This is a genomic window from Rouxiella aceris, assembly GCF_012933545.1.
Lineage (GTDB): Bacteria > Pseudomonadota > Gammaproteobacteria > Enterobacterales > Enterobacteriaceae > Rouxiella > Rouxiella aceris.
On sequence record NZ_JAADJU010000001.1, the window covers coordinates 288,358 to 403,700 of the forward strand.

Annotated in this window: 96 protein-coding genes and 3 pseudogenes (1 of these 99 running past the window's edge); 57 read left to right on the forward strand and 42 right to left on the reverse strand. The window is 51.5% G+C overall.

Going from position 1 to position 115,343, the window contains the following annotated elements; genetic code table 11:
• Positions 1–124: 124 nt before the first annotated feature.
• A complete protein-coding gene (locus GW590_RS01300) occupies positions 125–1,126 on the reverse strand; it encodes a type IV pilus twitching motility protein PilT (RefSeq protein ID WP_169401214.1) in 1,002 nt (333 codons plus the stop codon).
• Positions 1,127–1,147: 21 nt separating this feature from the next.
• Between GW590_RS01300 and GW590_RS01305 the strand changes: the two genes are divergently transcribed.
• The 5 genes from GW590_RS01305 (at position 1,148) to hemW (ending at position 5,287) form a co-directional block, all read left to right on the forward strand.
• Positions 1,148–1,867 (forward strand): YggS family pyridoxal phosphate-dependent enzyme, encoded by a 720-nt coding sequence (locus GW590_RS01305; RefSeq protein WP_169401215.1) that lies wholly within the window; start codon positions 1,148–1,150, stop codon positions 1,865–1,867.
• A gap of 123 nt (positions 1,868–1,990) precedes the next feature.
• Positions 1,991–2,812 (forward strand): pyrroline-5-carboxylate reductase, encoded by an 822-nt coding sequence (gene proC, locus GW590_RS01310; RefSeq protein WP_169401216.1) that lies wholly within the window; start codon positions 1,991–1,993, stop codon positions 2,810–2,812.
• A 108-nt stretch (positions 2,813–2,920) separates the two neighbouring features.
• Positions 2,921–3,475, forward strand: a complete 555-nt coding sequence (locus tag GW590_RS01315) for a YggT family protein (protein ID WP_169401217.1) — start codon at positions 2,921–2,923, stop codon at positions 3,473–3,475.
• A 74-nt stretch (positions 3,476–3,549) separates the two neighbouring features.
• Positions 3,550–4,158, forward strand: coding sequence for an XTP/dITP diphosphatase (locus GW590_RS01320; protein ID WP_169401218.1), 609 nt, complete (start codon positions 3,550–3,552; stop codon positions 4,156–4,158).
• Entirely contained in the window at positions 4,151–5,287 is a 1,137-nt protein-coding gene (hemW, locus tag GW590_RS01325; RefSeq protein ID WP_169401219.1) for a radical SAM family heme chaperone HemW, read from the forward strand. Before GW590_RS01320 ends, hemW begins: the two co-directional genes overlap by 8 nt.
• Before the next feature lie 230 nt (positions 5,288–5,517).
• Here the strand turns inward: hemW and GW590_RS01330 are convergent, their stop codons facing one another.
• From GW590_RS01330 to trmB, 9 genes are all read right to left on the reverse strand, one after another.
• Positions 5,518–5,967 carry a hypothetical protein gene (locus GW590_RS01330; protein ID WP_169401220.1) on the reverse strand — a complete coding sequence of 150 codons (450 nt, stop codon included), beginning with the start codon at positions 5,965–5,967 and terminating at the stop codon, positions 5,518–5,520.
• A 463-nt stretch (positions 5,968–6,430) separates the two neighbouring features.
• The gene (locus tag GW590_RS01335) at positions 6,431–6,892 is read right to left on the reverse strand and encodes a hypothetical protein (protein WP_169401221.1); all 462 of its coding nucleotides are present in this window, start codon (positions 6,890–6,892) and stop codon (positions 6,431–6,433) included.
• A 166-nt stretch (positions 6,893–7,058) separates the two neighbouring features.
• On the reverse strand, positions 7,059–7,499 hold the full coding sequence (locus tag GW590_RS01340) for a hypothetical protein (RefSeq protein WP_169401222.1): 441 nt from the start codon (positions 7,497–7,499) through the stop codon (positions 7,059–7,061).
• Entirely contained in the window at positions 7,496–7,855 is a 360-nt protein-coding gene (locus GW590_RS01345) for a tlde1 domain-containing protein (protein ID WP_169401223.1), read from the reverse strand. The genes GW590_RS01340 and GW590_RS01345 overlap by 4 nt, the downstream gene beginning before the upstream one ends.
• A 12-nt stretch (positions 7,856–7,867) precedes the next feature.
• Positions 7,868–8,350: a type VI secretion system tube protein TssD gene (gene tssD / locus GW590_RS01350; RefSeq protein ID WP_169401224.1), complete on the reverse strand. Its 483-nt coding sequence runs from the start codon at positions 8,348–8,350 to the stop codon at positions 7,868–7,870.
• A gap of 204 nt (positions 8,351–8,554) precedes the next feature.
• Positions 8,555–9,283, reverse strand: coding sequence for a YggN family protein (locus GW590_RS01355; protein ID WP_169401225.1), 729 nt, complete (start codon positions 9,281–9,283; stop codon positions 8,555–8,557).
• 60 nt (positions 9,284–9,343) lie between these two features.
• Positions 9,344–10,270: a glutaminase B gene (gene glsB, locus GW590_RS01360; RefSeq protein ID WP_169401639.1), complete on the reverse strand. Its 927-nt coding sequence runs from the start codon at positions 10,268–10,270 to the stop codon at positions 9,344–9,346.
• A gap of 279 nt (positions 10,271–10,549) precedes the next feature.
• A complete protein-coding gene (locus GW590_RS01365) occupies positions 10,550–10,876 on the reverse strand; it encodes a YggL family protein (RefSeq protein ID WP_169401226.1) in 327 nt (108 codons plus the stop codon).
• Positions 10,876–11,595, reverse strand: a complete 720-nt coding sequence (trmB, locus tag GW590_RS01370; protein ID WP_169401227.1) for a tRNA (guanosine(46)-N7)-methyltransferase TrmB — start codon at positions 11,593–11,595, stop codon at positions 10,876–10,878. The genes GW590_RS01365 and trmB overlap by 1 nt, the downstream gene beginning before the upstream one ends.
• Positions 11,596–11,850: 255 nt before the next feature.
• Here trmB and mutY point away from each other — a divergent pair, with 255 nt between their 5' ends.
• The 3 genes from mutY (at position 11,851) to mltC (ending at position 14,380) form a co-directional block, all read left to right on the forward strand.
• Positions 11,851–12,951: an A/G-specific adenine glycosylase gene (mutY, locus tag GW590_RS01375; protein WP_169401228.1), complete on the forward strand. Its 1,101-nt coding sequence runs from the start codon at positions 11,851–11,853 to the stop codon at positions 12,949–12,951.
• Positions 12,948–13,220 (forward strand): oxidative damage protection protein, encoded by a 273-nt coding sequence (locus GW590_RS01380; RefSeq protein WP_169401229.1) that lies wholly within the window; start codon positions 12,948–12,950, stop codon positions 13,218–13,220. The genes mutY and GW590_RS01380 overlap by 4 nt, the downstream gene beginning before the upstream one ends.
• 80 nt (positions 13,221–13,300) lie before the next feature.
• Positions 13,301–14,380 carry a membrane-bound lytic murein transglycosylase MltC gene (mltC, locus tag GW590_RS01385; RefSeq protein ID WP_169401230.1) on the forward strand — a complete coding sequence of 360 codons (1,080 nt, stop codon included), beginning with the start codon at positions 13,301–13,303 and terminating at the stop codon, positions 14,378–14,380.
• A 231-nt stretch (positions 14,381–14,611) separates the two neighbouring features.
• Here mltC and speF read toward each other — a convergent pair whose 3' ends face one another.
• From speF to metQ, 3 genes are all read right to left on the reverse strand, one after another.
• Positions 14,612–16,774 (reverse strand): ornithine decarboxylase SpeF, encoded by a 2,163-nt coding sequence (gene speF, locus GW590_RS01390; protein WP_169401231.1) that lies wholly within the window; start codon positions 16,772–16,774, stop codon positions 14,612–14,614.
• Between the two features lie 707 nt (positions 16,775–17,481).
• Positions 17,482–19,167, reverse strand: coding sequence for a hypothetical protein (locus tag GW590_RS01395; RefSeq protein ID WP_169401232.1), 1,686 nt, complete (start codon positions 19,165–19,167; stop codon positions 17,482–17,484).
• 319 nt (positions 19,168–19,486) lie between these two features.
• The gene (gene metQ / locus GW590_RS01400; protein ID WP_169401233.1) at positions 19,487–20,299 is read right to left on the reverse strand and encodes a methionine ABC transporter substrate-binding lipoprotein MetQ; all 813 of its coding nucleotides are present in this window, start codon (positions 20,297–20,299) and stop codon (positions 19,487–19,489) included.
• 448 nt (positions 20,300–20,747) lie between these two features.
• Between metQ and fhuE the strand changes: the two genes are divergently transcribed.
• Both fhuE and GW590_RS01410 read left to right on the forward strand, forming a co-directional pair.
• Complete coding sequence (gene fhuE, locus GW590_RS01405) at positions 20,748–22,985, forward strand: ferric-rhodotorulic acid/ferric-coprogen receptor FhuE (RefSeq protein ID WP_169401234.1); 2,238 nt, start codon at positions 20,748–20,750, stop codon at positions 22,983–22,985.
• Between the two features lie 68 nt (positions 22,986–23,053).
• On the forward strand, positions 23,054–24,145 hold the full coding sequence (locus tag GW590_RS01410) for a YncE family protein (protein WP_169401235.1): 1,092 nt from the start codon (positions 23,054–23,056) through the stop codon (positions 24,143–24,145).
• A 140-nt stretch (positions 24,146–24,285) separates the two neighbouring features.
• Here the strand turns inward: GW590_RS01410 and GW590_RS01415 are convergent, their stop codons facing one another.
• Positions 24,286–24,507 (reverse strand): tautomerase family protein, encoded by a 222-nt coding sequence (locus tag GW590_RS01415; protein ID WP_309369590.1) that lies wholly within the window; start codon positions 24,505–24,507, stop codon positions 24,286–24,288.
• 185 nt (positions 24,508–24,692) lie between these two features.
• Between GW590_RS01415 and GW590_RS01420 the strand changes: the two genes are divergently transcribed.
• The 4 genes from GW590_RS01420 (at position 24,693) to GW590_RS01435 (ending at position 30,015) form a co-directional block, all read left to right on the forward strand.
• Positions 24,693–25,715, forward strand: coding sequence for a LacI family DNA-binding transcriptional regulator (locus GW590_RS01420; protein WP_169401237.1), 1,023 nt, complete (start codon positions 24,693–24,695; stop codon positions 25,713–25,715).
• 481 nt (positions 25,716–26,196) lie between these two features.
• Positions 26,197–26,925 carry a gluconate 2-dehydrogenase subunit 3 family protein gene (locus GW590_RS01425; RefSeq protein WP_169401238.1) on the forward strand — a complete coding sequence of 243 codons (729 nt, stop codon included), beginning with the start codon at positions 26,197–26,199 and terminating at the stop codon, positions 26,923–26,925.
• A 55-nt stretch (positions 26,926–26,980) separates the two neighbouring features.
• Entirely contained in the window at positions 26,981–28,750 is a 1,770-nt protein-coding gene (locus GW590_RS01430; protein WP_169401239.1) for a GMC family oxidoreductase, read from the forward strand.
• A gap of 38 nt (positions 28,751–28,788) precedes the next feature.
• On the forward strand, positions 28,789–30,015 hold the full coding sequence (locus GW590_RS01435) for a c-type cytochrome (protein WP_235955844.1): 1,227 nt from the start codon (positions 28,789–28,791) through the stop codon (positions 30,013–30,015).
• A gap of 526 nt (positions 30,016–30,541) precedes the next feature.
• Here the strand turns inward: GW590_RS01435 and GW590_RS01440 are convergent.
• Positions 30,542–32,977, reverse strand: coding sequence for a glucose/quinate/shikimate family membrane-bound PQQ-dependent dehydrogenase (locus GW590_RS01440; RefSeq protein ID WP_169401240.1), 2,436 nt, complete (start codon positions 32,975–32,977; stop codon positions 30,542–30,544).
• 444 nt (positions 32,978–33,421) lie between these two features.
• Between GW590_RS01440 and GW590_RS01445 the strand changes: the two genes are divergently transcribed.
• A complete protein-coding gene (locus GW590_RS01445) occupies positions 33,422–34,675 on the forward strand; it encodes a Bcr/CflA family multidrug efflux MFS transporter (protein ID WP_169401241.1) in 1,254 nt (417 codons plus the stop codon).
• Here the strand turns inward: GW590_RS01445 and GW590_RS01450 are convergent.
• Positions 34,672–35,496, reverse strand: a complete 825-nt coding sequence (locus tag GW590_RS01450) for an IclR family transcriptional regulator (RefSeq protein ID WP_169401242.1) — start codon at positions 35,494–35,496, stop codon at positions 34,672–34,674. The genes GW590_RS01445 and GW590_RS01450 overlap by 4 nt on opposite strands.
• A gap of 274 nt (positions 35,497–35,770) precedes the next feature.
• Between GW590_RS01450 and GW590_RS01455 the strand changes: the two genes are divergently transcribed.
• The 10 genes from GW590_RS01455 to GW590_RS01500 all read left to right on the forward strand — a co-directional run bounded on the left by GW590_RS01455 (position 35,771) and on the right by GW590_RS01500 (position 47,469).
• On the forward strand, positions 35,771–37,294 hold the full coding sequence (locus tag GW590_RS01455) for a sugar ABC transporter ATP-binding protein (RefSeq protein ID WP_169401243.1): 1,524 nt from the start codon (positions 35,771–35,773) through the stop codon (positions 37,292–37,294).
• A gap of 69 nt (positions 37,295–37,363) precedes the next feature.
• Positions 37,364–38,458, forward strand: coding sequence for an ABC transporter permease (locus tag GW590_RS01460; RefSeq protein ID WP_169401244.1), 1,095 nt, complete (start codon positions 37,364–37,366; stop codon positions 38,456–38,458).
• A 175-nt stretch (positions 38,459–38,633) separates the two neighbouring features.
• Complete coding sequence (locus tag GW590_RS01465; protein ID WP_169401245.1) at positions 38,634–39,740, forward strand: ABC transporter substrate-binding protein; 1,107 nt, start codon at positions 38,634–38,636, stop codon at positions 39,738–39,740.
• A gap of 16 nt (positions 39,741–39,756) precedes the next feature.
• A complete protein-coding gene (locus GW590_RS01470; RefSeq protein WP_169401246.1) occupies positions 39,757–40,629 on the forward strand; it encodes an SMP-30/gluconolactonase/LRE family protein in 873 nt (290 codons plus the stop codon).
• 438 nt (positions 40,630–41,067) lie between these two features.
• Positions 41,068–42,048 carry a TIM barrel protein gene (locus GW590_RS01475; RefSeq protein WP_169401247.1) on the forward strand — a complete coding sequence of 327 codons (981 nt, stop codon included), beginning with the start codon at positions 41,068–41,070 and terminating at the stop codon, positions 42,046–42,048.
• Positions 42,049–42,125: 77 nt separating this feature from the next.
• A complete protein-coding gene (locus tag GW590_RS01480) occupies positions 42,126–43,166 on the forward strand; it encodes a sugar ABC transporter substrate-binding protein (protein ID WP_169401248.1) in 1,041 nt (346 codons plus the stop codon).
• 20 nt (positions 43,167–43,186) lie between these two features.
• The gene (locus GW590_RS01485) at positions 43,187–44,689 is read left to right on the forward strand and encodes a sugar ABC transporter ATP-binding protein (protein WP_169401249.1); all 1,503 of its coding nucleotides are present in this window, start codon (positions 43,187–43,189) and stop codon (positions 44,687–44,689) included.
• Positions 44,690–44,775: 86 nt separating this feature from the next.
• The gene (locus GW590_RS01490; protein WP_169401250.1) at positions 44,776–45,747 is read left to right on the forward strand and encodes an ABC transporter permease; all 972 of its coding nucleotides are present in this window, start codon (positions 44,776–44,778) and stop codon (positions 45,745–45,747) included.
• 2 nt (positions 45,748–45,749) lie between these two features.
• On the forward strand, positions 45,750–46,607 hold the full coding sequence (locus GW590_RS01495) for a MurR/RpiR family transcriptional regulator (protein WP_169401251.1): 858 nt from the start codon (positions 45,750–45,752) through the stop codon (positions 46,605–46,607).
• A 1-nt stretch (position 46,608) separates the two neighbouring features.
• Positions 46,609–47,469 (forward strand): PfkB family carbohydrate kinase, encoded by an 861-nt coding sequence (locus GW590_RS01500; protein WP_169401252.1) that lies wholly within the window; start codon positions 46,609–46,611, stop codon positions 47,467–47,469.
• An 80-nt stretch (positions 47,470–47,549) separates the two neighbouring features.
• Here GW590_RS01500 and GW590_RS01505 read toward each other — a convergent pair whose 3' ends face one another.
• A complete protein-coding gene (locus GW590_RS01505) occupies positions 47,550–48,398 on the reverse strand; it encodes a fumarylacetoacetate hydrolase family protein (protein WP_169401641.1) in 849 nt (282 codons plus the stop codon).
• A gap of 737 nt (positions 48,399–49,135) precedes the next feature.
• On the opposite strand from GW590_RS01505, the gene GW590_RS01510 reads away from it, so the two are divergent.
• Complete coding sequence (locus GW590_RS01510; protein WP_169401253.1) at positions 49,136–49,372, forward strand: helix-turn-helix domain-containing protein; 237 nt, start codon at positions 49,136–49,138, stop codon at positions 49,370–49,372.
• A gap of 79 nt (positions 49,373–49,451) precedes the next feature.
• On the opposite strand, the gene GW590_RS01515 is transcribed toward GW590_RS01510, so the two are convergent.
• The 3 genes from GW590_RS01515 to GW590_RS01525 all read right to left on the reverse strand — a co-directional run bounded on the left by GW590_RS01515 (position 49,452) and on the right by GW590_RS01525 (position 52,287).
• Entirely contained in the window at positions 49,452–50,261 is an 810-nt protein-coding gene (locus GW590_RS01515; protein WP_169401642.1) for a pyrroline-5-carboxylate reductase family protein, read from the reverse strand.
• A gap of 34 nt (positions 50,262–50,295) precedes the next feature.
• Complete coding sequence (locus GW590_RS01520; RefSeq protein WP_169401254.1) at positions 50,296–51,453, reverse strand: M20 aminoacylase family protein; 1,158 nt, start codon at positions 51,451–51,453, stop codon at positions 50,296–50,298.
• Between the two features lie 120 nt (positions 51,454–51,573).
• The gene (locus GW590_RS01525; RefSeq protein WP_169401255.1) at positions 51,574–52,287 is read right to left on the reverse strand and encodes a GntR family transcriptional regulator; all 714 of its coding nucleotides are present in this window, start codon (positions 52,285–52,287) and stop codon (positions 51,574–51,576) included.
• 624 nt (positions 52,288–52,911) lie between these two features.
• Between GW590_RS01525 and GW590_RS01530 the strand changes: the two genes are divergently transcribed.
• From GW590_RS01530 to GW590_RS01630, 22 genes and pseudogenes are all read left to right on the forward strand, one after another.
• Positions 52,912–54,030, forward strand: coding sequence for an ABC transporter substrate-binding protein (locus GW590_RS01530; RefSeq protein WP_169401256.1), 1,119 nt, complete (start codon positions 52,912–52,914; stop codon positions 54,028–54,030).
• Between the two features lie 50 nt (positions 54,031–54,080).
• Positions 54,081–54,974 (forward strand): branched-chain amino acid ABC transporter permease, encoded by an 894-nt coding sequence (locus GW590_RS01535; RefSeq protein ID WP_169401257.1) that lies wholly within the window; start codon positions 54,081–54,083, stop codon positions 54,972–54,974.
• Entirely contained in the window at positions 54,967–55,854 is an 888-nt protein-coding gene (locus tag GW590_RS01540) for a branched-chain amino acid ABC transporter permease (RefSeq protein WP_169401258.1), read from the forward strand. Before GW590_RS01535 ends, GW590_RS01540 begins: the two co-directional genes overlap by 8 nt.
• A complete protein-coding gene (locus GW590_RS01545; protein ID WP_169401259.1) occupies positions 55,851–56,630 on the forward strand; it encodes an ABC transporter ATP-binding protein in 780 nt (259 codons plus the stop codon). Before GW590_RS01540 ends, GW590_RS01545 begins: the two co-directional genes overlap by 4 nt.
• Complete coding sequence (locus tag GW590_RS01550) at positions 56,627–57,370, forward strand: ABC transporter ATP-binding protein (protein ID WP_169401260.1); 744 nt, start codon at positions 56,627–56,629, stop codon at positions 57,368–57,370. Before GW590_RS01545 ends, GW590_RS01550 begins: the two co-directional genes overlap by 4 nt.
• Positions 57,371–57,423: 53 nt before the next feature.
• A complete protein-coding gene (locus GW590_RS01555) occupies positions 57,424–58,275 on the forward strand; it encodes a VOC family protein (protein WP_169401261.1) in 852 nt (283 codons plus the stop codon).
• Positions 58,276–58,761: 486 nt separating this feature from the next.
• Positions 58,762–60,324, forward strand: a complete 1,563-nt coding sequence (locus GW590_RS01560; protein ID WP_169401262.1) for a colicin E3/pyocin S6 family cytotoxin — start codon at positions 58,762–58,764, stop codon at positions 60,322–60,324.
• Positions 60,321–60,575 carry a pyocin S6 family toxin immunity protein gene (locus tag GW590_RS01565; protein WP_169401263.1) on the forward strand — a complete coding sequence of 85 codons (255 nt, stop codon included), beginning with the start codon at positions 60,321–60,323 and terminating at the stop codon, positions 60,573–60,575. Before GW590_RS01560 ends, GW590_RS01565 begins: the two co-directional genes overlap by 4 nt.
• Before the next feature lie 453 nt (positions 60,576–61,028).
• Positions 61,029–61,166: pseudogene (locus GW590_RS01570) on the forward strand (lipoprotein); the annotation flags it as partial.
• 152 nt (positions 61,167–61,318) lie between these two features.
• On the forward strand, positions 61,319–61,453 hold the full coding sequence (locus GW590_RS24585; protein WP_408014904.1) for a transposase: 135 nt from the start codon (positions 61,319–61,321) through the stop codon (positions 61,451–61,453).
• A pseudogene (locus tag GW590_RS01575) lies at positions 61,420–61,814 on the forward strand (IS3 family transposase); the annotation flags it as partial. The gene GW590_RS24585 and the pseudogene GW590_RS01575, both read left to right, overlap by 34 nt.
• 573 nt (positions 61,815–62,387) lie before the next feature.
• The gene (locus GW590_RS01580; protein WP_169401264.1) at positions 62,388–62,690 is read left to right on the forward strand and encodes a hypothetical protein; all 303 of its coding nucleotides are present in this window, start codon (positions 62,388–62,390) and stop codon (positions 62,688–62,690) included.
• A 3-nt stretch (positions 62,691–62,693) separates the two neighbouring features.
• Complete coding sequence (locus tag GW590_RS01585; protein ID WP_169401265.1) at positions 62,694–64,385, forward strand: S-type pyocin domain-containing protein; 1,692 nt, start codon at positions 62,694–62,696, stop codon at positions 64,383–64,385.
• Between the two features lies 1 nt (position 64,386).
• Positions 64,387–64,632: a bacteriocin immunity protein gene (locus tag GW590_RS01590; RefSeq protein ID WP_211186583.1), complete on the forward strand. Its 246-nt coding sequence runs from the start codon at positions 64,387–64,389 to the stop codon at positions 64,630–64,632.
• A 158-nt stretch (positions 64,633–64,790) separates the two neighbouring features.
• A complete protein-coding gene (locus tag GW590_RS01595; protein ID WP_169401266.1) occupies positions 64,791–65,399 on the forward strand; it encodes an IS3 family transposase in 609 nt (202 codons plus the stop codon).
• Positions 65,400–65,548: 149 nt separating this feature from the next.
• On the forward strand, positions 65,549–66,016 hold the full coding sequence (locus GW590_RS01600) for a DUF6392 family protein (RefSeq protein ID WP_169401267.1): 468 nt from the start codon (positions 65,549–65,551) through the stop codon (positions 66,014–66,016).
• A gap of 600 nt (positions 66,017–66,616) precedes the next feature.
• A complete protein-coding gene (locus GW590_RS01605) occupies positions 66,617–66,865 on the forward strand; it encodes a colicin E3-like toxin immunity protein (protein ID WP_169401268.1) in 249 nt (82 codons plus the stop codon).
• Between the two features lie 179 nt (positions 66,866–67,044).
• Positions 67,045–67,188: pseudogene (locus GW590_RS24245) on the forward strand (colicin E3/pyocin S6 family cytotoxin); the annotation flags it as partial.
• Between the two features lie 7 nt (positions 67,189–67,195).
• Positions 67,196–67,441: a colicin E3-like toxin immunity protein gene (locus GW590_RS01615; RefSeq protein ID WP_169401269.1), complete on the forward strand. Its 246-nt coding sequence runs from the start codon at positions 67,196–67,198 to the stop codon at positions 67,439–67,441.
• 409 nt (positions 67,442–67,850) lie between these two features.
• The gene (locus GW590_RS01620) at positions 67,851–68,318 is read left to right on the forward strand and encodes a DUF6392 family protein (protein WP_169401270.1); all 468 of its coding nucleotides are present in this window, start codon (positions 67,851–67,853) and stop codon (positions 68,316–68,318) included.
• 666 nt (positions 68,319–68,984) lie between these two features.
• Entirely contained in the window at positions 68,985–69,452 is a 468-nt protein-coding gene (locus tag GW590_RS01625) for a DUF6392 family protein (protein WP_169401271.1), read from the forward strand.
• Between the two features lie 526 nt (positions 69,453–69,978).
• Positions 69,979–70,236, forward strand: coding sequence for a bacteriocin immunity protein (locus GW590_RS01630; protein ID WP_169401272.1), 258 nt, complete (start codon positions 69,979–69,981; stop codon positions 70,234–70,236).
• Positions 70,237–70,317: 81 nt separating this feature from the next.
• Here the strand turns inward: GW590_RS01630 and nifJ are convergent, their stop codons facing one another.
• The 8 genes from nifJ to GW590_RS01670 form a co-directional block, all read right to left on the reverse strand.
• Positions 70,318–73,830 carry a pyruvate:ferredoxin (flavodoxin) oxidoreductase gene (gene nifJ, locus GW590_RS01635; protein ID WP_169401273.1) on the reverse strand — a complete coding sequence of 1,171 codons (3,513 nt, stop codon included), beginning with the start codon at positions 73,828–73,830 and terminating at the stop codon, positions 70,318–70,320.
• 385 nt (positions 73,831–74,215) lie between these two features.
• A complete protein-coding gene (locus GW590_RS01640; RefSeq protein WP_169401274.1) occupies positions 74,216–74,821 on the reverse strand; it encodes an alpha/beta hydrolase in 606 nt (201 codons plus the stop codon).
• An 11-nt stretch (positions 74,822–74,832) separates the two neighbouring features.
• Positions 74,833–75,792 (reverse strand): glutathione S-transferase family protein, encoded by a 960-nt coding sequence (locus GW590_RS01645; RefSeq protein ID WP_169401275.1) that lies wholly within the window; start codon positions 75,790–75,792, stop codon positions 74,833–74,835.
• Positions 75,793–75,928: 136 nt separating this feature from the next.
• Positions 75,929–76,840 carry a LysR family transcriptional regulator gene (locus tag GW590_RS01650; protein WP_169401276.1) on the reverse strand — a complete coding sequence of 304 codons (912 nt, stop codon included), beginning with the start codon at positions 76,838–76,840 and terminating at the stop codon, positions 75,929–75,931.
• Positions 76,841–76,917: 77 nt separating this feature from the next.
• Positions 76,918–78,027, reverse strand: a complete 1,110-nt coding sequence (locus GW590_RS01655; RefSeq protein WP_169401277.1) for an S-(hydroxymethyl)glutathione dehydrogenase/class III alcohol dehydrogenase — start codon at positions 78,025–78,027, stop codon at positions 76,918–76,920.
• Positions 78,028–78,054: 27 nt separating this feature from the next.
• Positions 78,055–78,330, reverse strand: a complete 276-nt coding sequence (gene frmR / locus GW590_RS01660; RefSeq protein ID WP_169401278.1) for a formaldehyde-responsive transcriptional repressor FrmR — start codon at positions 78,328–78,330, stop codon at positions 78,055–78,057.
• A 67-nt stretch (positions 78,331–78,397) separates the two neighbouring features.
• The gene (locus tag GW590_RS01665; protein WP_408014898.1) at positions 78,398–86,998 is read right to left on the reverse strand and encodes a GH36-type glycosyl hydrolase domain-containing protein; all 8,601 of its coding nucleotides are present in this window, start codon (positions 86,996–86,998) and stop codon (positions 78,398–78,400) included.
• Positions 86,999–87,392: 394 nt separating this feature from the next.
• The gene (locus GW590_RS01670; RefSeq protein WP_169401279.1) at positions 87,393–88,691 is read right to left on the reverse strand and encodes an NtaA/DmoA family FMN-dependent monooxygenase; all 1,299 of its coding nucleotides are present in this window, start codon (positions 88,689–88,691) and stop codon (positions 87,393–87,395) included.
• Between the two features lie 323 nt (positions 88,692–89,014).
• Between GW590_RS01670 and GW590_RS01675 the strand changes: the two genes are divergently transcribed.
• From GW590_RS01675 to GW590_RS01690, 4 genes are read left to right on the forward strand one after another with little or no spacing between them, the layout of a single operon-like run.
• Entirely contained in the window at positions 89,015–90,601 is a 1,587-nt protein-coding gene (locus GW590_RS01675; RefSeq protein ID WP_235955828.1) for an ABC transporter substrate-binding protein, read from the forward strand.
• 1 nt (position 90,602) lies between these two features.
• On the forward strand, positions 90,603–91,532 hold the full coding sequence (locus GW590_RS01680; RefSeq protein WP_169401281.1) for an ABC transporter permease: 930 nt from the start codon (positions 90,603–90,605) through the stop codon (positions 91,530–91,532).
• A 2-nt stretch (positions 91,533–91,534) separates the two neighbouring features.
• Positions 91,535–92,398 (forward strand): ABC transporter permease, encoded by an 864-nt coding sequence (locus GW590_RS01685; RefSeq protein WP_169401282.1) that lies wholly within the window; start codon positions 91,535–91,537, stop codon positions 92,396–92,398.
• Between the two features lie 5 nt (positions 92,399–92,403).
• Complete coding sequence (locus GW590_RS01690; RefSeq protein WP_408014899.1) at positions 92,404–94,080, forward strand: dipeptide ABC transporter ATP-binding protein; 1,677 nt, start codon at positions 92,404–92,406, stop codon at positions 94,078–94,080.
• 33 nt (positions 94,081–94,113) lie between these two features.
• Here the strand turns inward: GW590_RS01690 and GW590_RS01695 are convergent, their stop codons facing one another.
• From GW590_RS01695 to GW590_RS01730, 8 genes are all read right to left on the reverse strand, one after another.
• Entirely contained in the window at positions 94,114–94,785 is a 672-nt protein-coding gene (locus tag GW590_RS01695; protein ID WP_169401645.1) for a methionine ABC transporter permease, read from the reverse strand.
• Positions 94,782–95,765: a methionine ABC transporter ATP-binding protein gene (locus GW590_RS01700; protein WP_169401284.1), complete on the reverse strand. Its 984-nt coding sequence runs from the start codon at positions 95,763–95,765 to the stop codon at positions 94,782–94,784. Before GW590_RS01700 ends, GW590_RS01695 begins: the two co-directional genes overlap by 4 nt.
• Positions 95,762–96,604, reverse strand: a complete 843-nt coding sequence (locus GW590_RS01705) for a MetQ/NlpA family ABC transporter substrate-binding protein (RefSeq protein WP_169401285.1) — start codon at positions 96,602–96,604, stop codon at positions 95,762–95,764. Before GW590_RS01705 ends, GW590_RS01700 begins: the two co-directional genes overlap by 4 nt.
• 421 nt (positions 96,605–97,025) lie before the next feature.
• Positions 97,026–97,715 carry an amino acid ABC transporter permease gene (locus GW590_RS01710; protein WP_169401286.1) on the reverse strand — a complete coding sequence of 230 codons (690 nt, stop codon included), beginning with the start codon at positions 97,713–97,715 and terminating at the stop codon, positions 97,026–97,028.
• Entirely contained in the window at positions 97,705–98,481 is a 777-nt protein-coding gene (locus GW590_RS01715) for an ABC transporter permease subunit (RefSeq protein ID WP_169401287.1), read from the reverse strand. The genes GW590_RS01710 and GW590_RS01715 overlap by 11 nt, the downstream gene beginning before the upstream one ends.
• Positions 98,465–99,307, reverse strand: a complete 843-nt coding sequence (locus GW590_RS01720; protein ID WP_169401288.1) for an amino acid ABC transporter ATP-binding protein — start codon at positions 99,305–99,307, stop codon at positions 98,465–98,467. Before GW590_RS01720 ends, GW590_RS01715 begins: the two co-directional genes overlap by 17 nt.
• Before the next feature lie 18 nt (positions 99,308–99,325).
• Entirely contained in the window at positions 99,326–100,153 is an 828-nt protein-coding gene (locus tag GW590_RS01725) for an ABC transporter substrate-binding protein (protein WP_169401289.1), read from the reverse strand.
• A gap of 227 nt (positions 100,154–100,380) precedes the next feature.
• The gene (locus GW590_RS01730; protein ID WP_169401290.1) at positions 100,381–100,800 is read right to left on the reverse strand and encodes an Lrp/AsnC family transcriptional regulator; all 420 of its coding nucleotides are present in this window, start codon (positions 100,798–100,800) and stop codon (positions 100,381–100,383) included.
• Positions 100,801–100,935: 135 nt separating this feature from the next.
• Here GW590_RS01730 and ctlX point away from each other — a divergent pair, with 135 nt between their 5' ends.
• Positions 100,936–101,862: a citrulline utilization hydrolase CtlX gene (ctlX, locus tag GW590_RS01735; RefSeq protein ID WP_169401291.1), complete on the forward strand. Its 927-nt coding sequence runs from the start codon at positions 100,936–100,938 to the stop codon at positions 101,860–101,862.
• Positions 101,863–101,914: 52 nt separating this feature from the next.
• On the opposite strand, the gene treF is transcribed toward ctlX, so the two are convergent.
• The 3 genes from treF to otsB all read right to left on the reverse strand — a co-directional run bounded on the left by treF (position 101,915) and on the right by otsB (position 106,041).
• Positions 101,915–103,564, reverse strand: coding sequence for an alpha,alpha-trehalase TreF (gene treF, locus GW590_RS01740; protein ID WP_169401292.1), 1,650 nt, complete (start codon positions 103,562–103,564; stop codon positions 101,915–101,917).
• Between the two features lie 288 nt (positions 103,565–103,852).
• Positions 103,853–105,250, reverse strand: coding sequence for an alpha,alpha-trehalose-phosphate synthase (gene otsA / locus GW590_RS01745; RefSeq protein ID WP_169401293.1), 1,398 nt, complete (start codon positions 105,248–105,250; stop codon positions 103,853–103,855).
• Positions 105,247–106,041, reverse strand: coding sequence for a trehalose-phosphatase (gene otsB / locus GW590_RS01750; protein WP_169401646.1), 795 nt, complete (start codon positions 106,039–106,041; stop codon positions 105,247–105,249). The genes otsA and otsB overlap by 4 nt, the downstream gene beginning before the upstream one ends.
• 551 nt (positions 106,042–106,592) lie before the next feature.
• Between otsB and GW590_RS01755 the strand changes: the two genes are divergently transcribed.
• Complete coding sequence (locus tag GW590_RS01755; protein ID WP_169401294.1) at positions 106,593–106,790, forward strand: hypothetical protein; 198 nt, start codon at positions 106,593–106,595, stop codon at positions 106,788–106,790.
• A gap of 1 nt (position 106,791) precedes the next feature.
• Positions 106,792–107,553 (forward strand): hypothetical protein, encoded by a 762-nt coding sequence (locus GW590_RS01760; RefSeq protein ID WP_169401295.1) that lies wholly within the window; start codon positions 106,792–106,794, stop codon positions 107,551–107,553.
• Between the two features lie 58 nt (positions 107,554–107,611).
• On the opposite strand, the gene GW590_RS01765 is transcribed toward GW590_RS01760, so the two are convergent.
• The 3 genes from GW590_RS01765 to GW590_RS01775 all read right to left on the reverse strand — a co-directional run bounded on the left by GW590_RS01765 (position 107,612) and on the right by GW590_RS01775 (position 112,323).
• The gene (locus GW590_RS01765; protein ID WP_169401296.1) at positions 107,612–110,008 is read right to left on the reverse strand and encodes a phosphoketolase family protein; all 2,397 of its coding nucleotides are present in this window, start codon (positions 110,006–110,008) and stop codon (positions 107,612–107,614) included.
• A 498-nt stretch (positions 110,009–110,506) separates the two neighbouring features.
• Complete coding sequence (locus GW590_RS01770) at positions 110,507–111,217, reverse strand: hypothetical protein (protein WP_169401297.1); 711 nt, start codon at positions 111,215–111,217, stop codon at positions 110,507–110,509.
• A gap of 191 nt (positions 111,218–111,408) precedes the next feature.
• Positions 111,409–112,323 carry a LysR family transcriptional regulator gene (locus GW590_RS01775; protein ID WP_169401298.1) on the reverse strand — a complete coding sequence of 305 codons (915 nt, stop codon included), beginning with the start codon at positions 112,321–112,323 and terminating at the stop codon, positions 111,409–111,411.
• Positions 112,324–112,468: 145 nt separating this feature from the next.
• Between GW590_RS01775 and GW590_RS01780 the strand changes: the two genes are divergently transcribed.
• A complete protein-coding gene (locus GW590_RS01780; protein ID WP_169401299.1) occupies positions 112,469–113,206 on the forward strand; it encodes an SDR family oxidoreductase in 738 nt (245 codons plus the stop codon).
• Between the two features lie 452 nt (positions 113,207–113,658).
• Positions 113,659–115,343 carry the 5' portion of a carbohydrate-binding protein gene (locus GW590_RS01785; protein WP_169401300.1) on the forward strand. It continues 88 nt past the right edge of the window, so only the first 1,685 of its 1,773 coding nucleotides appear in the window; it begins with the start codon at positions 113,659–113,661; its stop codon lies off the right edge, out of view.

The following is a 115,343-nucleotide window of genomic DNA, read 5'->3' on the forward strand; positions in this document are numbered from 1 at the left end:
AGATTTTAATCCCAAAACGGGACTATTACTTAGTGCTATCCCGGAACTATTGCTCCAGGTCTAGCCCCCTCGATTTTTAATACCTTGGCATGGATAACGGCTTGCCGGGGCAAGATTTTTTACCTCACTCCAGTAACTGATACCCGGCACTTATCCGCTGCGCCAGGCTTTGTGCAAAGGTCTGCATCCCGGACTCGCCGCCGGTTTGCAGGCTGTCGGGCAACTGATGGGTCTTGCCTTCGCGGATCAGATTGCATACCGCTGGCGTAGAGGTCAGCATTTCATAGATAGCCACCCTGCCCCCCTGTTGCGTCGCCAGCAGTTTTTGCGCCACTATGCCGCGCAGACTTCCCGCCAGTTGCGCGCGGACAAAGGCCTTCTCATCGACAGGAAAGACATCGCAAAGGCGATCCACCGCCTGGGCAGCATGACGGGCATGCAGCGTAGCCAGCACCAGATGGCCGGTCTCGGCGGCGGTGAGCGCCAGGCGAATACTGTCGGTATCGCGCAGTTCCCCCAGCAGCAGCACGTCAGGATCCTCTCGCAGCGCCGCGCGTATCGCCTGCACAAAAGAGGACGTATGGCGGCCTAACTCACGCTGTTGAATTAAACAGCGCTGGCTGCGGTGCAAAAATTCTATCGGATCCTCCAGCGTGATAATGTGTCTGGCGCAGGTATGATTAAGATGGCCGATCATGGCAGCCAGCGTAGTAGATTTACCGCTGCCCGTGGCACCGACAATCAAGATCAGCCCATCTGGTTGTTCGCTTAGCTGGCGCAGAATATCCGGCGTCTGTAGGGTGGTCAGACTGGGACAATCCTGCGGCAAGGTACGCATGGCCAGCGACAGCCCCTGACATTGCCGAAAAAAGTTGATACGCAATCGCTGGCCGCAGGGCAAGGTCACCGCAGCGTCAGCCTGCCCATGCTGCGCCAGTGCATGCAACTGGTCACTGTCGAGCCAGGCTTGGCTTAGAGCCTCCAACTGCGCGCAAGTAATGGCTTCGCTATCCGGGCAGGCCAACAACTCCCCGTTGATGCGCATCCTTGCAGGATGACCGGTACAAAGGTGCAGATCTGAGGCATTTTGCTTTACACTAAGCGCTACGAATTTATTAATATCCATTTGAAACACTCCTGAGCCAATATGAACCAACTTCAGCATTCAGCTATTGCGGAAAATCTACAGCATGTCAGAGAACGTATCGCATCGATTGCCGCCCTTTGCGAACGAACGCCAGAAGAAGTGACTCTGCTTGCAGTCAGCAAAACCAAACCTGCGAGCGCTATCGAAGAAGCGATCGCCGCCGGGCAACTGGCTTTTGGGGAAAATTACGTTCAGGAAGGCGTAGAGAAAGTGGCAGCATTTGCCGACCATCAACCGCCGTTGGTCTGGCACTTTATTGGCCCTTTGCAGTCCAATAAAAGTCGCCTGGTGGCCGAGAATTTCGACTGGTGTCATACCCTCGATCGCCTGAAGATTGCCCAGCGGCTGAACGAACAACGCCCACAGAATAAACCGCCGTTGCAGGTGCTGATTCAGGTCAATATCAGCGATGAGCAGAGTAAATCCGGTATCACCCTGGCCGAAGTACCACAGCTGGCGGCCGAGATTGCCGCTATGCCGCAGCTCAGGCTGCGTGGACTGATGGCCATCCCGGCGGCAGAGAGCGACTATCAACGGCAGTTGGCGGTATTTCAACAAATGGCCGCCGCCTTTAAACAGTTGCAGCAGTCTTATCCGCAGATTGATACCCTGTCCATGGGCATGACTGACGATATGCCGGCTGCCATAGCCGCAGGCAGCACCATGGTGCGCATCGGTACCGCGATTTTCGGTGCCCGTGACTATGCCGCCAAGGTTTAACCCGGTTTTTATCCGCCGGGATTGAATAGCGGCCTGGGTGAACAAATATAGTTCTGAAGTTTAATGACAAAGTTGTCTGGTACCTTGATGCGACAGGTATCCCCCACTTAAGCCAGGAGCAGTATGCAACATCGTAAATTGTGTTTTATTGGCGCCGGAAATATGGCAGGTGCGATTATTGCGGGGCTGGTCGCCAGCGGCTATCCGGCAGCGTTGATTAGCGTGTGCGCGCCGTCGACTCAACGCCGCGATCGCCTGGCCGAGAAATATGGCATCCATAGCAGCAGCGATAACATTGCTTGTGCCAGCGCGGCAGAGGTGGTGGTGCTGGCAGTCAAACCGCAGTTGATGGCAGAAGTCTGCACCGACTTGCAAAAACAGGTTAACTTTAGCGATAAGCTGGTGTTGTCTATTGCTGCCGGAGTAAGTATTGCTCGCTTCTACGCGCTGCTGGCAGAGAACCTCAATATCGTGCGTATTATGCCTAACACGCCATCGCTGGTGGGCAAGGGTATGAGCGGACTCTATGCTCCGGCACAGGTTAATCAGCAGGACCGCGACTACAGCAGCCAATTGATGGCCGCCGTAGGTAAAGTGTGCTGGGTGGACAGCGAAGAAGGTATTAACCATGTGATTGCTGCCGCAGGCAGCGCACCGGCTTACTTCTTTCTGTTTATGGAAGCCATGCAGCAAGAGGCACAGCGTTTGGGCCTGAGCGCTGAAAACGCACGCCTGCTGGTACAGCAAGCAGCCAGTGGTGCCGCCGCGCTGGTAGAAGCCAGCCCGGATACGCCGCTGTCACAGTTGCGCGAGCAGGTGACCTCAAAAGGCGGTACCACCTTTGAGGCATTAAAAGTATTCAATGAACGTGAGCTGTCAGGGATTGTTGCCGAGGCGATGCAGGCGGCAATAACCCGGGCACAGGAAATGGAAAAACTCTTTTAGAATTGACCGACCAGCGCCTGCTGCGGCAGGTTCACCGATCATCAGGGACAATGCTCTCAACCTATGGTGGCTGATGCCACCAGGGTATACACAGGAAAAAGGTTATTTATGCTCACGCTGACTTTTCTGGTCAAAACACTTATTGACCTCTATGTCATGGTTTTACTGTTACGCATTTGGATGCAATGGGCGCGAACTGATTTCTACAATCCTTTCTCGCAGTTTGTGGTCAAGATAACCCAGCCCATTATTAAGCCGATGCGTCGCGTTATTCCACCGCTGGGGCCGATCGACAGCTCATCGCTGCTATTGGCCTTTCTGCTGATGACCATCAAGTACCCGCTGCTGCTGCTGATCCAGGGCGGCGGAATGTCCCTGAGTCCCTATAATTTGCTGTTCGGCCTGATTGCCCTGGTCAAGTCTGCAGGTTATCTGGTGTTCTGGCTGATTATTATCCGCTCGCTAATGAGCTGGATCAGCCAGGGGCGTGGTGCGATGGATTATGTGCTGATGCAGTTAACCGAGCCATTAATGTCACCTATTCGCCGCATTATCCCGGCGATGGGCGGTATCGATTTTTCAGCAATGGTAGTGATCCTGATCCTCTATATGCTTAACTATCTCGGTATGGATCTGTTAGGCGAGCTTTGGTTCCTGCTGTAATTCCCTGCCGACGTTGCGGGCCAGCAGCCCCTGCAGCCCGCAACGTCAAAATATTTTAATTTCAGGAAGTCGTAATGCAAAAAGTTGTTCTGGCTACCGGCAACGCCGGTAAAGTGCGTGAGCTTGCTCATCTGCTCACTGACTTTGGTCTTGAAGTGGTCGCGCAAACGGCACTGGGCGTGGATCCCGCAGAGGAGACCGGCCTGACCTTTATCGAAAATGCCATTCTTAAAGCCCGCCATGCGGCACAAATTACCGGTTTACCGGCTATTGCCGATGACTCCGGGCTGGCGGTGGATATTCTTGGCGGTGCGCCAGGGATTTACTCTGCGCGCTATGCGGGAGAAGACGCCAGCGATCAACAGAATCTGGATAAACTGTTAGTGGCGCTGCAAGATGTTCCCGAGGGTCAGCGTCAGGCCCAATTCCATTGCGTACTGGTCTATCTGCGCCATGCCGCCGACCCTACCCCTATTGTCTGCCACGGCAGCTGGGCCGGAGAGATCGCCCGCGCCAGCGCCGGTGAAGGGGGTTTTGGTTACGATCCGGTGTTCTATGTGCCGGCGCTGGGCAAAACCGCAGCACAGCTAACCCGTGAAGAGAAAAGCGCCGTTTCGCACCGGGGTCTGGCTTTGGCTCAGTTACTGCAAGCCATGACCAGGGCTGCACAACATAATGCGTAAGCTGCCACCATTAAGCCTCTACCTGCATATTCCCTGGTGCGTGCAAAAATGCCCTTACTGCGACTTTAATTCCCATGCCCTGAAGGGCGAAGTTCCCCATGATGACTATGTCGCCCATCTGCTGGCAGATCTCGATGCCGATATTCCTTTGACCGCCGGCCGCCGCATCGAAACCATTTTTATTGGCGGCGGTACCCCCAGCCTGCTTAGTGCCCATGCCATGCAGACGCTGCTCGACGGCGTGCGCGCCCGTCTGCCGGTGTCAGCCGATGCCGAAATCACCATGGAAGCCAATCCCGGCACCGTCGAAGCGGACAGATTCAGCGGCTATCAGCGCGCTGGCGTCAACCGTATCTCCATTGGTGTGCAAAGCTTTAGCGCCGAGAAGCTCGAGCGACTGGGACGCATTCACGGACCACAAGAAGCCAAACGTGCCGCTCAGTTGGCTACTGGTCTCGGGCTGCGCAGCTTTAACCTGGATTTGATGCACGGTTTACCGGATCAGACGCTGGAGCAGGCGCTGGATGATTTGCGTCAGGCCATAGCCCTTAATCCGCCGCATTTGTCATGGTATCAGCTGACCATTGAGCCCAATACGCTATTTGCCTCACGCACGCCGGTCCTGCCGGATGATGATGCCTTATGGGATATTTTTGAGCAGGGCGACCAGTTGCTTACCGCGGCAGGTTATCAGCAATATGAAACCTCGGCCTATGCCAAACCGGGTTATCAGTGCCAGCATAATATCAACTACTGGCGCTTTGGTGATTATCTTGGCGTCGGATGCGGTGCCCACGGCAAGCTGACTCAGCCCGATGGCCGCATTCTGCGTACGGTAAAAACCAAACACCCGCGCGGCTATATGCAGGGTCGTTATCTGGATAAACAGTACCAGGTAGTCAACGACGAATTACCCTTCGAATTCTTTATGAACCGTTTCCGCCTGTTGGAAGCAGCCCCTCGTGAGGAGTTTGCCATCTATACCGGGCTGGAAGAATCAACTATTCGCCCGCAGCTGGATCAGGCGATCAACAGCGGTTATCTGCTGGAAACTGACACCCACTGGCAGATCACCGAGAAAGGTAAATTATTCCTGAACTCGCTGCTGGAACTGTTTTTAAGCGAGTAACCACCTCTGTCTGGCGATAACAAAGTTATCTTTATTATTACCATCCTCGGGCATAGAGCCATCAGGGATGGTTCTTCCTAAAAACTGACTTTGTCAGCAGTCTGAGGCACTGGGCAACAGTGCCTTGGTATTGCTTGGCGGGCCGGGTATATTTTTACTCTTATTTTTGTGAGGCTATGTCTTGGCATAGCCAGATTATACTGCTGCAAATACAGTTTTATCCTTCATACTCAAACAAGCTGTTTTAAATTGCCCCCGGTAATTTCCGCTCTAAGTTGGTGATTAAAATAATCAGAACCATTATGATGATCTAAGTTTTCAATTTTTCGACTACCTTCAGGGATACTTTGCTCTATTGTCACTCCGGCGCGCATTCCCTGATAAGTAAAGGTCGAAACTTGAATGGCTGTATTTTTATCAAGAGTAACTAAAGATAATGTTTCTAAATTATTATCAGCCATATACTTTATTATCCCATCCGCTTTTTCGTCATTAAGAGCAGCCAATAGCGCATCTGGCAATGATTTAATTGACTCTGCATTAATTTCCTTTCCAACTAATTCGCAGTTTTTATTATGCAGGGAGGATGCGGACTGTGATACATTACTCTCTTTAACTGCGGGCTTACTATCATATGCAATGAGAGTTGGTGAGCCAGATAAAGGTGCCATAGTTTTCATATTCAAGCCTCTTAAATTAAATATTATTTACAACAAAAGTCATATAAATACTATTTACTTTCCCGGCTTTTTTCTTACAAAAAAGAATATTTTCTTCTGTAATTTTCATATAGAGACTTAAGTGAAGTAATACTATCGCTGCCTGACAATTGAACACCCGGCCAACTCCGAGATTTTGGCTGTAAAATCAAGGGCTATTGGGAAAGCAGCAACAGTTGATGACCAATAGCAATGAAGTGCCATGTACTAGCCACTGAGCAGAGATTTTGGCTTTAAGGCCAGCCATCGTCGCCAGGCTGGCCTTTATCCGTGATAGTGAAAACGGTAACAAACGTAATGGTCAGGCTGTCTCACCCACTGTGTTAAGCAGGGTTTCAAGCTCACAAGCCCTGTCGGCAGAGGGCCTTTATCAGGTTATAACCACCGAAGTTACCGGCAATAGCATTAATTAAGATATTTTCCGTTAATTTTGTTCTTTGCTATCCGGCCAGGTTAAGGTGCCATCGCCGTTATAATCAGTACCCGAGGTACACTTAAACACGCCACTATCAAAAAAGACTAATGACGCCTGTGATTTATACTTACCATCATCAAAATAGGCGTAATAACCCTTGGTCCCCTTGCCTGATTTTAACCACTTCACCTTTCTTTCGGTGGCATCAAGGGTACGTAACACCGTCCCCGGCGTTTCTTCAATAATCATTTTGAGATCGGTGGGATAATTACCCTTAGGCATATCCCAGCTAAACTGCCCGGAATCATGGTCGGAGAAAGTACAATCCGTGCCATAAATCACCGGCCTGCCTTTTAGCAGTTCGCTGTCGGCGTGCGCTACTGAAGTAAACAATCCCATAAGTAAAGCGATACCCGCAACACTGTTCTTCATTATCATCGAATACTCCCTTTTATTTAATTTAATTTCCATTTTGCTACTGCCTGATGAAAAACATATTGCAGATATAACTTGGTAATATTGATCCTTATCAAAATCCGATTATATATCACCGCTAACTTAGCAGCTTGATTGTTATTACCTTCTGTTAAAATAAGGAAAACTTAATTAACCTTGAATACAAACACAACACTGCCCTTTACTCGGGAAGTACCTCTTCAGCCACAATGTAAATCTGTTGATTGCTAATATCACAATCGCCATCGGTAACATATTGCGTCAGCAATACCACATGACGATCGCCCTTGGTGGTATACACCAACGTTTTATAAAGCTGAAAGTAAATATTTTTATTTAAAAACACATCATCAAGATAATGCGGATCTTTAACAAGGTCTCTGCTTAAGAACAGTTTCCTTTTTAGCACTGCCTGCACTTTTTCATCACTTAGTTTTTCCGTCATTAATAACGTACTAGACATTTTACTTTCGTCAATGTCTTGAGCAGGAACACCTCTGCTATTTAGCGCTGAGATCGCCTGATTCCATGGGAAATTCCAGTTCTGAGAACAATCTGGCGCAGCCGCCTGGGCTAAAGAAGAAAAAGTAACAGCAGATAATAGCAATATTGGTTTAATCATCTAACCTCCAGGATATAATCGTTACTTTTCCAAATATCTTTTCTCTGCTGCAAGTTAAGAATAATGCAACCTGTAGATGAGCTGGCCGGATCTTTTCTATTAGCTCCATGAATTAAAAAAGCGTTACGATTACACATCTGATTGGAGGAGTCAGGAGTTAAGGGTAATGAATAAGGTCCAGTCACCCCGGTTTTTGGGGCATTAATGGTATACCGCCCTTTAGGCAGCGGACCTTTATCTTTTAGACATTGGTACTCCGGTTTATTTTTATACCCCACAGCACCAGCCCAGCCATCTTCAAACATCAAAACACCATTATGGTACATCCTTCCTGTTAATTGTTCATAAACCCACATATAATATCCTTATTATCTTTTATTCCAACTATCCGTATATTGAATATTTCCATCGCAGTAGCACCAGCTTATTTGCTGATAGGCCAGTTCGACGTATTCACTATGGTTATATTTACTGGCATCCTGCGCGTTGATATCTGGCATCAATGCGTTAAGCGAGGCGACATAAACATGTTGTAATGTTGTGGTGAAATATTTTTCTTCAAAACCGTGGTCATTAATGCGGTAAAAATCAAATATTGCCGATTGCAAACGCTTACCGCTGGTCAGCGCCTGATAGAGGTAAATACTTGAACGATCAATCTCTTTTTCAAAGGCAACCGGGTAATGCAGGCGATTGGCAGAGATCTTACCGGTATAATCATCTACCGGTAAATCCACATCATGCAGATATTCCAGGATTTCAATGGTGCCTTCTCGCCCTAGATAATCTACCGAACCTTTAATTTGTCGACCGTTATTATCGATTAACGTCAAATGTATGGGTATTGCCATTTTTATTCCTCATCCATGTGGTAGGCAATAAAAATATAAGAGTAGATTACGAAAGTAAATATTTTTTTGCATGGCAATGATTTGTTTTATAACAATTAACAAGCTGCATTAACAAACTTATTAAAGCGATAAAATAAAGCCTCTTCTTAATAGAAGAGGCTTTATTTATTTACTGCGGTTATTAATACCGCCAACAATAATTACTTATTTGATTTCTGCCAGCAGGGCACGGCGTTGATCTTCCAGCGAGGTCACGCGCTTGCAAACGCTGCGCCCAAAGCCTTCAAATTCATTCTGCTGCTGCTTCCATTCCGCCTGTACCGCCTGCTGCAAGCCGCCGAGATTACCCATCATCGCCTGCAACGGATTGCCGCCGCTGGTCAGCTGACGCGTCCCCATTTCGTTCATGCTGTCCTGCATGACGCCGCCCATGGTTTGCTCTACCAGGCGCTGGCCGTCTTGCTGTACCTTGTCTATCGCCTGGTGATGGAAAGTCAGTCCATCATCACGATGTTCAATAATACGATTTAACTGCTGCTTGAGTTGACCATCGAGGTTAGTTAAACGGTTACGCACATTGCTGTCGGCACCAAGCTGTTTCACGATCACCCCGTCCATGGCCACCCGCGCTTTTTCAAGATGGGTTCGTGTACCCTGATCGATCCAGGGTAAATCACGGCGCAATGCCGCCTGATAATCAACGGCATCCTGACGCTGCCTGGCCCCCAGGGAAACCTCGTTACCATTCTGGCTAATATCGCCATTCGGCGTAATCAGCAGATTGCCACTGGCACCGACAACCTGCACGCTTTGCGGCGTGATCACGATATCGTCTTTCGGCCTGGTGCTGCATTGAAACTCGGCGTGAGCCTGCCAGGCAGTGAGCGCGATCAGGCCAATCAGCCCCTGTTTCAATCCGGTTCTTGCTAACATGTTAACTCCCTTGATTCCGTCAGACAGCCGCAAAACACCGGGCTGCCGGATAACGCACGATTAAAATATTGAACGGCCAATGCGTTGCGCCAGTATCTCTAAGGCAGCGATCCCGGCCAAAGAGTTCCCTGCCTGATCGAGTTCAGGCGACCAGACGGCAATACACATCTCCCCGGGCACCACGGCGAGAATACCCCCACCGACGCCCGATTTTCCCGGCATACCTACGCGATAGGCAAATTCACCGGCACCGTCATACATGCCGCTGGTAACCATTAGCGCATTGATATGTCTTGCCTGACTCGCATCGATCAGCGGTTGGTCACTGCCCGGCGGCAGGCCTTTATTGGCCAGATAAAGGAAAGTCCGCGCCAGTTCGCCGCAGCTCATGCGCAGCGAACAGTAATGAAAATAGGTGTTCAACACGGTAATGACATCATTTTCAAAATTGCCAAATGACTTCATCAAATAGGCGATCGCGGCGTTGCGATCAGAATGTTCAAACTCCGAACGGGCCACCAACGGATCATAGTGTATATCCGGCTCAGCGCAAAGTTGACGTACTACTTCCAGCATACGCTGTTTTGGCGCAGCCAGCCGCGACTGCAACAGATCGCAAATCACCAGCGCGCCGGGGTTGATAAAGGGATTACGCGGTTTACCCTTTTCCAGCTCCAGCTGTACCAGCGAATTAAACGGCTGCCCCGAGGGCTCTTTACCGACGCGCTGCCAGATCTCGTGCTCCTGATAGCGGCTCAGCGCCAGAGTCAGGCTCAGCACTTTGGAAATCGACTGGATCGAAAAACGCGTATGGGCATCACCGGCATGGAATTGCTGACCATCCACCGTACAGACGGCAATTCCCAGCTGGTTGGCATCGACACCGGCCAGTGCCGGAATATAATCGGCCACTTTCCCCTGACCAATCAGTGGCCGCACCTGAGATAAAATGTCATCCAGCAGGCCGTTATCCAACTCTGTTGGCAACTTGTTTCCCTGGTATATATTCTGGTCATTCAACGTCGTTACCCCCAAAAAATTCACCTTTGCCGGATAAAACAAAAGCGCCATAGAGGCGCTTTCAGACTGCTGACAAAGTCCATTATTAGGGAGAGTGCACCGTTGGGGTCGTAGCGGGCTTGCCCGCCGGAGCGCCCCTAGGTGTGCTATGCCCGGGTATCTCGATCATCAAGACGACTTTGTCATCAAACTCAAGCGCCATAGAGGCGCTTTAGTCGGTTACATAATCCGCTTATAATCCGCGGATCAATCCCACCAGATGTCAAACAGTTCACTGGTAGCCACGTCCTGCATTTTGTGGTCTTCCAACCATTTTTTCACCAGTTCGCGCTGTTCGTCAGTACAACGACCGATTTCCTGCAGGCAGATCAAACCTTCCCACTGTAAATAGCCGCTGCCATCAAAGGCCATCTTGTTAGGTTCGATAACACCTTCAAGAAACGCATCGAGAAATTCATCGATGTTCTCGACGCTGGTTCCTTCCGCGAAGCGCCATTTTACTGAGAATCCTATCTCTTGAAACTCTTCAATATGTAACTTCTTGCGTAAACGACGACTACGATTCTTGGCCATTATTGCTTCCTCTCAAACATCAGATCCCATACGCCGTGACCTAAACGCTGGCCACGCATTTCGAACTTGGTTACCGGGCGGGACTCGGGACGTGGCACAAACTGGCCATCCGGCGACAGATTGCCATAGCTGGCAATGCCGCTCATCACTTCGAGCATATGTTGTGCATAAGGTTCCCAGTCGGTGGCCATATGGAAGATACCACCCGGTTTTAATTTGCGACGCACCAGTTCCACAAAAGGAGTCTGAACAATGCGACGTTTGTTATGGCGCGCTTTATGCCAGGGATCGGGGAAGAACAGCTGTACCATATCCAGCGAACCATCGGGGATCATGGTTTCCAGCACTTCTACCGCATCGTGGCACATTACGCGCAAATTGCTGATGCCCTCTTCCTGGGCGGTGGACAGACAAGCGCCTACGCCTGGTGAGTGTACTTCTATGCCGATAAAGTTCTGTTCGGGATGCTGCTTGGCCATAGTCACCAGCGAGGTCCCCATGCCAAAACCGATTTCCAGAACGGTATGCGCTTCACGACCAAACAGCGAGGCGAGCTCCACAGGCTGCGCCTGATATTCAACGCCCATCACCGGCCAGTAATTGTCCAGCGCGTACTGTTGGCCTTTGGTCAGACGGCCCTGACGGCGCACAAAACTGCGGATACGGCGCAGAGCGCGACCGTTTTCATCAAACTCCGGTGAAATGACGTCATTTTTCATAGTGCTTTCTATCTGTCTGGCGATAATTTTAGGGAAAAGCGCATTATCCAAAGATACTCGCCTTTAGCAAGCGATCCTTTAACTGCCGCGACTTTGTGGCTGTTTTTCTCTGGCTACGGCAAATATCCGCCCGCCAGCGCCGGTTGTTCGGTTAATTGCATGGTCACAGCAGGAAAGTTCCGGTTTACAGCACCCGGCGTCTGTGCTGGAATCCTTAGCTGTCTTTTAACCCCCGACGGGATCTGTAATACGCCTATGATGGAAGCGCACCGCTTCGCGCCTGCGGTACTCGACTGGTACCAACAATATGGTCGCAAGACCCTACCCTGGCAGATAGAAAAAACGCCCTACAAAGTCTGGCTTTCTGAGGTGATGTTACAGCAGACTCAGGTAGCGACGGTTATTCCCTATTTCCAGCGCTTTATGGCGCGCTTTGCCGATGTTAGCGCATTGGCCGCGGCACCGCTCGATGAAGTGCTGCATTTGTGGACCGGCCTGGGTTACTATGCCCGCGCCCGCAATCTGCATAAGGCGGCGCAAACTATTGTGGCACAACATCAGGGCAAATTCCCCACCACTTTTAACGAAGTAGCGGCGCTACCCGGTGTTGGACGATCCACCGCCGGGGCGATCCTCTCTTTGTCGCTGGGTCAGCACTTTCCGATCCTCGACGGTAATGTAAAACGCGTACTGGCTCGCTGTTACGCCATCGACGGCTGGCCCGGCGAAAAGAAAGTAGAAAACCGCCTGTGGGCGATCAGCGAAGAGGTCACACCGGCCAAAGGCGTTGAACAATTTAATCAGGCGATGATGGACCTTGGCGCCATGGTCTGCACGCGCTCGCGTCCCAAGTGCGAACTCTGTCCGTTGCGTGGTGGCTGTATCGCCTATGCCAATCTGACATGGCCAAATTATCCCGGCAAAAAGCCAAAGAAAACGCTGCCGGAAAAAACTGCCTGGCTGTTGATGATGCAACACGGCGATCGCGTCTGGCTGGAACAACGACCGCCGGTCGGGCTATGGGGCGGCCTGTTTTGTTTTCCGCAATATAGCAGCGAAGACCTATTGATCGCCGAAGCCAAAAAATATGGCGTCACCCGCAAGGCCATGCAGCAGTTGGTTTCATTCCGCCACACTTTCAGTCATTTCCATCTGGATATTGTGCCAATGTGGATAAATATCGACGAAGCCGCGGGTTGCATGGATGAAGTCCCTGGTCTCTGGTATAACTTAGCGCAGCCACCGTCGGTAGGACTGGCTGCCCCGGTTGAGCGTCTGTTGGCGCAACTGGCCAAAGCCACGCCACAGCAACAAGATTTGTATGGCCGTGGCGCAATTAATGAGGATTTAGTATGAGCAGAACTCTATTTTGCACGTTCTTGCAACGTGACGCAGAAGGCCAGGATTTTCAACTTTACCCGGGTGAACTGGGCAAACGTATTTATAACGAAATTTCCAAAGAAGCCTGGGCACAGTGGTTAAAAAAACAAACCATGCTGATCAACGAAAAAAAATTAAGCATGATGAATCTCGAAGACCGTAAGTTGCTGGAGCAGGAAATGGTTAAATTCCTGTTTGAAGGCCATGACGTGCATATTGAAGGCTATACCCCCCCTTCAGAATAAATGTTCTCTAACCCATAGATTCGGGCCAGCGTCCTGTTTAGGATTATGGCCCTATTTTTCATCACGATACGGCTCTTAAGATGAAGAAAATTTTAGCGTTACTGGTGATCGCTCCTTTGTTGATCTCCTGTTCTGGCAAGAAAAACGAACAATACAATGAAGCCTACGTTAAAGACACCAATGGCTTTGATATTTTGATGGGCCAATTTGCCCATAACATTGAAAACATCTGGGGCATGAACGAAGTTTTGATCGCCGGCCCAAAAGACTACGTCAAATATAGCGATCAATATGAAACCCGCAGCCATATCAACTTTGATGCGGGTACCATTACCATTGAAACCATTTCCGGGATTGATCCCAGCAGCAAACTGCGTCAGGCCATTATCAAAACCCTGTTGGTTGGCGACGATGCCACCTCGGTCGACCTTTATTCTGATGCCAACGATATTCAGATCAGCAAAGAGCCGATGCTCTACGGCCAGGTGCTGGACAATACCGGGCAGCCGATCCGCTGGCCGGGTCGTGCCGGCAATTTTGCCGATTACCTGTTGCAATACAAACTGCAACAGCGCCAGTCCGGCATGCATTTTATTTACTCGGTCACCATTCAGATGGTGCCAAACCACCTGGATAAACGGGCGCATAAATATTTGCCGCTGGTGCGCGATGCCGCTGCCAAATATGGCGTCGATCAATCGTTAATCCTGGCTATCATGCAAACCGAATCAGCCTTTAACCCCTATGCGGTAAGCAATGCCGACGCTCTGGGTCTGATGCAGGTTGTGCAACACTCCGCCGGTGCCGATGTCTTTAAATCGGAAGGACGCTGGGGTACGCCAAGCCGTAGCTATCTGTTCGATCCGGCCAATAATATCAATACCGGTACCGCTTATCTGGCTATGCTGCAAAATGTCTATCTGTCCGGGATCAACAACCCGACGTCACGTCGTTATGCAGTGATTACCGCCTATAACGGGGGTGCAGGCAGCGTGCTGCGCGTGTTCTCCAGCGATAAATACCAGGCATTCAATATTATCAACAGCATGTCGCCGGGAGATGTTTACGATACGCTGGTCAGCCGCCATCCTTCTGGCGAATCGCGTCATTATTTATACAAAGTGAACAAAACGCAGAAGGGCTATCGACGCGGGGATTGATTGACTGACGATAAAATAGTTAAGGAGAGCCGTTCTGGCTCTCCTGAGTTTGATGACAAAGTCGTCTTGATGATCGAGATACCTGGGCATAGCACACCTGGGGGCGCTCCGGCGGGCTAGCCCGCTACGACCCCAACGGTGTACTCTCCCTAATAATGGACTTTGTCAGCAGTCTGAGGAGAGCCGTTCTGGCTCTCCTTAGTTTAATAAACGGGTTATTGACGCAGAAGGTTACTCGGCGATCACATAGCCCATAATGCGCTTCCAGCCGACCGGTTTTTTCTCCACATAGACTCCCTGGAGTTCCGGAGAAAATCCCGGCAGCAGGTTAATGCCCTCTTCCAGCGCCATAAAATAGCGCTGCACCGGGCCGCCCCATAGTTCACCGGGCACCACGCACAGCACGCCAGGAGGATAAGGTAACGCCCCTTCCGCGGCAATTCGGCCTTCGGCCTGACTAACAGGCACCAGCTCAACGTTATCGCGAATAAATTCGCTGTGAGCGTCCTGCGCATTCATCACTACTTGCGGGAAGCCCGACTCACGGAACATCTCCTTTTGCAGTTCCTTCACATCAAAACTGACGTACAGGTTGTGCATTTCCTGACAGAGCTGACGGATGGTGTAGTCACGATAGCGGTCTTCATTTTTACGGTACACCGTCGGCAACACCTCGCTAAGCAACGCATCTTCTTCGATATAACGTTCAAAGCGGGCGATCTCGGCGACCAGTTGCTGCATTTTGGCTGGCGTCTCCGCCGGAGTGAGCAGAAACAGGATCGAGTTAAGATCGCATTTCTCCGGCACAATGCCATTTTCACGCAGATAATTGGCCAGGATGGTCGCCGGAATACCAAAGTCAGTATATTTGCCGCTGCTGGCATCAATGCCTGGCGTGGTCAGTAGCAGTTTGCAGGGATCGACAAAGTACTGCTTCTCGGCATAACCGGCAAAGGCGTGCCAGCGCTCTCCCGGTACAAAATCAAAAAAGCGCACGTCATTGGCCATTTGTTCAGTGTCATATTGCTGCCATGGCTTGCCATCAACCACCGGCGGGATAAAAGGCCGGATCATCGAGCAGCATTCGAGCAGCATTTTACGGGTTTCGATCCCCAGTTTGACGCACTCCATCCACATGTGTTTGCCACTGCCGCCAGCGTGCATACGGGCATTGACATCAAGGGCGGCAAATAGCGGGTAAAACGGGCTGGTAGAAGCATGCATCATAAAGGCATTGTTGAGCTTTTTATGGCTGCAATGACGTTTTTGCCCTTTGATATGGTTGTCTTTTTTATGGATTTGCGAAGTTTGCGAAAAACCGGCCTGCTGCTTGTGCACCGATTGGGTGACAATAATACCGGGATCGGTTTCTTTTAAATCCAGCAACAGCGGCGAGCACTCTTTCATCATTGGGATAAACTGCTCATAACCTACCCAGGCAGAGTCGAACAGAATGTAATCACAAAGATGGCCGATTTTGTCTACCACCTGACGGGCGTTATAAACGGTGCCGTCGTAGGTGCCCAACTGAATAATCGCCAGACGGAATGGCCGCGCTTCAGCGGCACGCTCAGGGGCAACCTGCTGAATTTGCTTGCGCAGATAACGCTCGTCAAAACAGGCCGCATCAATACCGCCAATAAAACCAAAGGGATTGCGCGCCGTTTCCAGATAGACCGGCGTCGCCCCCGCCTGCAACAGCGCACCATGATGGTTGGATTTATGGTTGTTACGGTCAAACAGCACCAGATCGCCACGGGTCAGCAGCGCATTGGTCACCACTTTATTGGCTGCCGAGGTACCGTTAAGCACAAAATAGGTTTTATCGGCGCTAAACACTTTGGCCGCATGTTTCTGTGCATCTTTGGCAGAACCTTCGTGGATCAGCAGATCGCCGAGTTTGACATCGGCGTTGCACATATCGGCACGGAAAATATTCTCGCCAAAGAATTCAAAAAACTGACGCCCGGCGGGATGGCGACGGAAAAACTCGCCGCCCTGATGACCAGGACAGGCAAAGGTCGAGTTTTCCATTTCGACATACTTTTTCAAGGTGTCGAAAAATGGCGGGAACAATCCCTGCTCATACTCGGCGGCCGCGGCTTCAAGCTGGGCGGCATAAAACGCCTGATTGGCATCAGCCAGGGCGAAAACCCCTTTCAACGCTGACAAGAAGTCTGGCGAAACCTGCTCCGCTCCCTGTACAGCAACAAACGCCGGGATACTGAATCCCAGGGCTTCGACTTCTGCCAGCCTGCCATTGTTAAGGTCATCCACGGAAATCACTATCGCCGCAATGTCGGTGTAGTCCGCGTTATCGAGGCTAACGACCTCACGTGCGGTGTCGAGATGGGATGCCACGGAGGCGCTTGCTGCTAATTTTAACTGTTTCATATTACAGGACTCTCAAACGGTTAAGTAAGAGGGTGTGCCAGTGTGGCACGGCAATGAGCAGGTTTGTTCAACGCTGGAGAAAGCTTGTCAGATACCCCATACGCAGACACCGGCCCGGCAAAGTGACGTTGGCTAAGAAGGATGTCGATAATTGATCGGGCATTGCCTGATTAAGCATTGTCGCGACAGAACGATTTACCGGTCTTGGCCACGTCTGATAGACATCAGTAAAATCAGAGTCGCGCTCTGTTTTTAATAATGCCCAACAGCGAGCAAAGAGTAGCCTTACCGCATGAAAGGATTAACAAAAGGAGAAAAACAGGAAGTATTGAGGTCGCTGCACCCTGGTGTCATCATCAATGATCTGTGGCACTTGCGTAAAGTGCGGTGTGATAAACCGGTCATGTGCCGCAACCCTCTTGAGCTGTCGCGTAAAAACGAAAGCAGTATTACTTATCCTGGAGCCAGGTTGCGCAGGGCATTTCGCTGCTCGAAACCGTCCAGGACATCGCCTAATAAAACGCCGCAATAATGGCATTTTTTATCTGCAGGTTCAAGCCTGAAACTTTGTCAAAAAATGATCCTGTCAGCCGACAGGAAAAGTGCAGTTTGCACAGAAAATTTGCCTGGCAATACGCCATGGTTGGCCGATAAATACCAACAACAAAACCAGGGCACCACGCAAACCGCCTTCTCCCTGCAAGCGATTACAATCGACGAGAACTACCGCGAAAATCCGGTAGCGGTACAACGTCTGACTGATGAGATAAATGCTCGGCAAGCTGCGATCGTAGCACGGTAATGCGCTCTTTCACTGCCCGCAGTTGTTCACTGGCATAGTGAAAAAGATTGGTCAGCGCGAAATTATCCTGCAGCTGATAAGTGTCGATCTCCTTGAGCAGATTATTTAAAAAATTAATATTTTCAATATAGGCCAACTCAAAATTATTCAGCGAAGCTTTTCGCTGCCTTAATTCTTCACTATTATCTGAAAGCGGCATAAACCCGGCAAGGACATGCAATACGCTGGTATTCATCAAGGTAAATACGTTTAACTGTCGGCGGATATTTTCAGCGGCCTGTGGGGCATTTTGCGCCAGTCTTGATATTTGTTGTGCTATCATCGCCAAAGTATTATTAATCCTGTCGCGAAAAAGATTAATTGAAGGCAAAACCAGATTTATATCAATTGAATTATTTAATTCAACAAGTTGCTGGCGGATCATTCGATAATCCTCTGCGCGGCCCTGATGCGCCGTCAAAGTAATCACATCATACATAACCGTTAACAAGCGCTCCATATGCTCATCGGCAGTATTGATGGCCTGCTGCATATCCTCTTGAAAATATGTAGTTATTCTTTGCAGTTCTCGGAACATTGGCGTATTGGTCTGAACAGCATTCAAATTGTCCATTTCAGTTCTTATCTCTTCTATGGCTTGCAGATTCTGCTGGTAGAGACGTACTTGCCGGGAATATAATTCCAACTGATGTCGCCGCTCTGCATGTTCGCTAGCTGGAATATAGGTTTGCAGCGCCTGCTCAATATTTTCTGTTTCTATACGAGTTCTCAGTCGCAGCATATCAAAACGCTGGCGAAGACCCGCCGTGGTATTACCTGGCGACTGCTCAGTGACCAACGATGGCGGCACAACGGCATAAGGACTCCGGTGATTTTTACTCGAATCAGGATTTAATAAAGCCGCTTCATAATAGCCTCGACTGATCAATAAGAGATGATCAATTCGCTTCCAAAACTCCCGAATCACCGGAAAATCATAGTGTTTATTGCCAAAATAAGTGAAAAGCGTATCGCGCAGCCGTCGCGTGTGTTCCAGCGTTTGTGTAGCCCGTTGCAAGGAATTATTATTTTCAAGGATCTCAAGCTCAGTAAGAATTTTCTCTTCTTCGATAGCAAAACGTTCCTCGACATGTTTTACCAATTTGCCTTGTTCAGCCGCTGATTTTCCTGCCAACTGATGGCTTTGCACATCTGCATATTCTTTTTGTTTATAGATCAAACCCTGCCTGATAAAACGGTTTCTTTCATTAAGCGTGGCGGTGATGCTTACCGCATCCATAATCACCTTCAGTATATCTTGTCTCTCACTTTGCGGCGTAGCAGTTAAAATTTCATGTAAATCTTTAAGATAATCATCAGTCACCTCGATCATTATTTTAATATTGGCCAACTGATTTTTTACTGACATGCGCGTCGCGGTAAGACAGCCGTCGACCAGCAGTCGATTAACTATCTCAATCATTTTATTTACCGCATCAACAATACGTTGCACTCTTTGCTGCGACGTTTCGGCAGGACAAGTCAAATCGATTAAAGGATAGGTGGGGGTTGATGTTATAGGTATGGCGGTAGGAGGTAAGGGTGTAAGCATAATAATTTAAATGCATCCTGCTTGCCGGCAGTCAATAAGACAGCAATCTTTCAGCATTTCTCCTTATATTAACGGGACTATAAGTTACAAGGGATGTGATAAAACAGCAGGTGACTGGCAATAAGCGCACAACGCAATATCCCCAGGCAAACCGCAGGTAAAGTTCGGCTGGCGATCATTGAGTGTGTTAATTAGGGTGGGAAGTTCAACACGAGATATCTTAAATAGCCAACTCGCTAAACCGGGCTATTGTCTGTCAGCAGGCCACCGCCGATAGTGATCATCAGCGGTGGTGGCAAGGTCGTACGGCGTGGCGGGTTTACCAGCCTTTTACTGCATCGCCGTGATAGATATTCTGGGCGGCGGCGGCCACTTCATCGGTCTGATAGGCTTTAACCAACTCTTTAACCGCCTCGCTGTCTTTGTTGTCTTGTCGCGCGACAATAACATTCACGTAAGGCGAGTTTTTATCCTCTACAAACAGGCCATTTTTGCCCGGCGTCAAACCAACCTGCGAGGAGAAATTGGTATTGATTACCGCCAACGCAATCTTGTCATCATCAATTGCCCGAGTCAGCTGCGGGGCTTCAATCTCGACAATTTTCAGATGCTTTGGATTGTCGACAATATCCAGCGACGTTGGCAGCAAACCCACGCCATCTTTCAGTTTGATTAAGCCGACTTTCTGCAACAACAACAAGGAACGGCCCAGATTGGTCGGATCATTGGGCACCGCTACCTGCGCATTATCCTGGAGTTGGCTGAGCGAGGTGATCTTGCGTGAGTAACCAGCAATCGGATAAACAAAGGTGTTGCCGACTACGGCTAATTTATAGCCGCGCTCTTTGATTTGCTTATCTAAATAAGGTACATGCTGAAAAGAGTTGGCATCAATATCCCCACTGCTTAGCGCCGAATTGGGCAAAACATAATCGGTAAAAGTGACCACTTCGACATCGAGATTATATTTCTCTTTGGCGGTTTTCTTGACCACATCCCACAGCGGCTGATCGATGCCCGCGCTAATGCCGACTTTAATATGATGGGACTGCGTTTTTTGGTCGCAGCCGGTAGCGATAAGCGCTACCGCTAACGGCAGTGCCAGCAACGAGAATTTTATTGATTTGTGCATAATTATGGCCTTTCCGTAAGCAAAAGAAGCAAAAAGTAACTAGCTGATACAACGAGTTTTTCAAATCGAGCTACGGCAAGCAAATATCAAAAAGTCATAACCTATGCATAAAAAATACAGCAATATTTTTCCCCGTCAGTTCTGTTGTTTTAGCGTCGGCGGATCCGCTTTCCCCTTCCCTTCGCCATCCTGTTTTCTACCGTTTATCTACAGTCGATCGGCGATATTATTTACGTTAACTTACAGTGTTATCGATAATCATTATTATTTTCGTTTGTGTTTACATCACTAATTGGTAAGCTTTCGCCGCTGGATAAAACCTGCAAAAGGTACCCTGCCAGGGTGGCCACCAACACGGCAGCAAAGATAACTCTCCCTGCCCACCCGGCAAGCCAACAACAGCAAAAAATTAAAAACTTAAAATTATCAACAACATTAGGGGACAGTCATGTTGTTACGCGCGTCAAAATTCAGTGGTCAAAGATCCAATCAGTCAGCCGTTATCTTGCCGCCAGGGAATGACATCCGCTCGGCGATCGCCATTCTGGTTTGTAGCGCGTTATATGCCCCCGGTTCTTCGGCGGCCGAAAACACCACACCAGCGACTGCGCCTTCTGCCGATACCCTGGTGATTGATGCCAATACCCATGCCGACAGCAACAGCACCACGCCACAAAACAGTGGTCATGCCTATGCGGTAAAAACCACCACCGCCGGTACCGGCCTGACCTTAACCCCGCGCGATGTTCCGCAATCGGTCAGCGTCATTACCAAACAGCGTATCCAGGACCAGAATTTACAGAGCGTGGGAGCAGTGCTGGACAATACCGTCGGCGTCACCAGCGAAACCACCGACAGCGAACGTACCGGCTATTATTCCCGCGGCTTTTATATCAATAACTATTCGTTTGATGGCATCCCTACCAACGTTGAAGAGGCGTGGAATTTTGGCGACTCTACCGAAGACACCGCCATCTACGACCGTATTGAAGTGGTGCGCGGAGCGGCTGGCCTGCTGACCGGTGCCGGCAATCCTTCCGCCTCGGTCAATATGGTGCGCAAACATGCCGACAGTAAAACCTGGACCGGGAATATTTCCGGGACTTACGGCAGTTGGAACAACCGCCGCACGGTGCTGGATGTGCAGGGGCCGCTGTCTGAATCGGGTAAAGTGCGAGGGCGGGTGATCGCCGGTTATCAGGATAAGGATTCCTATCTTGATCGCTATAACAACCGCAAAAAATTCATCTACGCTACTGTCGATGCCGACATCACTGATAATACAACACTATCAGTAGGTTACGATTATCAGCAAAGCCGGGTCAAGGGGGCAACCTGGGGCGGCATCCCGACCTGGTACAGCAACGGTGACCTTACTCATTACTCGCGCAGCTTTAACCCGGCACCAGACTGGACCCACTACAACGTCGACTCAAAAAAGGTCTTTGCCAATCTGAGTCATCAATTTGATAACGGCTGGAACCTGCGCGCTACCGGCACCCATGCCGAAACCGATTTTGATTCCAAGCTGATGTATCTCAGCGGCTTCCCCGATGCCACTACCGGCGTCGGTGCCACTGGCTACGGCGGCTGGTATGTGGGTAAGCGTAAAGTGGATTCGGTTGACGTGATCGCCAACGGTCCCTTTAACCTGCTTGGCCGCCAGCATGAGTTGATTGGCGGTGTCAGCTACAGCCGACAAAATAATCAATACAGCGCGTCGACCACCTTATTTAGCGCCTCTGATGTTGGCAATCTCGACGCCTGGGACGGCTCAATGGCCGATGCCAACTGGAGTGATTTAACACCTTACTCCACGGAAACCATCCGCCAGAAAGCGGTTTACAGCGCCGCCCGCTTCTCGCTGGCGGATCCGCTGTCACTGATTGTCGGCGCGCGCTACACCCAGTGGAGCGCCGAGTACAACGGCGTATACAGCGGCGAGGCCAGCTATGGGAAAAACAATATCTCGCCTTACGCCGGCCTGATCTACGACATTAACGATACCTGGTCCGCCTACGTCAGCTACACCTCCATCTTCCAGCCGCAGGATCACCAGACCGTGGACGGCAAGTTCCTTGACCCGATAACCGGCAAAAGCTACGAAGCCGGTGTCAAGTCTGACTGGTACAACGGCAATCTCACCGCATCTGTGGCAGTGTTCCGCACCGAAGAAGACAACCTCGGGCAAACCGACGGTAATAACTACGTCGAAGGCAGTTCGCAACAGGCTTACTATGCGGCCCAGGGCACCGTCAGCAAAGGGGTAGAGTTTGAGATTAACGGCGCTGTCACCGACAATCTGAAAATGACCTTTGGTGGTACCACCTACAGCGCCACAGATAATACTGGTGCCGACATTACCTCAAATATGCCACGCACCACTTTTAAACTGTTTAGCAGCTATCGACTGCCACAGTTGCAGGCTTTGACCCTCGGTGGCGGCGTCAGATGGCAGAACCGCACGTATCAGGACACCACCGCGCCATCAGGGGATGCGGTGCGCATTTATCAAGGCAGTTATGCCCTGGTGGATCTGTTTACCCGCTATCAGGTGACGCCGAAACTGTCGGCGCAGCTCAATATCAACAATCTGTTTGATAAGACCTACGAAACCAATCTCAGCGATTACATCGTCTACGGCGAGCCGCGTAATGCGTCGCTCAGTCTGAACTACAGCTTCTGATAATCCCTGACGCCGATGATAACCCCCGAGGTTGGCATCGGCTCACTTTGCCCAACATGGAGAATGGCATGAACCCACTGTTTAGCAACAAACTGGCGCGCAGCGCGCTGGCAATGATTATTGCCCTGCCATTGGCGGCCTGTCAGGCACCGGTGAGCACGCCAAAAGCGCCGCTACCCCCGCAGGTTAACGCCACGGCCAGCAATATTACCGAACGCGAGCTATCCACAGGGCTGTATGAACTGACTTATAGCGCCAAAGCCCATGCGCTGTTTGCCGCCACCGCGCAATCCTTTAAAGATGTGAACGGCGGAGTGATCTACCGGCTGGATCCTACCACGCTGGCGATCCTCGGACAGACCCATACCGATCTGAAAAACTTTGGCATGGCCCGCGATGACCAGGGTGACACTCTGTATGTTACCCAGACGCTGGACAGCAGCGTCAGCGCCATCGACGCCGTCAGCGGCAAAGTCAAAGCGCGCCTGACCTTTAAAGATAAAAACCCGGATGGCAAAGCGGTCCATCCGCGTGAAATTATCTGGCACGACGGCACGCTCTATGTTGGTGGCGTCGGCGATCCGGGGATCATTTGGATTGTGGATGCCAAGACGCTGCAACTCAAAGGGCAGATTAACCACGCCGGTAAATGGGTCACCGGACTGTTGTGGTCGCAGGCCACTCAGCGCCTGTATGCGGCCAACGGCAGCGGCGAGATTATGGTGATTAACCCGCGCAGCCATAAAATTGAGGCGCGCTGGACGCCGGATGATGGAAAGAAACATATGTTCCTCAACCTGGCGGAAGATGCGCAAAGCGGACGATTGTTTGCGACCGATAACTCGGCGGCAAAAAACACGCTGGTGTTTGACCAACACAGCGGCAAAGTGATCAAGCAGTTGGATGTCGGCGATTCGCTGGCGATTAAATTTAACCCGCAACGCAATGAAATCTATATTACACAACGGGAGTCCGGCAAATTGCTGCAACTGGATGCCAGCAGCTACGCGCTGAAACACAGTTGGGATCTTAAACCCAATCCCAATAGCCTGTTGCTGTCAGAAGATGGCCAGACGCTATACGTTACCGTCAAACAGCCCTTTAATAAGGATCATTCCAGCAAAGGTCTGGATAAGTTGCTGCGTATCAAGCTGAATTAAATAGTCAGGCCAGCCCCCGCGGTCAGAGGGGGCTGGCCATGTTGTCATCGGGATCGAGATACAGGAACCACTACACTCCCCCTGCAATACTCAGCCGCAAAATAGACGTTATCCGCAGCCTGATATCAGCCTTTATTTAGCTATTTACCGCGCTCGCTAAAAGGCACTCCACCGCGAGATTTATTGATCGCCTTGGTTTCCACGATCGATACCATGACGCGGTCGGCTTCTACCTCAAATGATTCCACCACCGCCTCGGTGATCTTCTTCATCAACTTATGCTTCTGCTCGGTCGAGCGTCCTTCAACCGCATATATCACTATTTCTGGCATGTTTTTCTCCCGATTGATGGCTGTAAGCACCTGCAATAATCACGGGTACCTCAAGAACAGACTAACCATTAACCAGAAATGTTAATTTTAGCAACAACAATTGAACACTTTAACCTATCATAATGAAGGGATATTATGGCAGGATGCTGCAATAAGTGCACAATCGTTACCCTTATCGCCTCCCGTTGTGACGGTAAAAAGAGTGGAAGACCGCATTGAGCAACCCACAAAATAGCAATAAAAATCAAACGCGTACCGCCACACTGGAGGACGTTGCCCGCGCCTCTGGCCTGTCGTCCATGACGGTGAGTCGCGCGCTGAACAACCCGAAAGTCGTGCGCCCGTCCACGGTGGCACGAGTGATGGATGCGGTGAATACCACCGGTTATAGTGGCAATATGTTAGCCGGTGGGCTGGCGAGCAAACGCAGCAAGCTTATCGCCGTGGTGGTACCGCAAATCAATAACAATATGTTTGCCGATAGCGTAGAAGCAATGAGCGACGAGCTGGCGCGGCGCGGCTACCATATGTTGCTGTGTATTGTCGGTTATACCCTGGAGTCGGAAGCCGAGATTGTTGCCACCCTGCTCTCGCGGCGTCCGGACGGCATTGTGCTCACCGGCATTCATCACAAGCCGGAGCTTAAGCGCCTGCTGCTCAATGCCAATATTCCGGTGATGGAAATCTGGGATTTGACGCCAACGCCTTTGGATATGCTAATCGGCTTCTCCCACGAAAAAATCGGCAACGCCATTGGTCACTATTTTCTTGAAAAAGGCTTTCGCCGCTTTGCCTTGATTTGCGCCTCCGATCCTCGCGCCCAGGTACGCAAAAACGGTGTGATCGATATCCTGCGCACCTGCCCCGACAACCTGATCAGCGAAGTGATAGTACCGGCACCGGCCAATATGGCGATGGGACGACAGTCTCTGCGGCAACTGCTTGCCAGTGGCCAGCACTTCGAGGCCGTTATTTGCACCTCAGATACCCTGGCGCAAGGAGTGATTATGGAAGCCGAAGCCCAGGGCCTGCAGGTTCCCGGTGATTTGTCGGTGATGGGCTTTGCCGACTTGAATTTTGCCGCTTATAACCGACCGGCGATCACTACCGTCAGCGTCGACAAGGTGAAAATAGGTCAACAGGCCGCCACCATGCTGGCAGACAAAATAGAAGGTCGCGAGATAAGCCAACAGGTGGTCGATATCGGCTTTTCACTGGTAGTCCGCGAATCGGCCTGAGTGCCCGCAGCCCATAGCCGTTATCTCTTAAATTATCTCATTAGCCACGTACTATTCCCCCCGTTTGCACCATAAAAGCCTCGCCAACCGACGAGGCTTTATTATTTCTGCCAGCCGGCAGATCTATTATTGTTAGAAATGTTAGCTAACAAACACAACATTAAATATCAATAAGTTTCACTGCGGAATTATATTCCCCCATCAGCACATTCTATTAAAAATAGCAGTAAGTGAAATTTTACTGACTAAAGAAAGCCGCATTAAAAATTTCACAACACACGGAATAATAATTTAATTTATTGATTTACATGAAAAATAATTGAAAAAGACAATATCTGACAGGCAAGAAGAGATGGGCATATAAAGAATATGGAATTTAATAATTTATTTTTAATGTGGCGGTGATATTATAAATTTGTACCCAAACAACAAAAATAATTAACCCCAACTTAACATTTAAGCATGTGAGAGTCGTAATGCTATGCTCCTTCAAAAAGAAACTACCCGTCGTAAGTTTTTACTGGGGTCGCTAATGGCTTTGCCGGTCAGCGCCATTATGGTGAAAGGACTGACCGCCGCCCAGGCTGCTGAAATGGCGGCACCCGATCTGCTCGATTATAAACCAATCTTTTTCAGTGCTGATGAATGGCAATTTATTATGGCCGCCACCGATCGCCTGATCCCGGCGGGCGGCAAAGGCAAAGCGCCTGGTGCACTGGAAACTAATGTACCGATCTTTATCGATCAGCAAATGCATGATGGCGACTTTGGCAGTGAGATCTATCTGCAAGGTCCCTTTAACGTGCATGCTCCCGCCACCATGGGTTACCAGCTTCCTTATCGTCCACAGCAAATCTACAAAATCGGCATCAAGCTGGCCAACAGCTGGTGCCAGCAAAATCATCAAAAAGCCTTCCATCAACTCTCCGATCAGGACAAAGACAGCGTACTGACCCAGTTGCAGAAAAACGCTATCCACTTTGCGGATATGGGTGAAGAGTCGCTGGTCGCGTCGCAGTTCTTTGGCGAACTACTGGCCGAAACCAAGCATGGCTACCTCGCCGATCCAATGTACGGCGGCAATAAAGGGATGAAAGCCTGGATTGCCATTGGCTTCCCCGGCGCGCGTGCCAGCTACACGGAATGGGTCAAGCAACACAATATCCCTTATCCATTAGGTCCGGTCAGCCTGTTGGGCCAGCAAGCCTGAAAGGCCCGCACCCTGACTCCTATTTCCGTTTTCTGATGATTTGACAGGATTAAAGATGGCACAAGTGAATAAAGAAGAAGTCGACGTTGTCGTCGTCGGCCTCGGCTGGGCAGGCTCGTTAATGAGCATTGAGCTGGCGATGGCGGGTCTGAAAGTCCGCGCGCTGGAACGGGGTAAAGATCGTGACTACGCCGACTTTGCCTATCCGAAACCGGCGGATGAATATGCCTATGCCGTGCGCAACAAAGTGTTTGCCACCCCGGCAGAAGCCGCAGTCACCGTACGCTACAATATGAGCCAGACCGCACTGCCGACCCGTAAATGGGGTGCCTTTGCCCCCGGCACCGGCGTCGGCGGCTCGGGTCTGCACTGGACAGCCGTCTTAATCCGGCCCACGCCTACCGATCTGAAGCTGAAGACCTATGCCGATCAGGCCTATAAGCCCGGTATTCTGCAAGAAGATATGCGCATTATGGACTTCCCTTTTACCTGGGATGAGATCGAGCCTTACTACACCAAATTTGAACATATTTGCGGTCAATCAGGGAAAACCGGCAACCTGCGCGGCCAGATTATGGAAGGCGGCGATCCCTTTGAAGGTCCACGCTCCGAGCCTTATCCGCTGCCAGCACTGGAAGATACTCTCAACAGCAGCATGTTTGCCGATGTGGCCAAAAAGATGGGCTATCACCCCTTCCCCAACCCGTCAGCCTGCGTCTCTCGCGCCTGGACCAACCCCTATGGCAACCAGATTGCACCCTGTAACTATTGCGGCTATTGCAGTAAATATCCTTGCCTCAACTACTCCAAAGCCTCCCCGCAAACCGCGGTCATGGATGCGTTAAAACGCATGGAGAACTTCTCTTATGAAGTGAATGCCAACGTATTGAAAGTGGTGTTGCACGACGACAAGAAAACTGCCAAGGGCGTGATCTATATGGATGCGCAAGGCAACGAGTGCTTCCAGCCGGCGAAAATCGTGGTACTCAGCAGCTTCCAGTTCTGTAACGTGCGTCTGATGCTGCTGTCGGGGATTGGTCAGCCTTATAATCCTATTACCGAAGAAGGTGTGGTGGGACGCAACTATGCCTTCCTAAGCAACGGCGGCTCGACGCTGTTCTTTAAAGACAAAAACTTCAACCCCTTTGCCACCGCTGGTGCCACCGGCCAGATGATTAACGATGTCTCGCCAGGCAACTTTGACGGGCCGTCACTGGGCTTTATTGGCGGGGCCAAAATCCATAGCTCGCAGGCAACGGGGGCGCCGATCAGCACCTCACTGCCGAAAGGTACACCAGGCTGGGGAACTGGCTGGAAAGAAGGCATGGAGGAGTGGTATGGCCACTCCATGAAGATCAGCATCACCACCACCTGCCAGTCCTATCGCGATATTTATCTCGATTTGGATCCAAACTACAAAGACGAATACGGTATGCCGCTGCTGCGCATGACCTTCGACTGGAAAGCCAACGAGCTCAAGCTGCAACAGTATCTCAAGGGCATCGTCGGCAATATCACCAAAGAGCTCAACCCGGACAGCTACAGCGAAAGCTTTCTGCCGATGGATGCGCACTTTGACCTCACTCAGTATGTCTCCACCCATAACGTCGGTGGCGCAGTGATGGGCGATAACCCGAAAACGTCGGCGCTAAACAAATACCTGCAAAGCTGGGATGTGCATAACGTCTTTGTGCCGGGGGGCAATGCCTTCCCGCAAAACTTCCAGGCCAACCCCACCGATACCATAGGTGCGATCACCCTGATGGCCGCGCAGGCAATTAAAGATCACTATCTGAAAAACCCCGGCCCACTGGTACAGGTCTAAGTGACATGATGAATCTTAAACGTTTATTTATCGCCAATATGCTGCTGATGGCAGTGGGCGGCATAGCACAGGCGCAGGCCGACGATGACGTGCAACTGATTAAACAGGGCGAATATGTGTCGCGCCTTGGTGACTGTGCCGCCTGTCATAGCCTGGCAGGAAAACCGGCGTTCTCCGGCGGTCTGGCAATTAAATCCAATCTGGGCACTATCTATTCAACCAATATTACCCCGGATAAAGATCATGGCATCGGCAACTACAGTGAACAGCAATTTGCTGATGCTGTGCGCAAAGGCGTTCTGCCGGATGGTTCGCGTCTTTACCCGGCAATGCCTTATCCCGATTACGCCAAGATCAACGATCAGGATATGCATGCGCTCTACGTTTATTTTACCAAGGGCGTCAAAGCCAGTGGTGAACAGCCACCAGTCACCGATCTCAGCTTCCCGTTTAGCCAGCGCTGGGGCATGCGTTTCTGGAACTGGGCCTTTACCGCTGACAAGCCTTTCCAGCCGATTGACGGCGCCTCTGCCGAAGTCAATCGTGGGGCTTATCTGGTGGAAAGCCTCGGCCACTGTGGCAGTTGCCATACGCCGCGCGGTTTGGGGATGAACGAAAAAGCCCTCGACAGCAGCGATGCGCAGTTCCTGGCCGGAGGCAGTCTTAACGACTGGCAGGTACCGGCACTACGCGGTGTGGCCCACTGGGATAAACAGGAAATTGTTGATTATCTTGGCAAAGGTCGCAACGACAAAGCCGCCGTCGGCGGGGAAATGACCTCGGTAGTGGCGAACAGCACCGCCTATATGACCGATGCCGATCTACAGGCCATTGCCGCTTATCTGAAGTTTTTAGGCGGTAACCCGTCGCTGCCAGCCAGCGATCCACAAACCGTCAGCGCTACCGAAGCCAAACTGACTACGGCGAAAAACCTCACTCCGGGTGAACGTCTGTATCTGGATAACTGCGGTGCCTGCCACTTTGTTACCGGCAAAGGAGCACCGGGCGTATTCCCGCAGCTGGATCAGGCCACCATTGTCAATGCGCAAGACCCAACCGGGTTGATCCACACCATCCTGGCTGGTGCACAGCAGCCATCAACGGCGCGCGCCCCTTCCACACTGGCAATGCCGGGCTTTGCCGCGCGACTGAGCGACGATCAGGTCGCGCAGTTATCGACCTTTATCCGCCAGGGCTGGAGCAATAAAGCCCCGGCGGTAACCGCCGAACAGGTGAGTAAAGTGCGCAAAACACTGGGACAATAACGGGCAGGGTCGAAATCATCGACGCACCACGGCTTCCCCAACGGGAAGCCGCCAGACGGCTGACAAAGTCCGTTATTAGGGAGAGTGCACCGTTGGGGTCGTAGCGGGCTTGCCCGCCGGAGCGCCCCTAGATGTGCTATGCCCGGGTATCTCGATCATCAAGACGACTTTGTCATCAAACTCACGGCTTCCTCAACGGGAAGCCGTTTTTTTATGCGTGAGTTGGCTCACAAAGCTGCGGGGTGTAGCAGATTTTTCTATGTTGGCAGCGTCTCTTTACCGCTTTAGGATGATTTTTAGCGCTAAGTTTAGCCATTACCCATAAGCTTAGAAAAAACCTGATGTGGATGCTGGCATAAACTCCCCTTGTTAATGACGCCTGTCATTAGCACATGTACTTAGCATGTGCAGTCGCCGGAACGAAGCCAACGCTTAAAAAAACGCAGTTAATAAAAACCCCCTCTCTGGATAACCAGAAAGGGGGTTGAACATTATCCAGCCAGCAAATAATCGGCGCTATATGCCCTTATTTACTATCCAGTGCATAGGCAATGACATAATCACCGCGATCGGGAGACTGACGTGCGCCACCGGCGGAGATCACTACATACTGCTTACCGGTTTTCGGTGAAATATAGCTCATAGGCCCACCGCCGCTGCCCACCGGCAAACGGGCTTTCCACACTTCGGCACCCGTTGATGAATCAAAAGCGCGCAGGTAATAGTCCTGGGTCCCGGCAATAAAGACCAGACCGCCCTGGGTGGCCAGCGTGCCGCCCAGCGTTGGCATACCTATCGGCATCTGCGCATGCATTTTAATACCGAAAGGACCAGTATCCTGCACAGTGCCAGCCGGTACCTGCCAGACGATTTTCTGCGTTTTCAGGTCAATTGCCGACAGCGTACCAAAAGGTGGTTTCTGGCAAGGAATACCCAGCGGGGACATAAAGCGGTTTTTGTTTACCCCATAAGGCGTGCCTTTCAGCGGTACTGCGCCCATACCGGTGTTAACCGACTCACCGCCATTGCTGGCTGCCGCCGCATTGTTATTCTGCTTGATCATCTGCACCCACAGACCCAACCGCATATCGTTAACAAAGATATAGTGATTGTTGGGATCGGTAGAGAGACTGCCCCAGTTCATTCCGCCCAGCGAACCAGGGAAACTGAGTGACACATCGGTGTCAGGGGCGGTAAACAGGCCGTCATAACGCATGGATTTAAAGCTGACGCGGCAGATAAGCTGATCGAACGGCGTAGCACCCCACATATCCGACTCTTTCAGTTTGTCGGCACCAATTGACGGCATACCCACCGAGAACGGTTGGGTTTTGGCATACTGCTCGCCAGGGATATTACCGACCTTAACCGGCAACTCTTTGACTTCAGTCAGCGGTTTACCGGTGTAGCGATCGAGCACAAAGATTTGCCCGGTTTTACCGCCAAATACCACCGCCGGTTTGCTGCTGCCATCTTTCATCGGGAAGTCGATCAGGCTCGGCTGCATGGGCACATCAAAGTCCCACAAGTCATTATGAACCGTCTGATACACCCACTTCTCTTTACCGGTATTGGCATCCAGCGCCAGAATAGAGGTGGCATACTTGTGGTCGAGCGCATTACGGTTGGCGCCCCACAGATCCACAGACGGACTGCCCAATGGCAGGAAAACGGTGTTCATTGCCGGATCATAAGACATCGGTGCCCAGGAGTTGGGCGTGCTGCGCACAAAGGTTTGACCCGGTTGCAGCTGCGAGTTCGGATCCTCTTTGCCGGGATCGAAAGCCCAGCGCATTTTACCGGTGATCACGTCAAAGCCACGCATAACGCCACCGGGCATATCGGTTTGCACGTTATCTGCCACGCGCCCGCCAACCACCACGGTGGTTCCGGCCAGCGTCGGGGCAGAAGTCAGCTGATATTTCGGATCGGCAGCGTCACCCAGACCGGCTTTGAGATCAACAATCCCGTGATCGCCAAAGTTCTCACACATCTCGCCGTTATCGGCGTTGATCGCCACCAGACGGGCATCAATGGTGTTCATCAGAATGCGACGCTGACAGCTATCCCCGGCGGCCAGCGCCACCGGTAACGCAGGGGTTGAACCCGGCACCGTGGCGGCAGGCAGAGGTCGGGTAACATCAAAATAAGCCAGACCGCGACAGCGGTTCCATACCTGCGACTGCGCATTGATATCACGCCGCCAGATCTGTTTGCCGCTGTCGGCATCGACGGCAATCACGTTATTGTGCGGCGTACAGAGAAATACCCGGTTGCCAATTTGCAAAGGAGTTTCCTGGTCTTCGGCACCGTTGCCGCCAGGGCTGATCGGCGTATCACCGGTATGGAAGGTCCAGGCCACTTGCAAATTTTTAACGTTGTTACGGTTAATCTGATCCAGGGCGACAAAGCGATCGCCTCCCGGCGTATTGCCGTAGTTATCCCAGTTTTGCTGCTGTTTGGCTTTATCCACCGGCACCAGCGGCAAAGGTTCACCGCGAAAGGCAACGGTTGGATGCGGCTGGAACATCTGCACAAAAGTCGCCAGCATGCCCACCAGCAAGACGGCAGATAGCGCATAAGACGGCCCGGCCAGTGCAGCTTTGCCTTCCGCTTTGCGCAGTGTTGGCCAGGTAGCAAAAGCCAACAGCATCAGACCGGCAGGTACCATCAGCCGCGACACCAGCGGCCAGAAATCCCAGCCGGCATCAAACCATGACCAAATCAGCGTACCGATAAACACCAGCGCAAATAGCACCACTGCCGATGACTTGCCACGGAAAAACTGAATCGCCGACAGCACAATCACAATACCGGCAATCAGGAAGTACCTGCTACCACCGAGAGACACCAACTTCCCACCTTCAATGGCAAAAAACAGGCCAACGACAGCGAGAATTACCCCTAACAAACAACACCATAGCCTGAGCTTTAGACTCGACTGGTAATGCGATCCAGACATGACAGGCACTCTCCGAAATTTTCTATTTTGATAATTATTACCAACGTAATAGTTACGACCTGGTTCTCAAGTATGACTCAAATGCTTTTTTCTACGTCAAAACATGATCGCCACATTGTACCACTTGATTCATTTTTAGTGTTAACGACATAACTATTTACGGACAAATTATTAACAACTAAATGCAACTACTTCACAATTTATGATTCCATTCAGGGCATTAGCCATTAACCTATCGGTAATTTTTTTAAGCAGACGTTCGCTTGCGGTATAAAAACCCATCCCCATGCACAACGATTAATCACCCCCACTCATAACCCCATGCGGCCTGGCCCCGCTAATCGCCCGTCCTCCGGCTTGTTATGATGGCTTCCGTTAGCCCACCCACTCTACTCGCCACCTGCGGCGCTATGCCGACAGGCTGGCCCTCGACCGGAAAACTTTATGCCTCAACCCCAGTCTCAACTGCGCCAGACAGCAACTCGCCATACCCGGCAACAAGATCTGCGTATTCTGATTATTCTTAGCGCCTTGATGTCCTTTGCTTCGGTATCAACGGATTTGTACTTACCGGCAATGCCAACCATTACCCGCGAACTGCATGCCGCTGCGGGCAGCATTGAATTTACCCTGTCGGGTTTTTTGATTGGTTTTAGTCTCGGGCAATTGATCTGGGGACCGGTAGGCGATCGCTTTGGCCGCCGTTTGCCGATCGCGCTGGGGCTGGTGCTGTTTATTGTTGGCTCAGCAGGCTGCGCGCTGTCGGCAACCATGGTGCAGATGGTGTTCTGGCGAGTGATACAGGCATTAGGGGCCTGTGCCGGACCAGTATTGGCCCGCGCGATGGTCAGAGATCTCTACGCCCGTGAGCGTTCAGCGCAAATGTTATCGACGCTGATCCTGTTTATGGCTGTCGCACCGCTGCTTGGTCCTATTATTGGCGGGCAGATTATGGCCATTGGCTCCTGGCATAATATTTTCTGGGTAATGGTGGGATTAGGTTTTGTGGCGCTGTACGGCGTATGGCAATTACCGGAATCCCTGTCGGCCGAGCAGCGTAGCCAAGAACCCTTTAGCCGGGTCTTTGCCAATTACGCCGAGTTGCTGCGCAACGGGCGGGTGATGGGTTTCGCCCTGACCAGCAGTTTTTATTACTGTAGTTTTTATGCCTTTATTGCCGGCACGCCTTTCGCCTATATCGACTTTTACCATGTTTCCCCCCAGATCTACGGTCTGCTGTTTGGCGTGAATGTGCTGGGGATTATGTCGACCAACTTTTTCAATGGTCGCCTGATTACCCGTTTTGGCAGTGAAAAACTGTTTTATATCGGTGCAGTGATTGCCGCCGCAGCCGGTAGCCTACTGGGTATTGATGCCTATTTCGGCTGGGGCGGACTGGCAGGTTTGGCCATCCCCTTCTTTGTCTTTGCCTCGATGAACGGCTTTATTGTTGCCAATGCAGTGGCGGGCGCACTGGCCGCAGCGCAGCACAATGCAGGTGCCTGTTCATCGCTGGTGGGCGCCATGCAATATGGTTCGGGCATCCTCAGTGCCTCCCTGGTCGGCTGGCTGGCGGATGGCACCCCGTGGCCGATGGGGGCAATTATCGCCCTGATGGCGCTACTCTGCTCGCTGACGGCCATCGGCATGAGACAGCACGGCAAAGGCCAGAGGCAAGGCTGCGATATCTCCTCTTAACCTTCCTGCGGGGTAACAAAACCGATCTCCTGCGAAATGCGCTGAGCGATATCCTGCACAGCATCAATCAGCACTTTCGCCCCCGCCTGCTCAAGCCTGGCGGTGGGCAAGGAGATGGAAACGGTATATTTGACCTGCTGGTGGACATCAAAAATAGGTGCCGCCACGCAAGACACGCCAAGCTCCTTCTCTTCGCGATCCAGCGACAATTTTAGCCGCCGAATTTCCGCCAGCTCCTGATACATTTTGTCCAACTCGGTGATGGTATTACGGGTAAATGGCTGGATCTGTTCATGATGCGTCTGCCAGTAGTGGGCAGCAAACTGCTCCCGTTCATAGGCCATAAAAATCTTGCCCATCGCCGAACAGTAAAGCGGCATATGCTGACCAATATAGGCGCGGGTTCGCATCATTCCGGTAGTCGGCTCCAGCTTATAAATCAGCAGCACATGATCCTCTTCGCGGGTGGAAAAATTAACCGTTTCCCCGGTGATCAAATTTAACTGTTCAAGATGCGGTGCCGCCACATGGATAATATTCAGTGACGACAGGGTCTTTTGACCAATGGAGATCAGCTTGGTGGTTAAGCGATAGCTGCCGGGGGACGGTGCTGGCGTGACATAGCCACAGCTATGCAATCCCTGCAACAAGCGATGGACGGTACTTTTGTTCATTTGCGCCAGTTCGGCCAAATGTGCCAACGGACAGCCGTTAGGAAAGTTACCCAAAATTTCAATCAGTTGCAGACCACGAAACAGACTCTGACTGCCCAAAGGTTTCTCTTTTTTACTGATGTCATCTTGCTCAATTTTTAAGCTCATTACTCAGTTCCTTGATTGCCAAAAAAGCAGATTGCCAACTTCATCCTAGCAACACAAAAGTGTGTTACCGGTCACATTTAAGCAACATTATATTTAATCCATTGATTTTTAATCAAAATAAAATCAGCCACAACTTTGATTAATTCTACTATTCAGCATAGTATTTTTGAAATCAGATTTCGCATATTGAAACGCTCGCCGTGATTTTAGACCAATCAATGATCACTTTCCATGGTAGCGATCACCTGACGTGACCCTTTTAAGGACGCAAAAGATGCACAGCGAAAACCAGCCGATCCTGGCTCTCAACCACATCGTAAAACGCTTTGGCGGCAATCTGGCCGTTAATGATGTCAGTCTGCAAGTGATGCCGGGTGAAGTGCTGGCATTACTGGGGGAGAACGGTGCCGGCAAATCGACGCTGATTAAAGTGCTGGCGGGAGTCTATCAACGCGACAGCGGCGAGATCCTGTTTCAGGGCAAGAGCATTAGCTCGGCAGCGGAGCTGAAAAGCGGTTCACATCAACCCATTGCTTTTATTCACCAGGACCTGGGTCTGATTGAATGGATGACGGTGGCGGAAAATATGGCCTTGGTGATGGGTTTTCCACGGCGGTTGGGATTAATCAACTGGCGAGCCATTCGCCAGCGCGCCCTCGATGCTCTAAAAGATGTCGGCATTGCGCTGGACCCCGATGCACGAGTGTTTGAACTCTCCCGCACCGAAAAATCGCTGCTGGCTATCGCCCGCGCCGTGGCGGTTAACGCCGAGCTGCTGGTGCTGGACGAGCCGACCGCCTCACTACCGGCCAACGACGTGCGCCATTTATTTGCGGTGATTAACCGACTGCGCGCCAAAAAGGTCGGCATGATTTACGTTACCCATCGTCTGGATGAAGTGATCGAAATTGCCGACAGCGTCTGCGTGATGCGTGATGGTCGCTACGTGGCCGGGGGCAAAACCAGCGCCTATCGCCTGCGCGACCTGGTGCAGATGATCGTTGGCGAAAGCGTCGATGAGGATCAGCGCGAACCCTTACCCGAAAACCAGCCACCGGTGCTGCAACTGCAACAGGTAGAAGTCGGCGAGATCGGGCCGGTTTCATTCTCGCTGCAACCCGGCGAGATGCTGGCGCTGGCAGGTTTGCGCGGTGCCGGGCAGGAAGAAATTGGCCGTCTGCTATTTGGCCTGCGCAGCAGTCACGGCGGGACAATCCGCTTTCGCAATGCCCCTTATACTGCCAGCACCCCGTCGCAGGCGATGGCCAAAGGCGTGTCGCTGGTGGCCGGCGATCGTACCGGCGAGAGCCTGGTTATGACCATGAGCGTCAGGGAAAACCTGTTTCTTAATCCCTGTAGCGCCGGACACAAGCTGTTGGCGCGCTACAGCAATCGCGAAGAGATCGGTGCCAGCTGGTGGAAGGTACAACTGTTTGATATCCGTCCCAAAGACGTGAATACCACCATTAGCGCCTTGTCCGGCGGCAATCAACAGAAAGTGGTGATGGCCCGCTGGATGAACCTCGGCGCTCCTTTATTAATCCTGGAAGATCCCACCGCCGGGGTTGACGTTGGTGCCCGCGCCGAAATCTACCATCTGCTCAATAAATCCCTGGCGGAAGGCGTGGCCGTACTGGTGATCTCCAATGATTTCGAAGAGATAGCCCATATCTGCAACCGGGCACTGGTCTTTAATCGCGGCAAAGTCGTTGGCGAACTTAAAAATCAGCAGGTCAGCTTTGCCAATCTACTGGAGCTGGCCTCTGCCAGCAACGCAGAAACCCTTGCCACCAGCTAGTCAATGCGTTTCAACCCTGTGACTCACCCTGGCGACAACGTTATAACAGACCTAAAGGCGTAAAATGTCATGTCAAAAACATCTGTAAAATCAACAGCACTGGAGCAGCGCGTCAGCTTGCACCAACATGGATTCGGCGCCTGGAGCATGCAGATCCTCACTCGTTACGGTCTGCTGCTGCTGTGCATTGCGCTGATTATTTTCTTCTCGCTGGCAACACCGGCCTTTGCCTCCATGCTGACGCTCCAGGCCATTCTCTCCAGCAAGTCGAAAATCGCCCTGCTGGCGCTGGCGGCGACCATTCCCATGATTGTCGGCAAAATCGACCTTAACGTCGGCTTTGGTATTGTACTGTGGCATATCCTCGCTATCACCCTGCAGGTGCAATACGGTTTCTCCTGGCAGTTTGCCGTTGCGGCGGTGCTAGTGCTCTCGGCACTCTACGGACTGCTGAACGGCATTCTGGTGGCGCTGGCGGATATCGACAGCTTTGTCGCCACCCTGGGTTCCGGTACCGTACTCTATGCCATTGCGCTTTGGCACTCCGGTGGTCGTCAGATCGTTGGCGATCTGCCCGATGCCTTTAGCGCCCTGCATCACACCGAGATTTTTGGTATCCCGATTGTTGCCTTCTATGTGTTGTTCGTCGCCGTGGTGTTATGGCTGATCACCGAACATACCCCCCTTGGCCGCTGCATGTACGCCGTTGGCGGCAACCCGGCAGCGGCGAGACTTAACGGTATTTCGGTTAACCGTTTCACCATCGGTGCCTTTATTGCTTCCAGCCTGTTGACCGGATTTACCGGCGTATTGATTGCCTCGGAGCAAGGGGTGGGTCAGGCCAGCGTCGGTATGGACTACTTGTTACCGGCCCTGGTGGGCGCGTTTCTCGGCAGCACCACCATCCGCCCCGGTCGGGTTAATGTTTGGGGAACCGTGGTGGGTATTGCCGTGCTGGCCATCGGTATTGCCGGGATCCAGCAATTTGGCGGCGACTTCTGGGTCGAGCCGCTGTTTAACGGCATTACCCTACTGCTGTCGATCACCATTGCCGGTTACGCGCAAAGACGACGTTTACTGAATCAAAAGGCGGTGCAGCATAGCCAGGCGGCGATCGTACCTGCTCAGTTGCCGACGTCCAAAACCGAGATAGCCCGAAAGTAATTCAGACCGCTGACAACGTTGATTTTTAGGGAGAGCGCCCCAGGGGTGATCTTCCCGAGTATCTCGATCAGCAAGAGCACTTTGTCATCAATATTAAAGTCATTGCCATTGTTTTACCGGCGTCCATCAGACGCCCATTGCCGCAATAACCCTTAAGCCCTGCAGGAGCATAATAATGAAAGCTCGATACCTGTTAGCCGGATTTGTTTTAACCTCGACCCTGTTTAGCACCGTCGCCGCGGTGGCAGACGCCAATCTCGACCAGGCCAAACTGGCAATAGAAAAAGCCACAGCCCCGGTCACCCTGTGGGACGGTCCCACCAGCGGGCCAAAACTGCAACCGGGTAAACGCATTATCTATATTGCCGGAGATATGAAGAACGGCGGCGTACAGGGAGTACAGGTGGGGTTGAACGAAGCCGCAGCCACCGCAGGATGGAAACTGGAAACCCTCGACGGCGGCGGTTCGATAAAAGACCAGCTCGCCGCGCTAAATCAGGCGATTGCGCAAAAACCTGATGGGATCGTGATTGGTGGCTGGAACCCCAACGTCGCCAAGATCCCGCTGAAAAAAGCGGTCAGCGAAGGCATCACCCTGGTCGCCTGGCACGCCGTGCCAGAGCCGGGCCCAATTGCCAAGTATGACATTTTCTACAATGTTACCTCCGACTCCACGCAGGTGTCGCAAATCGCCGCCCAGTACGCTATTGCCAAATCCAACGGCCAGGCCAAAGTGCTGATTTTTACCGACTCGCTCTATCAAATCGCACTGGATAAAGCCAATGTGATGAAGAAAGAAATTGAAAAATGCAGCGGTTGTCAGGTGCTGGAGTTTATTGATACCCCGCTGGCCGATACCGCCAACCGTATGCCATCAATGACCTTTAGCCTGCTGCAAAAATATGGCGATAAATTCCAGTATGCGCTGGCGATTAACGATCTCTATTTTGACTTTATGGCGCCATCGCTGAAAACCGCCGGTAAAGGCGGCGACAAAGCCCCCTACAGTATTTCTGCCGGTGATGGTTCGGTCTCCGCCTATCAACGCATCCGCGCCGGTGACAGCCAGTCGGCTACCGTACCGGAACCACTTAAACTGCACGGCTGGCAGCTGCTTGATGAGCTGAACCGCGCCTTTGCCCATCAGCCTCCCTCTGGCTACGTTACCCCGGCCCATCTGGTGACTCGCGACAATATCGGCAGTGACGGCGGAAAAAATAATCTGTTTGACCCGCAAAACGATTATCAGGGTCATTACAAAACCATCTGGGGCGTCAAGTAATACAGGAGAGCAGCGCATGTCAGAACTGCATAACGAAGCCTTTACGCTGCACAACCCACTGGAAAAACTGTGCTCCCCCGCCATCTGGGCGGAGGGGCCGGTGTGGTTGCCCGCAGAGCAGGCGCTGGTATTTAGTGATGTCAAAGGCAACCGCATGTTCCGCTGGTCGGCCAGCGAGGGCCTGAGCCTGTTTCGCCCCTGGTCCAACTATGCCAACGGTAATGCCCTTGATCTCGAGGGGCGACTGGTAAGCTGCGAACACGGCCGTCGCGGCATCAGCCGCACCGAGCTAAACGGCGAAGTAACCATGCTGGTGGATAAAATGGATGGCAAGCGGCTGAACTCGCCGAACGATCTGGTGGTGCGGTCCGACGGTACGCTGTGGTTCACCGACCCGCCCTACGGCATTATCGGCGATATTGAAGGCTATAAATCGGAAAGTCAGATCATTGGCTGTTACGTCTACTGCTTTGATCCGCGCGATAACACGTTGAATATTGCTACCAGCGACGTGCAGCGGCCAAACGGCCTGGCCTTTTCGCCGGATGAAAGCCTGCTTTACGTTGCCGATATGTCGATTATCGACTTCCCGACCCTGGGACGGCGTGAACTGCGCGTTTTCCCGGTTAACGGAAGAACCTTGGGAGCCGGGCAGTTTTTCGCCGAGGTTGCCCCGGGCATCCCGGACGGGTTTTGCGTGGATCCGCAGGGCAATATCTTCTGTAGTTGTGACGACGGGGTGATCATTTTTAACCCACAGGGCCAGCAGATTGGCAAAATCCCGGTACCGGAACGCGTCTCCAACTGCACCCTCGGTGGCGAGCAGGGTGATGAACTTTATATCACCGCCACCACTTCGCTTTACCGCATCCTGTTAAGTGCCAAATAGCCGAAACGGTGGCCCTCCGAGGGTCACCCTTTCGTATTTCAATGATTTCCCGCCCTGTTCCACCCTCTGCTATACCAGCCAATTTACCGCGCTGTCACCGCCATAACTGCCATCCTGAGCATCTTAAATCAGCAATAACTTTACTAAATACTTGCCAATTCGTGAATTAACCCTCACCAGCGCCCTCCACTTCGCGATTCGTCACGCCGATCGTCAAAGGTTCAGCAAAAGCCCACCGCTGAGCAATCACCCCCTAATCACAAAGGCTGCTGCTGTTTATCTTCCTATATCAAAATTATGTGAAAGGCATCTCAAATTCTTGTCATGAATAATTTTTGAACTTGTAGTCTCTGACAATCAGCGCTACTAATAATATCACTTCACTTAAATACGTAAAGCAGTAAAGAACATCACGAGCACCACACAAAAGGAAGCAACATGTCTGAACTTAAATTTGCTACACGCCTGAACTCATTCGCTTCTGGAGCGCACCTTTACTGGCAAGATCTGCAAGGCAAGCCCTCTGTTATCCAAATGATTGAACGAGCTGCAACAGTAAAAGGGTTAACGCATCTGGATCTGAATTACCCGCAACATCTCACCAGCGATATTCAGACCCTGCGTCAGAAAATTGCCGATGTCGGCCTGGCAGTCAACGGCATGCAAATGCGTTGGGACGCCCCGGAATTTAAAATCGGTGCCTTCACCAACCCCGATCCGGCGATCCGCCGTAAAGCGATAGAATTAACCAAACGTGGTATTGATACCGGGCGTGAGTTTGGCTCAACCTTAATGACCTTATGGATGGGTCAGGACGGCTTTGATTACTGTTTTCAGGCGGACTATAAAAAGATCTGGGAAGACGCTGTCAGCGCCGTGCGTGAGATTGCCGAGTATGCGCCGGATTGCGATATCAGCATTGAATATAAGCCGAATGAACCACGAGCATTCAGTATCTTCCCCAATGTCACCACCTGTCTGCTGGCCGTTGAAGAAGCAGGTTGCCCAAATTTGGGGATTACCCTGGATTTTGCCCATGTGCTGTACGCCAACGAGATCCCGGCCTATGCGGCGGCGATGGTTGCCCGTCGTTCACGCCTGTTGGGGCTCGACTGTAACGACGGTTGGGGCAAGCGAGATGACGGATTAATGGTGGCATCGGTCAATCCGAAAGCAACGCTGGAATTCCTCTGGCAGATGCAGCGTGACGGCTATGCGGGTGCCTACTACTTCGATACTTTCCCGGACGCCAGTGGTCTTGACCCGGTACGTGAAGCTGAAACCAATATTGCTACCGTCAAAAGACTGATCAAACTGTGTGAGAAACTCGACGATAACCAGGCATTACTTGGTGCAATCTCCCGACAAGACGCCGTCGCTTCACAACAGATTATTAATGACATCATGTTTGCACAATAAGAATCCCTACAGAGGATCGCGCTGCGCTCAGGCGTAGTGACCATCCCGCTTACCTCATAACAAAAACAGGATAGAACATGAAAAAGCTGCTGTTAATGGCAATCGCCTCTTCCCTACTCACTGCCAGCGTCTACGCGGCAGAATTAACCCCTTTGCAATCTGACTCCGAGCCGGACCGTACCGACTGGTCGCAGTTAGAAGCCAAATATGGCCCAATGCCAAAACCTTCTGCAAAATTGAAAATCGGCGGGGTATCCAAAACACTGACCAATGAATACTGGCGTTCACTGGGCCAGGGCTACAAAAACGTCGCCGATAAAGATGGTTTTACTTTCGCTTATCAGGCCGCAGCCAACGAAGACGATCAGTTGGGTCAGCTTTCCATTGCCGAGACACTGATAGCCCAGGGCTTTAACGGCCTGCTGGTTTCACCGCAAACCGATGCCAACTTGCAACCGGCTTATGAAGTAGCGCAGAGCAAGGGGATTTCGGTAGTTAACGTTAACGACGCCGTCATGCCAAACGCTGCCCACTATGTCGGCAACGTGCAAAAAGACAACGGTGTTCGCGTGGCGCAATGGTTTATTAAACATTACCCACAGGGCGGTAAAGTTGCGGTAATTGAAGGTCAGCCAGGGGTTTATGCCGCCGGTCAGCGTACCAAAGGCTTCCGCGATACCATTACCGCCAACGGTAAATTTAAACTGGTCGCCAGCGTCCCTGCCAACTGGAGCCGTGAAAAAGCCTATGACGCCGCATCGACCATTTTGCAGCAGTACCCGGATTTGATTGGTTTCTATGCCAACAACGACGGCATGGCGTTGGGTGTGGTGGAAGCGGTACGTTCTGCCGGTAAAGCTCAGCAAACCGCCGTTTTCGGGACTGACGGGATTTCCGATGCCTACGCCTCGATCAAACGCGGTGAATTGACCGGTACCGTTGACAGCTTCCCGATACTGACCGGTGAAGTGGCAATGAACGTGATGCTACGCCTGATCGATGGCCAGAAAATCTCCCGGGTCGTGTCCACGCCGCAGGCGCTGATCACGAAAGACAATGCCGATGCCTTCTCAATCAAAGATAACGAGAAACTGCGCAAACTCCTTGAACAACAATAAGTAAAAGCAACGGAGAGTTTATGGAACGCTATCGTCTAAGCATGCAGGGAATGACCAAGATTTACGGTAATGTTGCCGCCATTGAAGGCGTGAACTTTACCGTCCAGGGCGGCGAAGTTCATGCATTGATCGGTGAAAACGGTGCGGGTAAATCCACGCTGCTCAATATTCTGTCAGGCGTGCGGGAAGCCAATGCTGGCGAAATTCAGGTAGATGGCAATGTCATCAGTATGAAAAACCCGCTTGCTGCACGCCAGGCCGGGATCGCCATGATCCACCAGGAGTTGCAGCATGTACCTGAACTCTCCGTCGCACAAAATATGTTTTTAGGCCGCCCTTTAACCAAATATAAAGGGATGTTTGTTAACAAAAAAGGTCAGTACGACAGAGCCAGAACCATTCTTAAACAGTTGGATCCGTCGATTGATCCTGATGAACCCATCAAGAACCTTAAAGTCGCACAACAACAGATCGTCGAGATTGCCCGTGCCCTGCTTGATGAAGCCAAAATTATTGCCATGGATGAACCGACGTCCAGTCTGACACCAACGGAATTTGATCGTCTGGCAGAGTTGATTGCCGATTTGAAATCCATGAATGTGGCGATCATCTACGTGTCGCACAAGATGAACGAGATTTTCAGGATCTGCGATCGCGCCACCATTATGCGCGATGGTCGACAGGTTGGCGTGGTCAATATTAAAGATGAAACCGAAGAGTCTATTGTTTCCAAAATGATCGGACGCAAGCTTGAAAAAGTGCAGCATCAATCATTTATGAGCGAAAAAGAGGTTCTCAAAGTCGAAGGGTTAGGACGTGGCACAGAGGTACTGCCCGCCACGTTCTGTGTGCATGCCGGCGAAGTGCTCGGCATTGCCGGTCTGGTAGGCTCCGGACGAACCGAGTTATTAAAACTGGTCGCCGGCATCGACAGCAAAACCTGCGGTGATGTCTATGTTAACGGACAACTTATTCAAAATTTAAATGTTTCCTCAGCGGTGAAAGCCGGTATTGGCCTGGTTCCCGAGGACCGCAAAAAAGAGGGCATTATCAAGCAGCGTTCGGTAGTGATAAATATGGCGCTGCCCAAAATGCACAATTTTACCCGCAACGGCTTTATTCAGAAGGGTAAAATGGACGATGTCGCCTTTCAGGTCATGTCAGATTTAAAACTGCGTCCATTGGATATCGAAAAGCCCATAGGTTTATTAAGCGGTGGTAATCAGCAAAAAGTGATTATTGGCCGTTGGATAGCCGCTGATACTGAAGTATTTCTTTTTGATGAACCTACCCGCGGCATTGATATCGGGGCTAAATCGGAAATTTATAATCTGATTGAACGATTGGCCAAAGAGGGAAAGGCAATTGTCGTCGTATCTTCAGAGATGCAGGAAATAATGCGTATATCGGACCGTGTATTAGTCATGCGCGAAGGAAAAATCGCCGTCGAATTAAAAAACGACGATATTACCGAAGAAAATATTGCGCAATACGCCATCAATGAAGTGGTAAATAAAAAATAATCCTGCATGACTCTCCGGCGTCTCACTGTAATTAATTCGTTGCCACAGTGACCTGCGCAGGAGCCAGACTACTAAGAGGCTGAAACATGAACACTCAAGGAAAAACCATGCCTGCGTTACATACTCCAAGGCTGTTTAAATTCAATGTCCGTGATACCGGCACGTTGATTGGGCTATTAATTATTGTTTGCACCTTCTCGGCCTTATCGCCGGTATTTTTAACCGTGCCAAATTTGCTCAATATTCTGCAACAATCCTCACTTAATGCGGCTATCGCCCTGGGGATGACCCTGGTGATTATCTCTGGCGGCATTGATCTGTCCGTCGGCTCTACCGCTGCCCTGTCGGCAATTTTCGGTGCCACCTTGATGGTCGCAGGCGTGCCGGTACCTTTGGCGATAGCAGGCACCTTATGCATTGGCGCGCTCTGTGGTTTATTTAGCGGTGTGCTGGTGGCCTATGCCGGTTTGCAGCCGTTTATTGTCACCCTCGGCGCCTTGTCTCTGTTCCGCGCACTGGCGCTGATCTCCACCGGCGGCAGCCCAATCTTTGGTATTCCCACCGCCTTTCGCAGCGCCATTACCGGCACCCTATTCGGTATTCCTGCCCCAATCCTGGTGGTGGTGGTGATTGCACTGCTGGCCTGGACGCTAATGAATAAAACGCCGCTCGGGGAATATATTCTCGCCGTTGGCGGCAATGAAGAGGCCGCGCGAGTCGCAGGTGTACCGGTCAAACGCACCAAAGTCATTGTGTATGTTATCTCTGGCGTACTGGCAGCCTTGTCATCGCTGATCCTGGTTGGCCGCCTCGGGGCCGCAGAACCGACCATGGGTAACCTGTGGGAACTGGATGCCATTGCCGCAGCGGCCATTGGCGGTACCTCGCTGATGGGCGGTAAAGGCAGCATTGTCGGAACCATTATCGGGGCAATTATTTTGGGGTCATTACGTACCGGCTTAACACTAATGAATATACAAGCCTTTTATCAATTGCTTGCTACCGGCCTCATCATTATTATAGCCATGCTAATTGACCGAGCGACACGAGGTAAGTAGTAATGAAGCAAGACCCGCGAGCAATAGGTGCTCATATCAGAATGAGGTTGCCACAACTCACGCCATTAGAAAGAAAAGTAGTCGACTCAATTACGTCTAAAGATGATTTGTCAGAAAAAACGTCATTAAAAGAGATTGCATTAGAAAATAGCGTCTCTGAGGCAATGATTGTCAAACTGGCAAAAAAATTGGATTTCTCGGGATTTCGGGAATTCAGGACCAGCTTGATTTACTACAATCATTCAGATGTAGCTAACCTTCATTCTGAAATTGGGCCTAATGACTCGTCGGAAGAATTACTTGAAAAAGTTTTTCGTACCTCGATTCAGGCAATAGAAGAAACAAAAACCATTTTAGACATTTCCGAATTCAACCGGGCGGCGGAGATCCTTTTTAAAGCCAAGCATATCGATTTATACGGGGTCGGCGGATCGGCCTCCGTAGCGCGCGACCTGTCGCATAAGCTGCTGAAAATCGGTATCAAGGCGATGGTTCATGATGATGCACATATCATGATGATGTCCGCCGCTATTTTGAATGATGATGATGCAGTTATTGCCATCAGTCATTCGGGAATGACCAGAACGGTAATTGATCCAATAAGACTGGCCGCAAAAAATGGTGCCAAAGTCATTGCTATCACCAACTATGCCGGCTCAGTTTTAGCCAAGGAAGCTCAGGTAGTGCTGAATTCAACCTCACAAGGTTCGCATTTGCTTGGTGAAAATGCTGCGGCACGTATTGCACAGCTGAATATATTGGACGCCTTATTTGTTGCCATTGCTAAAAAAGACCTGAAGAAAGCCGCGCTAAACTTAAACAAGACTCAACAAGCTGTTAAAAACTTAAGAGAGTACTAACATGAACAAGCTTCTTGTCGTCGGCAGTCTGCATTACGATATTATGGTGGACGCGCACCACCGCCCGGAAAAAGGGGAAACCGTCATTGGCACGGGATGCTCTTATAAATTTGGTGGCAAGGGCGGCAATCAGGCGGTATCAGCGGCGCAGGCCGGAGTTGCCGTGGCCTTTGCCGGCGCGGTCGGTGACGATGACAATGGCAAATGGCTGCTCTCTGTGCTGCAAAAGCACGGGGTGGATACGCACTCTATTGAAGTTATTGCTGACACGCCATCAGGAATGAGTATTGCCATTACTGACGCGGAAGGCGACTACGGTGCGGTGGTGATCTCTAACGCCAATACCCATATCGATGCAGCCAGGTTTAACGACCAAGCCCTGTGGTCGGGCGTCAAGATGTTGCTGCTGCAAAACGAATTACCAGAAGCGGCAAATATTGCGGCAGCCAGTGAGGCCCATAAGCGCGGCATCAAAGTCTGTATAAATGCGGCACCGGCAAAAACCCTTTCCACCGCCCTTCTGGCCTGTATTGATCTATTGGTGGTCAATGGGGTTGAAGCGCGCGATATGTCTGGCATCAGTGTCACCAGTTTGCAAAGCGCGGCGCAGGCAGCCAAGGCGCTGAGTCAAGAGTTCGCCGTGGTGGTGGTCACCGCCGGGGAGCATGGCGTGGCGTTTTGTGAAACCCATCAGCACAGTGGCGCTTTGGCGGCAGAAAAAGTGGAACTGGTCAGTACCCATGGCGCGGGAGACTGCTTTATGGGCATGCTCTGTGCGTCCATGATAAACGGAGACGCCCTCGAAACGGCGGTGAGCAAAGCCAATAAAGCCGCAGCACGTCACGTTTCACGCCAGCCCTGAGAGAAATAACCCACAAAAACAAACGCTTTCCCTCCGGCAAGTCATTGAGAGGGAAAGTGGGTCGAAGTCAGAAAGAAGACTCAGATCGTCTGGGAAGCAATTTGGTTGACCAGCGTGCCAATACCACCAATGGTGACTTCGATGACATCGCCGTTTTTCATAAATAGCGGCGGTGTTCTTTTCTTGCCAACGCCGCCTGGCGATCCGGTGATAATCACATCACCCGGCGATAGCGGACTAAAGCGCGAAATATACTGAATAATATCGGCCACCGAATGGATCATATTACCGGTGGTATCATGCTGTACGCGCATACCGTTAAGGAAGGTTTCAATCGGTAATGCCTGCGGATCGCCGATTTCATCACGGGTGACCAGCCAGGGACCAAAACCGCCGGTCTTTAGCCAGTTTTTACCGGAGGTAAACCAGGTGTACTGCATATCACGCACGGTAGCGTCCATAAAGCAGCTATATCCGGCAACATAATCCAGGGCATCTTCTTTGCTGATTTCACTGGCATAGCGGCCAATCACTACCGCCAACTCGCCTTCATAATCAAACTCATCACTGGATATTGGCTTGATAAGATTATCTTTATGCGCACATAAGCTATCAGCAAAGCGAATAAATAAAGTGGGCGCATTATTGTTTTCTTCGAACTCTTTGCGCTTATCGGCATAATTCATACCGACGCAAAATATTTTTCCCGGCGTTTCGATAACCGGTAAAAAAACAATATCTTCTGTCGGGTAATCCACGGCGCAAGCGGTCAGTTCCTGCAACAAGTCCAGCGCATTATCATGTAACAGAGATTGCAGTGTTAAATAACGATCGGATAATTTTTTTCCGGCATCAATAACGCCTTGTTCAGTAACAATCCCATACGACTTTTCATCAGACTGCGGGCGATAAAAACTTGCTAATTTCATACCATTCCTCAGATCAACAACAATGGCGGCGGGTCTGAAACGGGCCATCCCGCCGATCTCTTTATTTAGAGCAACGATCACCTGGTGAGTCATCACACACTGACCGCCCGGCAAATAACGGCCACCAATCTCGTATGGGCGGATCTTCTCACAGAGAAGACAATAATGCACAGGCAAACTCGTGCAGAGCAGGCTTTGTAATTAATAAAAGCAGATATCAGGGAAAATCTATTTGCCGGGTGGTGAAAATCATTAATCCCGGACTGCCAGGGCAAATAAAAACCACAGTAAATAAATGGCTATTGATTTGGCTTGCATGGTGATGATGCCTTGGTCAATCCTGGTCTGCCCCAAAAAGGGTATTGTCGGCCAGCGACGCTGTTTGACGGCTCCTGCCCGTACGTCGAGCTTGCCGGTAGAGGTAGTCACGCGCAGCAACTATCTACTGCCATAGGATTAAAAACAAATTAACAACAGCCCACGCGGTGAATATTTCAGACGAATGACTGAGAAAGTCATTAATATATAGAAAAGGGAAAGCTTCCCATTGAAAAATTTATTTTATGAATGAATTAGATAACGTTCAACGGCCTTTATGAAACAATTAATAAACATCCTGATATAAAACGCCAACATCGGCAGCGAAGCTATTTAAAAGAATGTGTATTTATCCTATAAAAAGAGACCGAGCAATCGAGTAAGAAACAGCCCTCCCTCATCCAGCAAGGTAAACGACTGTGGAAAACTATAAAAGCAAAGACTGGGATCGCCAGGATATTATGGCAGCGATCAGGAAAAAGAAAAAATCACTTTCCGCACTCTCCAGAGAGAGTGGTCTGGCGGCAGGGACATTGAGCAATGCGTTGGAAAGGCACTGGCCGAAAGGAGAAGCCATTATCGCCAACGTTCTTGGCGTAGAACCTGAAGAGGTGTGGCCAAGCCGTTATAGCCATAAATCTGGCGTCCCGCGCTAAAGCACGACCGGTGGTCTGTCACCCATTATTACCACGAATCAGATGCCATAGCGCGTCTGACTCGTTTTTAACACTGCAATCAGGCCGGTTTGCTACCTGCAAGCTCGGTAGTTCTTCTCACCGCAGTCATCACGCTACGTTGCAGTCCGGCCGCAAAATCACTGTTATTTAGCTCATACAGGCCATTGATGCCTACGCCAGCCGGGGAGTTGTTAATATCCATCAGTTGACGAGGATGCTTATCGCTTATTTTTAGCATCGCTACCGCGCCCAGCAGATTTTCCCATACCACCTGCGTTGACTGTGCGCGGGATAAGCCACTGAGCACCCCGGCATCACTGAGAGACTCAATAAAGTAATAGACATAATTGACCCCGGCGACGGCAAAACCGGTGAACACATCGATCAGCCGCTCTTCCAGCAGCATCACTTTGCCAAAACTTTCCAAAAACGGCATTAAAGGCTCCGGCTGCACTTGTGGAGTCAATACCACGCCACTATAGCCCAGACCGGTATCGGTCAGAGTATTGGGGATCATGCGCACAATCGGGCGATCAAGGCCAAACAGTCCACTTAATCTTTCCAGCGTCACCCCGGCGATAATAGAAATAATAGTGGTTTGCGGCGAGGCAAATTGGCAAATATGTCTGGCGACACCGTCAATATCATCCTGCGGGCGCACGCCAAGTACAATATAGTCGGCGGCGGCAAGTGCCTGAACATCACTGAGGGTCGTATCCAGCTGATAACGCTCACGCAAGGTGGCGATACGCTGGCTATCAATATCGGCCAGGGTAATATCACCGGCGGCAAGCACCTGGCGGTTGAGGGCTGCGCGAATAATTGCCTCGGCCATTTGCCCCGCGCCGACAAAATGAATTTGACTCATCATTGACTCCGTAAAGTAGAAAATAGCGAGAACGCTATAGCTTCAGCGATCGCTCCACCAGCGATACCCAGACGCCAATACCCAGCGGGATCAGATCGTCGTTAAAGTCATAACGTGGATTATGCAATGAGGCCGAAGGCGTCGCGCCGTCAGCACCCAACCAGAAATAGGCTCCGGGACAGGCCTCGAGCAGATAGGCAAAATCTTCGGCGGCCATCGACGGCGCATTATTAAAATGTACCTGGCGGATCCCTGGAGTATGCTCGGCGGCGCTGCGTAATATCTCCGCCTGTTCAGGATGATTTTGTGTCACCGGATAACCCAACTCCCAGCGCACTTCGCCTTTAACACCGTAAGGCACTGGCACCGAATTGACGTACTCCTCAAGCAACTGCCAGCAACGTTGTCGGGTCTGATTACTCAGGCAGCGCAAGGTACCGGCAAGTTGCAGGGTTTCCGGAATAACGTTGATCGCCTCGCCTGCCTGGAGCTGAGTCAGGCTGATCACCGCCTGTTCCAACGGCGACAGACGGCGTGAAATCAGGGTTTGCAGCGCCAGGATCAACTGGGCACCGGCAACAATGGGATCGGCTCCCAATTCAGGCATGGCCGCGTGACCGCCCTTACCCGTCAGGGTGATATAGAAATTGTCCTGCGACGCCATCATCGGTCCCTGGCTGACCGCGACTTCACCCACCGGCATTCCTGGCCAGTTGTGCAAGGCGTACACTGCCTGCATCGGAAAGCGTTCGAACAACCCTTCTTGCACCATCAGACGACCGCCACCGGCGTTCTCCTCTGCCGGCTGAAAAATAAAATGCACCGTGCCACGAAAATGACGGGTTTCGCTTAGATAACGGGCGGCACCGAGCAAAATGGCGGTATGACCATCGTGACCACAGGCATGCATTAAACCGGGGTGACAAGAAATATGGGCAAAGTCATTTAACTCGCTGATCGGCAGCGCATCGATATCGGCACGCAGGCCAATGGTCGGGCCTTCACCGTTACGCAAAGTGGCAACTATACCGGTTTGCGCAATGCCGCTATGCACCTCAAGACCAAACGACTGCAACAGTTCCGCGATTATTTTCGCGGTCGCATGCTCTTGAAGACCGAGTTCAGGTCGGGTATGAAAATCCCGACGCCAGCGTTGCGCCTGCTCAATAATCTGTTGGGGAATAAGGGCCATAGATCCTCTGTGCTGTTCTCAATTCGTTATCGTCAACAGGGTATCATCGCGATCGGCGATAAGTATGACGATAAGTAAGCAGGCATGACCTGCACAATAAATTTCTGCCACAGCCGCAATTTACACACTCGATTTTTTGCCAAAATAGATCCTTGCCAGCCCTTCTTTGGTCACCTCGACCGCATGCTCAGAACTCAGCGATACATGACGCTCAATCAGTAACATGCCTTTTTGCACATCACGCTGGCGCAAGGCGGAAATAATCTCGACGTGCTCGTGGTAGGCATTATTGCGGCGACTTGGCGTTTCCAGATCAATACGCCGGAAAAAGCGGATCAATGAGTTAAGGCTGTCGAGCATGTCATACAGCTGCGAGTTTTTTGAGATATGGGCAATTTCCATATGAAAGCGCTCATCGGCCTGCGCAATGGTGGACCAGTCACTGATCTCACTGACATCCTGCTGTTTTTGGCTGACTTCTTCCCAGATTGCGGTGGTGGCGGCGATCTCTTCGTCGCTGGCACGCTGGCAGGCAAAGCGGAAAGTGGCCTGTTCAATCACCATGCGCACTTCATACAGTTCTCGCACCCCTTCCGGCGTAATATCCCGGGCATAGAAACCGCGATTGGGTACAAAACTCATAAAGCCGTCTTTTGACAGCCGGTTGAGCGCTTCACGTACCGGCGTACGGGAAACGCCCAACTGGCCGGCGAGTTCGACTTCGTTAACCCGCTCACCGGGACGAAAATGGTAGTCGATGGCCAGCAGTTTTACTTTCTCATAAACTTTTTCGACGCTGTCCGCACTGCGGGACTTTTTCTTGACAACAACCACTGTGCCTCCTGTTCTGCTTTATCTTGTGATCATACTTTTCTTGTTAAATTTAAGCAGACATTAAAATAAGTTCCCCAACTTGCTTCGGCTTTACCGATTATGGGTTGAGATGACCTTTTAATTGATAGCACAGCGTTAAAAGCGACTCAACACATGATTGCATACACTTTTGCATTCACATAGCTAACTGTTTATTAAGCATAGAATTAATCATTATATATTATTCTAAAATAACCCCTTCGCAGCGCCTAAAATCTATTTGCACTATTGCAGTGCGCATATTGCTCCAAAAAAGTGAAATAGAAATAAATAAGCGCAGAGAATAATCTTTGGCTGACGTTTAATAAAAGAATGCGACCGGCTTGTTTTTAAATAATCCCGACGAGGTTCACCGCTGTTTTTCTTCATTATTTCCTCTTTTTTAATAAAGGAATCGGCCAACCGGAGAGTACAAATTGCGTACATGGCATAAAACTTGCCTGTAAACACAAGTGTATTCACTTCTAAATTCACTTGGTAGTGATGTCACATTTGCCAATTATCAGGGAACCTAAACGACATCCGATCCGCCCGATCAGGGCACCCGAGATGCCGACACCTTTAATCAAAAGCCGGAGAAATATAATGAAAACTCGCTTTCGTCGTCTCGTTGTTCTGTCTGCGCTCACCAGCATGACGTTGTTTGGCTCCATTTCCTGTGCTTTTGCAGAGGTGACTCTGGGGGCGATCCTGCCATTAACCGGCACCAGCGCCAGCATTGGCGAAGATCAGCGTCGCGGTATTGAGCTGGCGGTAGACGACATCAATGCCAAAGGCGGCGTGGCCGGACAAAAGCTTAAAGTCGTGGTAGAAGACTCGGCTGGCAGCCCGGTGACCGGCCTCAATGCGGTAAGAAAATTAACCCAGGTTAATAAGGTGCCGCTGGTCGTCGGCGACTTCTCCTCCAGCGTCACCATTCCCGTCGGTCAATATCTGGTGAAAAACAATCTGGTGCATATCAATATTTCCGGCACCAGCGCCGATGTGCGCAAAATTGGCAAGTCGTCCTACAGCGTGATCGGCCTTGACGATCTTTCTGCCCGCTTCTCGGCAGAGGATGTCTGGAAACTGGGCTATCACAAGGTGGCCTTTATTGCCCCGGACGGTGCCTATGGGCAAGGCATGTCAGAACAGTTTAAAAAAGCCTTTGAAAAACTGGGCGGCAAAGTGGTGGCCAAGGTGCTCTATACCAGCGGTCAGCCCTCTTACCGCCGCGAACTGGAGCAGATCTCCCGTTCGGCACCGGATGCCTACGTCTATACCAGCTACGGCCAGGACGCGATTGTGCTTAACCGCGAATCCTGGGATCTCGGCCTGAGCAAGACCCCGTGGTACGGCATGTACCTGACCATGGCACTGGCTGACTCCCCGGCGCAGTACACCAATGGCCAGCTGGGTATGGAACTGTCAGGGATGGCGCAGAAAACCGCTGGCCAAAGCTACAACGACAGCTACCAGCAACAGTTCCATGAAAAACCGCGTTCCGTCTACGGCAGCTACGCCTATGACAGCATTATGCTGGCCGCCGCTGCCATTGATAAAGCCCATGACGCCAGCCCGGCGGCACTTGTTACGGCCATGCACAGCGTTGCGCCACAGTTTACCGGGATCACCGGCACGCTCAATCTGGACGCCGATAATCAGCGCCAGAGCCAGCCGTACCTGAAAGTGAAAGCGCTCGATGGCGAGCCAGTCGCACGCTAAGGCACCGCGACTCTGCTCTTGTCCCAGGTTTGACTGTTCAGGAAAGCATCATGTTCCAGTTTATTGTTGATACGTTACTCCGTACCGCCGAGTTATCGCTGGTCGCCCTCGGCCTCAGTCTGGTTTATGGCCTGGTGCGTTTCGCCAATATTGCCCATATGCAGTACGCGATGGTCGGGGCATTTCTCACCGCGGCCGCCCTGAAAATGGGCATGCCTTTTCCGCTGGCGGTGCTGTTCTCGGCACTGGTGTGCGGCATATTGGCGGTGCTGCTGCACCACTGGGTGTTCCAGCGTCTGATTGGCGCCGGGGCGGCAAACGCCATGATAGGTTCCCTGGCGGTATCAATGGTGATCATTGCCTTGATGCTGGGCGTCGAAGGATCGTCGCCCGTCAGTTATAAGCTGGCCATTGGCAGTAACTGGCAATGGGGATCGCTACGCGTCTCCAGTGATGAGTGCTGGAGTCTGGCCACCACGCTGGTGATTATCCTGGTGTTTAATGTGCTGCTGTTTTTCACCCCGCAGGGCCGTTCTATCCGCGCGCTGGCCAGTAATCGTGAACTGGCCGCCGCTTCGGGGCTGAACGCCAATGCCATTGTGCATACCGTCAATATGATCTCCGGCATGCTCGCCGCAGTGGGCGGTTCGCTGATCGCCATGAATGGCAGTGCCTATATCAACCAGGGTAATGATCTGATGCTGCCGGTGCTGGCCGCGGCGATCCTCGGCGGCCTGGGCAACCCGATGGGGGCCATTCTCGGTGCGCTGTTGATCGCGGTAACCGAAACGCTGGTGACCAATATCAACTGGGGATGGCTGTACGGCGAGGAGATGGTCTTTATGCCCACCACCTGGATCAACGCCGCCTCCTTTGTGATGTTGCTGCTGGCCCTGCTGTTACGCCCGTATGGCTTATTCAATCGCGAGGTGCGCCGTGTCTGAATTTCTGCTGCATATCTTATGTATTGCCGGTATCTACGCGATGGTTGCGCTGGCACTCAACCTGCAGGCGGGTTATGCCGGTCTGCTTAATTTTGGTCATATCGCCTTTGTCGGTATTGGCGCTTATGCCATTGGCCTGGGCAGTCAGTTTTCACTGCCGCTCTATCTGGTGATCCCGGCGGGCATTGCACTGGCCATGCTGGTCGCCGCCGCCATGGCGCTGCTCGGTCGTCAGCTTGCCGCCGACTACTGGGGCATTGCCACCCTGGCGCTGGCGGAGATCGTCCGCATCTGCATTGTGAATGAAGATCAGCTTACCGGTGGTAGTCAGGGGATCGGCGGCATTAGCGCTCCCTGGGCGACCGGCTCGGAGCAACAGGACGTGTTGCTATTTAGCGCGCTGATTTTGCTCTGTCTTACTTTATGCACGCTTATCTCACTGCGCTTTGGCACCAGCCGCTTTGGTCGCGCCCTGCGCCTGATGCGCGAACAGCCGCAGCTGGCAATGTGCATGGGCTATTCGCTGCTGTGGCTGAAATGCCGCGCACTGATGTGCAGCGCGGTGATGTGTGCCATCGCCGGAATGCTGCTGGCCTGGTACACCAACTATGTCAGTCCGGACTACCTGCTCTCATCCGAAACCTTTCTAATCTGGAGCATGGTGATGATTGGCGGTATCGGCAATGTGCGCGGCGTACTGTTGGGTGTGTTGGTGGTGGAAGGCTTATACAACTTTATTCCCTTTGCCCGAGACCTGCTGCATATGAGTTCTGACCTGACCGGCGCGCTGCGACTAGGGCTGGTCGGGCTGGTGATGTTGGTCGGGCTATTGCTGCGCCCGGGCGGGCTGTTACCGGAAAAACTGAGGATTTTACCATGACCCAACTGCTCACAGTCACGGATATCAGCAAAGCGTTCGGTGGCAATCAGGTGTTGAAATCGGTGACTTTTTCCCTGCAAAAGGGCGAGATCCTCGGACTGCTTGGCCCCAACGGCTCGGGGAAAAGTACGCTGCTCAACGCCATTTCCGGCTTTACCCGCGTTGATAGCGGCAGCGTCAGCGTAGGTGAAGCCCGTATCGACCACCTGCCCCCGCATCGCATTATCCAGGCTGGAATTGCCCGCACCTTTCAGTTACCGGCGATGCCGGCAAAAATGACGGTGATGGAAGTGGTGATGGCCGCAGGTACCCGTCATCACGGCATCTGGAACGGACTCTTGTCGCTGCCTTCGGGACGGCGTGCAGAGCGGGAAGATAGTCAGAAAGCCAGCCAACTGCTGGAAACGCTGCTGCTCAGCAAAGTGCGCAATTTGCCCGCTGCGGCGCTGTCCGGCGGGCAGAAGAAACTGCTGGGCATTGCCTGCGCGCTAATGGGTGAACCCGAGATCCTGATGCTCGACGAACCGATGGCCGGGGTGCATCCGCAGTTGCGCCAGGAGCTGGTTGCCACTCTGCAGATGCTCAGCCAGCAAGGTATTTCGCTGATTATTATCGAACATGATATGCACTTTATTAAGTCGCTGTGCCAGCGCTGTATCGTGCTCGATCGCGGGCATATTGTCGCCAGCTGCCATCCTGATGATTTATCAAAAAATCAGGACGTGCTGGATGCCTATCTCGGTCGCGGCAGCCGTATGTTAAAGGAGGCGGTATGATTGAACTTAATGGCGTCGTCGCCGGTTATACCCCGGGCATCGATATTTTGCAGGGCATTACCCTGCAAGTGGCGCAAGCCGAAATCGTTACCCTGCTTGGCCCCAACGGTTGCGGTAAATCGACGCTGCTTAAATGCATTGCCGGTTTTCTTCCTCCCCGTCAGGGCAGCGTGGTACTCAACGGGCAAGACACCGCCGCTATCCCGATCCATCGCAAGGTTCGCGAATGCTCGCTGGGATTTGTGCCACAGCTGGATAACGTATTTAACAGTTTAACCGTGGCGGAAAATCTGCAAACCGGCGGCCAATTTTTAGCGCCGATGCAACGCAAACAGCGCATGGCGCAGCTTTGCGATCTCTATCCGCTACTGCGCAGAAAATGGCACGCCCCGGCATCGGCGCTGTCCGGCGGCGAACGACAGATCCTGGCTTTGACCCGTGCGCTAATGCCGGAACCGGCTATTTTGCTGCTCGATGAACCCTCTGCCGGTCTGTCACCGAAGATGCTTGATGAGGTTTTTACCGCCATTCAGACCATCCGTCGGCTGGAAAAAGTCACCATTTTAATGGTCGAACAAAACGCCATGGAAGCCCTGCATATCTCCGACCGCGCTTATATTCTGGCCCTGGGTAAGGTCGCGCTCACCGGTTATGCCCGCGATTTGCTGGTCGATCCACGGATGAGTGAACTCTATTTCGGCGGCCGCAGCGTAGAAAGCGATATCGTCATCAGCCATTAAAAAACCCCGGTAATACAGAAAATGATTATGCGCTTGTTGGAGGAAACTATTTTATGACGTCACTTATTCCGGTGGTTGATCACGCGGTGATCAATGTTGATGACCAGTTGGATCAGGCCCAGGCACTGTTTGTGCGCATGGGGTTCCAGCTCACCGGTCGTGGGCATCACTCGATGGGCTCAAGTAATCATCTGGCCATTTTTGGTGAGAACTATCTCGAGCTTCTGGGCTATGAGCCGGATGGCAGCGCCAGTCAAAAAGGGCTGTGGCATTCGCCGATCGGACTGTCCGGTCTGGTCTGGAAAACCGATGATGCCGACATGGCCTATCAATATCTGCAACAGCGACAGCTCGCTGGCGAACCGCCAACGGCGTTTTTCCGCCCGGTGACCTTGCCCGATGGGCAGAGCCGGGAAGCGCGCTTTTGCATTACACGTCTTAATGCTGACAGCCTGCCCGACGGCTTTAGTTTTTTTTGTCAGCATCTGACCCCGGACGCCGTCTGGCAACCGGCATGGCAGCAACATGCCAACGGTGTGATCGATATCAGCCAGTTTGTGATTATTGCTGACCATCCGCCCAGTGCCATGCAGGTTTATGCCCGTTTGTTTCAGCCGCAATACACGATTTCTGGCAACGCCGATGACTATTATCTACAGGCAGGAAAAACCCGGCTGCGAATTATCTCGCCACGCCAGGCAAAAGAGGAATTTATTGCCCTGCCGGACGACTACAACGGCCAACCGCGCATGAGTGCGCTGGAGTTTAGCGTCTCCTCCCTTAAACGGGTGCGTGACTGTCTGATAAGCGGCGATATCCACTTTTATGCCACCTCAAATATGCTGGGGATTGCGCCACAAAAAGCCTTTAATACCACGCTGCGCTTTAGAGAGTGGGATTATTAATGGTTATTGGCATAGGCATGGAGCAGGCAAAGGAGTGAACAGGATTTATTGCCGGCTCTACATGTCCCGGCCCATCGATTTTAATAAATTCCATAAAGCACGGCAGAATAGATCAACGCTGACAGGGACGCCCTTAAAAATAAAAACTTTTAAATTTATAGCGATATTTTACAAAGAAACTTTAAGGAGAAACAGTGTTAATTAAATTTATTAAACTACATTTTTATGAAATGAAACGTTGGTAAAAAATAAGCAAAGCCATCGCCAGTCAAAAAACTCTATTACCAACAGTTATAAAGTTAAATGAATTGTCTTGCCACTATGATGTGATGCCGAAAATGTTTTTCAGGGAAATCAGGTATCGGTTAGTATTGCTGCTGATGAACCCCATCAATGGAGAGCAAATACTATGGACAGTCAAAATATTAACCCACTCCCCCATCAGTTTTCAGCAGAGAATATCTACCCGTGCCGGAGAATTCACTGATGGCAGCGAGGGGATTCTATTTGCGGGTAGGAGACGCCACAACCTGCGGAGGGAAAATACTGACCGGCGATGAAACGCTAAGCTGGTATGGTGTGGCGGGAGCACGGGAAGATGACGCCGTATCGTGCGGTAAGCATCGGGGAACGTATAAAATTGTGGGCGGCACATCTGACACATGGGATGAGGGGCGCAGACTGGCGGGAACGCTGGACAGTGTAAGCTCCTGCCCGTGCCGAGCCCGGTTTATACCCTCTATCCCAGATTGCTATATCAGGGATGATACACCCGAAGAACTGGCAGAAAAGGCGCGCCTGCTTGCTTTTGCCACACGGCGGGAAAAGGAAAAAAAGCAGGAAGCAGAAGAAAAACGACTGGCAGAAGAGCGGGATCGCAACCGTGTCTTTGCCAAATCCTGCCTTCGTGGTGAGGGCTGTAATGATGCCGGGGAACAGCCGGAACCGCATACCAATTTTGCACCTATGGCATTTTATCAGGCGGTTCCTCCCACGGATCCGCTATCAGATAATGATGTCCCCCAACATGCCCAGGCTGCCAAGACAAAGAAACCTGTAGAAGCTATCCCAAAGCCAAAGAAGCGAAGCGCCCTGCATAAATGGTGGTTCGGTAATCATGAGGAAACGGAATACCAGCGGGCAACAGCCGCAGCCACCAGTGCTGCTAACGCGCAGATGGCTGTCGAAGGAGCCAGTGTCCTTGGTCTGATTGGTGGAAGTGCCATTACATCGGGAACCTGGGCGGCAAGTCGCGCAGCAAGACTCGGCGCGATTGCGACCAGCGGTCCCGGCGCACCTATAGCCGCATTAGTGATCGGGATGATGCCCGGCAGGCTGAATGACGGTGAACAGGATTTTATTGACCGTATGCGTCTGGAGCAGATGCGTGAAGCACCAAGCCGGGTGCGCTATACATGGGAAAGCGACAGCAACGGTGATCTGGTTCCTCATGGCTGGCATACGCCACCCGGTAAAGATATGGTGCGTGTGCGCAAAATGGCGTGGGACAGCAGCCGAAAAGCGTATACGTTCACCACAGAGGAAGATCCGCGTATAACGATCATCTGGACACCAGACAGTTCAGGTGTCAATGTTCCTGCAAATACAGGCAACCAGAACCCGGTAAGGATACCGAACCCGGTAGTTGTTGATCCGCTGCAGGAAAATACCAGCATTGAGGCAACCACCAGTCCGGCACTGGAAGAGAAGAATTTTGCGGATTATATTCTTGTTCTGCCAATATCCGATATTCCGCCGATCTATATTTATCTGAATGCTGAACATAAATATCATGTGGCTCCAAAGGGAAATCCTCCATTACCTGCCTTCCCAGATGCTAAAACAGCTAAGAAAAGAACCCCGGTTAAGGGCGGAGGATCATTGCGTTCAAGATGGAAAGATCCTAAAGGGCGTATCTATGAATGGGATTCACAACACGGTACGGTCGAAATTTATGATCGTTCAGGGCGCAATCATTTAGGCGAATTTGACCCAATAACAGGTGAGCAAACTAAACCAGCAGATCCGACAAGAAAGGTAGAAAAATGACAATTGTTTATACTATTGATGCTTTCGAACGTGTGGATGAACTACTCGTCTTCGAAATCGATATACCAAAAGAAAAACTCCCGGAAATAGCTAAAGTCATGGTTTGGACGGATGAAGATTATGGTGACTTTACTGCAGGGATCGGTGGATGGGATCTTACCAGCCAACAGGTCAAGGCAATTGAGAAAATCTTGGATAAAAACTTTTTCCAAGAAGACTTGGATTTTCAAATATCAGGTGGGGAAATCTGAAATAGGGTTATCCTCGCTTTGAAGCGCGTTTTCAATTATCTACCCAACGTAAGCAGCACAACACGCCTTGAGTGCTGCTTCGTTCCTTATCCCTTCGAATATCCAGCCAAAGCCCCCCAACTGTGGCGTTCCATCGCTGACCACCACCATCAATCAATTGATATAAAAGAGCGATAATTTATTATTGATAGTTTTAGGCGATTAAAATCGGTTGATTGATCGTTATTTTAATTGTTTAAATCGATCAATATTATTTATTTAATAGTCTATGACTATCATTTGTTTTTTATCGATCGATTTAAATGATATGACGAACATCAAAAATAATTCAATTCTATCAATTGGTTAAACAGACTGCTTCTGGATCGGGTGTGATTAGGCTAAGAATAGGATCTCTTTTGCTTTCATTCCTGCCATGAACAGTCAGTTCGTTAACATTGATGGGATATGAAGATGAAAAAAATCTTACTTATGGCAGGTGCTGCGTTGGCTCTGGCTGGATGTGGTGAAAAAGGCGACTTTGAAAAAGCGATCAGCGCGAAGATTAGTCAATCAAAAACCTGTTTCTCATTGCGAAACAACGATGTCACATTGATCTTACCCACCAATAGTGGACACGGCCCTAAGTGAGTAAACTCTTAACCCAGAGGTGACTCATGACTAAACCATCAGCAACGAAAAATAAGCCCCGCAAACAACACACGCCCGCCTTTCGTGACTAAGCGCTTAAGCTCGCTCAACGTATTGGCGTAGCCGCAGCCGCGCGTGAACTCGGGCTCTACGAATCGCAACTTTATACTTGGCGTAGCAAGCAACAGCAGGGCTTGTCCGTATCCGAACGTGAGCCGTCATCGGCTGGTCAATGTCACCACGAATGACGGCGCAACTGGCCTGCGATGCGCTACTGATGGCGCTATGGCGGCGAAAGCGTTCGGAAAATGTCATTGTTCATACTGACAGGGCAGCCAGTACTGTTCAGCGGATTACCAGGCATTACTGAAGCGGCACTGCCTGCACGGCAGCATGAGCGCAAAAGGCTGTTGTTACGACAATGCCTGTGCGGAAAGCTTCTTCCACACGCTGAAAGTGGAATGTATCCACGGAGAATGCTTTGCCAGCCGGGAAATAATGCGGGCGACGGCGTTTAATTATATCGAGTGTGATTACAATCGGTGGCGTCGCCACAGTGCCTGTGGCGGTCTCAGCCCGGAACAGTTTGAAAACCAGAACCTCACTTAGGGCTGTGTCCACATTACGCGGGTAGGATCAGAGAGCGTTGACGCAGTTTGCAGGGGGTAGAAAAAAATCGCTAAACCCAAAATGCGAAAAACCCGCCATAAGCAGGTTATTATGAATAATGGTGCCAGACTCGGAATCGACCTTTCCATATTATATACTTTATCTTCAAAAAACATTTTCGCCTTACTTTAAATTCTCCTATTTGTAATGGTTTGCCGACTATCAAAACAGGAGATTTATTTTTATATTTATGCCCATAAATAAATCAGTAATATATTTTTTGTTTTTGCCAAGTAACTTAATTAACCATATCAGATATTGTGTATTTATTTGGTGTTTTTATTTAAAAAAAAGCCGTTATTTATAATCTACAGGCATCCAGTGTTTTTGATAAAAATAAATAATATAAGGTATCTATATAGATTAATAAGAAGAGTGAGAATAGCAGCGAAATAATATGAAGTAAAGGCTATGACATTTTTGAAATCACATACTAATAAAGTGCTTTTAAGTCAAATTGCAGATCGGTTAGTATTGCATCAACTAAACCGTATAAATGACAAGGACAAGGGAATGGATCGTCAATACAACAATGGACTGCCCTCGGAACTGCTGACAACACTAAATCAATCCTCGTTTACAACGGAAGAACTGGCAGAGATAGATGATGAAGTGCGTGCACTGGTTACAGAACAGGAAACATCCCGTCGCCAGCATCCGATTATTGCTATTTACCGACCGGCTGTAGCAGGGTGTCTGACCCGGAATGATGGCACGGGTGATGAAGTTATCAGCACCCCACAGGGAAGCAGTACAATGATCGTCCGGGAAGGTGTGCCGCAGCCGGATGATTTTCTGGTTATCCCCGGAGTGTAACCAATGGGATATCGCACAGAGAATTATGGACGCGGACAGGCTTTTGAAAATGATAAAACAACGACCGGGGCAAGATGTATTGCCTCCATCGATGACAGCGAGTTTGATCGTCGTATAGTCCGGGTGGGAGATATGACCACACCTTGTCCGAAATGCGGGGAACGGGGACGGATTATTAATGGCGAATCGCGGGTTGAGTTCTTCGGAAAAGCTGTGGCAATGGACCGCTCTGAAGTCAGTTGTGGCTGTCCTCACGGCACAAATCGTGTCATAGCCCCGGCTGGCCAATGGATGGGAAAAGGCAGAGATCCCGTAGAGGTTGCAAGGGAAGAACATGTAGCCAGAGTAGTTGCAGAGCGAGAAGCAGAGGAAAAACGACGGGCAGATGAGCGAGAACAAAACCGGGTCTTTGCCAAATCCTGCCTTCGTGGTGAGGGCTGTAATGATGCCGGGGAAGAGCGAGAGCCTCACACCAATTTTGCTTCAATGGCCTTTTATCAGGCCGTTCCACCTGCCGATCCGGCATCAGATACTGATGTTCCACAACACGCCCAGACCGCCAAGAAAAAAAATCCTGTAGACGATATACCGAAACCGAAAAAGCGAAGTGCCCTGTATAAATGGCTAAACGGTAATCACGAGGAAATGGATTATCAGGCAGCAACAGCCGCCGCCACGAGTGCTGCCAACGCCCAGATGGCTGTAGAAGGAGCCAGTGTTCTTGGTCTGATTGGTGGAAGTGCCATTACCTCAGGAACGTGGGCGGTAAAACTTGGTGAGATGGCGAGCGGCCTCGGAAGGATTGCAGCCAGCGGCCCCGGTGCTCCTATAGCAGCAGTTGTGATGGGGATGATGCCCGGAAGGCTCAATGACGGTGAGCAGGATTTCATTGACCGGATGCGTCTGGAACAGATGCGTGAAGCCCCAAGCCGTGTGCGTTATACATGGGAACAAGATGCTAAAGGTAACCCGGTTCCTCATGGCTGGCATACACCGCCGGGTCAGGATATGGTGCGTGTGCGCAAAATGGCGTGGGACAGCAGCCGAAAAGCGTATACGTTCACCACAGAGGAAGATCCCCGTATAACGATCATCTGGACACCAGACAGTTCAGGTGTCAATGTTCCTTCAAATACAGGCAACCAGAACCCGGTAAGGATACCAAATCCGGTTGTTGTTGATCCGCTGCCGGAAAATACCAGTATTGAGGCTACAACCACTCCGGCACCGGAAGAGAAGAATTTTGCGGATTATATTCTTATTCTGCCATTGCCGAATATTCCACCTATTTATGTTTATCTTCGAAACAATCCCGGACAGGTCACTGGGAATGGCCAGAAAGTTAGTGGAATATGGCTGTCGGATGCTAACACAGATAATGGTTCTCCGGTTCCAAGCCAGATAGCAGATAAGCTACGAGGAAGAACATTTAGTAACTTTGACCAGTTCCGTGAGGCATTTTGGTCGGAGGTTTCAAAAGCCCCCGACTTATCACGACAATTCATCCCTAATAATATAAATCGTATGAAGAACGGTAGAGCGCCTCGTTCAAGATTCATTGATACAGTAGGGAAAAGAAGATCTTTTGAGATTCACCATATCAAACTTATAAGCCAAGGTGGTGAAGTTTATAATGTTGATAATATGGCTATAACAACCCCCAAAAGGCATATAGATATTCATAGAGGTAAGTAATTTGAGAACTATTAGTGATTACTCAAAGAGAGATTTCATTGCATTGATTGCAGAGATCATTAGTGATGCAGGTTCAGAAGCACATCAGGATGAGCTTTTGGAGCGTTTCATCGAGTTGTCAGAACATCCAGCAGGATCGGATTTGATTTATTATCCAGAACCGGGTGAGCAACCTACGCCAGAAGCAATAGCAGAAAAGATCCAACAATGGCGTCAGGCTAATGGTAAGCCGGGGTTTAAGTTTTAGTCTCCCAACAATGTGAATAGATTTCTTCTAGACGAAGAATGTAAAACTGCATTGTCTTTCAGGATGATGGCTCGCTGTGCGAACCATCACCTTGATCTTACCCAGCATGAGTGGACACGCGACTAAGTGAGTAAACTCTCAACCAGAGGTGACTACTCATGACAAAACCAGCATCAACCAGCAAAACGGCCCGTAAACAGTACACACCCGAATTCCGCAATAAAGCCCTGAAACTCGCTGAACGCATCGGTGTTGCTGCCGTCGCCCGTGAACTCAGTCTGTATGAATCGCAACTCTATGCCTGGCGCAGCAAGCTTCGCACGGATGAGGGCTGGCTGTATCTGGCGGTGGTGATTGACCTGTGGTCTCGTGCCGTTATTGGCTGGTCGATGTCCTCACGAATGACAGCGAAACTGGCCTGCGATGCATTACAGATGGCGCTCTGGCGGCGTAAACGGCCGGAAAACGTTATTGTTCATACTGACCGTGGCAGCCAGTACTGTTCAGCGGATTACCAGGCATTACTGAAGCGGCACTGCCTGCACGGCAGCATGAGCGCAAAAGGCTGTTGTTACGACAATGCCTGTGCGGAAAGCTTCTTCCACACGCTGAAAGTGGAATGTATCCACGGAGAATGCTTTGCCAGCCGGGAAATAATGCGGGCGACGGCGTTTAATTATATCGAGTGTGATTACAATCGGTGGCGTCGCCACAGTGCCTGTGGCGGTCTCAGCCCGGAACAGTTTGAAAACCAGAACCTCACTTAGGGCTGTGTCCACATTACGCGGGTAGGATCACTTGACCGCAATCTGGATGCTATTAAACCCGCTTTAAAAGAGCATGGGGCAACAGAAAGCCAGATAGAAGCTGCAAGGTCGAACATGCATAAACTAAACAGTGAGATGGGGTTATATAAATGACGGTGAATATTGATGCTTTAATAAGCTGTTTAGGAAGAACATATCAGGAGCTTATTGATAATGAATTGATCACTTACAAAAGCCCTCCTACAGGCTCATCTGGAGATCCTGATCTAAGTCTTGATATGGCAAAAGAAGGTCTTTTCTTGTCCTTCAAGCGGGATGGTCGGATATTGCAGGCTATCGTCGTAAAAATCCAGAATGATAAGGCTAAAAACTGGATATTTCCAAATAAATTACCAGAGCCATTGCAGGGAAGCATGTCGAGGGAATGGGTTCATGAAAATATAGGTGTGCCATTAAGAAGTAGTCCTCCAAAGGTAGTTATGAGGCGAGCTTTTGGCTGGACAGATCTTTATGAAGCCCAAAACCGATCAATACCTACAATGATGCAGATAAGCTATGACACAGCAGATCAAGTCAGGTATGTGACATTTCTCCCAACTTCAGATCTTCGTTGGTAGTTTTCATTCTTCTAATAAAAGCAGCACGACATATCGGTAGTGCTGCTTCATTTCTAATTCTCTCCTACATCCAGCCAACGCACACCAACTGCGGCGAACCGTCACTCATAAACGCCACCAATCAATTGATACAAAAGATCGATAATGGCTTATTGATAGTTTTTGAGCGATTGATTCTTTGAGATTGAACGTTGATCGATTTATGAATTGAGATAGTCATGACCCATCATGATGTTTTTTTCGAACGGTACAAACGATATGACTTCCCTGAAAAATAAATGAATTCTAGCAGGTGATTACAGGGTAGCTTCGGATATTCCCTCCAACTGTGCAACAGCCGCGACGGACATGTTGTAAGGGGGCAGCAGGTTTGCCAGAGTTGCAGCCTTACGCTCCGGTGAAATACGTTTCATTTGTCACTCCATCGCCCGCAGGTATCATTTTCAGAGGGGGTGACAACTATTCTGACAGTGAGGGACCTCGCATAACCATCATCTGGACACCAGACAGTTCTGGTGTCAATGTTCCTTCGAATACAGGTAAGCAGTTAAAACCTGCGGTCAAAGGTCGAAATATTAAAAGATATCTGTGAGGTGGATAATGGGGCTGAAAATAACATTAGAATGGTTTGATAAAGCAGATAGAATTTTAATCAATAAAGAAGATTCTGCAGATCTCGGACAAGATGGGAGTTTAATTAAAAAATTTAATTTACCCTTTGATGGAAGAATATATGATGGTGGATTTGATGTGTTAGAATTGTGGAGGGAAGATTTGCAACCACTATTTTTCCATCATCTTGATTTTGATAAATATGACTATCAGTTAGTATTTAAGCTAAGTGAATAAACTAATTTGCATTTTCCAAACTAAGTTTCAGCGATCGGTCGTTGTTTAGTAGCAGCACACTATTTTTGTGTGCAAACCACCAGTTGAGTTTTTGGAGGTTTAACGTTACAGCGATTTTGTTAGACACCCACGTCAAGGGCGACGGTTGACTGCGTTCAAGATAGACTGATTCTAAAGGGCGCGTCTATGAATGGGATTCACAGCATGATGAACTTGAAACATATCGTCCAAGCGACGGTAAGCATCTTAGGTCGGTAGATCATAAAACTGGTGAACAATTGAAGCCTGCTGTAAAAGGCCGAAATATTAAACGTTATTTATGAGGGCAATATGTCTTATAAAATGAGATTGCAGTGGTTTAATAAGCAAACCTCTGAAGGGGAAGGGAAGGAATTTTCGGCTATTCTAGATAACAGTGTCTATTTTTTAGATAAACTGGGTCTTTCTGATGAGTCAGAGATCTATGATGGCGGTTATGATGTGAAAGTGGAATGGTTGCAATATATACAACCGTATTTTCAGCATCAACTAAATTTGCAGCGATATGATTATCAGCTAGCTTTTCGACCTATTTGATTGAATTATTGCTCTATCAGTTGTGATAGAGCATATTCTTAATTTTAAATAATCACCCATTAATATACTTCTTCGTTCCTTTATCTTCTTATTTTTGTTCACGAATAATTGTATAAGGCGTTTCATTTGTCACTCCATCGCCCGCATATATCATTTTCAGAGGGGTGACAACTATTCTGACACTGAGGGCTGTCATAGTTCCTGTGGAAGTTCATCGGAAAATTAGTGCGACTTATGGGAGGCGTAATCAGACACAAAAGGAGCATGATTCCTATGACCTTCGAACAGCAGCAGATAAAGATTTTGATATTGAAACACCAGCATTAAAAGAGCATAGTGCGGCAGACATATAGCTAAAAGAAGCGAGAGCTAAAATACATAAGATTAATAATAAACTGGGGTTATACAAATGACAGTAAATGTAGAGAATTTAATTCGCTGCTTGGGACAAACTTATGAAAACATACTTGAGGCAGGAATTCTTCCATACAGAACAAAACCGACAGGTGCTCCGGGATCCCCTAATTTAGGTTTGGAAATGGCAAGGGAAGGTATTTTTTTGTCATTCAAACGCACAGGTAGAATTCTCAAAAGCATTACACTAAGACTCCAGCATGAACCGATTAAAAATTGGGTTTTCCCGAATGAACTTCCATCGCCTTTGCAAAAACATATGACCCGTCAATGGGTACATGATACTTTGGGTGAACCAGATAAGTCGGTTCCCCCGAAAACCGTAATGAAAATGACTATGGGATGGGTTGATAGGTTTGCTGTTGAGGATTTTCATATCCCAATAACAATGCAAATTCGTTACGACGTGCAAGATAAAGTCGAAGCCGTAACTTTTCTCCCAACTTCAGCCCTTCGTTGGTAGCTTTCATTCTTATTATTAAAGCAGCACGACATATCGGTAGTGCTGCTTCATTCCTTATCCCTGCGAACATCCAGCCAACGCACACCAACTGCGGCGAACCGTCACTCATAAACGCCACCAATCAATTGATACAAAAGATCGATAATGGCTTATTGATAGTTTTTGGGCGATTGATTCTTTGAGATTGATCGTTGATCGATTTATGAATTGAGGTAGTCATGACCCATCATGATGTTTTTTTCGAACGGTACAAACGATATGACGCCCCTGAAAAATAAATGAATTCTAGCTGGTGATTACAGGGTAGCTTCGGATATTCCCTCCATCTGTGCAATAGCCGCGACAGTCATGTTGTCAGGGGGCAGCAGTAAAAGAGTATTATCGAAACTTAGATCCATTATTGGACAGAGATGATATTAATGATTTAGCAAATGAGGTGGCGGCAATTATTGTTCCAATAGATGTTCACCGAAAAATTAGCGAAACCTATGGGCGTAGGAATAGTTAAGCTCAGATTAAACTAGATATTTCTAATTTATGGGCAGCAGTGGACAGAAACCTTGATACAATAAAACCAGCATTGAAAGAGCATGGTGCTACAGAAGCACAAATAGAAGCTGCAAGGGTTAAAATGCATAAAATTAATTCATCAGTAGGATTGTATAAATGACAATAAATATTGAGGCATTGATCCGTTGCTTAGGCCAAACGTATCACGAAATGGTTGATCAGGACATTATACCGTATAAAACGAAACCTGCTGGCGAATATGGAGATCCGGACCTTAATCTTGATATGGTCAAAGAGGGAGTGTTTCTTTCTTTCAAACGAGATGGAATGATTCTTCAGGAAATAACGTTACGAATTCAGCGGGATGGTATAAAAGGGTGGATTTTCCCTAATGATTTACCGACACCACTCAAAGCAGAAATGTCACGACAGTGGATGCATGATACCTTCGGGGAACCAGATAAAGCGGCTCCTCCACGTAAGGTCGCAAACAAATCCTTTGGATGGACTGAACGTTATGCCATAGAGGATTTTCATATGCCTATAGCAATACAAGTCAGTTACGATCTGGACGAAATGGTAAAAAAAATAACTTTTCTCCCAACTTCAGCCCTTCGTTGGTAGCTTTCATTCTTCTCATTAAAGCAGCACGACATATCGGTAGTGCTGCTTCATTCCTTATCCCTGCGAACATCCAGCAAAAGCACACCAACTATGGTGATCCATCTCTCACCACCATTATCAATCAATTGATACAAAAGATCGATAATGGCTTATTGATAGTTTTTGGGCGATTGATTCTTTGAGATTGAACGTTGATCGATTTATGAATTGAGATAGTCATGACCCATCATGATGTTTTTTTCGAACGGTACAAACGATATGACTTCCCTGAAAAATAAATGAATTCTAGCTGGTGATTACAGGGTAGCTTCGGATATTTCCTCCAGCTGTGCAACAGCCGCGACGGTCATGTTGTAAGGGGGCAGCAGGTTTGCCAGAGTTGCAGCCTTACGCTTCGGTGAAATACATTTCATTTGTCACTCCATCGCCCGCAGGTATCATTTTCAGAGGGGGTGATAACTATTCTGACACTGAGGGATACCTAAGCGGCATATTGATATCCATTCAACAAGACAGGGGAAATCATATGAATGAGAAAAAAACATTATCTGATTATACTGAGAGCGAATTTTTAGATTTAGTGCGTAAAATATACAGAGCAGAGGGGCCAACCGAAGAGGACGATAATCGGCTGGTCAGGGAGTTTAGACGCCTTGCTGAACATCCATCAGGTTCTGACCTCATTTTCTATCCAGATGACGGGAGAGATGATAGTCCTGAAGGTATTGTTCATGAAGTAAAAGAATGGCGTCAAGCGAATGGTAAGCCAGGGTTTAAGGATTAAGTTGCATAAAGGATGGAGTGAACCATAAAAAAAGTCTTGCCACCTGACGATAGCAAGACCCCGTTCTAACCTTCGACCCGCTTAAGAGGAGGCAAGTTTTTTATAGCCCTCCAGCCGCTCTTTGGCATCCTGCTCAGTCTTTTTAAACAGTGATTCGGCAAACTGCGGATACTGTTTTTTTAACGATGAGTAGCGCACTTCACCGGCAAGGAACTCCTGAAAATCCTCTTCCGGTTCGTCCGAATCGAGGATAAAGGGATTTTTCCCCGCATCTTTAAGCTGTGGATGATAGCGATAGTTGGCCCAATAACCCGCTTCTACCGCGCGTTTGGCCTCGCGCTGGCTGCAGCCCATGCCAATGCGTAGGCCATGGTTGATACAGGCAGCATAGGCAATAATCAATGAAGGTCCGGGATAGGCCTCCGCTTCGGCAATCGCCCGCAATGTCTGGTTTCTATCAGCCCCCATCGCCACCTGGGCAACATAGACATAGCCGTAACTCATGGCCATCATGCCGAGATCTTTCTTGCGGGTCTTTTTACCGTTGGCGGCAAATTGCGCAATGGCCGCCGCAGGGGTGGATTTCGACGATTGCCCACCGGTGTTGGAATAGACTTCGGTATCAAAAACCAGCACGTTGACATCATTACCGGAGGCCAGCACATGATCCAGACCGCCAAAGCCAATATCGTAGGCCCAGCCATCGCCGCCAAAGATCCAGTGGGATCGTTTCGCCAGATAGTCGCGGTTGGCATAGATGGCATCCAATAGCGGCGCTTCGCCCGGTGTTAGTGTGGTCAGCAGTGCCAGCAACGTATCGGCCCTTTCCCGCGTGCCTTCGCCAAGATCTTTATATTGCAGCCAGTCGCTCAAGGCGGCGCTCAGTTCTTCAGTAAGCGGTGTTGCCAGCGCCGCCTTGACCTGGGTGGCCAGGGTGTCGCGCAGGGCATCGACGCCAAGCATCATCCCAAGGCCAAACTCGGCATTGTCTTCAAATAACGAGTTGGCCCAGGTCGGACCTTGCCCTTTATGGTTGGTGGTATAAGGGATCGACGGTGCGCTGGCCCCCCAGATAGATGAACAGCCCGTGGCATTGGCAATCATCATGCGGTCGCCAAACAATTGCGTCACCAGCTTGGCATAAGGAGTTTCGCCACAGCCGCCGCAGGCACCGGAGAACTCCAGCAAAGGCTGTTCAAACTGACTGCCTTTGACGGTAAATTTATTCATTGGGTTGGCTTTTGGTGTCAGCGCCAGCGCATGTTCCCAGAGATCGATCTGCAACTGTTGTGATTCCAGCGGCTCCATCGCCAGCGCCTTGCCTTTTACCGGACAGACATCGGCGCAGTTGCCGCAGCCGGAACAATCCAGCGGAGAAATGGCGATCCGATAGTAGGCACCTTTTGCCCCGGAAGCCGCTTTGGCATCAAACCCAATAGGGGCATTTTGCAGCTCCTGTTCGCTAAGCAATACCGGGCGAATGGCCGCATGGGGGCAAATAAAGGCGCACTGGTTGCACTGGGTGCATTTATCCATTTGCCATACCGGCACATTGATTGCCACCCCGCGTTTTTCATACGCCGAAGTACCGGAGGGGAAACTGCCGTCTTCTATGCCGTTAAACATACTGACCGGCAGTAAATCCCCTTCCTGGCGGTTCATCGGGATCAGGATATCCTTGATAAAGGCAGGGACAGTTTTTGGCGCTGTGACCAGCTCCTCCCCCAGCTTCCAGGCGGCAGGAATGGTCACCGCCACCACCGAGGTCATCCCCTTATCCACCGCCAGGTTGTTCATATCGATAATTTTTTGCCCTTTATTACCGTAGGCGCTGACAATGCCCTGCTTCAGATATTCGCTGGCAATCTCCGGCGGGATAATATCCGCCAGCTTAAAGAACGCCGCCTGCATAATCATATTAAAGCGGCCACCGAGACCAAGCTGCTGGGCAATGCCTACCGCATTAACAATATAAAAACGGATATGGTTATCGGCAATATAGCGTTTCATGGCGGTCGGCAGTTGGTCGTCCAATTCGGCGACGTCCCAGCTACAGTTCAGCAGAAAGATGCCGTTGGGTTTCAGACCGGCGAGCAGGTGATACTTGCTGACATAAGATTGCTGCGAGCAGGAGATAAAGTCGGCCTGATGGATCAAATAAGGCGACGTGATCGGATGGTCACCAAAGCGCAGATGCGACATGGTCACACCACCGGATTTTTTTGAATCATAGGCGAAGTAGGCCTGGGCAAACATTGCCGTTTTATCGCCGATAATCTTGATGGCGCTTTTATTGGCCCCGACGGTGCCGTCCGAACCCAGCCCCCAGAATTTGCAGGCGGTAATGCCCGGCGATGAGATATCAATATCTTTGCCGGGAGCCGGGAGCGAACGAAAGGTGACATCATCGACAATACCGACGGTAAAACCATCTTTCGGTCGCTCGGCGGCCAGGTTCTGGTAGATGGAGATAATATGCGCCGGCAGAATATCTTTACCGCCGAGGGCATAGCGGCCACCGACGATCACCGGTCGCCAGTCACTGTTGTAAAAGGCGCTTTTAACGTCGAGATAGAGCGGTTCCGCCAGCGACCCCGGCTCTTTGGTACGATCGAGCACGGCGATGTTATTGACGCTTTTCGGAATATATTTAAAGAAATACTTCAGTGAAAAAGGTCGATACAGATGGACGGTCAACACCCCGACCTTTTCCCCCGCCGCATTCAGGTAGTCCACCGTTTCCTGAATTGTCTCGCATACCGAGCCCATGGCAATAATCAGCCGGTCGGCATCCGGGGCACCATAATAGTTGAACAGATGATATTCCCGGCCGGTAAGCTGGCTAATCTGCGCCATATAGGCCTCAACCACTTCCGGCAGGGCATCGTAAAATTTGTTGGAGGCTTCGCGCTCCTGAAAATAGATATCCGGATTTTGTGCCGTTCCCCGGACTACCGGGTGGTCGGGATGCTGGGCATTTTGCCGAAAACGCGTCACCGCTTCCCAGTCCAGCAGTGCGCCCAATTCCGCATAATCGAGCACTTCGATTTTTTGAATTTCGTGGGAAGTACGGAAACCGTCAAAGAAGTTAATAAAGGGAATGCGTCCCTTGATCGCCGCCAAATGGGCGACGGCAGCCAGATCCATCACTTGCTGGACGCTGCTTTCCGCCAGCATGGCACAGCCGGTTTGCCGCACGGCCATCACATCCTGATGATCGCCAAAAATATTCAGCGAGTTGGTGGCCAACGCCCGGGCGCTGACATGAAAAACCGCCGGTAGCAGTTCACCGGCAATTTTATACATATTGGGGGTCATCAATAACAGCCCCTGGGACGCAGTGTAAGTGGTCGCCAGAGCCCCCGCCTGCAAGGCACCGTGGATGGCCCCCGCAGCACCGGATTCGGATTGCATCTCGATAATTTTTACGCTCTGACCAAACAGGTTCTTTTTCCCCTGCGCGGCCCATTCGTCAACGCTCTCCGCCATGGGCGTCGAGGGGGTAATGGGATAGATGGCAGTAACGTCCGTGAAGGCATAGGACACATAGGCTGCGGCCGTATTGCCGTCCATGGTTTTCATTTTTCTGGGCATGAATCACTCTCCGGTTTGCAATGAAGAGATGCGCAGAAGAGTTGGCAGGTAATAGCAGTGAGTCACGACGCCAGAAGACTAACTTTGTGCTATTTCACTCCCCCACCCTTCTTATCCTTCACAGTCTGTTTTATTGGTCTGAAACTCAACGTTGCTCAACGCATGGTTGCAGGATCCAAGCACAGGGCATGCCAGCCGGCTTTGTATTGAATAATGTTATGAAAAATAAGTGATTAATAAAAATAAGAGAGGCAACAGGCGGTTTTTATGGCGCGGATAATTGAATGTTTCGGCACATCTTTGTTGGCAACTTGTCAGTACGTTGACATTGCCGACAGGGTCAGTAAGCGCTCTCCGGTAGCCCGGAGAGCGTCAACAGTGATGATCAGGCAGAGAGTGCCCGGGCAATAAATTTGGCCGCCGCGTTGGCTCCGTCAGCGGTGATGGTGTGGGGCGTGCCCTCTTCAAGGGAGAGAGTGACATCAAAACCCAGTGCCTTGATTTTCTGCGCGGCAGATTCGCTTTCTGTCCAGGAAATCACCGCATCCTGTTTACCATGAACCAGCAATACTCGCGCCCCTGGCTGTGGCGTATAAGGTGCTACCGACGCCAACCGACCAGAAAATGCCACCACGGCAGCCAGCGGATAACGCCCGGTCACTAACGCATCCAGTGCCATAATAGATCCCTGCGAAAAACCGGCCAGGACCAGGCTATCGTTTTGCGGATCGAAGGCATGTTCGCTGAGGATCCCGGCGATCACACGATCAAACTCCGCCCGGGCAGCGACAATACGCTGCGCGCGATTCTGCTCGGTGACGCCCATTACACTAAACCACTGATAGCCCGGCCCCTGGTCAAAACGCTGCGGCGCATTGGGGGTAACAAACAACGCATCCGGCAGGGTGGTGGCCCAGAGTCTGGCGAGGGGTTGTAGGTCATTTCCCTGGCTGCCGACGCCGTGCAGCAAAATAACAATTTGTTTAGTCACAGTTATCTTCCTTAGAGTCCGTAGTGGCTTAAATCCGGGCCAGCCGGGACGATCATATTAGGATTAAGCGCTTTGATGGAGTAATAGCCCTGCTTGATATGGTCAATATTTACCGTCTCGCGCACACCAGGCAGATCCAAAACGCGTTTCACATAGCGATGCAAATGCGGGTACTCGCGCAACTGGCGCTGATTGCATTTAAAGATGCCGTAATAGGCGGCATCAAAACGGATCAGCGTGACAAACAGGCGAATATCCGCTTCGGTGAAATTGTCGCCGCACAGGAAATGGCGTTTATCACTGAGGCGTTGCTCAAGCTGCGCCAGCATGGCAAAAACCTCATGATAGGCCTCCAGGTAGCTTTCCTGAGTGGTGGCAAACCCGGTGCGGTAGACGCCATTATTCAGCCGCGGATAAATTTCACTGTTTAGCTGGTCAATTTCCTGGCGTAGTTCTGGCGGATAAAGGTCAAACAACGGCGAAGCCAGATCGCCAAAGCCGCTATTAAGCATACGCACAATATCCGCCGATTCATTATTGACGATGGTGCGCGTTTTTTTATCCCACAGCACCGGCACCGTAGCCCGCCCAGTATAAGTGCTGTCGGCATGGGTATAGAGCTGATGAACCCATTCAAAATCATTTAATGCATCGCGGGTGGCCCCCGGATAATCGCCAAAGTGCCAGCCTTCATCCAGCAACCAGGGCTCGACCACCGACACGCTGATGGTCTGCTCCAGGCCTTTGAGTTTGCGGGCGATCAGGGTGCGCGAGGCCCACGGGCAAATCAACGCAACATAGAGATGATAGCGGTCTGCCTCGGCGGCAAATCCGCCGTCGCCGGTGATCCCGGGTTTGCCGTCCGGGGTCACCCAGTGGCGAAAACTTGATGTCTGGCGAACAAAGCCGCCTTTTTCATCGGTGGCCTGCACCGGGTGCCACTCCGCGGTCCATTTACCCTCTACCAGCATGCTATTTCCTCACTGTTGGTTAACGCCTGTTTACCCTTATCGCCCGGACTACAGCGGATAAGAAGCAAGATACTTTATTTCCATACAGATGATTATCCTGCCAAAACAGCTATGTTTATTTCCATTTTGGAACGAATCACCAGCCCTGATCCCAGGCAGGTTGACCGGATAAGGCTTCCACCAGAAAATCGATCAGCGTGCGGGATTTTCGCGCCAGATGTTTGGCTGGGGGATATAAAGCAAACAGACCCAGTGGCGGCACTTCGTATTGGGTTAATAGCGGGATCACCTGTTGGCTGCGCAGCCGATCGCCAGCCACAAAGGTGGGGACGCGGGTGATGCCCAAGCCGGCACAAGCGGCTTGCAGGCAAACGTCGGCGTTGGAAAACTTCAGCCGTGCACCAATCGGTAGCTCCTGGATATGCTGACTGGCGTCCAGAAAGGGCCAGCGAAAAGCGTCACGAAAATTGGTATCAACAATGCAATCATGGCGTGACAGCTGCTGCCAGGTTTCCGGCACTCCCCGCTGCTCAAGATAGTCCGGCGAGGCCACAATAATCACCCTGATAGCACAGAGTTTTCTGGCAATCAGACTGCTGTCGGCCAGTGCACCAATGCGCAGCGCCAGATCATAACCCTCATCGACCACATTCACCTGTCGGTCGCTAAAATTGACGTCCAGCTCGATATGGGGAAAGCGTTGCGCAAAAGCGATCAGATGGTGGCTAAGCTGGGTGGTACCAAAAGTGACCGGCACGGTAATGCGTATTTTGCCAGCCGGAGATTCCGAAGCGTTACGCACCGAATCATTGAGCGCGTCGTACTCTTCCAACAGCAGTTTGATTCTGTCGTAGTAGGCGACAGCAACATCGGTAGGGGCCATGGCCCGGGTACTGCGTTTAAACAGCTGGATCCCCAGGTCATGTTCCAGCCGGGTGATCAGTTTCGAAGCCTGACCGTGGCTGGTACCCAGCCGCTGGGCGGCGGCGGCAAAACTGCCGGTTTCCATTACAGCAACAAACATGCGGCTACTATCAAGTTTTTCCATAATGCTCTGATTGGCAAGAGAAGAAGAAACTCAGTCCGGGCATGCAACATGGCGGCAGCACGCCCGGCATAGAACGCTTAGTAATGAATAACGGTACGAATGGATTTGCCTTCATGCATCAGATCAAAGGCATCGTTGATATCATCCAGCCCCATGGTATGGGTGACAAAAGGTTCCAGTTCGATTTTTCCTGTCATGGCATCTTCCACCATGCCCGGCAACTGGCTGCGGCCTTTCACGCCACCGAAAGCCGAACCTTTCCACTGACGTCCGGTCACCAGTTGGAACGGACGGGTAGAGATCTCTTTGCCAGCACCGGCAACGCCAATAATAATCGACTGGCCCCAGCCACGGTGTGAGCATTCCAGCGCGGCGCGCATCACATCGACGTTACCAATACATTCAAAGGAGTGATCGACACCCCAGCCGGTCATACCGATGATCACTTCCTGGATCGGCTTGTCATAATCTTTCGGGTTCAGGCATTCGGTCGCGCCAAATTTTTTCGCCAGTTCAAACTTCGCCGGATTGGTATCAATGGCGATAATACGTCCGGCTTTCGCCTGGCGTGCACCCTGCAGCGCGGCCAGCCCGATGCCACCGAGGCCGAAAATCGCCACCGAATCACCCGGCTGAACTTTTGCCGTATTATGCACCGCACCAATACCGGTGGTCACACCGCAGCCGAGCAGGCAGACATGCTCATGATTGGCTTCAGGATTAATTTTCGCCAGTGACACTTCGGCCACCACGGTATATTCACTGAATGTCGAGCAGCCCATATAGTGGTAGATAGGCTGGCCATTATAGGAGAAACGGGTGGTGCCATCCGGCATCAAACCTTTACCCTGAGTCGCGCGCACGGCAACACATAGGTTGGTTTTACCGGATTTACAGAACAGGCACTCGCCACATTCTGCGGTATATAGCGGGATAACATGATCGCCAGCTTTGACGCTGGTGACGCCTTCGCCCACTTCGACCACTACGCCCGCCCCTTCGTGACCCAGCACTGCCGGGAATACGCCTTCAGGATCGTCACCAGACAGGGTAAAGGCATCAGTATGGCAGACGCCGGTATGAGTGATTTTAACCAGCACTTCGCCTTTGCGAGGTGGCTCTACATCAATTTCGACAATTTCAAGGGGTTTGCCGGGACCGAATGCAACAGCTGCACGTGATTTCATGGGTGTTCCTCGTGTTGGGATCAGCAATTAACGGAGATAGGTTCGGATCAGAGAGACGGCATCGTCAATAGATGCCGCTCTGGACTGCGTCGAGGAGTCGGCGTTCATCAGCTCCTCGCGCAAATGACTTTCAAGGATGCCTGCCATCAGTCCATTGACCGCCCCGCGGATCGCCGCGACCTGCTGCAGCACCGGGCTACAGTCATCCCCACGTTCAAGCGCCAGTTCCAGTGCTTCAATCTGCCCGCGAACGCGCTTGACGCGGGCCAGGACTTTTTTCTTTTCTTCTGGTGAATGTGGCATAAGTCAGCATCTCCTTGGTAGTGGGGGGGAGTATACTGACATACTGGTAGGGGGTATAGTTAAATTTTTACCCCGTCGCCGTGATCACCTCGACCTGATGCTCCTGTCCATCGTCAGCCAGGGGGATCATGGCGTCTGTCAGCGTTTGTCCGTCCAGTTTGACCTGATACTCTCCCTGCCCGCGTTTAATGGTGATCTGATAGCGACTGCTGCCCTGCTGATAGCTCAGGCTGACCTGCGGCCAGTCGGCGGGCAAACGGGTGCTGAAGGAAATAAAATGGCCATGGCGCTTTAACCCCAGCAGCGACTCGATAATCAAACGGTAAGCCCAGCCGGCAGATCCGGTATACCAGCTCCAGCCACCGCGACCGCCGTGCGGATCCACCGAGTAAATATCAGCGCATATCACATAAGGTTCAACTTTGTAGCGTTCGGCATCGACGGCATGGCGGCTATGGTTGATCGGATTGATCATTGCCATCAGTTGCCACGCCCGTTCAATTTCGCCCATCTCGGCAAAGGCCATAATCGCCCAGATCGCACCATGGGTATATTGCCCGCCGTTTTCGCGCACACCCGGCAGATAACCGCGAATATAACCGGGGTTCGGCCCGTTACCGTTAAAGGGCGGGGTCAGTAACTTTATCAGCCCATTTTTCTTATCCACCAGATGCTGGTCCAGCGCCAACATTGCCTGGCGCTGGCGAGTTTCCTCCCCGGCTCCCGACAGTACCGACCAGCTTTGTGCAATGGCATCAATTTGGCATTCTGCATTATGGTGAGAGCCCAGGGTCTCGCCGCTGTCAAAATAGCCGCGCAGATACCAGCCACCGTCCCAGCCATGTTCGTGCAGGTTTTGTTGCAACCGCGCTGCCTGTTCCCGGCACAGTTGCGCCGTCTCGCTATCGCCAAGCTTTTCCGCCAGCGCTCCATAGCGCTGTAATACATAATAGAAGAAGAAACCGAGCCAGACACTTTCTCCTCGTCCGGCAATGCCCACCAGGTTCATGCCATCATTCCAGTCACCGGCCCCCATCAGCGGTAAACCATGTTGCCCGAATTGCAGCCCGTGCCTGATCGCACGCACGCCATGTTGCCAGAGACTTTCCTCTAACTGGCTGACCTGCGGCTGTTGGTAGCAGGACTCTTCACCGGCAGCCAGCGGCCGCGCCTCCAAATAGCTCACCCGTTGATCGAGGATCGCCTTATCCTCAGTTGCATCGAGGTAGTGGCAGATAGCCAGCGGCAGCCATAAAAAGTCATCGGAGCAGCGGGTACGCACACCGTTGCCGGTAGGCGGATGCCACCAGTGTTGCACATCGCCTTCAATAAACTGGCGCGACGCGCAGAGCAGGATCTGTTCTCGTAGCCGCTGTGGCGCGGCATAAACCAGCGCCAGGCTATCCTGTAGCTGATCGCGAAAACCAAAGGCACCGCCGGATTGATAGTAGCCGCTGCGGGCCATCATGCGGCAGGAGAGGGTCTGATACAGCAGCCAGCCATTGGCAAGCAGATCGATCGCCGGATCCGGTGTTGTTATCTGGATTTTATCCAGCACCCGATGCCAGTAACCATGGATATTATCCAGTTCGTGACCGACGCTATCGGGGTCAAGAAAGCGTGCGATCAGGCTTTCGGCCTGTTGCGGATCCTCTCCCAGTCCGAGCACAAAAACAAAGCGGTGCTGATCGCCGTCAATCAGCGTGATGGCAGATTGCAGTGCGGCACAGGGATCCAGCGCCGCACCGGTCCGGCCCGACAGCCGCCGTTGCCTCATGCCCGCGGGTTGCTGCAATGACCCGTTGCGGCCGAGAAATTCGCGACGATCGCCGCTCAGAGAACATTGTCCGCCGCTGACGGCAAAGAACGCCGTGCGCTCTGAACCGTTGCTGTTAAACGCGTTGCGCGCCAGCACGGCGCAGCCTTTTTGACTCTTGAGCGGCGAGGTAACGATATGCATCTGCGACTTGCTGCGTAACTCTGCCAGTACCCACTCCACATAGCCGGTGGCTGAAAGTTTACGCGTGCGTCCGGAATGATTTTTTAAGGTGAGCATCATCAGCTTGACCGGCGCTGTCTCGGGTACCAGCACCAGCAGTTCGCTGGCGATACCGCTTTGCTGATGCTCAAACAGGCTATAGCCAAAACCGTGACGGGTAAGATAGCTTCCCTCACCGCGCAGCGGCAGCGCGGTAGGCGACCAGAGCTGACCGCTCTCCTCGTCGCGCAGATAAAATGCCTCGCCGCTGCTGTCGCAGACCGGATCGTTGTGCCACGGCGTCAGGCGATATTCATGGGCATTTTCATACCAGCTATAGGCCTGACCGCTTTCTGAAATCAACGTGCCAAAGTTGTCGTTTGCCAGCACATTGCTCCAGGGCGCAGGCGTGGTCACTCCCGGATTAAGCACCACCTGATATTCCCGACCATCGCCGGAAAAACCGCCCAGACCATTAAAAAACTGCAAATGTTCCGTATTGATCGCCGGGGGGCAAGGCGCGTTATCGGCAGCGGCAATCACCGGTATCAGCGCGGACGGCAACGACTGGGCGGGTTGCAGACGTTGCTTGAGCTGTGTGGAGAGTTTGCCACGTTGGTCATCAAACATAATGCTGGCAACACTGAGCAGCAAAGCGCGATCTTCCGGGGTGATATGTTCACTATTGCGCACAAAGATGCCGCCCGGTTGTTCGTACTGATCCGACGCCGATCCCGCCGCTACCAGATTGAGGATCTGGTGGAACAGTGCTTGTTGATAGCCACCAAGATCGTGACTAAGGATCAGGAGATCGACCTTTAATCCCTTGATCCGCCAGTACTGATGCGCCTTGACCAGTTGCGTGACCATCGCCATATTTTCGCTGCTGCTTATCGAAAGCAGCACAATCGGCAGATCGCCGGATAGCGCATACCCCCACAGACTGGGCTGCCCACGGCGATTTTGCAGGATGACCTCCGCCTCGGCGCGTAATTCCCGCGCAGGAAACAGAATCGATCCCGCCATGCGGTTAAACAGATCGGCCTCCTCGTCGTTGACATTAATCTGCCGCAGGGCAATCTGGCTATGGGAGCTGGCCATCTCAAACATACGGTCGGCAATAGGGTGATCGCGGTATTTATCCAGCAGCGCCAGACTCAGGTCGCGTTCGGCGGTAACGCCCAGGATCATATCGATCACCAGCGGCACGCCGGGTTTCAGCCGAATACGGTGGCGAACGGCAATCACCGGATCCACCACCGCCCCTGCCGTATTGCTCAAGGGGCCGGGGTGTCTTAAGACCAGCGGATCGGCAGCGGTTTGTCCGCGGCCAATAAACTTTGCGCGATCGGTTTCAAAGGAGGTCTGTCTTTCGACATCACCATGGATCGCTGTCATATGAAATAACCACGGACAGGCTTCGTCCGGTTCACGTGGACGGCGATGGCAAAGAATGCCCTCTCGATCCACCAGCAATTCCGTTTGCACAAACAGATTGCTAAAGGCCGGATGGGTCAGATCGTTCGCCGCCGGGGCCAGTACCACTTCGGCGTAGGTGGTGATTTCAATCACTTTAGGCTGACGTCCGCGCCAATGCAGCGAGAGACGGCGCAGTTCGACATCGTCTTCCGGGGAGACGACAATCTGAGTTTGCGCACTGAGTTTCCCCTCACGGCGGATAAATTCGGCGCCGGCATCACTAAAAATCACCTGATACTGGCCACTGGCTTTGCCCGTAGTCGGCTGCAAGCTATTGCTCCACACCTCGCCACTATCGACATCTTGCAGATAGCAAAACAGGCCATAACTATCGCGGGTGGCATCGTTGCGCCAGCGGGTCAAGGCGAACTGATCCCAGCGGCTATAACCGCCACCCGCCTGGGTCAGCATCAATTGGTAACGGCTATTGGCCAGCAGTTGCACCTCGGGAAGCGGGCTGGCGGCATCGGTAAATTTCCGCAACGGCTGATCCCGGGATTTCAGCGCATTATCCACTGACTCAAAATGCCGCCGTGGGCTATAAAGCTCAACGGCATCGGGCATTCTCTCCTGCAACAGCAAACGCGCCGATTGATAAACCGGGTTGGCAGCAAAGCGTTCGACCATCGGCGCATTCAGCAGCAGGTGCGACAAGGCCAGAAAACTCATGCCCTGATGATGTGCCATATAAGAGCGAATAATAATATACAGTTGGCCGCGCGCCAGCCGCGCCGGGGTGTAATCAAGGGCTTCGTAAAAACCGTACTCGCCCCTGGCACCGAGGTTTTCCAGCGCCAGCAGATTGTCACAGGCAGCCTGCGGACGCACCATCAGCGCCATCATGCTGGCATAGGGCGCCACCACCAGGTTATCCGCCAGACCGCGTTTAAGGCCCAAGTCAGGGACGCCAAAGGCCTGATATTGATAATTATGGCTACTGTCGTAGGCCGCATAGCCAGACTCGGAAATGCCCCAGGGGATGTTGTGGCTGTCACCCCAGGCGATTTGCCGATCCACCGCCGACTGACACATTTTTTCCAATAAGGTGTCGGGATAAGCCGGCATCACCAACTGCGGCATCAGGTATTCAAACATCGAACCGCTCCACGACATCAGCGCCGACTGTTTATTAAAACGGGTAAACAGCCGCCCCAGCGCAAACCAGCTTTTCATCGGCAACTGGTTAGTGGCGATGGTGAAATATTGCGTTAGCCGGATCTCTGAAGGCAGCAGGTCGTATTTGCCGCCGTCGAGTTTGTTCTCGTCGCAGTGGTAGCCGACGCATAACAGATGGGTATCCGCACAATAGAGAAACCTGAAATCCATATTGGCATGATCGATTAAGCGCTGTTCCAACTCGCTCAACATCAGTAAACGCTGACCGGCGATAGCCTGCGCCTGGGCAAGGCTGGCGCGGCGCGCGGCGGTAAAGGTGCCTTGCTGGCTGGCGGGGGGATGCCATTGCGCAATCTGGCTTAAGGACGGCAGCTTTTCGCCCTCTTTATGGCACGGATACCAGGCTAACAGTTGCGACCACTCCTCGCTGAACTGCGCCAACTGGCTATGCAGATTTTCGCTCCAGCGCCGCACCCGCGACGGGCTGTCGCTACAGGCTTGCTGTAGCAACACGCTGAGGGCGAGCATATTCTGCAATCCCTGACCGGTCTCTTCACCGGTAGAGTTGGCCAGGGCGTACCAAAGCTTGCGCATTTTTTTTAACAAGGCGGGAGGCGCGCTGCTGACACTTTGCTCAAACAGCGTCAGCGTATCGTCGAGGCCCGCCAGCAGTTGCTGCCGATCCAATAGCGGTTGCTGTCGCCATGCGCGCAGCCCGGCACTGAGGGTTAACAGATGCCCGGCCAGATTGCCGCTGTCAACGCTGGAAATATAGCGCGGGCTAAGCGGTTGCAGGGTGCGGGTGTCGTACCAGTTATAAAGATGCCCGCGGTAGTGTTCCAGCTTATCCAGGGTCGTTAATGTCTGGCCGATACGGCGCAACACCTCCCCCTGAGTGATATAGCCAAAATCCCAGGCGGTGAGATTGGCCAGCAGTGACAGACCAATATTGGTCGGCGAGGTGCGGTGCGCAATCACCGGCTCGGGGACTTCCTGGTAGTTATCCGGCGGTAACCAGTTCTCCTGTTGATTAACAAAGGTATCAAAAAACGCCCAGGTTTCGCGGGCGCTTTGCCGTAAAAATGCCCGCTGCCTGTCACTGATCGCCACTTTTTCGGCCACCGGCTGGCGACTTAACCAACTCATCAGTGCCGGGGTCAGCAACCACAGTAAACCGATGGGCAGTGCCACAGCGATCAGTGCCGGATGATAGCGGTAGGTGAGCAGGCTCAATAACAGTCCGGCGCAAGGGTTGAGCCACATTTGACGATAAAAGCTCAGCACAGAGAGGGTACAGCTGGCCTGACAGCGATCGGAGCTTAGCCACTCATTCAGATGGCGGCGGCTGACAGTCAGTCGCCACAGGGTGACCATAATCGCCAAGAGTGAATAGCCCGCTTCGTGGGGCAAGGTGGCAATACGCAAGGCAAGACGTCTTAGCCGCATCAGCGTGGCGCACAGCACCAGCCTGATATGCTGTTTTAACGGCCGACGGCGGCTTTTGTGTAGCAGCTCGATCAGCAATGCCAGCAACATCGGCAGGCACAACATGGTTAGCAAAAAAACCAGCCAGTAAAGCGGATTGGGCACCCAGGTCAGGGCACTAAAAATTAAGATCAACAGGCTGGGGATGGTCAGGCTGCGGCGCAGATTATCAAATAATTTCCAGCGCGACAGAGTGCTCAGCGGATTGGGGCAGCGGCTGCCATCGGCCTTGCGCACCCGCAGTTGCAGCCAATTGAGCAGTTGCCAGTCGCCGCGGATCCAGCGCGTGCGTCGGGCGACGTCCACCAGATAATTGGCCGGATACTGTTCGTAGAGCAGTACATTACTGAGCACACCGGAACGGGCATAGCATCCTTCCAGCAGGTCATGGCTAAGCACCAGATTGTCGGGGCAGACCCCCGCCAGCGCCTGCATAAACATATCAACATCATAAATTCCCTTGCCGATAAAAGAGCCTTCGGCAAACAGATCCTGATAGATATCGGACGACATACAGCAATAGGGATCATTGCCAGGCAGGCAACTGGACAAGGCGGCGTAACGGCTTTGCCCATGGCGCGGCACCTCTTCCGCCAGTCGCGGCTGTAAAATGGCATAACCGGCTACCACCCGTTGGCGCTCAGCGTCGTAAACCGGCTGATTCAGCGGATGTGCCATAGTGGCCACCATTTGGCCCACGCTGTCACGGGGCAGATGGGTATCGCTATCGAGGGTGATGACATATTTAACCCGTTTAAGCTGTGACGGGTTGCCGCCAACAACCTGCGTAAAACCACTTTTGTCGCCGCGCAGCCAACGATTAAGCGCCTGCAGTTTTCCCCGTTTACGTTCATATCCCATCCACACGCCCTGTTGACGATTAAACTCCCGCGCGCGATGGAACAGGCTGAATAACGGCGCTTCCTGCCCCAGGTAACGGTAGTTCAAGGCATGGATCTGTTGGATGGCATAGGCCAGCAGTTCTGCATCAGCCGGGTGATGTCGGCTCGGGTTGTCCTGAAAATCGGTCAGCAGGGCAAAATAGACATACGGCTGGGTATTGCCGAGGTAGCACACTTCCAGCTGATTAAGCAGATGGTCAATGGCGTCACGACTGCTTAACAGACAGGGGATCGCCACCAGCGTGGCGCAGTCAGCGGGAATACCGGCGGAAAAATCCATGCGGGGTAAAGGATCCGGGAAACGGGCGCGGGTGGTGATTTCCGACAGCAAGTTAAGGGCAAACTGGCTGACCACAATGGCGATAGGTAACGCCAGCAACCACAGCAGTGCGCTGATCCCCGACGACTGGCTGCGAAACAGCAGATCGGCGGTGCAGGCGGCAATCAGCAAACTGAGGCTGCCCAGCCACGACAACAGCGGAGTTTGCGCACAGCGCAGGCGAAACCCCATCCAACGCGGCATAGCCACCTGTAGCCGCTGTTCTACCTCGCCACGCCCCTGGTCAATCAGGTAATAGCCCAGATGCTGCTGTGGGCTGCCCTGTTCTGCGCTCTGGGCAAGGGTCAGGATCTGGCTGGCGACCTGGCTTTCACTGTAGGGGCAGTGGCGAGAAATCACTTCAATCTGCTGGCGATAGTTATCGCGGGTATCAAAGTGCATATGGCGATAAATATCGGCGGGATCCTGTTGTAACAGCGCCTCTACCGCGCTCATTTTTTCCGTAAAGTCCGGCCAGTCGGTTTCGTTAAGCTGCCGCAGGCCGAGAATACTATGGCTGACCGACAGCTGGCTGGCGGCAAGCTGCTGATTAAACTCATCGATAATGGTGGCCACCGTCACCCCGTCATCGGCCAGACGCTGCTTGACCCAGGTTAGAGCGAGCGCCAGCGTATCGCCGCTACCCTGCAAGCGGCGGATCAACTCGGCAACAAAGGCGCTGGAACAGGGCAGTTTTTTTTGTGCCAAATCGGCAATCACCACGATCAGGTCTGCGGGTTGGCTCTGCGCGCAGTGCAACATTTTTGCTACCCACTGCCCGGCAAGATGACGTTGTTGATGAAAATCGGCCACCTGAGCACCAACGTGGCGCAAATTATCAATCAGCGCCAGCCGCAGCATGCCCGGCAGCGCCCACAGCTCGCCGAGGGTCAACGGGGTGATACGCTGATAGGCGCGAATAAAAGCGCTGAGCCTGGGCACATCCCAATGACCATCGCTGTGCATAATTATTTCATTGGCGATATCATAAATACGCGGGGTATGCCGGTCGCCGACTAATGCCGGCAGCCCCTTGCCAAAATCCGGAGGCAGTAATTGCCGCACCAGGCGAATATGCTCTTCAATCAGATAAAAGTTTTCCAGCAGCCACAGCGCCGCCGGTGTCATGCTGTCCTGATCGGAGGAACTCAGTAATCCACAAGATTGCGTCAACTGGCGTTCGTTATACGCCAACTGCTTTAACAATGAATAGGGCCGCTTATCTGCCGATATTTTATGGGCGCGCGCCAGTTTTTCTCCGTGAATATCCATTTGCTCCAGGGTAAACAACTCGGCTTTAATCCGCACCTCCGCGCCATGATCATTCAGGGTATTACGCTCAAGAGGATATTTTTTATTTGCCAACCACATTTTAAAATTAACTTTCACAAAAACTCCTTATTACTTATCGTTCATCCTTATCCGCAGGAGAACGCCACTGGCAAGCTCGGCGCGGGCATGGTGGTGCGGTGACTGCCTTGGTTTACCTGGCATGCAGATTGATCAGCGATAGAAAACAACTTAGCTAAACAGCTAACATTAATCCCTACAATGCTAGTTGAATTTTTTTATTAATTGAGAAAATAGCTGATTTTTTTATTTGTTATTTTAAATATAAATGAATCAATATTTAATTATTATATTGATGAATATATTAACAAGCCAAAGAGGGATTAATATTTCACAGTACGGAGAGAGGTAAATGGCGAGAAAATTCGCCGAACGTGGCGATAATTATTGCCCGTAACGGGCAATAAAATAACAGGGAAAAATACAGTGCTGATTACTCAGCGGCAAGGGCGGGCAACTCAAGGTTAGCGCGAAAATCCTCGCCGGTGTAATCCTCGTCGATTAACTGCCTTTTACGCAGTTCCGGTAACAGGCCATTAAGTAACAGGTCCTGCTGATCGGGCTGCCCCAAACCATGCAGGGAGATAACATCCAGCACTCCGGCGCGGTAGCGTTCTTCAATGGCGTCGGCCAGGGTTTCGGGGGTGCCCGCCACATACCAATGCCCGGTTTCCTGCGCCTGAATCACCAGCTCTCGCAGCGTCAATCCTTGCAGAGCAAAGCGTTTGAATATCTCCGCCCTGCCCCGTCGACGGTTAATCTGCCCAACCTCTGGCAAAAAACGGGCGGGGATCGGCTTATCGAGAGAAAAATCCCGCAAATCAATATTGCCGCCCAGCATATCGGCGACTTTCAGCTTGCCTTGCTGATAGTCAATACGCTCATGCTTTTCACGCAGCCGCCGGGAAACATCGGTGGCGCTATCGCCGATCACCGAGTGGAACGAATTCATAATCAGCGGCTTGTTAGTATGGCGGCCATAGGCATTGGCGTACTGCTGCACCTGCGCCACAAAACTGCGGGCATCTTCCAGCGTCGGCTGGGAGGTGTAGATCACTTCGGCATATTTTGCCCCCAGCGCCAGCCCCTGTTCCGACTGCCCCGCCTGGAATTGCACCGGTCGTTTTTGCGGTGGCGGCGGTACATTCAGCGGCCCCTGCACTTTAAAAAAATCTCCGCGATGATGAATGGCGTGCAGTTTGCGCGGATCAATACTGATCGCGCCACTGTCAGAGCGACGCACCGCCGTGGTCTCATTGGCAGCGAATAACGCGTTGATCACCTCAATAAATTCCGTGGCGCGCGCATAACGCACGGCAGGTTCAGGCAGGGTGATATCACCAAAATTTTCCTCCCCCACTGATGAGGTCACCGCATTCCAGCCAGCGCGACCGGCGCTGACATGGTCGAGAGTACCAATTAGCCTGGCCAGGTTATAAGGATGGTGATAGGTGGTGGAGACGGTGGCGATCAGACCTATTTTGCTGGTCACCTGACTGAGAGCCGCCAGGGTAACGATCGGATCCTGACTGCCGGTCGTTCCCGCAAGCCCATCAGGATCGGCCTGCAACAAATCGGCGGTAAAGAGTCCGGTGATTTTTTCTTTCTCGGCTAGCCTGGCCAGCGCAACGGCCCGGGCGATCCCGGTGTCTGCCTGTTGATCATTGCCAGCATAAATAACGCTGCCTGCGCCAACCAGTGTCTTAAGACGTCTGCGTGATGGGCTAGTCAATCTGAACTCCTCTATTTACAAATATTTCACAAAAACTGAAATACAAAAATAGAGCGCAGCGGGTTTTAGGCTACCAATAAATAAGCATTTCGATTTTACAAATAGAGATAAACCTTGCGGGCCATGGCCGAAAGCGCACTCAGCGGGGGACCTCAGCCTTGAGCATCACACGGTCTGTCATTATTACTTTATCGATATTAAAAAGCTTTTTTTATTCGTTTAAGTCTGGGTCGTGGCTTTGTAAGTTTACTCGGCAAGTTCTGATTATCTTCACCAGCTTCCGGGAGCAACAGTTAATGACAATAAAAAGAAAAGAGTGGCAGATGAAAAAGATAATCGCCACCCTGGCGCTAGTGGTCGCCGCCAGCCAAAGCGGGACAGCAAATGCCGCCGAGACGCCGCAACAAGGGGGCACGCTAAATGTTGCCCTCGGCAGTGATACACCAGTCATCGACCCGTCTATCACCGGCTTTTCGGTGACGGCGTTAATTGCCCGCAATGTGGTGGATTCCCTGGTGGGTCAGGCAGCAGATAATCAGTTTACCCCCTGGCTGGCAGAGAGCTGGCAGGTCAATAGCAATCACACCGATTATGTCTTTCACTTACGCAAGGACGTCACCTTTAGCGATGGCACCAAGCTGGATGCCGAGGCGGTAAAGTATAATCTGCAACGTATTCTGGATCCGAAAACCACCTCCAGCTATGCCAAATCCCTGCTTGGTCCGATCAAAACCCTGACCACTCCCGACGCTTACACACTGGTGATTCATTATGACTTGCCCTTTGCGCCACTGTTGCAGGGACTGAGTTTGCCCTATTTAGGCATTCAGTCACCGACGTATCTGCAAAACACCGTCAATACCAGCAATACCGTGGTCGGCTCCGGACCCTTTATTTTAAAATCCTTTGTCAAAGGCAGCGGTAGCCAGCTTACCCGTCGCGCCGACTATCATTGGGGACCGGGTTATGCCAAACACAGCGGCCCGGCCTATCTCGAAGCCATCAACTTTAAATATCTACCGGAATCCTCGGTGCGTCTCGGCGCGTTGGTCAGTGGGCAAATTCAGGCCATTGATGCCGTTCCACCGGTCAATGCCCAGTCGGTAAAAAATAATCCGACGCTACAGGTAGAAACCAAAGAGGATCCTGGCGTTAATCGCCTGCTGTACTTAAATACCTCGCAGGGGCCTTTCCAGGATCAACGGGTGCGTCAGGCCTTTTTACGGGCAAGCGATCCGGCATCTGCCGTTAAAGTGGCGTTTTTTGGCACACTAAAAGTCGCAGATAACGTGTTGGGTCCGCAAACACTGTATTACGATCACAGCATTGCCGCGCTTTGGGGCTTTGATCTCAACAAAGCCAACCAGTTACTGGATCAGGCAGGCTGGCAGGAGAAAGACGCAACCGGGATCCGCACCAAACAGGGCAAAAAACTGACAGTGCATTTTGTTTATGACCCGACCTCGGTGGAAAGTGCCGATATCACCTTATTCCAGGCCATTCAGTTCCAGGTGAAAAAAGCCGGATTTGATCTGCAGCTTGACCCGGTAGACTCCGGCGTGTTCAGCGCGCGTACCGTCAATAACGACTACGATATTGTGTCGAATTTCTACGTCCGCGCAGAACCGGATATTTTACGCACCGTCTTTCACTCCGACTATATCCCGCCGAAAGGCTCCAACTTTAGCCATGTCAGCGCTCTGGACGATAAGCTAAAACTGGCGGTGGGCGCGCCCGATGAGCAACGTAAGCAGCTCTATAGCGAGGTACAACGGCAGGTTATCGATCAGGCCTATGTGGTGCCGCTGTATGTGCCCGCCTATCAGTTGGGTATCTCGAAAAATGTCCATGACATCAGTTGGGCAACCAATGCCAAGCCAAACTTCTACGATGTCTGGCTGAGCCATTGATATGTTAAGAACAGGGATCCAACGCCTGCTCACCATCCTGGCCGTGCTCTGGGGCGCGGCCACCCTGACTTTTATTGCCTTCAAGCTGATCCCCGGCGATCCGGTGCTAATCTTGAGCGGCGGCAGTAACGTGGTTGACGATGCCTTTCGCGCGACCCTGACCCGGCAATTCGGTCTCGATCAGCCGCTATGGCTGCAATATGTGCATTACTGCGCCAGGGCATTGGTGGGTAATTTTGGTGAAAGCTATCAATACCGCCAGCCGGTCAGTCAGGTGATTGCCGCCGCGTTACGGCAAACCCTGCCGCTGGCGCTAAGCGCCCTGCTGCTGGCTCTGGCATTGGCCATCCTTAATGCCCTGGCCACCGCCGGGCGCTGGCCTTATCTGCGCAATTTTTTCGCCGGTCTCGAACTCTGCCTGCTTAGTACCCCGGTCTACTGGTTAGGCATTATTCTGCTTAGCCTGTTCAGTTTTCAGCTGCATTGGTTTCCGGTGATGGGCAATGACGGCTGGCTGTCGCTGGTGCTGCCGGTGATCGCTCTAAGCCTGCCGCTCACGGCAATATTAAGTCAGATTTTACGCGATGGTCTCGAACAGGCCTTGCTGCAACCTTTCGCCCTGACCATTCGCAGCCGCGGCGCGGGAGAAACCCGTCTGCGTCTGCGTCACGGGCTGCGCCATGCGGCGCTGGCGGCCTCAACGTTGACCGGCACGCTGTTAGCCAATGTGCTCAGTGGCTCGATACTGACTGAAACCGTATTTGGCCGGGCCGGTATTGGCAAAATTACCCTGCAGGCAATTGCCAACCGCGATATGCCGCTGATCCTCGGTATTGTCATGCTCTCGGCCCTGCTGTTTGTGGTGATCAATCTGCTGGTAGATGCGATCTATCTGCTGGTAGATCCGCGACTACGCACCCGGAGACTGTGACGATGAGTAGTGATCCTTTTGTTATGCCGTTACCCGGCGCGATACACCAACATGCAGGCAACCCCTGGCTACGGCCAAAAACCCTGCTGCCGGCAGCTTTTGTTCTGCTGCTGATCCTAGCGGTGATCGCTCCGCACGCCTTTGCCGCCTTCACCCCGGATGATATGGATATGAACGCCGTACTGGCGCGCCCCAGTCTTGCCCATTGGTTTGGCACTGACTCTCTCGGGCGGGATCTTTACTCGCGGGTGATTTATGGTTCTGTCCTTTCCCTCAGCATCGGTCTCGGTGCCACGGCGGTGGCCTGCGGCGGCGGGATCATCCTCGGTCTGCTCTGTGCGCTGGCCCCGCCGACAATAAGATCGGTGCTGGTACGGCTGCTGGATATTCTGCTGGCCTTTCCTGAATTATTGCTGGCGCTGCTGGTGATTGCCGTGCTGGGTCGCGGCCCGACCAACACCTTGCTGGCGGTAGGCTTGTCCGGCATTGGCAGCTATGCCCGCCTGCTGCGATCGCAGGTATTGCAGGTGAAAATCTCCGGCTACATTGAACATGCGGTGGCGCTGGGAGAATCGCCGACCCATATTATTCTGCGGCATATTCTGCCCAATAGTCTGCGCCCTCTGTTGATCCTGGCGACCCTTGGCTTGGGACAATCGGTACTGACCTCCTCCTCATTGAGTTTCCTTGGGCTTGGCGTGGTACCGCCCACCGCAGAATGGGGAGCATTACTGGCCGATGGCCGCGACTATCTTGATATTGCCCCCTGGATCAGCCTGCTGCCAGCCAGCGTTGTGGCGCTGTCGGTAATATCTATCACCCTGCTTGGCCGACGCCTGCAAACCATTTTAGCCACCGGAATATAATGCCAATGCCAAACCAAACCGCTACACCCGTCCCCCTGTTGCTGGTTGATGCCCTGAAGGTGAGCTTTGCGCAGACCGGATCCAACGTCGAGGCAGTAAAAAATATCTCTTTTCAGGTCAATGCCGGGGAGATCCTGGCACTGGTTGGCGAGTCGGGGTCGGGAAAATCAGTAACCGCCCGCACCTTGACCGGTCTGGCTGGTCCTCACGCCCAGGTGCAGGCACGCGCCCTGTCACTGACTGGCCATGATGGCCGCACTATCGATCTACGCCAGCTCAGCAACAGCGACTGGCAGCAGATCCGCGGTAAAGAGATCGGTTTTGTTTTACAAGATGCGCTGGTATCACTGGATCCGCTGCGCACCATTGGCAGCGAAGTCGCCGAACCAATGCACATTCATCGCACTTATCCGCCCGCAGAGATCCTTGCCCAGGTCGAGTCATTACTGTTGCAGGTCGGTATCGCCGATCCGCTTAATCGTATGGGTCAGCGCCCGCACGAGTTATCAGGAGGATTACGCCAGCGCGCATTGATTGCTTCTGCCATCGCCGCAGGTCCTAAACTGCTGATCGCCGATGAGCCGACCACCGCACTGGATGTCACTATCCAGCAGCGTATTTTACAGGTGTTTCGCCTGTTGGCGCAGGCCGGTCACGGTGTGTTGCTGATCACCCACGACCTGTCGGTGGTGGCGCAAGTGGCCGACCGAGTGGTCGTGATGCAAAATGGCGAAGCGGTAGAAACCGGCACTACCGCCCAGGTGCTGGCTGCGCCGGAACATCCTTACACCCGACGTCTGCTGGCGGCGATCCCCGGCGCTCATACCCGGGGGCGCTGGCTGGCCGGTGCGCCGCCGCTGGTGGAAACCCCGTTGACGGCACAACAACATTCCCGGCAGGCAAGCCGCTTATACCAGGGGCTTGCCCTCGATGTACAAGAGGTCAGCGTCGCCTTTCGTCGTCCAGATGGCAGTCGCCATCAGGCATTGGATCGTGTTTCGCTGCAACTGGCCTGGGGAGAGACGCTGGGTCTGGTGGGTGAATCAGGTTCAGGGAAAACCACTCTGGGCAAAGTAGTGCTGGCGCTGCAAGCGGCACAGCAAGGTCTGGTATTACTGGCAGGTCAGCCGTGGAGCGAACTGCGCGAGGGGCAGCGCCGTCTGCTGCGCGGGCGGATCCAGACCATTACCCAGGATCCCCTTGGTTCCTTTGATCCCCGCTACCGGGTTGAGCAAATCATTGAACAACCATTAAAACTTAATGGCAGTCTGAGCGCCGCAGAACGGCGTACAAAAATGGCCTCGCTGCTGCAACTGGTGGGTTTGCATAGCAATCTGCTGCAACGTCGCCCGCAGGCACTCTCCGGGGGGCAGCGACAGAGGGTGGCGATAGCTCAGGCACTGGCCTGCGATCCGGATATTCTGATCTGCGATGAACCGGTTTCCGCCCTTGATGTCACGACCCAGGCACAAGTGCTGGATCTGTTGATTGCCTTACAGCATAAGCTCGGCCTGACCATGCTGTTTATCTCTCATGATTTGGGCGTGGTACAGCATATGAGTCACCGTATTGCGGTGATGCAAGGAGGGCAGATTGTGGAGAGCGGACCTACGGCGCAGATTGTCTCTGCGCCGCAGCATGCCTATACGCAACAACTGCTGTCGGCGGTCGGCATGGCTTAGGTGGCCCTGCTGACCGCTTCTCTGCCGCGAGATCTAGCGACGATGTGCCAGAGAACGTACCAGCCGGTCACCGAGGCTTTGAATAAGCTGCACCATCACCAGTAAAATAACGATAGTGGCCACCATCACCTGATTATTAAATCGCTGATAGCCATAGCGAATAGCCAAATCCCCCAGGCCGCCACCACCGATCACTCCGGCCATTGAGGAAAAGCCAATCAGCATGACCAGCGTCAGAGTCATGCCGGCGATCAGTGCCGGTAATGCCTCAGGTAACAGCAGGGTAAAGACAATATGCCGCAATCCGCCGCCCATCGCCTGCACCGCTTCAATCCGGCCGCCATCCACTTCATCAAGAGCGTTTTCGACAATACGGGCAAAAAAAGGAATGGCGCCGAGGGTAATAGGGACCACTGCGGCGGTACTGCCAAGGGTAGTGCCAACTATCAGTCGGGTCAGGGGAATTAAGGCGATAAGCAGTACCACAAAGGGCAAAGAGCGTCCGATATTGACCAGGGTGCCCAAGATCACATTCAGCAAGGGAGCGGAATAAAGACCGGGTTTGCGGCTAAGGAACAGCAGTACGCCAATGGGTAAGCCAATCAGCAGGGTCAATAAGCCGGAGAATAAAACCATATATAAGGTTTGCCAGGTACCGGTCAGCACCAAATCATAAAGCTCGTTCCAGGGAAGACTGTTTCTTATACCCACTCTGCTTTTACTCCATTTTGATTAAGAAACTGCATCACCTCCCGCAGATCAACGCCACCCGGCGGTGGCGTAAAGCCAACGCGTAAACGTCCTACCCGCTGACCGGCGATGGACGCAATACCACCGCCAAACAGCGTGACACCCACGGCGTGCTGCCGAGCCAGAGCACTAAGTACCGGCGAGGCCAGCAGGCTGTCAAAAAAGGTCAGTTCGGCCACCGGGATAACGCCGGTTTCCTGATTGCCGCCGCAGTCCGGCAGTAAAGCCTGGCCCAGCAAAGAACCGGGAGCAGAAATCAGTTGCTGCAATGGGCCAGACTCCAGCACCCGCCCTTTAGCCAGTAAGGCCGCGCTGTCGCAGATCGATTTGACCACTTCCAGCTCATGGGTGATCAGCACAATGGTCAGGCCCAGCTGGCGATTGATATCGCGCAGCAAGGCTAGAATGGATGCCGTGGTTTCCGGATCCAACGCACTGGTTGCCTCATCCGACAGCAGATAGTGCGGATGTGCTGCCAGCGCACGGGCGATACCAACCCGTTGCTTTTGTCCACCGGACAGTTGAGAAGGAAAGGCACGCGCCTTGTCATTCAGCCCCACCAGATCCAGCAGCTCGGCAACCCGTTTTTTACGTTGATCGCGACCAATTCCGGCAATTTGTAGTGGAACCGCGATATTATCGCTGACATTACGCGCATGCAGTAAATTGAAGTTTTGAAAAATCATGCCAATACGTTGCCGCTGCTGACGCAATTGCTGCTCGTTTAACAGGGTCAAATCCTGTCCATCGAGCAGAATGCGGCCCGTGGTGGGCCGCTCCAGCAAATTCAAACAGCGTATCAGCGTACTTTTCCCTGCCCCGCTTTTACCAATGATGCCAAAGATGGAGCCATCATTAACGGTCAGACTGACATCCTGTAAAGCAGGTGCAGCTGCGTCGGCATAGCGCTTGCTAAGCTGTTCGACAACAATCATGACGCTTTGCCTGCAGCAACCGGCAATACCGAGCCATGATATTTATCGGTAATAAACTGCGCCACTTGCGGGGAGGCCAAATCTTTTGCCAGCCTTTTAATACGTGGGTCATTGGCCAGTTTTTCACTGGTCACCACAATATTGGCATAAGGATTCCCTTTGGCTTTTTCCAGCCCGAGGGCATCTTTTGCCGGATCCAACCCCGCTTCCAGCGCGTAGTTGCCGTTAATTACCGCCAAATCGACATCCGGTAGCGAACGGGGGATCTGCGGTGATTCCACTTCCAGAATTTTTATATTTTTCGGGTTGCTGGCGATATCTTTAGGCGTGGCCTGATTTTTAGCCGGATCGCTAAAGCCAGGTTTAAGGGTGATCAATCCCTGATCTTGCAGCAAATAGAGTGCACGGCTGAGATTGGTTTCATTATTTGGTACGGCCACCGTCGCATTTTGCGGCACCTGGCTTAATTTTTTGTATTTACTGGAGTAGACCCCTAACGGTTCAATATGCACTTCAGCGGCGACAGCAAATTTCACCCCAAGGGCTTTTTCCTGGGATAATAAATAAGGGCGATGCTGGAAATAATTGGCATCGACATCGCCATGCTGCAATAACTCATTAGAATTAACACCGTTGGGAATTTCAATCACCTTTAAATCAAGGCCGGGATCGATTTTCTGTACATAAGCCAGAATTTCAGCATGAGGTACCGGGTCGGCGGCAACGCGCAAAGGCTCGGCAGCGTAGGCTGAGACAGAGGCGATCAGCGCGGCGACAGCGGTTAAACGGCCAATAACAGTGCCGGAAAGGCCAAGACGCAAAGCGGTTTTTTTCAGCATAAACGTATCCCTATCATCCTATTAGTTATTATCAGGTGTCATTTTTCAGGTTATTTTTATGGCCACAAATTGGGCTTCACCGGATCCTTGTGAATCTATTTTTTATCATGGTTAACGCTGGCCATGAAAATCTATTCAGTGCATCAAGTGGTGTTAAAACACGCTATCATCGTCGATAAAAGGCTGACTAATATTGTTATCATCTAAGATATAAATAATTACCAACGGCACTCTACCGCAACAAGAAAGCGCGTTAGCTTATTGTTTTATAAGGGATGAAATAAAATTTCGCCAGGAGTAATGCCATTAATAGCTATATATTGCAAAACTCATTCTAAGGAGATCGATAAAACAACCGCAGACGACAAGTTATTATTGTCGCCTGCGGTTAAAGGTCATGGAAATTGTTGGCAGGAGCTATTTAAATCGCAGGGGATTTTTTTGTTAATTTGAGCGCAGTAAAACGCGCCAGGGCGGCGCAGAGCAAATAGTAAACCAGACCAATAAACAAAAATATCTCTGCCGGATAGATCTGCACGCGGTTATTCACCTGCCCGGCCAGGGTGGTCAATTCCGGCACATTGACAATAAAGGCCAGCGAGGTGTCTTTTATCAGTGAAATAAACAACCCAAGCCAGGAAGGCAATAAGTTGGGCCAGGCCTGGGGCAACAAGATAAAACAGATAATTTTTATCTGACTGAATCCCGAGGCAATACCCGCTTCTGTTTGTCCTTTCGGTAAGGCTTCCAGACCGGCAAGGGTGGAATGCATCACTGCCGCCGAGGTAAACCAGGCCAGTGCGGCAATCACCGTCATGGTTCCCGGAATAGCGGCACCAAATACCACCGGCAGCAGAAAATAGAGCCAGAAAATGACAAAAATCAGCGGGATACCGCGAATAAACGCGGCCCATAAAAACAGAATACGTCTGGGCCAGCCGGTAAATCGCCAGGCTATCGCGGCCATAATCACCCCAAGCACCAGCGCGATGGCTCCCGAAGAGAGCGCCATAATCACCGTCAGCAGTACGCCGCCGGGTTCCCCTTCTGCCACCCGTCCCCACAGTAGATAGGTGAAATTATCGTGCAGCACTGAATAGTCAAATTCCATGCTCAGCTCCTGCCTTATTGACCGCTAGCGGCTGCCGACGCGCACCGGGTTTGGGACCGAATACACTCATCAGGCCGCCGAGCAATAACCCCAAAAACAGATATAACAGGGTGCCAATGGCCACTCCCTCAAAGGCATGGGCATTGTAGCTTTCTATTTGGCTGACCTGATAAGTCAGCTCGGAAAAACCAATGCCCGTCGCCAGTGAAGAGAGTTTCATCAGATTAAGATATTGGCCGCAGATCGGTTGCCAGGCGTGGGTTAATGCCTGTGGCAACAGAATGGCGCGCAGCAGATCCCAGTCGCTAAATCCCTGAGAAATTGCCGCTTCCCGTTGCCCTTTGGCAATGGCGTTAAGGCCCGTCTGGATCTCTTCAAGCAGGAAGGCCGCGGTAAATAGCGCCAATCCCCAGGCCGCGCAGAGAAACTCCGGGGTCAGCCAGGGAATATTGCCCGCCAGCACCGCCCAGGGGTGGTTATCGCCAATGTAAAAACGCCAGCTCTCGGGCAGCGCGCCATAGGCGGCAAAATACCAAAACAGCAGTTGTACCAGCAGCGGGGTATTGCGAAAAATCGACACATAGCACGCCACCACCGCGTTACCGACACGGTTGCCGCTGAGACGTAATACCAGCAACAGCACCACTATCAGGGTAGCCAAAACACTGCCGACCACGCTGACATAAAAGGTGGTAAGAAAGCCGGAAATCAGCCATTGCAAGGGTTGTCCCGTCAGCACACCGGCCCAGTCAGGATGCCAGTTCATCAGCACCTGCCTTTTCCGGGTGTAAAGGGAATAATACTTTCTGCAAAAAGCGTTGCGCGCGCGGGTGCGAAGGATGAGTAAAGAACACTTCCGGCTCGGCCTGCTCCAGAATTTGCCCACCGTCCATAAACACCACACGGTCAGCAATTTCGCGGGCAAAACTCATTTCATGAGTGACCACAATCATGGTAATGCCGCTTTTGGCCAGCTCCTGCATCACCAGCAACACCTCGCCAATCATTTCGGGATCCAGCGCGGATGTGGGTTCATCAAACAAAATAATGCTGGGATCGGTGACCAGGGCGCGAGCAATGGCTACCCGCTGTTGCTGCCCGCCGGAGAGTTGTTCGGGATAGTGCAACACCTTGTCGCCGAGGCCGACCCGTTCCAGCAAAATCTGTGCTTTCTGCCGGGCATCCTTTTTCTTCCAGCCATGCACCTTGATCAGGGCCAGACTGACGTTATCCTGCGCGGTAAGGTGGGCATAGAGATTAAATTGCTGAAAAACAAAGCCGATATGCGTACGCAACTGACGAAGCGCCGCGCCTTTAAGGGCGGAAGTGGGCTGTTGATCGATCAATATCTCGCCGTCACTCACCGTTTCCAGACGATTAATCAAGCGGATCAGCGTCGATTTCCCGGAGCCGGAAGGACCACACACTGCCACCACCTCGCCGGTCATAATACTGAGATCGACCTGCCTGATAACCGCATGCTGACCAAAAGATTTACTGACCTGGCGAAATTCAACGGCAACGGAAGGCGTGGCTGAAGAAGGCGAAAAAACCGCAGACTTGGCTGCGGTAGAGAGAGACTCGTTCTGCATTGTAAATTACCCGGCAGATTATTTTGCGGCGATTTTGAATAATCTCGGCTGCGGAGACTTAGTCTGCGGCCCAAACCAGGTGTTATAAATCGATACTGCCTGGCCATTTTTCTCCAGGGTCAACAATTCGTCGTTAACCGCTTTCAGCAGTGCGCCTTCGCCTTTTTTAACACCAACGCCAATCTCTTCTTTGCTCAGCAATTCAGGCAGAACTTTATATTTTGCCTTGTCCGGTGCGCCATCCAGCAGACCGGCGAGAATGGTGCTGTCCTGAGTGATCGCCTGCACGTTGCCGTTGCGCAGCGCTGACAGTGCCAAAGGAATATCATCATAGGACAATACGCGAGATTGCGGGAAACGGTGATGAAGCTCTTGCTCACCGGTGGTGCCTTTCACTGCGCCAATACGCGCCGTGGCATAGGCATCCAGTTTCGCCGGGGAGTTGGCAGGAACCAGGAACTGCTGACCGGTAACAAAGTACGGCACCGAGAAATCAATCACCTGAGCACGTTCCGGGGTAATAGTAATATCAGCGACAATGACATCAGCTTTGCCGGACTGCAACAGTGGGATACGGTTGGCAGGATTGGTGGTCACCAGTTGCAGTTTAACACCGAGAGATTTTGCCAGCGCTTTGGCAAAGTCGACATCATAGCCGACGATATCATGGGTTTTGGCATCCACTGAACCAAATGGCGGGTTGGAATCAAAGGTCGCTACTTTGATCACACCGGCTTTTTTGATATCGGACAGTTGGTCAGCATGGGCGGAAATCGCGGTCACACTGCTGAGAGCCAAAAATACCACTGCGGAAAGGGTGCTGCTGCGCAATTTAAAACGAGTCATAGTTTTTCCTTATATGCCAAGTGGCTAACCACTCATTTATTCAATCTGAGATCGAATAGCTTTTTCTTATATTTGTCATAGTATTACATAGGGAAAAACCGGCAGCCACGAAGAAAAAGTTCTAAATACCCGCTAAAAATGTCTAAGGGAAAGGCGTAAAACCGCGTCTTTTAGCGGTTTATATCAAGGAAAAGTGGTGAGTTATAGGATCTTCTTATCCTTTAAACCTATTTACGGGTCGAAAGCAAAATACTGGTTTCAGTATTATCGATGCCGGCAATTCGTCGAATACGCCCCAGTATCTGGTCAAAAATCTCAAGATTATCCGCGCGCAGCTCCACCAACAGATCCCATTTGCCATTGGTGGTATGCAGGGTATAAACCGCCGGGTCAGCGCGCAGTTGCACAATTACCGCGCTGGCCTTGGCCCCTTCGACGGCAACGCTCATCCAGGCGCGGATTCGGTTTTTCTCCACGCCAGGCCGTACGCGCACCGAATAACCGGTGATCACCCCCTCCAACTCCATCAGCTCCATGCGTTTTTGCACCGTTGCGCGCGAGACCCTGACTTTAGCGGCAATCTCAGTCACCGACATACGGGCGTTTTCTTTGAGTAAGGCAAGGATATGTCGATCGGTATCATTCATCTTGGCAAATTGCTCTTTTCAATAAGCATAATGCCAATTATCTAACCATTATGCTCATAACGGCAACTGCATAAGAACATTTTGTCCTTTCATACTGTGCGCCTTGTTAACACCCGCGAGTACTAAGGCAATCTGATGCAAACCACCAATACAGTGATAATGGTGAGACCCACGGCGTTTAAGGCTAATGAAGAAACTCGAGAAAGTAATGCTTTTCAAAAAGATGGCGCTGAACTGGGCGATATCTCAGCTCAGGCATTGCAGGCTTTTGACGCCTATGTTGCGGCGCTACGCGCAGCCGACATTAATGTACAGATAGTTGCCGATCTGCCGCAGCAACAGACGCCGGATGCTGTGTTTCCCAATAACTGGCTGGCGTTGTTGGCCGATGGCACGCTGATCACCTTTCCCATGGAGGCGCTTAATCGTCGGCGCGAGCGTCGTCAGGATATCATTGCGCAAATAAAACGTGATTTTGTGGTACATCGCTGTCTGGATCTTTCAGCCCATGAGCGGGCAGGACAGTATCTGGAAGGGACTGGCTCGTTGATCCTCGACCACCAGCATAAGTTGGCCTATGCCTGCCTTTCATCGCGCAGTTCGCCGGAGGTTGGGCAAGTCTTTACTCGTCTGACTGGCTATCGGATCATCTGGTTTGCCGCCCGCGACCGTCATCAGAGAGCTATCTATCATACCAATGTTATGCTGAGCATCGGCCAGCGTTTCGCCATTGTTTGCCTGCAAGCCGTGGCCTCGCCGCAGGACCGGCAACGGCTAATCGCCGCACTGATCGACAGCGGCAAAACCATTATCGATGTCACCTATCGACAGATGGAGTCCTTTGCCTGCAATGTGCTGGAGCTATGCGATACCCAGGGACGACCGGTTTACGCCATGTCGACTCGCGCCTGGCAGGCCTTTGGTGGCGAACAACAAAAACTGATCGCTGACTATGCCCGTCTGGCGCTGGGGCCTGTGGATATTATCGAAAATTTGGGCGGCGGCGGGGCGCGCTGTATGCTTTGTGAGGTATTTCTGCAAAAACGCTACGCCTATTGCTGACCGATAGCGGGGGAATAACAGCCCCCCGCCTGTCAGGCCTTGCTACACACCCTCAGTCAAAATTCTCGCCATACAGACCCAGCAAGCGTCGTACCACGCCGTTGGTCCAGCCAAAACCATCCTGCAACGGGTATTCACCGCCACCACCTTCGCGCGGCACGCCACCGGAAATATGGTATTTTTCAATAAGCTTATGATTTTTATTATAAAAAACACTGACCGTTTTTAGCCAATTGCGGGCAATTTCATCGCCCAGGGCGTCATTGCCATACATTTTAAAACCCTGAATGGCCATCCATTGCAGCGGCGCCCAGCCGTTGGGTTTATCCCATTGTTCACCGGTTTCATATTCGGTAGCCATCACGCCGCCAGGGGTAAGCAAGCGCGTGCGCACCGCCTCCGCCAGCCTTTCAGCCTGTAGGTGGCTGGCCAGCCCGACATAGAGCGGCACCACACTGGCGGCGGAAAACAGCGCCATCTCCTGGCGGTACCAGTCATAATCGCGAAAACAGCCTTGCTCTTCATCCCACATATAGCGGGTCACTGCTGCGCGGCGATCCTCGGCTTTCTGGCGAAATAACGCCTCGGTTTCCCGGTCACCATTTACCCCGGAGATATTGGCAATGGCGCTCTCCAGTTTGTAGAGGAAGGCGTTGAGATCCACCGGGATAAACTTGGTGGTGCGAATACTGGCCAGACGATCTTTATCACGCAGCCAGCGTGACGAGTAATCCCAACCCGATTCGGCCCCGGCGCGCAGATCGCGATACACCTCATTGGCCGGGCGGCTGGAGTGTTTGGCAGTTTCGACATCTTCCCGCCAGGATTCATCACGCGGCGTATCGCGGTCATCCCAGTAGCGGTTAAGCAGCGCACCGTCCGGCATCATCACTGCATGACGATAGGCCTGATTCGGCGTCAGTGATTCGGCACCGTCCATCCAGAACTCATACTCTTTGATTAGATGTTCGAGATAACGACGCGCACCGCGGACGCCATCCTCTTCAAATAGCTCGACCATCAGAGCAAAGACCGGCGGCTGTGAGCGGCTAAGATAATAGGTACGATTACCGTTGGGAATATGCCCATAGATCTCAATCAGCCAGGCAAAATTATCCGCCATGGTGCGCAGCAGATCGTTACGCCCACTCTCTGCCAGACCCAGCATGGTGAAGTAAGAATCCCAGTAATAGGTTTCACTAAAACGGCCGCCCGGCACAATATAGGCCTGCGGTAAGTTAAGCAGCGACGACCAGGGAATATGGTCCTGTGGCTCGCGGGTGAGAACTGGCCACAAATTATCGATATGCTCTTTTAACGAATCACCGGGATTAGAGACATAATCATCGCCCTGTCGTTCCGGTAACCAGAAATACTGTTCCACAAACTGCCTGAGGTCAAAATCAGGATGCCTTTTTACCCGACGATAGCGGATCAACACGTCCAGCGGATCGATTTTTGGCGCGCAGTCGGCAAAGGTTTTGCTATCGTCAAAAATGCACGCAGTCTGCACGTTTTCGAACAATTCCAGATAACGGTCTGCGGGGGTCAAGGCATCGGAAGGAGGCATCCCTTCGATCATCTCTGGTTCCGGTTCCGCATCCAGCATTTGATCGAGGATTAATTCGACGGGTTCAAATTCTTCCAGGCGATTTTTTTCGCTGTCGACGACTTCCGTAGCGGCTGATTTTTCGTTATGCATTGGCTATAAACCTCCCCATTGCGTGGTAAAAAATTGAGGTTGTGACCCTCCAGCATCCCTCTACCCAGTGTAGACACCGATGCGTAGTCCCACAGTCAAAAATGTGACTTTTATCACATAATTATGCCAGGACAAAAAATAATCAAATAGTTAATTTATTGTTTATAAAGAAATAACTTCCATAATCAAAGCAAGCGGTCATATCACTATCTGCGGACTATCTTTGCAATCCTATATAAACAGCCCCGAAAAACGGGGCTGTGGTTAGGGGATAACAGCAGACAGTTTTTACAAGGCTGTCGATCGCGGTGTGATAGCCTGCAGATCTTGCAAGAAGCTTTCACGCCAGTGCACGATATCGTGACTGCGTAGCACCGCCATCATCTCGTTATAACGAGAAACACGCTCCTCACGGGGCATGGTCAGTGCCTGATCCAGCGCCGCCGCCACTTCATCGCGATCGTAAGGGTTGACGATCAGCGCCGCGGTTAACTCATTGGCGGCCCCGGCAAAGCGTGACAGCACCAGTACGCCGGGATCTTCGGGATCCTGCGCGGCAACATACTCTTTCGCCACCAGATTCATGCCGTCACGCAGCGGCGTTACCAGACCGACATCGGTGAGACGAAATATTTTCATCAACAGTCGGCGGTCAAAATGCTGGTTCAGGTAAGAGAGTGGCGTACGGTCCAGGGTGCCGTATTTGCCGTTAATGCGGCCGACCTCCATTTCCAGCTGATGGCGGATATCCTGATAGGCCTGCACATCACCGCGAGAAGTCGGCGCAATCTGTGAATAGCGCACCTTGCCGCGATGCTGTGGATAGTTCTCCAGCAAGGCTTCAAAAGCCAGAAAGCGTTCCGGCAGCCCTTTGGTATAATCGAGGCGCTCGCAGGAAATGATATTCTGCATATCGCCAAGTTCGCGCTTTATGGCTGCCATTTTCGGCGGCAACTTGCCTTCTGCCATCTCTTTGATGCTGTCCGGCGAAATACCGATCGGATAAACCTCGGTCATAAAGCTTTTGCCAAAGGCCTGATGGTGTTGCTCATCGCTTGACTGCACTTCGGTCAGGCGTTTGATATTGTCGAGAAACGCCAGCCGATCGCCGTCGGTCTGGAATCCGAGCAAGTCGAATTCACACATCATATTCAGCAGTTCTTCATGGGTCGGCACCGCATCAAAAATATCCGGGGCCGGGAACGGAATATGCAGGAAAAAGCCGATACGGTTATTGATGCCAATCTTGCGCAGCGCGGCAGCGAAAGGCAGCAAATGATAGTCATGGATCCACAGAATATCGTCGGGTTTAATCATCGGTTGCAGGCGTTTGGCCAGCAGTTCATTCACCCGGCAGTAACCGTCCCAGGCTTCGCGCTGAAAATCCACCAGATCGATACGAAAGTGAAACGCAGGCCAGAGAACGGCATTGGAGAACTGGCAATAGTAGAGGTCGTAATCGTTTTGATTAAGCGGCACCGCAGCGTAGGTAATGCCATCTTTTTCTACCAATTCGAGATCGTCTTCTTCCTCTTCGGATATTTCGCTAATCTCTCCATTCCAGCCAAACCATAATCCCGAGGTGGCTTTCAGGGCATCGAGAATCCCCACCGCCAGTCCGCCAGCGCTGGACTTCGATTTTTCCGGAATAGCGATACGATTTGATACAACAACCAGGCGACTCATAATCTTGACCCCTTACCAATGTGATCTTGCTTAAATTGTAATACAAGTTGTTCAAGCCAGTCGTAAACCTCTGCAACCTGCTTCAGGCGATAGCGGGCATGGCTTGTGCCATCGCCCACCTTGACGGAAATCCCATGCAGGGCATTGACCGTCAAAAATCCTTGCTCATCCGTCAGGTCATCACCAACGAAAACCGGAATACGTCCGGCGAACGGCGCATGGCGCATAAAGGTGGCAATCGCAGCCCCTTTATCTGTGCCTTGCGGTTTAATCTCGACCACACATTTGCCGGGCTGCAGCGCCAATTGTGGAAATTTTTCCACTGCGGCCTGCGCCAGTGCCAGCAGCTGCGGCTCGTAGGGCATTGCCTGACGATAGTGCAGAGCAAAGGCCAAGCCTTTGGCTTCCAGCAGGGTACCCGGCATGGTGGCCATCCCCTGCTCCAGCATCTGCTGTAGGGGCACGGCAATCTCGGGTGCCAAGCTAGCACGGTGGATATTATCTGCACCGTCACGCAGTTCTGCGCCGTGGATCCCCGCCAACGGCAATCTGAGTGGTGCCGTCAAGCGATCAAGCTGTTCGATGGGGCGGCCTGATACCAGCGCCACAGCGCCGCGACAGGCACTCGACAGTGCCTGCAAATTGCCCAGAACCGATGCAGGGATAGTTACGCTATCCGGCTCGGGGCAGATCTCTGCCAGCGTGCCATCGACATCAAAAAAGAAGGCATATTGCTCGCTATCCGCGGTCAGGCGTGGCGGGAGCGGTAACTGATTTTCTGTAGCTCCAATAGTCAAAATGGTTCTCCTGTCGGCAAAATGTTACACAACCTGGCGACGCACGCAGTCAGAGCGCACCAGGTGAAAGTTTTAAGTCGCAATCATCCGAGGGTGTCAGCTATCTCAGTGAAGGAAGAAAAACGTGGCAACGTGACGTGAACATGTCGCGAGTAGGCAGGATAGAGCGATATATTGACGATAACTCCTTGAATAACATCTTCAATAAGAAAAAATACAATACTAGTCCGACTCTTGTTGTGATGATTATTCCGTCTCGACATGTGCGCCGCATCGACCTTGGCTTTCATGCTTTCTCCCGAACAATTATCAACGTTATTGTTATGTACCACCCATTAGGTTTAGTGGCTATCCGGCTTTAGCGCCAGTGTTTTTGGCAACTTTAGGAAATATCCAGATAAATATAAAACCGACTTTCCCGGTTATAACGGCAATAGATTCAGATAATCCCCCGCTTTTATTTAAGCCGTTTCTGATTATGCCCTCGCCTTTTGATATTCCGTATTTCCCCTGCCATCCTTAGTGTTTATTTAGCGGAGGAAGCCATGCGAAAAATGCTGAAATCACTGTTTGCCAGTCCCGAGTCGTTGTTACAGGTGATGAGCGAACGTGACATTGAGGAAGCAATCCAGGAAGGTGAAAGAATTATTATTGATGAAGATGGTAACGCTGCGGTCAATATTAACAGCAAAGAAGTGCGCGAGGATTTTGCCCGCCATGTTCAGGCATTAAGGAGATTGTAAGATGGGAACAGCGGTATTTATGGTCCTGATGGTCTGTGGTTATTGGTACACCTGCCGCGACTTGTCTACGCGATTTAAATTCAAACGCACCTTTGGCTGGGATCTCTATTTTCTGGTTGCCCTTTACGGCTGCATCTTTGTTTTACAAGGAGTGATAGCAACAGCGCTAATTTGGTTATGCCTGTTGCTGATCTCTGTCGTACTCAACAACACCACTTTTGCCCTTGGCGATCATTATCACCATTTGCAGATGGATTTTATCAACTGGAGCTTTCTTGGCATTCAGGCCCCGGTGGTAATTATGCTGACGCTGGCGATACTTTTTTGCCTGTATCGTTCCAACTGGGCGGGGAGTGCCAGGCTCAACGGTGCCGGACGAAAAGAGCTCTACAAAAGACTCACCCGTGCCAACGGCGTAGAAGGCCTGTTATTTCAGTGTATGGAAGAAGGCAGTCTCGCCTGGATCACCCTGAAATCACGACGTATTTATATTGGTATGATCCATACCGCCTCCTTTGAGCTGAGCACCACCGCCAATGTGGTATTGATCCCGATGCTAAGCGGCTACCGGGAGGGTAAATCCCTGCGACTATGTATTGAGCATAATTACAGCGCCTGGTATGCCGGACATGATATCACCCTGGATTCGACACCCCGCTCGGCGCTGGATTTTCGTAAAGTGATTATGGTTGAGCAAATCGAAAGTTTATCGCTGTTTGATGCCGCCAGTGCCACGGCATTATCAATGCAGGGTGACGAGTAAAAACCCTGACAAATAAACGGCAGTGACATGCCCGCTCACTGGCTGCCACTGCCCAGCCTTAGTTTATTTTCCATTGCCAGTTTTGTATTTCCGGCAAATCTTCGCCATATTCACGCACATAGTCATAATGTTGCTCCAGTTTCTTATGACAGAATTGCAGTGCCTCCGCCGCCTTATCCTCCAACCCCGGCACATGGCGGATCGCCGCAATGGCCAGATGAAAACGGTCTAACTGGTTAAGCACCGTCATATCAAAAGGCGTGGTGGTAGTGCCCTCTTCATTAAAGCCATGCACATGAATTTGCTGATGGTTAGTGCGCTTGTAGGTCAGACGATGGATTAACGTCGGGTAGCCATGATAGGCAAAAATTACCGGTTTATCCCTGGTGAAAAGCTGATCGAAAAACGCATCACTGTGCCCGTGAGGATGCTGCTCTGCTGATTGCAGAGCAAAGAGATCCACCACGTTTATCACGCGGATCACCAACTGCGGCAAATATTGGCGCAGTATGCTGACTGCCGCCAGGGTTTCCAGAGTGGGCACATCCCCGGCACAGGCCATCACCACATCGGGCTCTGTCTCGCCGGTTTCGGTACCGGCCCACGGCCATATCCCCAGCCCCACCTGACAGTGTTTTTTGGCTTCCTCCATGCTCAGCCATTGCGGCTCCGGCTGTTTGCCGGCAATGATGACATTGATACGGTCATAGGTTTGCAGGCAGTGATCGGTGACCCATAACAGGGTGTTGGCATCCGGTGGCAGATAAATACGCACAATCTCCGCTTTCTTATTGGCCACCACATCCATAAAGCCGGGATCCTGATGACTGTAGCCATTGTGATCCTGACGCCAGACATGGGAAGAGAGCAGGTAATTCAGCGAGGAAACCGGGGCGCGCCACGGCAGTTTTCGGCTGACTTTCAGCCATTTGGCATGCTGATTAAACATCGAGTCGATGATATGGATAAAGGCTTCATAGCAGGTAAACAGGCCATGACGGCCGGTAAGCAGATACCCTTCCAGCCACCCCTGGCAAAGATGTTCGCTAAGCACCTCGAGTACCCGCCCGTCAGCCGACAAGGATTCATCGTAGCTTTCTATGCGCTGCATGGTCATCCGCTGGGTGGCCTCAAATACCTTACTCAGGCGGTTGGAGGCGGTCTCATCGGGGCCAAACAGGCGAAAGTTGCTGTCGATATCGTTAATATGCATCACATCGCGCAAATAGGCCGCCAGAACCTCGGTTGCGCCAGCCTGAATAGCACCAGGTTGCGCGAATTCCAGCGCATAATCACCGATATCGGGGGTTTTCAGCGCAATACGCAGCTTACCGCCGTTAGCGTGCGGATTAGCCCCCATGCGCCTTTCACCGTGCGGTGCCAACGCCATCAGCTCGGGTTTTAATCGCCCCTTATTGTCGAAAAGATCTTGCGGATGGTAACTCTGCAACCAGCTTTGCAAGATCTCACGATGGCCATCGTCGTTGCGGCAATTGGCTACCGGTACCTGATGCGCCCGCCAGAAACCTTCCGTTTTCTTGCCATCCACCTCTTTCGGCCCGGTCCAGCCTTTGGGACTGCGCAGGATAATCAGCGGCCAGTGTGGCACAGCCGCCGCCATACCGGTTGGGGCTTGCCCCGTTCGCGCCTGACGCTGAATATCTTTGATAATATCCAGCGCATGGTCGATGGCGGCGGCCATTTGCTGATGCATATCCATCGGATCCGATCCGACAACAAATATCGGCAGATAGCCGTAACCACTAAACAGCTGCTGTAGATCGCTGTCACTGCTGCGCCCAAGCAGGGTCGGGTTGGCAATTTTATAGCCATTAAGATGAAGAATGGGTAATACCGCGCCATCCCGCTGTGGATTGAGAAACTTGTTGCCGTGCCAGCTGGCCGCCAACGGGCCGGTCTCGGCTTCACCGTCGCCAATAACACAGCTGACGATCAAATCGGGATTATCAAAGGCCGCGCCATAGGCATGCACCAGCGAATAGCCCAGCTCGCCGCCTTCATGGATAGAACCCGGCGTTTCCGGTGCTGCGTGGCTGGGAATACCACCGGGAAAAGAGAACTGACGAAACAGCTTTTTCATCCCTTCGCCATCAAAACTGATATCGGGATAGATTTCGCTGTAGGTCCCTTCCAGCCAAGTGTTGGCTACCATGCCCGGACCACCATGGCCCGGACCGCAAATAAATATCATGTTGAGATCGCGTGACTTAATCACCCGATTTAAATGGGCATAGATAAAATTTAAACCGGGAGTGGTTCCCCAATGGCCCAACAGGCGGGGCTTGATATGTTCAGGTTTAAGGGCATCAGACAGCAGCGGATTGTCCAGCAGATAGATCTGTCCCACCGAGAGATAATTTGCCGCACGCCAATAGCGATCGATCAACTTAAGGTCTTCAGTATCCAGATTTACCCTGGTGGTTGCATCAGCCATACAGAACCTCCTTCAAGATTGATGTAAAGGGTTAAGGCATCCACTAAGACTAGTTGTCATTTGGGCTTTTGCATGGCACTAAGGTGGATTGGGTTGTAGCGGGTATTTATTGAGATGGGGGGTAAACATAATGGCGTAATAATAACAAGCAGGTACTATGGTCAATATTTTAACTTGGCTACAAATAAAGATACGCAAGGGGCTGAAATGCCTGCTGAAAAATGGGAAAGTTTTGTATTTAAAAAACTATAAATTACATATCAACCGTTTCCCTCTTTCCCCGATACCAGGGTACAAACACATTAAGGGTACTACCCCAGAAAATACCGCCAAGCACACCATTAACAAAACCCAATAAGGCAGGGCATAGGCTAAACTTGCATGTCTTTTTATACCAGTGAATATTTTTCACTGGTATACCCACAGGAAATACGGCTAACACTACAATCCCGGTTTCATCTGTTTATCAGATATATGGACTGGGATTGTAGTGAGAGTTTATTGGGCGGAGGTGGTCGTTGGCGTGGTCGTCGCTGGTGTATCGGTGGTTGTCGGCGTGGTGGTGGTTGCCGGTGTAGTGGTAGTCGCCGGTGTAGTGGTAGTCGCTGGCGTGGTGGTAGTCGCTGGCGTAGTGGTGGTCGCTGGCGTAGTGGTGGTCGCTGGCGTGGTGGTAGTCGCTGGCGTGGTAGTGGTCGCTGCTGGTGTAGTAATGGAGGTTGGCACTGCGGGTACTGACGTCGCAGGTGCCGGGGTCGGCGCTGGAGCCTGAGCCACCACCGGCGGAGTCACTGGCGTTGCCGGGCGCACGGTAAAGGTCGGCGTCGCTTTGGTCACTTTATAGCTGACATGCTGCTCGGTATCTGTGGTAGTGGTCACTTCAACAGGGGTAATAGTGACACGACCAATCAGCGAACGCGCATAGCCGCCAATTTTGTGTTTACCGGCAGCCACGTGCAATTCGACAGTCTGTCCGGTAGCCAAAATACCGCCATCAGCACCATCAACAGTAACAAATATAGGCTCGCCGTCATCAACCCGGGCAGCAACATGCGTAACGGTAACCACCGTCGGACCTTGGGAGAAATCCTGGGTGACTGTTTTGGCAGGGGTTAAGGCTGCGGCGGCAGTAGAGGTAGCAGTGCTAATCTTCGCGCAACCGGTCAGCGCCAGGGCTGTGGTGATCGCGATTAGGGTGAAACGATTAATCATATTGCGGCGTTTTCCTATCGTCTATTTTGTGACTGGGGCAACAATATAACTGATATTGAATACGAGATGAACGGCAGGTTAACGTTCTTACACAAACCCGACCCTTCACTGCGGCAATAGGCACACATTGCTAATAATCGCTGGCGGCACGCAGGGCGTAGTGGCTGGGCCGTTTTGCGCCAATATCAGTATCAGACGTCTGGGTGAGGGGGAAAACGAACGCGGTACAGGCTAATCAGCCAGTCAATAAAAACGCGCACCCGCGGGGATAGCTGCCGATGATGCGGATATAGCGCAGATACCGACATCCCCGGACTTTGCCACTCAGTGAGTACTTCAACCAGTTGCCCGTCACGCAATGCATTTTCCAGGTGATAACGCGGTAACTGCACCAGGCCGCCGCCGCGCAGCGCGCAGATCACGTAGTTTTCTGCGTCATTGACGGTGATCCAGCTTTTAAGGTGATACGCCTGGACTTTGCCATTGACGATCAGCTCCAGCGGATAATTGACGCCACCTGCCGTAGAGAAAAAATTTACGCACTGATGGGACGCCAGTTGGTCAGGATGTTGCGGCGTGCCATGTCGACGCAGATACTCGGGGCTGGCGCAAATGACCTGCGGCAGCACCGCCAGATGGCGCGCCACCAACGATGAGTCATGCAATTTGCCGGCACGAACCACGCAATCGATCCCTTCGCGCACCAAATCTACCAGCCGGTCACCGCTACTGATCACCAACTCAATATCCGGATAGCGCGCATGAAATTCATCGATCTGCGGCAAAATAGTATGCATGGCATGAACACCGTGCAGATCAACACGCAGCACGCCACGCGGTCTGGCGACCACATGCCGCAATGAAGATTCCGCATCGTCCAACTCGGAAAGGATCTGCACACAGCGTTCATAGAATGCCTGACCATCCAAAGAAGTGCGCACATGGCGCGTGGTTCGTTCCAGCAAGCGACTGTCGAGATGGCTTTCCAGTTGTTTAATGGCATTACTGGCGGTGGCCCGTGGAATGCCAAGCTGGTCGGCCGCCTGGCTGAAACTGCCCAGTTCAACAATGCGAGTGAACAACTGCAAAGTATCAAATTTATCCATAGCTGTGACACCGCCCGGTCATTATTAATAATAATGGAATTATCATATCAAATTATCGACCTTTATCCTCGGTGGATAAACACTATTATAAATGTCGAACCCCGTCTTAACTGACGGGTTCCCTACAACACATCGGGAGAAACACATGAACAACGCAACAAAAACAGCTCTGGTTACTGGCGCATCCCGGGGTATCGGCAGGGCTATTGCACAGCGTCTGGCAAAAGATGGCTTTACGGTTATCGTTAACTACGCGGGCAATGCCGCCAGCGCAGAAGAGACCATACAGGAGATTATCGCCCAGGGTGGCCACGCTGTGGCTATTCAGGCCGATGTCGCCAGCGAAGCCGATGTCAGCCGACTGTTTCTGCAAGCCAAAGCGATCACCGGTCAGTTGGACGTGGTGGTGCATAGCGCCGGCATTATGCCGATGGCGAAAATCACCCCGGCCGGTCTTGCCGATTTTGACAAGGTGATCCATACCAATCTGCGCGGCGCTTTTCTGGTCTTGGCCCATGCTGGCGAAGCCGTTAGTGACAATGGACGTATTATCGCGCTCTCCACCAGCGTGATCGCGAAATCCTTTCCGGCCTACGGTCCTTATATTGCCTCTAAAGCTGGCGTCGAAGGGCTGGTGCACGTACTGGCCAATGAACTCCGTGGCCGTAATATCACGGTCAACGCCGTCGCACCAGGACCAACGGGGACTGATCTGTTCTTTAACGGCAAGAGCGATGAACAGATCGCCGCGATTGCCAAACTGGCACCGCTGGAACGTATTGGCACCCCCGATGAAATCGCCAATGTTGTCGCCACATTGGCCGGCCCGGACGGTAGCTGGATAAACTCGCAGGTGATCCGCGTTAATGGTGGTTTTGCCTGATTTCAGTCTTTGTGCGGATAACCTGGTTATCCGCGCTCCACAAGGCTGAATAATTTTCCAGGAGCAAATATCGGATATTGAGTAATCAGAAATTAATAAATAATATTTATTTTATAAAAAACAAAATAGAAATTAAAATAACCTTATTGAACGAATTGGCAGTAATTAATAATTTCCTTACAACGCCAGCACTTAATTGCAACGAGTAACATCCCCCTATTCTCTTTTTTACCCCATCATGCAAAACTCAGGTATTCACCCTATATTGCAATATATAAAAAATAAGCAATCATATAGCGCTTTTAGGAATTTACTTATGTCAGTAAAAACCAATATCTCGTCAAATTACTGACCAGAATAAAAAGTACTTTAGCTCACACTCCGATTTTTTCTTGACCCGGCGTTCATTTATTTATTTTGTAGTTCAAAGGGATTTTAATTAAGGATATTTTATGAAGAAACTTATTTTACCTCTGCTGATTGGCAGCGCCTTATTAGTACCCCCCACTTTTGCCGCTGAACACAATCGAGCCATCAGTTATTTGACCTCATGGGGTGTGGACAATCAGGCAGAAAAAGAAATAGCCCGCGCCAAAGTCGATACACTGTTGTTATCCTTCGGTCGATGGGAAGCCAACGGTGATATTCATATCTCTGACAATATCATTGAGGCCCCCACCGACGCTTACTGGATCTCTTCCGCCTATTTAAGCTGGACACAGTTCAAGTTCGATAATCCGCAACACAAGGTTATGGTGGCCTTTGGCGGTCAGACTTATGAATCAATATGGAGCTATCTGCAAACCGCAGAAAACCGTGAAAAAATTGCCCAGAACCTGGTGGCGTTGCTGCAGAAAAACTTACCGGTTTATAAAAGAGTCAATGGCCAGAATCAGTACACGCAGGTGGGAACCACCCAGTTGGACGGTATCGACTTTGACTTTGAAAAAGGCGCTCGTGTCACCGCGGAAGAAAACGCCAATCTGCTGGATCTGGCTAAACGCGTCCGTCAGAAAATTGCTTTGTTGCCCACTAAAAAACTGCTCAGCCTGACCACCTACCACGTCGGGGCAGACCCGATTGAATGCGCCAATGTTGCGGTGACTCAGGATTGTTCCTACATTGAACCTTCTCGCTCTCCTCATCACGGTGAAGTACTGCCACTGCTTAAAAATGGCAAAGACGTCTTCGACTTCTTTAACGTGATGGCCTATGACGCAGGTAAACGTTTTAAATACGATGTCGCCATGGCCAACTATGCGAGAGCCGTGGGTACGCCAGCTAAAATCGTGCTGGGGGCAACGATTAACCAGCAATGGGGACCAGAAGGCAGCTTCGTCGAAAATTATCAAAATAACATTGAGCGCGCCGCATGGCAGGCACGCAATAACTACGGCGGCTTTTTCGTCTGGACTCTCGGCTCCAATACACAAAGCATGCCTTTCGCCGAACAGGTGAATTACATCAACCATATGAAAGAAGCCGCTGAAGAAGCTGCTGGTACAGAAGATTTGGTGAAACCGACCACACCAACCGCACTGCAAGCCACAGTCAACAAGGGCAGCATCTCGCTGAACTGGAAAGCTTCTACGGATAATATTGCGGTCACCAGCTACCAGATCCACCGTAATGGCAGCAATTACAGTACCACCACCAGCACTCAGTGGACGGATCCATCGGCACTTGCTGGCGTGGAATACCGCTATTTTGTAAAAGCCAGGGATGCCGCCGGTAATCTCTCCGCGGCCAGCAACGAAGTAAAAGCTAAAATCGAATCGACCCAGGAGCAGGTAAAACCCAACGCGCCGACCGGTTTGAGTCAGTTGTCGGCCACCAGCAATAGCCTGAGTATTAAATGGCAGGCGGTGAGCAACACCACGATTAAGCACTACCAGGTATGGCGCGATGGCATCAAGGTGAAAACAGTTACCGCAACTCAGTTCCAGGATACAGGACTGGCCGCCGGTAAAACCTACACCTACTACGTTACTGCCGAAAGCGACAAGGGTCTGATATCCAGCGCCAGCAGCACACTCCAAGCCAAAACCCAGGATGAGCAGGTCGTCACACCAGGCCCAGCAGAAGGTGACTGGAAAGTGGGCGTCAACTATAAAGTGGGTGAAGTCGTGACTTATCA

What these genes read in the sequence shown, in the direction of transcription:
- GW590_RS01445 (WP_169401241.1), top strand. Translation starts at nt 33,422, where the DNA reads ATGCCTCAACCCCAGTCTCAACTGCGCCAGACAGCAACTCGCCATACC.
- GW590_RS01355 (WP_169401225.1), bottom strand. Translation starts at nt 9,283, where the DNA reads ATGTTAGCAAGAACCGGATTGAAACAGGGGCTGATTGGCCTGATCGCG.
- proC (WP_169401216.1), top strand. Translation starts at nt 1,991, where the DNA reads ATGCAACATCGTAAATTGTGTTTTATTGGCGCCGGAAATATGGCAGGT.
- GW590_RS01505 (WP_169401641.1), bottom strand. Translation starts at nt 48,398, where the DNA reads ATGAAATTAGCAAGTTTTTATCGCCCGCAGTCTGATGAAAAGTCGTAT.
- GW590_RS01650 (WP_169401276.1), bottom strand. Translation starts at nt 76,840, where the DNA reads ATGGAAAAACTTGATAGTAGCCGCATGTTTGTTGCTGTAATGGAAACC.
- GW590_RS01470 (WP_169401246.1), top strand. Translation starts at nt 39,757, where the DNA reads ATGTCAGAACTGCATAACGAAGCCTTTACGCTGCACAACCCACTGGAA.
- GW590_RS01615 (WP_169401269.1), top strand. Translation starts at nt 67,196, where the DNA reads ATGTCTTATAAAATGAGATTGCAGTGGTTTAATAAGCAAACCTCTGAA.
- GW590_RS01480 (WP_169401248.1), top strand. Translation starts at nt 42,126, where the DNA reads ATGAAAAAGCTGCTGTTAATGGCAATCGCCTCTTCCCTACTCACTGCC.
- GW590_RS01720 (WP_169401288.1), bottom strand. Translation starts at nt 99,307, where the DNA reads ATGCAGAACGAGTCTCTCTCTACCGCAGCCAAGTCTGCGGTTTTTTCG.
- GW590_RS01410 (WP_169401235.1), top strand. Translation starts at nt 23,054, where the DNA reads ATGAACCCACTGTTTAGCAACAAACTGGCGCGCAGCGCGCTGGCAATG.
- GW590_RS01600 (WP_169401267.1), top strand. Translation starts at nt 65,549, where the DNA reads ATGACGGTGAATATTGATGCTTTAATAAGCTGTTTAGGAAGAACATAT.
- GW590_RS01685 (WP_169401282.1), top strand. Translation starts at nt 91,535, where the DNA reads ATGAGTAGTGATCCTTTTGTTATGCCGTTACCCGGCGCGATACACCAA.
- GW590_RS01500 (WP_169401252.1), top strand. Translation starts at nt 46,609, where the DNA reads ATGAACAAGCTTCTTGTCGTCGGCAGTCTGCATTACGATATTATGGTG.
- ctlX (WP_169401291.1), top strand. Translation starts at nt 100,936, where the DNA reads ATGCAAACCACCAATACAGTGATAATGGTGAGACCCACGGCGTTTAAG.
- GW590_RS01490 (WP_169401250.1), top strand. Translation starts at nt 44,776, where the DNA reads ATGAACACTCAAGGAAAAACCATGCCTGCGTTACATACTCCAAGGCTG.
- GW590_RS01475 (WP_169401247.1), top strand. Translation starts at nt 41,068, where the DNA reads ATGTCTGAACTTAAATTTGCTACACGCCTGAACTCATTCGCTTCTGGA.
- GW590_RS01725 (WP_169401289.1), bottom strand. Translation starts at nt 100,153, where the DNA reads ATGACTCGTTTTAAATTGCGCAGCAGCACCCTTTCCGCAGTGGTATTT.
- GW590_RS01330 (WP_169401220.1), bottom strand. Translation starts at nt 5,967, where the DNA reads ATGAAAACTATGGCACCTTTATCTGGCTCACCAACTCTCATTGCATAT.
- GW590_RS01605 (WP_169401268.1), top strand. Translation starts at nt 66,617, where the DNA reads ATGGGGCTGAAAATAACATTAGAATGGTTTGATAAAGCAGATAGAATT.
- GW590_RS01430 (WP_169401239.1), top strand. Translation starts at nt 26,981, where the DNA reads ATGGCACAAGTGAATAAAGAAGAAGTCGACGTTGTCGTCGTCGGCCTC.
- speF (WP_169401231.1), bottom strand. Translation starts at nt 16,774, where the DNA reads ATGAAACAGTTAAAATTAGCAGCAAGCGCCTCCGTGGCATCCCATCTC.
- GW590_RS01760 (WP_169401295.1), top strand. Translation starts at nt 106,792, where the DNA reads ATGGGAACAGCGGTATTTATGGTCCTGATGGTCTGTGGTTATTGGTAC.
- GW590_RS01515 (WP_169401642.1), bottom strand. Translation starts at nt 50,261, where the DNA reads ATGAGTCAAATTCATTTTGTCGGCGCGGGGCAAATGGCCGAGGCAATT.
- hemW (WP_169401219.1), top strand. Translation starts at nt 4,151, where the DNA reads ATGCGTAAGCTGCCACCATTAAGCCTCTACCTGCATATTCCCTGGTGC.
- GW590_RS01315 (WP_169401217.1), top strand. Translation starts at nt 2,921, where the DNA reads ATGCTCACGCTGACTTTTCTGGTCAAAACACTTATTGACCTCTATGTC.
- GW590_RS01320 (WP_169401218.1), top strand. Translation starts at nt 3,550, where the DNA reads ATGCAAAAAGTTGTTCTGGCTACCGGCAACGCCGGTAAAGTGCGTGAG.
- mltC (WP_169401230.1), top strand. Translation starts at nt 13,301, where the DNA reads ATGAAGAAAATTTTAGCGTTACTGGTGATCGCTCCTTTGTTGATCTCC.
- GW590_RS01565 (WP_169401263.1), top strand. Translation starts at nt 60,321, where the DNA reads ATGACAATTGTTTATACTATTGATGCTTTCGAACGTGTGGATGAACTA.
- GW590_RS01715 (WP_169401287.1), bottom strand. Translation starts at nt 98,481, where the DNA reads ATGAACTGGCATCCTGACTGGGCCGGTGTGCTGACGGGACAACCCTTG.
- GW590_RS01775 (WP_169401298.1), bottom strand. Translation starts at nt 112,323, where the DNA reads ATGGATAAATTTGATACTTTGCAGTTGTTCACTCGCATTGTTGAACTG.
- treF (WP_169401292.1), bottom strand. Translation starts at nt 103,564, where the DNA reads ATGCATAACGAAAAATCAGCCGCTACGGAAGTCGTCGACAGCGAAAAA.
- GW590_RS01625 (WP_169401271.1), top strand. Translation starts at nt 68,985, where the DNA reads ATGACAATAAATATTGAGGCATTGATCCGTTGCTTAGGCCAAACGTAT.
- fhuE (WP_169401234.1), top strand. Translation starts at nt 20,748, where the DNA reads ATGTTGTTACGCGCGTCAAAATTCAGTGGTCAAAGATCCAATCAGTCA.
- GW590_RS01440 (WP_169401240.1), bottom strand. Translation starts at nt 32,977, where the DNA reads ATGTCTGGATCGCATTACCAGTCGAGTCTAAAGCTCAGGCTATGGTGT.
- GW590_RS01460 (WP_169401244.1), top strand. Translation starts at nt 37,364, where the DNA reads ATGTCAAAAACATCTGTAAAATCAACAGCACTGGAGCAGCGCGTCAGC.
- GW590_RS01560 (WP_169401262.1), top strand. Translation starts at nt 58,762, where the DNA reads ATGGCAGCGAGGGGATTCTATTTGCGGGTAGGAGACGCCACAACCTGC.
- GW590_RS01555 (WP_169401261.1), top strand. Translation starts at nt 57,424, where the DNA reads ATGACGTCACTTATTCCGGTGGTTGATCACGCGGTGATCAATGTTGAT.
- GW590_RS01535 (WP_169401257.1), top strand. Translation starts at nt 54,081, where the DNA reads ATGTTCCAGTTTATTGTTGATACGTTACTCCGTACCGCCGAGTTATCG.
- GW590_RS01675 (WP_235955828.1), top strand. Translation starts at nt 89,015, where the DNA reads ATGAAAAAGATAATCGCCACCCTGGCGCTAGTGGTCGCCGCCAGCCAA.
- GW590_RS01300 (WP_169401214.1), bottom strand. Translation starts at nt 1,126, where the DNA reads ATGGATATTAATAAATTCGTAGCGCTTAGTGTAAAGCAAAATGCCTCA.
- GW590_RS01335 (WP_169401221.1), bottom strand. Translation starts at nt 6,892, where the DNA reads ATGGAAATTAAATTAAATAAAAGGGAGTATTCGATGATAATGAAGAAC.
- tssD (WP_169401224.1), bottom strand. Translation starts at nt 8,350, where the DNA reads ATGGCAATACCCATACATTTGACGTTAATCGATAATAACGGTCGACAA.
- GW590_RS01765 (WP_169401296.1), bottom strand. Translation starts at nt 110,008, where the DNA reads ATGGCTGATGCAACCACCAGGGTAAATCTGGATACTGAAGACCTTAAG.
- GW590_RS01700 (WP_169401284.1), bottom strand. Translation starts at nt 95,765, where the DNA reads ATGATTGTTGTCGAACAGCTTAGCAAGCGCTATGCCGACGCAGCTGCA.
- mutY (WP_169401228.1), top strand. Translation starts at nt 11,851, where the DNA reads ATGATGGAAGCGCACCGCTTCGCGCCTGCGGTACTCGACTGGTACCAA.
- GW590_RS01580 (WP_169401264.1), top strand. Translation starts at nt 62,388, where the DNA reads ATGGATCGTCAATACAACAATGGACTGCCCTCGGAACTGCTGACAACA.
- trmB (WP_169401227.1), bottom strand. Translation starts at nt 11,595, where the DNA reads ATGAAAAATGACGTCATTTCACCGGAGTTTGATGAAAACGGTCGCGCT.
- GW590_RS01345 (WP_169401223.1), bottom strand. Translation starts at nt 7,855, where the DNA reads ATGTGGGTTTATGAACAATTAACAGGAAGGATGTACCATAATGGTGTT.
- GW590_RS01380 (WP_169401229.1), top strand. Translation starts at nt 12,948, where the DNA reads ATGAGCAGAACTCTATTTTGCACGTTCTTGCAACGTGACGCAGAAGGC.
- GW590_RS01550 (WP_169401260.1), top strand. Translation starts at nt 56,627, where the DNA reads ATGATTGAACTTAATGGCGTCGTCGCCGGTTATACCCCGGGCATCGAT.
- frmR (WP_169401278.1), bottom strand. Translation starts at nt 78,330, where the DNA reads ATGCCACATTCACCAGAAGAAAAGAAAAAAGTCCTGGCCCGCGTCAAG.
- GW590_RS01645 (WP_169401275.1), bottom strand. Translation starts at nt 75,792, where the DNA reads ATGCTGGTAGAGGGTAAATGGACCGCGGAGTGGCACCCGGTGCAGGCC.
- otsA (WP_169401293.1), bottom strand. Translation starts at nt 105,250, where the DNA reads ATGAGTCGCCTGGTTGTTGTATCAAATCGTATCGCTATTCCGGAAAAA.
- GW590_RS01495 (WP_169401251.1), top strand. Translation starts at nt 45,750, where the DNA reads ATGAAGCAAGACCCGCGAGCAATAGGTGCTCATATCAGAATGAGGTTG.
- GW590_RS01595 (WP_169401266.1), top strand. Translation starts at nt 64,791, where the DNA reads ATGACAAAACCAGCATCAACCAGCAAAACGGCCCGTAAACAGTACACA.
- GW590_RS01465 (WP_169401245.1), top strand. Translation starts at nt 38,634, where the DNA reads ATGAAAGCTCGATACCTGTTAGCCGGATTTGTTTTAACCTCGACCCTG.
- GW590_RS01455 (WP_169401243.1), top strand. Translation starts at nt 35,771, where the DNA reads ATGCACAGCGAAAACCAGCCGATCCTGGCTCTCAACCACATCGTAAAA.
- GW590_RS01770 (WP_169401297.1), bottom strand. Translation starts at nt 111,217, where the DNA reads ATGATTAATCGTTTCACCCTAATCGCGATCACCACAGCCCTGGCGCTG.
- nifJ (WP_169401273.1), bottom strand. Translation starts at nt 73,830, where the DNA reads ATGCCCAGAAAAATGAAAACCATGGACGGCAATACGGCCGCAGCCTAT.
- GW590_RS01630 (WP_169401272.1), top strand. Translation starts at nt 69,979, where the DNA reads ATGAATGAGAAAAAAACATTATCTGATTATACTGAGAGCGAATTTTTA.
- GW590_RS01705 (WP_169401285.1), bottom strand. Translation starts at nt 96,604, where the DNA reads ATGCTGAAAAAAACCGCTTTGCGTCTTGGCCTTTCCGGCACTGTTATT.
- GW590_RS01520 (WP_169401254.1), bottom strand. Translation starts at nt 51,453, where the DNA reads ATGGCCCTTATTCCCCAACAGATTATTGAGCAGGCGCAACGCTGGCGT.
- GW590_RS01680 (WP_169401281.1), top strand. Translation starts at nt 90,603, where the DNA reads ATGTTAAGAACAGGGATCCAACGCCTGCTCACCATCCTGGCCGTGCTC.
- GW590_RS01530 (WP_169401256.1), top strand. Translation starts at nt 52,912, where the DNA reads ATGAAAACTCGCTTTCGTCGTCTCGTTGTTCTGTCTGCGCTCACCAGC.
- GW590_RS01545 (WP_169401259.1), top strand. Translation starts at nt 55,851, where the DNA reads ATGACCCAACTGCTCACAGTCACGGATATCAGCAAAGCGTTCGGTGGC.
- GW590_RS01425 (WP_169401238.1), top strand. Translation starts at nt 26,197, where the DNA reads ATGCTCCTTCAAAAAGAAACTACCCGTCGTAAGTTTTTACTGGGGTCG.
- GW590_RS01710 (WP_169401286.1), bottom strand. Translation starts at nt 97,715, where the DNA reads ATGGAATTTGACTATTCAGTGCTGCACGATAATTTCACCTATCTACTG.
- GW590_RS01395 (WP_169401232.1), bottom strand. Translation starts at nt 19,167, where the DNA reads ATGCTTACACCCTTACCTCCTACCGCCATACCTATAACATCAACCCCC.
- GW590_RS01690 (WP_408014899.1), top strand. Translation starts at nt 92,404, where the DNA reads ATGCCAAACCAAACCGCTACACCCGTCCCCCTGTTGCTGGTTGATGCC.
- GW590_RS01340 (WP_169401222.1), bottom strand. Translation starts at nt 7,499, where the DNA reads ATGATTAAACCAATATTGCTATTATCTGCTGTTACTTTTTCTTCTTTA.
- GW590_RS01450 (WP_169401242.1), bottom strand. Translation starts at nt 35,496, where the DNA reads ATGAGCTTAAAAATTGAGCAAGATGACATCAGTAAAAAAGAGAAACCT.
- metQ (WP_169401233.1), bottom strand. Translation starts at nt 20,299, where the DNA reads ATGCACAAATCAATAAAATTCTCGTTGCTGGCACTGCCGTTAGCGGTA.
- GW590_RS01365 (WP_169401226.1), bottom strand. Translation starts at nt 10,876, where the DNA reads ATGGCCAAGAATCGTAGTCGTCGTTTACGCAAGAAGTTACATATTGAA.
- GW590_RS01755 (WP_169401294.1), top strand. Translation starts at nt 106,593, where the DNA reads ATGCGAAAAATGCTGAAATCACTGTTTGCCAGTCCCGAGTCGTTGTTA.
- GW590_RS01485 (WP_169401249.1), top strand. Translation starts at nt 43,187, where the DNA reads ATGGAACGCTATCGTCTAAGCATGCAGGGAATGACCAAGATTTACGGT.
- GW590_RS01305 (WP_169401215.1), top strand. Translation starts at nt 1,148, where the DNA reads ATGAACCAACTTCAGCATTCAGCTATTGCGGAAAATCTACAGCATGTC.
- GW590_RS01655 (WP_169401277.1), bottom strand. Translation starts at nt 78,027, where the DNA reads ATGAAATCACGTGCAGCTGTTGCATTCGGTCCCGGCAAACCCCTTGAA.
- GW590_RS01730 (WP_169401290.1), bottom strand. Translation starts at nt 100,800, where the DNA reads ATGAATGATACCGATCGACATATCCTTGCCTTACTCAAAGAAAACGCC.
- GW590_RS01435 (WP_235955844.1), top strand. Translation starts at nt 28,789, where the DNA reads ATGCTGCTGATGGCAGTGGGCGGCATAGCACAGGCGCAGGCCGACGAT.
- GW590_RS01585 (WP_169401265.1), top strand. Translation starts at nt 62,694, where the DNA reads ATGGGATATCGCACAGAGAATTATGGACGCGGACAGGCTTTTGAAAAT.
- GW590_RS01620 (WP_169401270.1), top strand. Translation starts at nt 67,851, where the DNA reads ATGACAGTAAATGTAGAGAATTTAATTCGCTGCTTGGGACAAACTTAT.
- GW590_RS01780 (WP_169401299.1), top strand. Translation starts at nt 112,469, where the DNA reads ATGAACAACGCAACAAAAACAGCTCTGGTTACTGGCGCATCCCGGGGT.